General features: G+C 58.3%; 104 protein-coding genes (1 of these 104 running past the window's edge). 51 read left to right on the top strand and 53 right to left on the bottom strand.

The genetic code is table 11. The annotated features are described in order from the left end of the window. Positions 1-20: 20 nt before the first annotated feature. Together ACW55A_RS18060 and ACW55A_RS18065 are read left to right on the top strand one after the other, a co-directional pair. A complete protein-coding gene (locus ACW55A_RS18060) occupies positions 21-560 on the top strand; it encodes a hypothetical protein (RefSeq protein ID WP_498811479.1) in 540 nt (179 codons plus the stop codon). Between the two features lies 1 nt (position 561). Continuing rightward, a complete protein-coding gene (locus ACW55A_RS18065; RefSeq protein WP_498811480.1) occupies positions 562-1710 on the top strand; it encodes a DGQHR domain-containing protein in 1149 nt (382 codons plus the stop codon). Positions 1711-2510: 800 nt separating this feature from the next. On the opposite strand, the gene ACW55A_RS18070 is transcribed toward ACW55A_RS18065, so the two are convergent. Genes ACW55A_RS18070 through dndB form a run of 4 tightly spaced genes read right to left on the bottom strand, consistent with a single transcriptional unit; the run spans position 2511 to position 7484 of the window. After that, positions 2511-2873 (bottom strand): DndE family protein, encoded by a 363-nt coding sequence (locus ACW55A_RS18070; RefSeq protein ID WP_498811481.1) that lies wholly within the window; start codon positions 2871-2873, stop codon positions 2511-2513. After that, entirely contained in the window at positions 2870-4882 is a 2013-nt protein-coding gene (dndD, locus tag ACW55A_RS18075; RefSeq protein ID WP_498811482.1) for a DNA sulfur modification protein DndD, read from the bottom strand. Before dndD ends, ACW55A_RS18070 begins: the two co-directional genes overlap by 4 nt. Next, positions 4879-6405, bottom strand: a complete 1527-nt coding sequence (gene dndC, locus ACW55A_RS18080; protein WP_498811483.1) for a DNA phosphorothioation system sulfurtransferase DndC — start codon at positions 6403-6405, stop codon at positions 4879-4881. The genes dndD and dndC overlap by 4 nt, the downstream gene beginning before the upstream one ends. Next, positions 6402-7484, bottom strand: a complete 1083-nt coding sequence (gene dndB, locus ACW55A_RS18085) for a DNA sulfur modification protein DndB (RefSeq protein ID WP_498811484.1) — start codon at positions 7482-7484, stop codon at positions 6402-6404. The genes dndC and dndB overlap by 4 nt, the downstream gene beginning before the upstream one ends. Positions 7485-7971: 487 nt before the next feature. Here dndB and ACW55A_RS18090 point away from each other — a divergent pair, with 487 nt between their 5' ends. From ACW55A_RS18090 to ACW55A_RS18100, 3 genes are all read left to right on the top strand, one after another. Next, a complete protein-coding gene (locus ACW55A_RS18090; RefSeq protein ID WP_498811485.1) occupies positions 7972-10020 on the top strand; it encodes a ParB N-terminal domain-containing protein in 2049 nt (682 codons plus the stop codon). Continuing rightward, a complete protein-coding gene (locus ACW55A_RS18095) occupies positions 10021-11247 on the top strand; it encodes a hypothetical protein (RefSeq protein WP_498811486.1) in 1227 nt (408 codons plus the stop codon). Between the two features lie 208 nt (positions 11248-11455). Beyond that, entirely contained in the window at positions 11456-12283 is an 828-nt protein-coding gene (locus ACW55A_RS18100; RefSeq protein WP_498811487.1) for a hypothetical protein, read from the top strand. Positions 12284-12790: 507 nt separating this feature from the next. Here the strand turns inward: ACW55A_RS18100 and ACW55A_RS18105 are convergent. The 13 genes from ACW55A_RS18105 to ACW55A_RS18165 form a co-directional block, all read right to left on the bottom strand. Beyond that, positions 12791-13516, bottom strand: coding sequence for an NAD-dependent epimerase/dehydratase family protein (locus tag ACW55A_RS18105; protein ID WP_455809141.1), 726 nt, complete (start codon positions 13514-13516; stop codon positions 12791-12793). 351 nt (positions 13517-13867) lie between these two features. Further along, positions 13868-14770 (bottom strand): SdiA-regulated domain-containing protein, encoded by a 903-nt coding sequence (locus ACW55A_RS18110; protein WP_499140533.1) that lies wholly within the window; start codon positions 14768-14770, stop codon positions 13868-13870. A 119-nt stretch (positions 14771-14889) separates the two neighbouring features. Continuing rightward, entirely contained in the window at positions 14890-16416 is a 1527-nt protein-coding gene (locus tag ACW55A_RS18115; protein ID WP_498811488.1) for an ArnT family glycosyltransferase, read from the bottom strand. Further along, positions 16416-16700 carry a lipid-A-disaccharide synthase N-terminal domain-containing protein gene (locus ACW55A_RS18120; RefSeq protein WP_003316004.1) on the bottom strand — a complete coding sequence of 95 codons (285 nt, stop codon included), beginning with the start codon at positions 16698-16700 and terminating at the stop codon, positions 16416-16418. The genes ACW55A_RS18115 and ACW55A_RS18120 overlap by 1 nt, the downstream gene beginning before the upstream one ends. Further along, positions 16697-17440, bottom strand: a complete 744-nt coding sequence (locus tag ACW55A_RS18125) for a glycosyltransferase family 2 protein (protein WP_455809144.1) — start codon at positions 17438-17440, stop codon at positions 16697-16699. Before ACW55A_RS18125 ends, ACW55A_RS18120 begins: the two co-directional genes overlap by 4 nt. Before the next feature lie 11 nt (positions 17441-17451). After that, positions 17452-18447: an NAD-dependent epimerase gene (locus tag ACW55A_RS18130; protein WP_058398183.1), complete on the bottom strand. Its 996-nt coding sequence runs from the start codon at positions 18445-18447 to the stop codon at positions 17452-17454. Continuing rightward, on the bottom strand, positions 18444-19766 hold the full coding sequence (locus tag ACW55A_RS18135) for a UDP-glucose dehydrogenase family protein (protein ID WP_499140563.1): 1323 nt from the start codon (positions 19764-19766) through the stop codon (positions 18444-18446). The genes ACW55A_RS18130 and ACW55A_RS18135 overlap by 4 nt, the downstream gene beginning before the upstream one ends. A gap of 191 nt (positions 19767-19957) precedes the next feature. Beyond that, positions 19958-21001 (bottom strand): FecCD family ABC transporter permease, encoded by a 1044-nt coding sequence (locus ACW55A_RS18140; RefSeq protein WP_498811489.1) that lies wholly within the window; start codon positions 20999-21001, stop codon positions 19958-19960. Beyond that, entirely contained in the window at positions 20998-21948 is a 951-nt protein-coding gene (locus ACW55A_RS18145) for an ABC transporter substrate-binding protein (protein WP_096136665.1), read from the bottom strand. Before ACW55A_RS18145 ends, ACW55A_RS18140 begins: the two co-directional genes overlap by 4 nt. Before the next feature lies 1 nt (position 21949). Beyond that, on the bottom strand, positions 21950-22729 hold the full coding sequence (locus tag ACW55A_RS18150) for an ABC transporter ATP-binding protein (protein WP_044310272.1): 780 nt from the start codon (positions 22727-22729) through the stop codon (positions 21950-21952). A 275-nt stretch (positions 22730-23004) separates the two neighbouring features. Beyond that, the gene (locus ACW55A_RS18155) at positions 23005-23418 is read right to left on the bottom strand and encodes a VOC family protein (protein ID WP_058398179.1); all 414 of its coding nucleotides are present in this window, start codon (positions 23416-23418) and stop codon (positions 23005-23007) included. Between the two features lie 159 nt (positions 23419-23577). Next, the gene (locus tag ACW55A_RS18160) at positions 23578-24525 is read right to left on the bottom strand and encodes a methyltransferase (RefSeq protein WP_058416433.1); all 948 of its coding nucleotides are present in this window, start codon (positions 24523-24525) and stop codon (positions 23578-23580) included. Further along, positions 24522-25973 (bottom strand): iron-containing redox enzyme family protein, encoded by a 1452-nt coding sequence (locus ACW55A_RS18165; RefSeq protein WP_368957657.1) that lies wholly within the window; start codon positions 25971-25973, stop codon positions 24522-24524. The genes ACW55A_RS18160 and ACW55A_RS18165 overlap by 4 nt, the downstream gene beginning before the upstream one ends. 335 nt (positions 25974-26308) lie before the next feature. On the opposite strand from ACW55A_RS18165, the gene ACW55A_RS18170 reads away from it, so the two are divergent. Continuing rightward, positions 26309-26827: a DUF4142 domain-containing protein gene (locus ACW55A_RS18170; protein ID WP_455809149.1), complete on the top strand. Its 519-nt coding sequence runs from the start codon at positions 26309-26311 to the stop codon at positions 26825-26827. A 68-nt stretch (positions 26828-26895) separates the two neighbouring features. Here ACW55A_RS18170 and ACW55A_RS18175 read toward each other — a convergent pair whose 3' ends face one another. From ACW55A_RS18175 to ACW55A_RS18185, 3 genes are all read right to left on the bottom strand, one after another. Next, on the bottom strand, positions 26896-27429 hold the full coding sequence (locus ACW55A_RS18175) for a YciE/YciF ferroxidase family protein (protein WP_499140539.1): 534 nt from the start codon (positions 27427-27429) through the stop codon (positions 26896-26898). Positions 27430-27498: 69 nt separating this feature from the next. Then, entirely contained in the window at positions 27499-27696 is a 198-nt protein-coding gene (locus ACW55A_RS18180) for a hypothetical protein (protein ID WP_498811490.1), read from the bottom strand. A 35-nt stretch (positions 27697-27731) separates the two neighbouring features. Next, a complete protein-coding gene (locus ACW55A_RS18185) occupies positions 27732-28613 on the bottom strand; it encodes a manganese catalase family protein (protein WP_003367889.1) in 882 nt (293 codons plus the stop codon). A 429-nt stretch (positions 28614-29042) separates the two neighbouring features. On the opposite strand from ACW55A_RS18185, the gene ACW55A_RS18190 reads away from it, so the two are divergent. The 8 genes from ACW55A_RS18190 (at position 29043) to ACW55A_RS18225 (ending at position 38938) form a co-directional block, all read left to right on the top strand. Further along, entirely contained in the window at positions 29043-29267 is a 225-nt protein-coding gene (locus ACW55A_RS18190) for a DUF6555 family protein (RefSeq protein WP_003316018.1), read from the top strand. Between the two features lie 414 nt (positions 29268-29681). Then, positions 29682-31712: a methyl-accepting chemotaxis protein gene (locus ACW55A_RS18195; protein ID WP_003367890.1), complete on the top strand. Its 2031-nt coding sequence runs from the start codon at positions 29682-29684 to the stop codon at positions 31710-31712. Between the two features lie 181 nt (positions 31713-31893). Further along, positions 31894-33816, top strand: coding sequence for a HAMP domain-containing methyl-accepting chemotaxis protein (locus ACW55A_RS18200; protein WP_498811491.1), 1923 nt, complete (start codon positions 31894-31896; stop codon positions 33814-33816). A gap of 296 nt (positions 33817-34112) precedes the next feature. Next, on the top strand, positions 34113-35867 hold the full coding sequence (locus ACW55A_RS18205; RefSeq protein ID WP_498811492.1) for an ABC transporter permease: 1755 nt from the start codon (positions 34113-34115) through the stop codon (positions 35865-35867). Between the two features lie 25 nt (positions 35868-35892). Next, positions 35893-37194 (top strand): ABC transporter ATP-binding protein, encoded by a 1302-nt coding sequence (locus tag ACW55A_RS18210; RefSeq protein WP_003367893.1) that lies wholly within the window; start codon positions 35893-35895, stop codon positions 37192-37194. Between the two features lie 51 nt (positions 37195-37245). Beyond that, the gene (locus ACW55A_RS18215; RefSeq protein WP_498811493.1) at positions 37246-38310 is read left to right on the top strand and encodes a sensor histidine kinase; all 1065 of its coding nucleotides are present in this window, start codon (positions 37246-37248) and stop codon (positions 38308-38310) included. Continuing rightward, positions 38310-38609: a response regulator transcription factor gene (locus ACW55A_RS18220; RefSeq protein WP_498811494.1), complete on the top strand. Its 300-nt coding sequence runs from the start codon at positions 38310-38312 to the stop codon at positions 38607-38609. Before ACW55A_RS18215 ends, ACW55A_RS18220 begins: the two co-directional genes overlap by 1 nt. Beyond that, positions 38591-38938, top strand: a complete 348-nt coding sequence (locus ACW55A_RS18225; protein WP_498811495.1) for a response regulator transcription factor — start codon at positions 38591-38593, stop codon at positions 38936-38938. The genes ACW55A_RS18220 and ACW55A_RS18225 overlap by 19 nt, the downstream gene beginning before the upstream one ends. 129 nt (positions 38939-39067) lie before the next feature. Here the strand turns inward: ACW55A_RS18225 and ACW55A_RS18230 are convergent, their stop codons facing one another. The 3 genes from ACW55A_RS18230 to ACW55A_RS18240 all read right to left on the bottom strand — a co-directional run bounded on the left by ACW55A_RS18230 (position 39068) and on the right by ACW55A_RS18240 (position 44312). After that, complete coding sequence (locus ACW55A_RS18230) at positions 39068-40951, bottom strand: acyltransferase family protein (RefSeq protein ID WP_455809152.1); 1884 nt, start codon at positions 40949-40951, stop codon at positions 39068-39070. A 96-nt stretch (positions 40952-41047) separates the two neighbouring features. After that, positions 41048-42286, bottom strand: a complete 1239-nt coding sequence (locus ACW55A_RS18235; RefSeq protein WP_498811496.1) for a hypothetical protein — start codon at positions 42284-42286, stop codon at positions 41048-41050. Positions 42287-42722: 436 nt separating this feature from the next. Beyond that, the gene (locus tag ACW55A_RS18240; protein WP_499140544.1) at positions 42723-44312 is read right to left on the bottom strand and encodes a glucan biosynthesis protein D; all 1590 of its coding nucleotides are present in this window, start codon (positions 44310-44312) and stop codon (positions 42723-42725) included. Positions 44313-44870: 558 nt separating this feature from the next. On the opposite strand from ACW55A_RS18240, the gene hflK (ACW55A_RS18245) reads away from it, so the two are divergent. The 5 genes from hflK (ACW55A_RS18245) (at position 44871) to cfaB (ending at position 52330) form a co-directional block, all read left to right on the top strand. Beyond that, the gene (gene hflK / locus ACW55A_RS18245) at positions 44871-46829 is read left to right on the top strand and encodes a protease modulator HflK (protein ID WP_498811497.1); all 1959 of its coding nucleotides are present in this window, start codon (positions 44871-44873) and stop codon (positions 46827-46829) included. 11 nt (positions 46830-46840) lie between these two features. Next, a complete protein-coding gene (hflC, locus tag ACW55A_RS18250) occupies positions 46841-47878 on the top strand; it encodes a protease modulator HflC (RefSeq protein WP_003432786.1) in 1038 nt (345 codons plus the stop codon). Further along, on the top strand, positions 47875-48945 hold the full coding sequence (hflK, locus tag ACW55A_RS18255) for a protease modulator HflK (protein ID WP_498811498.1): 1071 nt from the start codon (positions 47875-47877) through the stop codon (positions 48943-48945). The genes hflC and hflK (ACW55A_RS18255) overlap by 4 nt, the downstream gene beginning before the upstream one ends. Continuing rightward, a complete protein-coding gene (locus ACW55A_RS18260; protein WP_498811499.1) occupies positions 48942-50906 on the top strand; it encodes a heavy metal translocating P-type ATPase in 1965 nt (654 codons plus the stop codon). Before hflK (ACW55A_RS18255) ends, ACW55A_RS18260 begins: the two co-directional genes overlap by 4 nt. Before the next feature lie 236 nt (positions 50907-51142). Beyond that, entirely contained in the window at positions 51143-52330 is a 1188-nt protein-coding gene (cfaB, locus tag ACW55A_RS18265; RefSeq protein ID WP_058398170.1) for a C17 cyclopropane fatty acid synthase CfaB, read from the top strand. 46 nt (positions 52331-52376) lie between these two features. On the opposite strand, the gene cls is transcribed toward cfaB, so the two are convergent. Continuing rightward, positions 52377-53816, bottom strand: a complete 1440-nt coding sequence (gene cls, locus ACW55A_RS18270) for a cardiolipin synthase (RefSeq protein WP_054082260.1) — start codon at positions 53814-53816, stop codon at positions 52377-52379. 169 nt (positions 53817-53985) lie between these two features. Between cls and ACW55A_RS18275 the strand changes: the two genes are divergently transcribed. Beyond that, positions 53986-54507, top strand: coding sequence for a DUF3617 domain-containing protein (locus ACW55A_RS18275; RefSeq protein WP_003367913.1), 522 nt, complete (start codon positions 53986-53988; stop codon positions 54505-54507). Positions 54508-54707: 200 nt separating this feature from the next. Continuing rightward, positions 54708-55934: an N-acetylmuramoyl-L-alanine amidase gene (locus ACW55A_RS18280; RefSeq protein ID WP_498811500.1), complete on the top strand. Its 1227-nt coding sequence runs from the start codon at positions 54708-54710 to the stop codon at positions 55932-55934. Between the two features lie 5 nt (positions 55935-55939). On the opposite strand, the gene ACW55A_RS18285 is transcribed toward ACW55A_RS18280, so the two are convergent. Further along, entirely contained in the window at positions 55940-56323 is a 384-nt protein-coding gene (locus tag ACW55A_RS18285) for a glutamine synthetase (protein WP_455809158.1), read from the bottom strand. A gap of 140 nt (positions 56324-56463) precedes the next feature. On the opposite strand from ACW55A_RS18285, the gene zigA reads away from it, so the two are divergent. Together zigA and ACW55A_RS18295 are read left to right on the top strand one after the other, a co-directional pair. Next, positions 56464-57672, top strand: coding sequence for a zinc metallochaperone GTPase ZigA (gene zigA / locus ACW55A_RS18290; RefSeq protein WP_498811501.1), 1209 nt, complete (start codon positions 56464-56466; stop codon positions 57670-57672). Beyond that, on the top strand, positions 57672-58322 hold the full coding sequence (locus tag ACW55A_RS18295; protein ID WP_129484778.1) for a DUF1826 domain-containing protein: 651 nt from the start codon (positions 57672-57674) through the stop codon (positions 58320-58322). The genes zigA and ACW55A_RS18295 overlap by 1 nt, the downstream gene beginning before the upstream one ends. A gap of 3 nt (positions 58323-58325) precedes the next feature. On the opposite strand, the gene ACW55A_RS18300 is transcribed toward ACW55A_RS18295, so the two are convergent. Continuing rightward, positions 58326-58700 carry a hypothetical protein gene (locus tag ACW55A_RS18300; RefSeq protein ID WP_003367925.1) on the bottom strand — a complete coding sequence of 125 codons (375 nt, stop codon included), beginning with the start codon at positions 58698-58700 and terminating at the stop codon, positions 58326-58328. Between the two features lie 52 nt (positions 58701-58752). Here ACW55A_RS18300 and ACW55A_RS18305 point away from each other — a divergent pair, with 52 nt between their 5' ends. Continuing rightward, positions 58753-59724 carry a CobW family GTP-binding protein gene (locus ACW55A_RS18305; RefSeq protein WP_455809160.1) on the top strand — a complete coding sequence of 324 codons (972 nt, stop codon included), beginning with the start codon at positions 58753-58755 and terminating at the stop codon, positions 59722-59724. Positions 59725-59859: 135 nt separating this feature from the next. Here the strand turns inward: ACW55A_RS18305 and ACW55A_RS18310 are convergent, their stop codons facing one another. Next, positions 59860-60252 carry a DUF3301 domain-containing protein gene (locus tag ACW55A_RS18310; RefSeq protein ID WP_003367929.1) on the bottom strand — a complete coding sequence of 131 codons (393 nt, stop codon included), beginning with the start codon at positions 60250-60252 and terminating at the stop codon, positions 59860-59862. 118 nt (positions 60253-60370) lie between these two features. Here ACW55A_RS18310 and pdxY point away from each other — a divergent pair, with 118 nt between their 5' ends. Next, complete coding sequence (pdxY, locus tag ACW55A_RS18315) at positions 60371-61237, top strand: pyridoxal kinase PdxY (protein ID WP_054082256.1); 867 nt, start codon at positions 60371-60373, stop codon at positions 61235-61237. A 46-nt stretch (positions 61238-61283) separates the two neighbouring features. Here the strand turns inward: pdxY and ACW55A_RS18320 are convergent, their stop codons facing one another. Then, positions 61284-61769, bottom strand: a complete 486-nt coding sequence (locus ACW55A_RS18320; RefSeq protein ID WP_003367933.1) for an acyl-CoA thioesterase — start codon at positions 61767-61769, stop codon at positions 61284-61286. A gap of 291 nt (positions 61770-62060) precedes the next feature. Between ACW55A_RS18320 and ACW55A_RS18325 the strand changes: the two genes are divergently transcribed. Next, positions 62061-63824: a cation:proton antiporter gene (locus ACW55A_RS18325; protein WP_003432818.1), complete on the top strand. Its 1764-nt coding sequence runs from the start codon at positions 62061-62063 to the stop codon at positions 63822-63824. A 38-nt stretch (positions 63825-63862) separates the two neighbouring features. On the opposite strand, the gene ACW55A_RS18330 is transcribed toward ACW55A_RS18325, so the two are convergent. From ACW55A_RS18330 to uvrD, 3 genes are all read right to left on the bottom strand, one after another. Beyond that, the gene (locus tag ACW55A_RS18330) at positions 63863-64270 is read right to left on the bottom strand and encodes an SMI1/KNR4 family protein (protein ID WP_498811502.1); all 408 of its coding nucleotides are present in this window, start codon (positions 64268-64270) and stop codon (positions 63863-63865) included. 130 nt (positions 64271-64400) lie between these two features. After that, positions 64401-65243 carry a Tim44 domain-containing protein gene (locus ACW55A_RS18335; protein ID WP_498811503.1) on the bottom strand — a complete coding sequence of 281 codons (843 nt, stop codon included), beginning with the start codon at positions 65241-65243 and terminating at the stop codon, positions 64401-64403. A gap of 202 nt (positions 65244-65445) precedes the next feature. Further along, positions 65446-67629: a DNA helicase II gene (gene uvrD / locus ACW55A_RS18340; protein WP_455809161.1), complete on the bottom strand. Its 2184-nt coding sequence runs from the start codon at positions 67627-67629 to the stop codon at positions 65446-65448. Positions 67630-67936: 307 nt separating this feature from the next. On the opposite strand from uvrD, the gene hexR reads away from it, so the two are divergent. Beyond that, positions 67937-68803, top strand: coding sequence for a transcriptional regulator HexR (gene hexR / locus ACW55A_RS18345; protein ID WP_003367945.1), 867 nt, complete (start codon positions 67937-67939; stop codon positions 68801-68803). 302 nt (positions 68804-69105) lie between these two features. Here the strand turns inward: hexR and ACW55A_RS18350 are convergent, their stop codons facing one another. Then, positions 69106-69417 carry a hypothetical protein gene (locus ACW55A_RS18350; protein WP_003432821.1) on the bottom strand — a complete coding sequence of 104 codons (312 nt, stop codon included), beginning with the start codon at positions 69415-69417 and terminating at the stop codon, positions 69106-69108. A 218-nt stretch (positions 69418-69635) separates the two neighbouring features. Between ACW55A_RS18350 and ACW55A_RS18355 the strand changes: the two genes are divergently transcribed. Continuing rightward, positions 69636-69857, top strand: a complete 222-nt coding sequence (locus tag ACW55A_RS18355; protein WP_004419261.1) for a PA3496 family putative envelope integrity protein — start codon at positions 69636-69638, stop codon at positions 69855-69857. Here ACW55A_RS18355 and ACW55A_RS18360 read toward each other — a convergent pair. Beyond that, a complete protein-coding gene (locus ACW55A_RS18360; protein ID WP_498811504.1) occupies positions 69811-70761 on the bottom strand; it encodes a LysR family transcriptional regulator in 951 nt (316 codons plus the stop codon). The genes ACW55A_RS18355 and ACW55A_RS18360 overlap by 47 nt on opposite strands. Positions 70762-70921: 160 nt before the next feature. On the opposite strand from ACW55A_RS18360, the gene ACW55A_RS18365 reads away from it, so the two are divergent. Together ACW55A_RS18365 and oadA are read left to right on the top strand one after the other, a co-directional pair. Next, positions 70922-72337 carry an acetyl-CoA carboxylase biotin carboxylase subunit gene (locus ACW55A_RS18365; RefSeq protein ID WP_003367950.1) on the top strand — a complete coding sequence of 472 codons (1416 nt, stop codon included), beginning with the start codon at positions 70922-70924 and terminating at the stop codon, positions 72335-72337. A gap of 11 nt (positions 72338-72348) precedes the next feature. Further along, the gene (gene oadA, locus ACW55A_RS18370; protein ID WP_003432826.1) at positions 72349-74157 is read left to right on the top strand and encodes a sodium-extruding oxaloacetate decarboxylase subunit alpha; all 1809 of its coding nucleotides are present in this window, start codon (positions 72349-72351) and stop codon (positions 74155-74157) included. A 151-nt stretch (positions 74158-74308) separates the two neighbouring features. Here oadA and ACW55A_RS18375 read toward each other — a convergent pair whose 3' ends face one another. The 3 genes from ACW55A_RS18375 to ACW55A_RS18385 are packed head-to-tail and all read right to left on the bottom strand — an operon-like array spanning position 74309 to position 76074. Then, a complete protein-coding gene (locus tag ACW55A_RS18375) occupies positions 74309-74977 on the bottom strand; it encodes a GNAT family N-acetyltransferase (protein ID WP_003421433.1) in 669 nt (222 codons plus the stop codon). Positions 74978-74992: 15 nt separating this feature from the next. After that, positions 74993-75439: a GNAT family N-acetyltransferase gene (locus ACW55A_RS18380; RefSeq protein ID WP_058398165.1), complete on the bottom strand. Its 447-nt coding sequence runs from the start codon at positions 75437-75439 to the stop codon at positions 74993-74995. Beyond that, on the bottom strand, positions 75436-76074 hold the full coding sequence (locus tag ACW55A_RS18385; RefSeq protein WP_003367958.1) for an FMN-binding negative transcriptional regulator: 639 nt from the start codon (positions 76072-76074) through the stop codon (positions 75436-75438). The genes ACW55A_RS18380 and ACW55A_RS18385 overlap by 4 nt, the downstream gene beginning before the upstream one ends. A gap of 89 nt (positions 76075-76163) precedes the next feature. On the opposite strand from ACW55A_RS18385, the gene pdxR reads away from it, so the two are divergent. From pdxR to ACW55A_RS18400, 3 genes are all read left to right on the top strand, one after another. Continuing rightward, positions 76164-77726, top strand: a complete 1563-nt coding sequence (gene pdxR, locus ACW55A_RS18390; protein ID WP_455809166.1) for a MocR-like pyridoxine biosynthesis transcription factor PdxR — start codon at positions 76164-76166, stop codon at positions 77724-77726. 54 nt (positions 77727-77780) lie between these two features. Further along, complete coding sequence (locus ACW55A_RS18395) at positions 77781-78992, top strand: YeeE/YedE family protein (protein ID WP_003432829.1); 1212 nt, start codon at positions 77781-77783, stop codon at positions 78990-78992. 119 nt (positions 78993-79111) lie between these two features. Then, positions 79112-79999 (top strand): bestrophin family protein, encoded by an 888-nt coding sequence (locus tag ACW55A_RS18400; protein WP_003316074.1) that lies wholly within the window; start codon positions 79112-79114, stop codon positions 79997-79999. Positions 80000-80054: 55 nt separating this feature from the next. Here the strand turns inward: ACW55A_RS18400 and ACW55A_RS18405 are convergent, their stop codons facing one another. The 3 genes from ACW55A_RS18405 to aspA form a co-directional block, all read right to left on the bottom strand. Beyond that, the gene (locus ACW55A_RS18405; protein WP_003432830.1) at positions 80055-81059 is read right to left on the bottom strand and encodes an asparaginase; all 1005 of its coding nucleotides are present in this window, start codon (positions 81057-81059) and stop codon (positions 80055-80057) included. 29 nt (positions 81060-81088) lie between these two features. Further along, positions 81089-82540, bottom strand: a complete 1452-nt coding sequence (locus ACW55A_RS18410) for an alanine/glycine:cation symporter family protein (protein ID WP_054082252.1) — start codon at positions 82538-82540, stop codon at positions 81089-81091. A 282-nt stretch (positions 82541-82822) separates the two neighbouring features. Beyond that, positions 82823-84247 carry an aspartate ammonia-lyase gene (aspA, locus tag ACW55A_RS18415; RefSeq protein ID WP_003432831.1) on the bottom strand — a complete coding sequence of 475 codons (1425 nt, stop codon included), beginning with the start codon at positions 84245-84247 and terminating at the stop codon, positions 82823-82825. A 315-nt stretch (positions 84248-84562) separates the two neighbouring features. On the opposite strand from aspA, the gene ACW55A_RS18420 reads away from it, so the two are divergent. Next, positions 84563-85474: a LysR substrate-binding domain-containing protein gene (locus tag ACW55A_RS18420; RefSeq protein ID WP_003367967.1), complete on the top strand. Its 912-nt coding sequence runs from the start codon at positions 84563-84565 to the stop codon at positions 85472-85474. 43 nt (positions 85475-85517) lie between these two features. Here the strand turns inward: ACW55A_RS18420 and ACW55A_RS18425 are convergent, their stop codons facing one another. Continuing rightward, entirely contained in the window at positions 85518-86150 is a 633-nt protein-coding gene (locus ACW55A_RS18425) for a zinc metalloprotease (protein WP_096105947.1), read from the bottom strand. Positions 86151-86504: 354 nt separating this feature from the next. Here ACW55A_RS18425 and purE point away from each other — a divergent pair, with 354 nt between their 5' ends. From purE to ACW55A_RS18445, 4 genes are all read left to right on the top strand, one after another. Continuing rightward, positions 86505-86996, top strand: a complete 492-nt coding sequence (gene purE, locus ACW55A_RS18430; RefSeq protein ID WP_003340324.1) for a 5-(carboxyamino)imidazole ribonucleotide mutase — start codon at positions 86505-86507, stop codon at positions 86994-86996. Positions 86997-87005: 9 nt separating this feature from the next. Then, positions 87006-88088: a 5-(carboxyamino)imidazole ribonucleotide synthase gene (locus ACW55A_RS18435; RefSeq protein ID WP_003349746.1), complete on the top strand. Its 1083-nt coding sequence runs from the start codon at positions 87006-87008 to the stop codon at positions 88086-88088. 336 nt (positions 88089-88424) lie between these two features. Further along, the gene (locus tag ACW55A_RS18440) at positions 88425-88670 is read left to right on the top strand and encodes a GlsB/YeaQ/YmgE family stress response membrane protein (protein ID WP_002555896.1); all 246 of its coding nucleotides are present in this window, start codon (positions 88425-88427) and stop codon (positions 88668-88670) included. A gap of 83 nt (positions 88671-88753) precedes the next feature. After that, complete coding sequence (locus ACW55A_RS18445) at positions 88754-89296, top strand: DUF3299 domain-containing protein (RefSeq protein ID WP_003367971.1); 543 nt, start codon at positions 88754-88756, stop codon at positions 89294-89296. A 20-nt stretch (positions 89297-89316) separates the two neighbouring features. Here ACW55A_RS18445 and ACW55A_RS18450 read toward each other — a convergent pair whose 3' ends face one another. Then, positions 89317-90228, bottom strand: coding sequence for a D-hexose-6-phosphate mutarotase (locus tag ACW55A_RS18450; protein ID WP_003432833.1), 912 nt, complete (start codon positions 90226-90228; stop codon positions 89317-89319). A gap of 91 nt (positions 90229-90319) precedes the next feature. Further along, a complete protein-coding gene (locus ACW55A_RS18455; RefSeq protein ID WP_003316086.1) occupies positions 90320-90721 on the bottom strand; it encodes an acyl-CoA thioesterase in 402 nt (133 codons plus the stop codon). 430 nt (positions 90722-91151) lie between these two features. Between ACW55A_RS18455 and ACW55A_RS18460 the strand changes: the two genes are divergently transcribed. The 8 genes from ACW55A_RS18460 to ACW55A_RS18495 all read left to right on the top strand — a co-directional run bounded on the left by ACW55A_RS18460 (position 91152) and on the right by ACW55A_RS18495 (position 101649). Further along, positions 91152-92441 carry an MFS transporter gene (locus tag ACW55A_RS18460; RefSeq protein ID WP_003432834.1) on the top strand — a complete coding sequence of 430 codons (1290 nt, stop codon included), beginning with the start codon at positions 91152-91154 and terminating at the stop codon, positions 92439-92441. 166 nt (positions 92442-92607) lie between these two features. Continuing rightward, positions 92608-93606 (top strand): phosphate ABC transporter substrate-binding protein PstS, encoded by a 999-nt coding sequence (locus ACW55A_RS18465; RefSeq protein WP_498811505.1) that lies wholly within the window; start codon positions 92608-92610, stop codon positions 93604-93606. Positions 93607-93748: 142 nt separating this feature from the next. Continuing rightward, complete coding sequence (locus tag ACW55A_RS18470) at positions 93749-96046, top strand: ABC transporter permease subunit (RefSeq protein WP_498811506.1); 2298 nt, start codon at positions 93749-93751, stop codon at positions 96044-96046. Between the two features lie 15 nt (positions 96047-96061). Beyond that, positions 96062-97732 carry a phosphate ABC transporter permease PstA gene (gene pstA, locus ACW55A_RS18475; RefSeq protein WP_003367981.1) on the top strand — a complete coding sequence of 557 codons (1671 nt, stop codon included), beginning with the start codon at positions 96062-96064 and terminating at the stop codon, positions 97730-97732. 99 nt (positions 97733-97831) lie between these two features. Then, positions 97832-98632, top strand: a complete 801-nt coding sequence (gene pstB / locus ACW55A_RS18480; protein WP_499096617.1) for a phosphate ABC transporter ATP-binding protein PstB — start codon at positions 97832-97834, stop codon at positions 98630-98632. Between the two features lie 70 nt (positions 98633-98702). Further along, the gene (gene phoU / locus ACW55A_RS18485) at positions 98703-99464 is read left to right on the top strand and encodes a phosphate signaling complex protein PhoU (RefSeq protein WP_002555887.1); all 762 of its coding nucleotides are present in this window, start codon (positions 98703-98705) and stop codon (positions 99462-99464) included. A gap of 204 nt (positions 99465-99668) precedes the next feature. Next, complete coding sequence (locus ACW55A_RS18490; protein ID WP_003432838.1) at positions 99669-100556, top strand: response regulator; 888 nt, start codon at positions 99669-99671, stop codon at positions 100554-100556. A 190-nt stretch (positions 100557-100746) separates the two neighbouring features. Then, entirely contained in the window at positions 100747-101649 is a 903-nt protein-coding gene (locus tag ACW55A_RS18495; RefSeq protein ID WP_455809176.1) for a peptidoglycan DD-metalloendopeptidase family protein, read from the top strand. Between the two features lie 62 nt (positions 101650-101711). Here ACW55A_RS18495 and ACW55A_RS18500 read toward each other — a convergent pair whose 3' ends face one another. The 5 genes from ACW55A_RS18500 to ACW55A_RS18520 form a co-directional block, all read right to left on the bottom strand. After that, the gene (locus ACW55A_RS18500; RefSeq protein ID WP_498811507.1) at positions 101712-103001 is read right to left on the bottom strand and encodes a hemolysin family protein; all 1290 of its coding nucleotides are present in this window, start codon (positions 102999-103001) and stop codon (positions 101712-101714) included. A 151-nt stretch (positions 103002-103152) separates the two neighbouring features. Beyond that, entirely contained in the window at positions 103153-104475 is a 1323-nt protein-coding gene (gene phoR, locus ACW55A_RS18505) for a phosphate regulon sensor histidine kinase PhoR (RefSeq protein ID WP_003432839.1), read from the bottom strand. A 60-nt stretch (positions 104476-104535) separates the two neighbouring features. Then, complete coding sequence (phoB, locus tag ACW55A_RS18510) at positions 104536-105225, bottom strand: phosphate regulon transcriptional regulator PhoB (RefSeq protein ID WP_002555882.1); 690 nt, start codon at positions 105223-105225, stop codon at positions 104536-104538. Positions 105226-105389: 164 nt separating this feature from the next. Beyond that, positions 105390-106283: a 4-hydroxybenzoate octaprenyltransferase gene (ubiA, locus tag ACW55A_RS18515; RefSeq protein WP_248671157.1), complete on the bottom strand. Its 894-nt coding sequence runs from the start codon at positions 106281-106283 to the stop codon at positions 105390-105392. After that, positions 106283-106843 (bottom strand): chorismate--pyruvate lyase family protein, encoded by a 561-nt coding sequence (locus tag ACW55A_RS18520; RefSeq protein WP_455809178.1) that lies wholly within the window; start codon positions 106841-106843, stop codon positions 106283-106285. Before ACW55A_RS18520 ends, ubiA begins: the two co-directional genes overlap by 1 nt. 188 nt (positions 106844-107031) lie before the next feature. Here ACW55A_RS18520 and ACW55A_RS18525 point away from each other — a divergent pair, with 188 nt between their 5' ends. From ACW55A_RS18525 to ACW55A_RS18545, 5 genes are all read left to right on the top strand, one after another. Further along, a complete protein-coding gene (locus tag ACW55A_RS18525) occupies positions 107032-107199 on the top strand; it encodes a rubredoxin (protein ID WP_002555879.1) in 168 nt (55 codons plus the stop codon). A gap of 63 nt (positions 107200-107262) precedes the next feature. Continuing rightward, positions 107263-108411 carry an NAD(P)/FAD-dependent oxidoreductase gene (locus ACW55A_RS18530; protein ID WP_455809179.1) on the top strand — a complete coding sequence of 383 codons (1149 nt, stop codon included), beginning with the start codon at positions 107263-107265 and terminating at the stop codon, positions 108409-108411. A 192-nt stretch (positions 108412-108603) separates the two neighbouring features. After that, entirely contained in the window at positions 108604-108879 is a 276-nt protein-coding gene (locus ACW55A_RS18535; RefSeq protein WP_003316110.1) for an HU family DNA-binding protein, read from the top strand. Between the two features lie 247 nt (positions 108880-109126). Next, positions 109127-109570 carry a hypothetical protein gene (locus ACW55A_RS18540; RefSeq protein WP_498811508.1) on the top strand — a complete coding sequence of 148 codons (444 nt, stop codon included), beginning with the start codon at positions 109127-109129 and terminating at the stop codon, positions 109568-109570. A gap of 166 nt (positions 109571-109736) precedes the next feature. Continuing rightward, positions 109737-110114, top strand: coding sequence for an SCP2 sterol-binding domain-containing protein (locus ACW55A_RS18545; protein ID WP_003368006.1), 378 nt, complete (start codon positions 109737-109739; stop codon positions 110112-110114). On the opposite strand, the gene ACW55A_RS18550 is transcribed toward ACW55A_RS18545, so the two are convergent. From ACW55A_RS18550 to scpC, 6 genes are all read right to left on the bottom strand, one after another. Continuing rightward, entirely contained in the window at positions 110115-112076 is a 1962-nt protein-coding gene (locus tag ACW55A_RS18550) for a DUF7844 domain-containing protein (RefSeq protein ID WP_475242805.1), read from the bottom strand. Then, positions 112073-112393: a DUF2388 domain-containing protein gene (locus tag ACW55A_RS18555; protein ID WP_003368012.1), complete on the bottom strand. Its 321-nt coding sequence runs from the start codon at positions 112391-112393 to the stop codon at positions 112073-112075. Before ACW55A_RS18555 ends, ACW55A_RS18550 begins: the two co-directional genes overlap by 4 nt. Positions 112394-112431: 38 nt before the next feature. Next, a complete protein-coding gene (locus ACW55A_RS18560; protein WP_455809180.1) occupies positions 112432-112737 on the bottom strand; it encodes a DUF2388 domain-containing protein in 306 nt (101 codons plus the stop codon). 86 nt (positions 112738-112823) lie between these two features. Beyond that, positions 112824-113141 (bottom strand): DUF2388 domain-containing protein, encoded by a 318-nt coding sequence (locus tag ACW55A_RS18565; protein ID WP_003368015.1) that lies wholly within the window; start codon positions 113139-113141, stop codon positions 112824-112826. A 312-nt stretch (positions 113142-113453) separates the two neighbouring features. Beyond that, positions 113454-113669, bottom strand: coding sequence for a DUF1127 domain-containing protein (locus ACW55A_RS18570; protein ID WP_498811509.1), 216 nt, complete (start codon positions 113667-113669; stop codon positions 113454-113456). A 320-nt stretch (positions 113670-113989) separates the two neighbouring features. Further along, positions 113990-114789, bottom strand: partial view of a succinyl-CoA:acetate CoA-transferase ScpC gene (gene scpC, locus ACW55A_RS18575; protein ID WP_455809182.1) — the 3' portion only. 694 nt of this gene lie beyond the right edge of the window; only the last 800 of its 1494 coding nucleotides appear in the window; its start codon lies off the right edge, out of view — the gene reads right to left on this strand; the stop codon is at positions 113990-113992.

Raw genomic sequence — 114789 nt, forward strand, 5'->3', positions numbered from 1 at the left:
AGTCTATCTAGGGGAGTTTCATGGACGAGTGGAAAAAGTTTTTTCGAACCATATGGTTTCTGACAAGAAGAGGCTTTCATAAGCCAGCGCCTTTATTTTATTTTGTTTCGATCATTTTAGTTGCTGGCGGCGTTGGGTTTTGGCTGCCGATATTTAGCGGTAAACCCGCGGATATGAGCTCTGCAATGACTTATGTATTCGCATTGTTGGCTGCAGTGGTCGCAGATTTTTTTGCAGCTTCCCGAGGCCACGACTATCTCGAAAGCTGGTCTGATATAGAAAAAGATTTTACTTTATTTGTTGTTAGTTTAATGATATTTGTCACGGTGTTGGCAGTAGTTGCGATAGTTGTCGGGTGCGGTTTCTGGGCTTGGACAGCAATGATTACTTCCGCCTTACTCGTTTGGTACCTTTGGTGGGTTTTATTAGAGCCTCAGAAGTTTGGCATAAAGCTTAATGAAATAAAAGCGGCAACTATTGGGTCGGTACAACCACCTACAGGCTCGGCTGGGAAAACTTTGCAAGAGTTGAAAGATGCAAAACTCAAAGAGGGCCAATAACATGAATTCCACTAGCTCGTTTTTTGAGGGCCCAGCCCTACGTGTCAATCAGCCCCTCGGTACGTTTTATGTGATAAGCATATCTGCAGAGAAACTGCTTGATCTCTGTTATTCAGATAAGGCCGAACTCAGTGAGGATGGTTTCAACGTTACGGGCACCCAGCGTATCGAGGATGAAAAACGGCAAAGAGAAATCTCTGAATTCATTGAAACGGAAGAGGCAGCGTTCCCTAATACGATTATTCTGGGCGCTAATTATGATGAGGAAGGCAATTATATACAATCAGCGCATTCTTGGCATGTTGAAGATGATGGTAGTGGCGCTCTAAAGCTCAAGATACCCTCCAAAATTAAAATGGCATCCATCATAGATGGCCAACACCGGTTGAGAAGCTTCAGGTACGCAGCCGCTGATCGAAGGAAAGATTTTGAATTAATATGCTCCATATATTTAGACTTGCCAATCCCCTATCACGCGTATCTGTTCTCCACGATTAATTTTAATCAAAAGAAGGTGGATAAAAGTCTCGCATACAATCTCTTTGGCTTTGACATCGAAGCGACGGACCCGAGTGCTTGGGTACCAGAGACCCTGGCAGTCTCCATCGCGAGACGGTTAAATATCGGAGCCGGGCCGCTAAAAGGAGCGATATCGCTAGGGGTTGTAGGTGGTGGCGTTGATTCACATGAATTCAATATTTCAATGGCGACAATAGTAGACGGTGTTCTAAAACTCTACTCTAAGAAACCTAAGTCGGATAGATCAATAATGATGTCCACTCCAAAAGAGAAGCGGGACAGAAAGTCATTAGCTGATGACGGCTCCCCGTTGCGCTTCTTGTATCGTGAAGGATTTGACGAGGTAATCTTCGAAGTTGTTAATAATTATTTAGAAGCCGTCGATTCACTTTTCTGGCGGGTCGCAGTTAAAGGTTCATTTATAAAGAAGACTGTAGGTGTGCAGGCTCTATTTGATGTGCTGCTTAAGCTACTAGGGGATTTCGAACACAAGCTTGATGGAGATGTATCTGATTTTGCCGGAAAATTGGAGCCAGCGGCTAGAGCGGGCATTGACTTCACTAACGCTCAAGCATCCGGTGCTGGAAGGACATTTATTAAAAATGAGATATTAAAACATCTCAATCTGTGAGCGGCATTAGATTTCAGCTTGCCCAGGATACGCCTGATTAGCAAAAAATCTTCCTGGGCAAGCTTTTCTTTGGAATGTTGGTTAAAACTACGAAGTCATGCGTAACCGTCCGGACAACACACCTTTTCTGACATCGACGCTTGAGGCAATGGTTTCCGTTAGATCCGCAGACACCACCACCTTTGATCGCCTAACATCCGAAGGCGTGTTTGCTGGAGGCGTACTGCGCTTATGGTAACGGATACATCGGTTTATAACGATGAATACTTAATGAGAAAGCTATCGACGCTAATTGCTGAAGCTAGGACTGGACTTCAATCCAAGAAAGCATTTCTTGCTGGGAGGCAATCAGCACACGATGCCGGGACGAAGACATTGCAGATATCGAAGCGCATAGGGCGCTAAAACTATAGTCGGCGTTAGTCGAAGAGTGGGATGGCAACGCTCAGGATGAGACCAATTTAGCAACCTCTAAATTTGCGTACCTACTGGAGCTTGCCTCGGCCAATACCTGAAGAGAATCGTTTTGTTAGAGCAAGCGTTAGCCGAGCAGATCTTGCGCAGTTAAATGGGCGCCCACCTGTGCGAGTCATGCTTCAAGCGCGAATCTTGATTTTTATGTATCTGGCTAAAGTGAGAAGTTACGCGGGCCAAGTGTTTGTAACTGTTTTTGAACATTTGAGTAGGAGCATTTAATCAAACTTTTGATAAGGCAGGGTGGCCTTGCCTTATCGTTTACTAAGTAAATCACCTTGCTCTTTTAAAACAGGCTCATGAGATCATATAAATTCACAGGGCTATTATTTTCTGATTAGTTGAGCTACATCATTCAGTGATCTTACATGTCCCATCTTATGTAGGCCTACCTCAATAAGTGAGGCTATATGCCTGACAGGATCCCAAGGTAAATCATACTCATGGGCGAACTGCCTGAGTAGTGCTTCATAAATATCTAAGTGCTCGCCAAATAGAGTTGGGGCGTTGAATTCCTGGCCATCCAGGTCTGACACACTTGCATTGCCAAGCCCATTCTCGTCAGCGAGTGCAAGTGCGATCGCAAATCTACCCAAAATATTGGGCGTCAGGCCTGTCTTCGATTTTAGGTACTTCAGCTTCGCAGTGGATGAGGCTGATATTTTAAATTTGTGCGGAAATACGTTCATGCGTTTTGTGCCCACCGCCAGAAATAGCCTTCCTCTGCTTGAGTGGACCGAGTTTCTGGGTTGTATACCAGATGATAAGAGTGCGAAATACTTCCCTGTAGGCCTTCATAGAAGGCGTAATCAATTTCGGTATCCGTCGAGAGAATGATGACTTGATGACTTGTTTTAGGGAAATAATTTTCCACGAGCTTTTTCCGATGAACCGAGTCCAGTCGACCTAGTGGTGTGTCGATCACAACTGGCAGGCTTCGCCCTGAAGTGCGGGCCAGCGCTTCCAAGACAGAGATCGCAAAGATTTGCTTCTCGCCGGCTGACAGCTCTTCTTTACGAAGTGTTACGCCTTCATCGTCGATCAGTACGACCTCGAAGGTGTTCGGATCGATCTGAATACTGAGATTCCGATCCTCTTTGCGAGCCAGGCCATTGAATGAAGTGTAAAACTGCGACTCGAGCTCTTTGAGTTTTTCAATTCGAGCGCGAGTAGAGAACTCTTTCAATACATCTTTGGCATTCTGTGCAAGACCGGTCAGGCGCTCCTCTTCCTGGGACTCCGCTATTTCGGTGTAGAGACCGTCTAACTGGCGTGCAGCCACCGACAGACGTGCGAGGAGGGCCTTTGCCTCTTCAGCCATTACCGATTTCTGCTCCTCAAGAGCGGAAAGCCGTCCTTGTAGCTGCCCTTGTTCGTTAAACAGTGGGATCAGTACTTTTTCGTCGGGCGCTCTAGCGATATTTTCCCGGGCGGATTCAATCTGGCTATCGGTTTCCTGAAGCGTCATCACTAAGTCAGCAGCACGCTGTTGGAGCGAGCCAACATCGTTCTGTAGGCGATGAGTGATGCTGAATCGTTGAGTATCCGAGAGCTCGTGTACTGGAGCTTGTTGTTCAGCGCTGTTCGAGACCTCTGAGCCGAATGTCCTCAGAAAAATATCTTGAAGGGCAGGGAGCTGATCCTTTGTCATAGCGAAGGCAGATTCGACTTCTGCTAGAAAATTGCTCTGCTGACGTTGCAAGTATTCGGAGAGTACCTGTGCTTTTTCCGCGCGTTGCTCAGCGTCTATTTGCGCTAGCAGTTTCTCGTTGAGACTTTGAGTTATGGCGAAAGGTAGCAGGCCGCTGAGCATGTCATGCAGGGTGTGCTCTATAGCTTTTTTGTCGCTAACCAATGCATCGAGGTTGACCGTTTCCTCTTGCCTGGAGGCGCTCCAGGCGCCACCGCGTGCATTGATGCTCGCTTCGATGTTGCCAAGGTTCTTGTTGGCCTCGACAGTATTAACGCGCATGAGGAGAAGTTTTTCGCGTACTTCTGCCAGCTGCTCGTTCAGATCGTTATATGTCCGTTCTGCTTCAGCAATTTTTTGCTTGCGATCTGCAGAAGCCTTTTTGACCGAGCGCCCTCTAATGATAACGGAGAGGTCGGAGTGCAATCTATCGATGAGATCCAGGCCCAAAAGCTTGTTGATGGACTCACGCAAAGCATCTCCGGATGTTTCTTCGGCAAGGCTTGCGATTTTTTCACCGTCGAAGAAAAATAGCTCAGAAACGCCGATCGGGATCAGCTCGTTGAGAAAAGCTTGTGCCTGATCATAAGAAAGCTCGGTCAGGGGGTGTCGGTCCCTTGAAATGATCAGGCCTTCTTTTACCTTGCCAGCGTGATCAACAAACCAATCACGTGTCAGTTGATAGCTCGAAATAACGCCATATTGTGCATAGCGGAAGGTCAGCTCGACAGCTGCTCGCGTAGGCTTGGCGATGCTGTTGTGAGCTCTGTGTATGCACTCACGAAGATACTGATGGTACTCGGCAACCGTTGCGCCGGAGCCCAGTACGCCTTTACCGTACAAGGCAAGCTTCAGCGCACTCAGGATAGTTGTTTTGCCGCCGCCGTTTAGGCCGCCAAATAAAACGATAGGCGCGTTTTTGCCTCTTTTGATCTTAGGAACCAGGTCAAAGTCGTGGGCGCCGCTAAACACTCGGAAATCTAGTACTGAAAGGGAGTCAATAATCATTGCAGCAAGCCATCTATGTCGGCTTTCAGAGATTCGAAAGCGGTCTTATACGTATCGTTAACTGTAGGTATGGCGCGTCGTTCCATCGCTTCGTCCAATCCACCCCAGTCTTGCTCCAGGACTTTCTGCAGCTCGTCCAGAATGCCTTTTCGGCGCGAGAGCCCTGAGAACGACAACTCTGTATCTATGAGCTTCATGATCAGAACTGCTGGTACGCCGCGCTCAGCCTCGAGTGCGTTGAGAATGGCAGCATCAGGTTCAGTAAACGCGCCGGCATCATTTTTGATCCATTCGACCGTATCTTCGGGGTAAACCTCACCGTAGATTTTAGGAAGTGAATCAATCCAGTCCGGTTCATTTGGATCCTTCAACCACTGCTGGCGGATCACTTGCAACTCATCACGACCGATCAGCTCAATCTCGCGATCCGTTTCACGAATGCCTTTCTCAATTTCCAAAAGTAGCTTCAGCCACTCACGGCGATATTTCATCCAATACGGACCAGGTACATGCTTGGTGGCGGCATTGGAGTCGTCATCGATAGCTCCTCTTGCGAAGGTCACTTTGCCCGTACGACGTTTATAATTACGGAATTCAGTTTTATTTTCGGGCAGGGAGCTAGCATGCAGTTGGTTACGGAACTGGAGTAGGGGTAGCATCCAGTCCTCTCCGCTGTCTACGAGTCCCTCGATCGCTTTGTCGTGTGTCACGACTGTGCAGGTCCAGCAGCCGAAACGCGAGTTGCCGCACGATGGTGTATTAGTGTCGATGACGAGCGGACATTCTCCAGCATTGGAGTCTTTGTAGAGCTCAAACAGTACTCGGTTAGAGCCACCCCATGGCCTTGCAGCGCTCATGAGGTATTCCCAGACGTCATCCGCGTGCCACAGCTCAATAGGCATGTAGGTATAGGCATTGGGCAATGTCGTGTGTCGACCCAATGCAGAACCGTCGATTTTATGGCGTGTGATTACCTGGGCACGAGTGGAGCTTTCTTCTCGTCTGGAGCCAAGCACAACCACGACTTCGCCGAAGCGAGCTACCTTGTCCTTGATGAACTCGCTCACTGGGTCAATTTTCATCCGCTCAGTACACCAGCGGAATGCTTTGGTTGGGGCAGGGTAGCCTTTACCCAAGAGGTTGGCCCAAAACGTCTCGCCGACTTTAGGAGTGACAGAGTGCGCTGTCATGGGGAGCTGATCTTGAATCGCCTGAGCGTTCACCGAATCAAGCACCTGGCGGATCATGTCGACGACTACAGGGGTTTCCACTCGAGTGTCAGAGGAGACCACGTACACGTGCTTATGACGTTCCTCAGGCGGCAACATCTTCAAGGCGTAATAAGTGAGCGAGAGAATTACAGTGGAATCCTTACCGCCGCTGAACCCCACTACCCAAGGACGATTATCAGCTTTGTAAATGCTCTGAAGCTCACGGACGGCGTCTGCTAATGGCCTACCAGCAATGATCGCTTCGTGGACGAAGTCATCGTGTGATGGATAGAGAAATTGCTCATTACTCATCGTTGACAAAACCTGTTTTCCAATTCTCGCTCAACCGTGGACAGCGGGACACCAAGCTTCTTCTTGATGAGGCTGGCGGTGAGTGCAACATTCGTTGTGGCTTTGGAGATCCGGCCGTGAACCATCGCGCGGCCTTCCCATTCAGGGTTGGCTCTGGACCAGTCGATGCTTCGCAGCTGGCTGATGACTCGTTGCCATTCAGACTCTTTGCGTATGATCAGCTCGGCACCGACGAGCCCCATCGCTTGCAGCATTACCCCGTGGGCGTGGATGTAGTTGTCTCGCAACTCAGATGTCGACAGCTCTTTGTTTTTTGCCCTGATCCAATCGGGCATTTGTAGAGAGACCTCTTCCCAGAACGACTTCGCGAGCTCCCTCTCATTTAGCGCGATAAGGTCGCCTTTTCCTTTCTTCAAAAGGACACGGGACGCATTCTTTATGGCGCTGAGCGTAAAGAGCTTGGAGCTGCGGGGGGATAGGCTGGACTTCTCTAGCTCTGTCATCCTGGAAAAGACTTCTACATTTTTTGCCAGATACCTGGCCAGATCAGAAATCTGGTCTCTGTGATCGTACAGGGTGCTGATTGAGTTGCTCGGCCGCACAGCATGCTTGTTAAGATCAGCGAACATTTGCTGGCTGCGATTGAGCCCTTCATCAATAAAGAACAGGACCGGGATGTTGTCGTGGCCGAGTTCTGGATTTTCACGTATTGCCTGCTCGATGGCTGCGCGGCGATGCTGGCCGTCGTTGATCAGAATCGGCGCTTCCATAGGGATTGTCAGCGTGCCAATGCTCTGACCTAGCCCGGTATCGGATGCCGGAGTAAAATGTACGACGCCATCCACTGAAGCTGTGATAGCAGACAGAGTGTAATCGTCGCGATTGTCAATCAAATACGCTGATATTTCCGGAACCCTAGCGAGGTTTAATGTGCGCTGGGCACGTAGGTCGGCAGGCACATTCTCTTCATTAAAAATGAATATTTTGGGCACAAGGCGCATAGGGCACATCGCTATATAGCATGGCCGCCCGGCTTGGATGCCCCTGACGCATGGGAAGGAATGAACGAAAATATTCATGGCTCAGAACGTTTTTTTTACCTTGAGTACGTCATTTTGCATATTTTTAACGTACAAGCAAGGCGTTCACGATATGTGGCTGTGTAAATACTCGATCCGGACGATGAGAAGAGAATTCTGAAGGTTGCTAGAACGGCTACGGCGTGGGCTTGCTGCTGATGCACATCAGCTCTCTGGAGCTGAATGAAAATGTGCTAGATTGGTAGCTAGGCAAGAGACGAGTCATGGTGGTTCTATGTTAACAGTAAGCTGGCGAGGGATATTTTTAGGGACCTGTCGGCAGCATTTGCTATGTAACAGTGGGCAGGTTCCAGATTTACCACTTGTGATAACTCCAGAACAAAGAGTCTTGCAACCACAAATCTTATTTTATTGTTAAAAATTCCGGTTTACCGTTAAAAGCGTTTACTGTCGATCTCAAACAATTTACAGATCTTGGCCAGGAAATTAGCAACGGACATAGCTTTGGACTTAGACGGGGTGAAATATGGCTGACGATTTCGAAGATTTACAGGAAGAGCAAGAATTTGACGTTGAGCTTTTGGGGAATTTTGGACGGTTTGTATCGTCAGGCTCCTATCCTGTTGAATATTTTATGGCTTCAATGCCGATGGCTCAAGCATATAAATATTTGAAATTTGCACGCGATGTGCAGATTGACGATATTAATTTTGACTTGCTGATGCAGCGCGACATTGATGAAAACCGTGTTGAAAAAGATATTATGCCTTATCTCCAGCAAGATGAGGCCACAGCCGCAACCAGACCTTTGTTTTTCCCGCCCTTACTGGCAGCTATTGTTCCTGTTAAGGATGAAAAAATCCAAGAGTATTACGGTGCTCGTTCCAAGATAACTCCAAAAGTTGGCTTCGCAGGAGTTTCATGGGAAGGGCATTTTCAACTTTATGGAAAGACAACTACAAGTGCTGACGGGCTAACCCTTCAGTCTGATCAGCCGGGCGAAAAGATCAAGGCGAAACAGGCAATACTAAACCTGAGGACATCTGAGCTGGATCCTCATGGTGTTATGCTGATTGTTATTGACGGACAGCATAGGCTCAGAGCCCTTAAAAGGTTATGGGAAGAGCACAGGGATAAAGTTCGAGATCTAGTAGTTCCTGTATGCGTCATGTATGCACCTAATTCGCATAGTGAAAATGCAGACAAGCTAAATGTTCCATCTGTTCCTCGTGTGTTCAGGAATCTTTTTGTCGATGTGAACTCGACAATGACTGTTGTTGGAGGACATTTTAATATTCTTCTTTCGGATAAGAATATTGGAGATATGACATGCCGTATGTTCTGCGATGACGTACTTTCTAAATATGGAAAGGAAGGTTTGGCGTGCATTGAATGGAATACCAGAACACGTACCCATTCTTACAACGTAACAAAGGTTCACAGCCTTACCAGCATTGGAGTTCTGCAGCGAGGCCTTGAAGAGAACTTTAAGCCTGACATGGTGGTTTCCTATCTTCTAGAGATATCTGATGCCGCTGAAGACCTATTTCCTGCAGGGGCAGATAGAGAGGATTTTTATCCGAAGATTAAATGGGATAAGTACTCCTACGCTCAGTCAAATGCTCTTAAATATAGAATCAAAGAGCATTTGACGCCGCTTCTGGTGAGCTTGTATTTTGAGTCAGTACCTTACAAAAAACTATATGGTTACTTTACAGAGGAAGTTGCAAGGCTAAAGTCGGACCTTCCTAAAGGTGGACGTACTGCAATATCTGCTCAAGCAATTTTGCAATTGTTGTTAGAGTACAAGCCTTTTGATGAAAAGGATTCTGACTTCAAAAAGCGCTGGCTGGTATTTGAAGAATCCATTGAAGCTAAACGCTCAAGCAGCAGCTTTGGTATCGTAAGATATGCATTATTTCAAAGGGCGTTCTTCAATGTTGCTGGCATATTCGTACGTTTCGGAATTCAGTACGCTGTACCACCGGAGCGAGCTTTTAAAGCAGCGATAGTACTATTGAATGTTATTTTTGATAAAAATAGCGATGTGTTCAGTATTGATAAAACCTATTTGCAGTACACTGTATTTGAGCAGAGACGTATAAGAGCTCGTGATGAAACTAAGGCTGCGATTCGGGATTTAATGTTGGCTCATCTGCTCAGAGATGACATTAGGGCATCCGTAGTGGCAGCATTTTCCGATTCAGATGGGCCAGAACTGGACGTTCTATTAAATGATGAAGGTTTTGCATCTGCAGGCCAGTTTCTCGGGCGATATCGGGAAGAGCGAGCTAAATCATTCAAGAAGGGATACGAACTCGACTATTCTTTGACAAATGAAGAGCGTGAAGATCTTCGCCTGAAAGAACTGGAACAGCGGGCAATGGAACGAGACGTTAAGGAAAAACGGCGCGATGAAAGTAGCCTCGTACGCCGTTTCGACAATGAAGTAGATCGTTTCATTGACGAGTATTTCGTCGAAGCTAAAAGAGACTTACGTTCTTCTCTGGAGATAGAGGGAGATCTGCTTGAAAAAAATACTACTGACGAAACATCTGAAGTGGATGACATTTGATTGAAGCTATGGGATTTGGCTGAGTTCGACGACCTTGAGTATCTTAACATGTATGTTAAGGATGAGCTCGGGTCAACTAACTTTAGTGATTCTGTGCTTGTATGTCCCCGCGGTCACTCATTAGTGATCCCGGAGGTTGATGCTAAGCACTTTCTAACGCTTAAAATACCATTCGGGAGAAAAATACAACGTTTTTTTCTCGCAATGATTCATGCTTACAGCGAGACCGGATTTTTCTCCAATCCTACTTGTCACTCTGCAAGCGAGTCGCATCCTGGTAAAGAAGAAACATTAGACTGGGGCGTGTTGGCAGCACTTAATCAAATTTTCAGTTTTGTAGAGTCGAGCAGCACCAAAACAGTTGACTTCACAGATTTGCAAAAGCTTGTTAACGATCAAGTTTTTCTTGAGATGGGTGAGCTGGGCATTGCATTTAAGGCTGAAATGAAAAATATATTTTCTCCATATATTTTTTACCATGGCCGTGTAATGGGGGAGGGGCTACTATCTTCTGGCCAGCTAAGATCGTCGGGAGTTGCTGAGGCAGTTGGATTGCATTGGCGTTTTCTATTAGATGACGAGAACTGGAAATACCAATGTTGTTCGGCACCTTTGGTTAGACGTTTGGGAAGACTCGCGCTGCTTTTGTCAAAGTGTTATGTGCGGCCAACTTCCAGGCACTATGACTTTAAGAGTAAATTCTGGCCATATCTTTTTGTCGCCTGTGCGGGTTGGTTTTTTCGGATGGCAATAATTCATCGAGCGTCACTCAGTAAGTCGTCAAGTACCTTATGTTTGACACGATCTTTTGAGTTAGCATTGCAAGCACAATCTCTGTTCTGTGGTGCTTCGACGCTGGAAGCTAATGGAGAGGTATTTTTCAATGGCGGTCAGCTTGAGGGCTGCGGAACAATAGTATCTCTAGTAGGGAAGGGAAAGATCCAGTCCCAGTTGAAAACTACTGACGTTAAGGACTGGGTAATCAGAGCTCGAACCTTACTTTCAGTCAGAAATCACTCGCGCTTAGCTCATGGAGTAGATGATGTTGATCAAGAAGGCTTTGCAGAGATCATGAGATCGTTAAAGAAACTAATGCTGGACTTTTTAGCGCCGGATCTGTATCAAGAGTTTTCAGATACTTATTCGGAACTAGCTCTGCCAGCTTTTAAGACACAGTTCGATTCCGCAATTCAAAAATTATTAGGGGATTACGTACATTGTCCTTAACTAAATGTAGCACTGCGTTTTGGCTCCCATTGCGAAGTTCAATGGAGACTCCGCGTACGGATGCAAAGCTGGAAGCATCAGCCCCAGAGAAGGATGAAATCACTGGCTAGGCCGATGAGCGTTTCAACCAAGCGCCTCGTCGAAATATTGTTATGGTAGAAGTATGGTTTCATTGTAATTCAACTTCCTGAGTTCGCAGGGTGTTTTTATGGCAAAAAAAAGAATAACTGAATTGTCTCAGGATGAGATTAGTCAAACTCAACAAGCTAACAAGATTTTGACAGATTACACTGCTAGGTTTGCGATTCCGTTGTATCGCCTCGGCAGTAATGGCATACCTGATCTTTTGGGGAGTGGCTTCATTTTAAGAAAGTATGATAGGTCTTTTTTAATAACTGCTGGACATGTATACGACAATAACAGTAGGGAAAATGCTATTTTTTTCTATACTGGTGATTCCGAAGTAAGCTTTATCAAAGGTTTTTTCAAGGTTAGCGAGTGTGTAAATAGGGCTGATGATAAGCTGGACTTGGCTGTAGTTATGCTGGAATATGATGTCATCTTCAATAAGCATTGGGCCGTAGTTGATTCGGCAGATGTTGCATGCGATACATTCAAATTAGTTGATGGCAGGTTTATATTTTCAGGTTATCCATTAGGGCGGCACAAAATCAACAGAAAGGGAAAAGAAGTCGACTTTCACTGTTTTAGTTGGGTTGGGAATATAGTTCCAGATTTCAAATACACGAGCGTCGGTGCTACGAAAGAAAATAATTTGCTTATTAAGTTTAAGAATAAGCATGCCGCCACGGTGGAGGGAGTTAAAGGGTATCAATTTCCTAAACCCGACGGGATAAGTGGGGGGCCGGTTTGGGTGGCCTTAGGAAAGAGAAATGGGAGGAAACAACTGGTAATCGACGAAGTGAAGTTGGCTGGGGTTATAATAGAATATCATCCAAGTCATGACGTGATGCTGGCCACGAGCATAGACAGGGCGATGGAATATGTGGACGAGCTGTATGATCAGTATGGGTAAGCAGGCTAGTCTACGGATTTGTATCTTTTGTTTGGCTTCGAATGGCTCATAAGGCCTATTCACCGGCCTCGGGGGAGGGCAAAACTGGTACTGGCTTATAGCCGTCGATGCATCTACACCTCGATCCACTCCTGAGGCGACTTCTGCACGAGCGCACGATTTATGCCTCGTTGATGACCATTGGTCTTGTTGCCTATCTGATTGCTCGTCAGTGATTCATGGCGCGATGGCTTCCTAGGCGCTGGTGCAGTCAAACGTGTACCGAAGCCCTGTCGTTCTTGTCTGCGACAGTTTTAATTCTCTAGCGCATCAATCCGAACCTCTGTTTTGGTATGTTGCGACAGGTTTGCGTTTTCTCTCCGCAAAGCTGCAGGCCCCGAAAGACGGGCCCCTCTGGCGACAGCTTTAATTCTCTAAATCCAGGCGGTAACTTAGAGCAGACTCAGATTTATCCAAAATAAGTCCTAACGTCGTCACTCCTTCGTACGGAGTAGCTGCGTTGGGGCGTCAAGCCTCCACGGTAGGAGACCACCCCAGTATGCGCTTGGCTTTTTCGTTGCTGACGGTCGGGCTGTCCTGAGTGATATTGAAAATACCACTTTGCTCTGTTTGCAACGCCAGCAGTGCGGCGCGTGCAGCGGCTTCTACATGCACAGGGCTGGTGCCTGTCGGCTTGTCAGTGCCAGTGCCGGGTCCGTATAACTGGCCATAGCGCAAGACGGTTCCGTTCAATGCAGGCTCGCTGAGCACTTGCTGCTCCAAGGCCGCCACACCCCACACACTGATGCCACGGCTGCCGTGTGCCTCCACGTCCAGAGGACATGTTTCGGGATAAGGGGTGTCGCCTGGACGGTAGGCCCAGGCGATGCTTTGAGCTATCAGACGGGTAGCGCCAGCAGCTCGAGCGGCGGCTACCAGATTACGCGTTCCTTCTGTACGGATACGTGCGTTGTTCTCGACCGCTTTTGCCATCAATTCGGGACTTAGGCCACGAGGCAGATCTGTCAGTTGATGAATAACAGCCCATGGCTGGATGCGGACCAACTCTTCGTTTAAACGCTCGGCGTCATAGACATCAACCACCACTGCCGTAGCACCTGTGACCTCTATGTCCTTCACTTTTTCGGTGCGACGGGTAGCGCCATACACGCTGTAGTCCGCAGCCACCAAGAGCTTGAGCAGGGCTATGCCGATTACACCAGATGCGCCGGCTACAAAAACTTTACGCGACATTGCACTCATCTCCTTGAGGTTTCATTGCAGAAGCAAGGCAGTCACTCGCCTGATACTGTGTCGATACCCTCTAATAAAAGCCGTGGATTCTATCGGGTCGGTTATCGACTAGGCTTAGGAATAGGCTCGACCTGACAGCGCGCTTGAGGAGGCTAGATTATTTACTGTGATTAACTTTGAATCGAGTGACAATCAGGAGCATTTCATCATGGCAACTATCGCGAAACCCGATCTGTCACGGCTCACGTCCTGAGCAACTGGCACATTTTTCCGAATTCCATTAGCTCTCCCAAAAAAGACCCTACCCCCCACTCCCCGAAAGTCATCCTCAAGGCCAGGTTTCTTCACTACCTATTCCGGCACTTTCGAAAACTTGTAAAACAGATTCGGCTCGCTCACGACGTACAGGTTGCCTGCACGATCCATGGTCAGGCCTTCGGGTTGGGGGGCGCTGTGCTTGAGGTCGGAGAAGGTAGCCAGCAGTGATCGAATGCTGACGAATCGTCCCTTGCTGTCCAGTTCCGTGATCGAGTGCGACTGGTCGCTGAGCAGCAGTAAATGGCCGGTCCGCGGGTCGTAGTAGCCGTCTGAAAGGTCGCGTGCAGCGACACTTTTCGTGATCCAGTCCAGCCGGTCGGCAACTTTGATCTGCAAGCGGCCCTGATCGATGGAGTGCAGGACGCCGGAAACTTCGAACATCTGCCGTGGATCGCGTTCCTTGATCGCGAACAGGCGGTCGTTGGCGGGATCGTAGGTCACGCCTTCGAATCCCTTGTTATGAATACTGGGATTGATCAGTAGCGCAATGAACTGAGCTTCCTCGACGTGGATGGGGCGTGCCTGCGTCGGCAACGCGATGATGTCCAGTTGCTGGAGATCTTCATCGCACAGCACGATGCGTCCGTTACCCAGATAAGCCACACCTTCGGTGTCGTCGAAACCGATCAATGGGTAGCGGGCGATTATGTCGCCGTTCACGTTCAGCGCCAGCAGTTGCATGGGGCCTTTGTTGGTCACTGCCAGCAGTCGGTCATTGTCGTAGTCGTAGGTGATCCCGGAGATATTGGCGACGTCCGGGGCAAGTGGTTTGGCGTCGATAACCACATGGAAATCCGGCAGCCAGATATTCTTGTCGGCTGCCGTATTGCCCTTTAACCAGATGCGACCGTACTGATACAGCTGTTGGTGGACCTGAAAGTGTGTCGACACGGCATAGGCCAGGATCAGCAGCCCGAGAGCACCTGCACTCAGCACGAGTTGTGCGAGTGATACCTGCCTTCGTGCGACGTTCGACCACGTCAGGCGCTTTGCCTTTATCGTTTCCAGCTGCATGGCGTCAGGCACTCCCGCGTGTTGGGCGGCTGGGCGGTCGATTAATCAACATTTTGCTGCCACGCGAAGCGATAGGCCTGCATAGGACTTTCCGGTTTACACCGGCCGTTGTCTGCATCGGCATCGACGATGAACCAGTCAGCTCTGGAGGTCTGGCCCAGCGGCCGGGCTTTTTCCGGCAAGAAGCAATTGGCCAGTTGCTCGCCTGGCACCAGCGCAAAGGTGCCGGGGTGTTCTCTTAGCCAACGGGCAGCCTGTTCGGTTGCCGACGGCTTGGCAAAACCGAAATGCACAATGGGTTGGCGTGCATAGAGCCAGTGCCCCTCGCGCCAGTTGACCAGCACCAGATCGGCACCTTGAGTGACGTACGCGGCCTGCTCCATCAGTTCCTTGTGTGGGTTTTGGCCCTCTATGACGGGTTCGACGAACCCTCTGGCGAACCACAGACCAAGCCAGATAACCACCACCGCCGGGACAATTCGCCGAGCCCTGACGCGGTCGTGGAACCAGCGTTTCAACAACCAGGGCAGTAAGGGGGCAGCCACCAGTACCAGGCCGGGCAGCGCCGGAAAGATGTAGATCTTGCGTTTGCCACTGGAGAGGCTGAAGAACAGCAGCACCAGCAACACCCAGCCGAGCAGTACCAGAACCCGGCCATCGCGCTTGCTCAACTGTCGGCGCCAGGCCGGGATCAGCCAGGGCAGCACCAACACCAGCGGCAGCCAATACTGCGGGATGACTTTGACGAAGAAATACCAGAAGGGCTCGCGATGATCCCAGGCGCTGGCGTATCGATTGGCTGTCTGGTTCAAGAGTATTTCCTGCACGTAGGCGAACCCTTCCGGGCCGCCGTCACGCACGACCGAGATAATCATCGGCACCAGCCACAGGCAGCAGGCCAGCAATAACGCCAGCAGCCCCAGCGCCCAGCGCGCGGCCTGTCCTGGCATCGCCACCACACCGTGCCAACCTTTACGCGCGGCATAGGCGTAAGGGATTAACATCAACGCGGGAACAAAACCGACGCCCTTGGTGATAATGCCCAGGCCCATCGCCGCACAGCTGAAATAGAACCAGCCCCAGGCCGGTCCGAGCAACACGTGGCGAACCAGGCCGTAGAAGCCCAGCGCAATCCACAGGCACAGAAAACTGTCGATCTGTCCGGTACGCAGGATGCTGTAGGTTTGATAGGTCGCCAGGAATAACAAGGCGGCGTACCGACCGATGCGCCGGTTCCACAGGCGGCTGCCCAGATCGTAGAGGACTGCGGTGGTCGCGCCTGCAGAGAGCAGCCCAGGCAGGTACAGCGCGATGTTCGGGCTGCCCGTCAGCCAAATGAAGAATGCCGTCGCCCACATGAACAGCGGCGGTTTGTCGGCATAGATCTCCGCGGCCCGGTGCGGGACGAACCATGAGCCGTTCTGCAGCATTTCCAGGGCAACGCCGAGAAAACGCTCTTCATCCACGTTCTGCGGCAGACGCACGCCCAGGCCGCCCCCGACCAGTAAAACGGCCAGCGCGACCAGTAGCCATCCCTCGAGGCGAGGCGAAAGGTGAGTTCGCACCATCATTGCTCCTCGGATGTCTTGGCCTGTCGGCTGATCAGCTGCAGGTTGCGCATGTACACCAGCAGACCAAAGGCCTGGCCGGCGATGAAGACCGGGTCCTGTCGGTAAATGGCATAGGCCAGCAGGATCGTGCTGCCCAGCATGCTCAGGTACCAGAAGCCCACCGGGATGATGCTGCGCTTCTTGAATTCGCTGTACAGCCATTGCAGGACAAAGCGGCCGGTAAATACGGCCTGCCCGACAAAGCCGAGGATCAGCCAGAAGGTCTCGTTGTCCGGCTTCATGGCCGCAGTTCCTGTGCCTGAACATCCAGCCGAGTCCGGCGGATCAGCCACCAGACGCCGACCAGATCAAGAATGCCCACCAGCGCGCGGTCCAGGTTGCCGTACTTGGACACGCCGGCCTGGCGATGGCGGTGGTTGACGGGGTGCGTGACCATACGGCCGTTATGTCGCTGAATCAGTGCTGGAATGAACCGGTGCATATGGTCGAAGTACGGCAGGCGCAGAAACGCGGCCCGCTCGATCAGTTTCAGGCCGCACCCGGTGTCTGGAGTCGAGTCTTTGAGAAGCCGGCTGCGCAGGCCGTTTGCGAAGCGCGAGGCCCAGCGTTTGCTGGCGGTATCGCGCCGATTCACTCGGTGGCCGGCCACCAGCTGTATCGCCCCGGAGCCATTTGCGTGAGCGCGTACCAGCGCCAACATCCCGGGAATATCCGCCGGGTCGTTCTGACCGTCACCGTCCAGGGTCGCCAGCCAGGTGCCGTTGGCCGCCAGTGCCGCGTGATAGACCGAGGTGCTCTGCCCAAGTGATCGCTCGTGGCGCAGGATCCGCAACACGGTCAGCCCGCTGTTCTTGAGGTGCGTCAGCACTTTCAAGGTGTCGTCTGTGCTGCCGTCGTCAACGACCAGTATCTCGTAGAGTTCCCCGTCCAGCGCTGTGCAAATCTCTTTGATCAGGCTGGGCAGGTTATCGGCTTCGTTTTTGGCCGGGATCACGACGGATAGAAAAGTGGGCGTGGTCATGGAAGTCCTTGTTATTGAAGTGGCACACGGAGCCGGGCCTGGTAGTGCTCCCGATACCAGTCGACGAAGGCCCTGACGCCGGTGTCGACCGAGACCTGTGGTTGAAAGTCGATCCATTGGCTCAGCGCACTGACGTCAGCCCAGGTTTGCAGCACGTCGCCCGCTTGCAAGGGCAGGTAGCGTCGTTCGGCACGCAGGCCTAGCGCGGCCTCCAGGCAGTCGACGAACTCCAGCAGCTTGACGGGCTGGCCCCGGCCGATATTGAAGAGTTGATGGGGCGGCTCGCTGCCAACCGTGTCGGGCGGCAGCAGGCGCAGGCGCAGGATGCTTTCGACAATGTCGTCGATGTAGGTGAAGTCGCGCGCCATTTCGCCGTGGTTGTAGATATCCACAGGCTGCCCGGCCAGCATGGCTTTTGTGAACTTGAACAGCGCCATGTCCGGCCGGCCCCAGGGTCCGTAGACGGTGAAAAAGCGCAGCCCTGTGGCGCGCAGGCCGTACAAGTGGCAATAGCTGTAGGCAGTGAGTTCGTTGGCGCGCTTGGTGGCGGCGTACAGGGACAGCGGCCGGTCGACGGCATCCTCAATCTGAAACGGCATGCGCGTATTGGCGCCGTAGACTGAGCTGCTCGACGCGTAGATCAGGTGCGCCGGTCGATGCTGCCGACAGGCCTCGAGCACGTTGATAAAGCCGACCAGATTGGATTGGGCGTAAACATTTGGCTGTTCAAGCGAGTAACGCACACCGGCCTGCGCCGCCAGATGAATGACCTGTTCGAAGCCATTTTGCGCGAAGAGCGCGGACAGACCTTCGGCATCGGTGATGTCCAGCCTGTGGAACGTGAACCCTGGCAGGCGCTGGAGGATGGCCAGGCGCGATTGCTTGAGCTCGACGCTGTAGTAATCGTTGAGGTTGTCGATGCCGACGACCTCTACGCCGAGCTCGCACAGACGCTTGGCGACATGAAACCCGATGAATCCGGCAGCACCTGTCACCAGTACCGTCATGGTTGAGCCGCCCGGCCACGACCAATGCCGTAGTAGGTAAAGCCCGCCTCATGCAGTTGCGACGGATCGAACAGGTTGCGGCCATCGAACACCACGCGATCACCGAGCTTTTCGCCGAGCCGGTCCAGATCCAGCACCCGGTAGTCCTGCCATTCGGTCACCACCACCAAAGCGTCTGCGCCTTCCAGGGCATCTTGCTTGCAGTGCACCAGTTGCAGGTCGTTTCGCTCGCCGTAATGATGCCTGACCGCTTCTATCGCCTGAGGGTCGTGTGCTTGAACCCTGGCACCGGCTGCCCAGAGTGCTTTGAGCAGGGTATGGCTGGAGGCCTCGCGAATGTCATCGGTATTGGGCTTGAAGGCCAGTCCCCAGACGGCGAAGACCTTGCCCCTGAGATCACCGTGATAATGCGTATGGATATTTTCAAACAAGCGGTGCTTCTGGCGGCGATTGACCTGTTCCACGGCGTTGAGCAACGCTGTTTCCACGCCGTGCTCGCTGGCTGTGCCGATCAGCGCTTGCAAGTCCTTGGGAAAGCATGAGCCACCGAAGCCGCAGCCCGGGTAAATGAAGTCATAGCCAATGCGCGGGTCGGAGCCGATGCCTAGCCGCACCTGTTCTATGTCGGCACCTACTTGTTCAGCGAGGTTGGCGATCTCGTTGATGAACGAAATCTTGGTCGCCAGCAGGCAGTTGGCAGCGTATTTGGACAGCTCTGCGCTGCGCGCATCCATGACCACAAACTTCTCGCGGTTGCGACTGAAGGGCTGATACAACTCGCGCATCTGCTCCAGTGCCCGCGGGCTGGCGCCGCCGACGATAATGCGATCCGGACGCAGGCAATCACTGACCGCGCAGCCTTCCTTGAAAAACTCGGGGTTGCTGATCACTTCAAAGCCGTCATCACGTCGCGGACTGGCAGCGATCTCAGCGAGCAGGCGGTCAACGGTGCCCACTGGCGAGGTCGACTTGTTGACAATGATCCGGGCGCTTTCGGCGTGTCTGATTACCGAACCCAGTACGGCAAACACTTGGCTCAGGTCCGCCTTGCCATCGGCTTGCGCTGGCGTACCGACTGCGATGAATACCAACTCTGCAAAGCGACTGGCGTGTACTTCATCGGTTGTGAAACTGAGTCTCTTGCAGTCCAGGCCGTTGCGCAGAAGTTCGCCAAGACCGGGCTCGAATATCGGACATATACCATCGCGCAGCGCGTCGATGCGTTTGCTGTCGACATCCATGCAACAAACGGTATGACCTACCTCAGCCAGACAGGCGGCAAGGGTAAGCCCCACATAACCGGTTCCGAACACTGTCACTTTCAAGTGTCGCTCCTTCCGCCTCATGACATGAATGGATGAGCCAGTTTGTCTTCAGGTGCCTCGGCAGCCTGAAATAACCAGCGCAAAATAAATGTCATAAAGGTGTTAAGAAACGATGACACGAGTTTGTCATGTAGCAGGAAGGGCGGCGGGCAGTCCTGTTTGCCCGCCGCAAGCAGGACTGCCAATCACTGACCGCGCTTCATCATGAAAATGAAAAAAATCCCTCCCAACAAGGCGGTGGTTATGCCTATCGGCAGGTCTTCGGGGGCGATCAGCGTGCGGGAGATGACGTCCACCCAGACCATCAACAATGCGCCCAGAAGGGTGGCGACAGGCAACAATCGTCGATGCTCCGAGCCCACCAGACGTCTGGCCATGTGCGGCACCATCAGGCCGACAAAACCGATGGAGCCGCACAGGGCAACCAGTACGCCGGTCATCAGTGAGGCAATCAGAAAAACCAGCAGGCGCACGTTGCGCACTTGCAGGCCAAGGCTCACGGCGGTCTGGTCGCCGCCCATCAGCGCGTTCAGTGAGCGACCCAGCCCTTGCAGCAGGACCCAACCGCACAGCACCGTGATAAACGGCACCGCAAGCAACTCCCAGCGAGCCAGACCCAGCCCGCCGAGCATCCAGAACAGCACGGAGGAACTGGCGCGGTGGTCGCCCAGAAACAATGACAAGTTGGCGATTGCCATCATCACGAAGGACACGGCCACGCCGCCGAGCAGCAGGCGCTGGCTGTCCAGCCTGCCTTGGTGAATGGCAAGCCACAGCACCAGGCACAGGCTGACCAGCGAGCCGACAAAGGCGGCCAGTGGCAATGTCAGCGTGCCAAACACTTCGCCCGCGTGCATGACCACGATCACTGCGCCAAGCGTGGCGCCCGAGGTCGCTCCCAGCAAATGCGGATCGGCCAGCGGATTGCGGGTCGCGGCTTGCAGAACGCAGCCAATCAGCGCCAGTCCTGCGCCTGCCAGCGCGCCCAGCAATACGCGGGGCGTACGTATCAGCCAGACGATGGTTTCCTGACCCGTGGTCCAGAGCGGTGGATGTTCGGCAGAACCTGAGACTTTGAACATCAGGATAGCCATCACCCGGCTCAAGGGCACAGGGGCCGCGCCGAAGGTGATGCACACCAGGCACGAGGCCAACAGCAAAAGCGTCAGAGCGATCAACAGGCCCAGATAACGACGCGGCCGTTCAGTCAGCCACTGCGCCAGCGTCATCGCTTCACGTCATGAAATGCCGCTGCAAGCGTCTCGATGGCCGTGACATTGTCGATGCCGGGCGTCACCGCCACATAGGGCAGCACGACATAACGTCGGTTGCGGATCGCGTCCACGGATTGCAGTGCCGGATTGCTTTCAAGGAAATGCTGTTTCTGCGCAGCGCTGACTTCGCCATAGTCAACGATCACGATCACCTCGGGATTGCTTTGCACGACCGACTCCCAGTTGACGTGGGTCCAGCTGGCTGCGACGTCGCCCATGACATTGCGGCCGCCTGCAGCGCTGATCAACGCCTGAGGAATCGCCAGGCGCCCGGCGGTCATCGGCCGGTCTTCGCCGCTGTCATACAGAAATACCCTGGGCGGCGATTTGCCTGCCACGCTTTTCTCGACGTCGGTCACGCTGCGGCGCATCTGCGCGACCAGTGTTTCGGCCCGGGTCTGCACGTCGAATATCCGGCCCAGATTGAGCAGGTCGTTGTAGACATCCTCCAGCGTCGCTTCGGTGCGGGGCATTATCTGGGCGCAGGATTCGGTCAGTTCATAGGCCTTGATGCCCAGCGGGGCGAGACTTTGCGGCGTGACATCGCCACCCACGCGCATGCCATAGTTCCAGCCGGCAAAATAGAAGTCGGCGTTGGCATTGAGCAGCGTTTCCAGAGACGGATATTTACTGGACAGCTCGGGCAGTTTGCCCAGGTCGCGTAAGAGCGCCTGATCGGGCTTGTTCCAGCCGGTGATGCCGCTGTAGCCGACCATGTGCGATTGCAAACCCAGGGCAACCATCATTTTGGTGAGGTTCACATCGTTGCTGACGGCACGCTGCGGCGCAGCCGTGAACGTCACTGAGCGGTCGCAGCTTTGCACGGTGACGGGGTAGGCGGCATGCACCATCGGGCTGCATAGCAGCGTTGCCAATGCCAGGCGGGCGGACAGGCAGTTCATGTCAGGGTATCCAGGTGATGCGTGGGTAGTCACGCAGAGGGTGGCTGTCGACTAGCGCCTTGGCGCCGAACACACTGAGCAGCATTTCCGGGGTCAGCACCTCCCGCGGCGTGCCTTGCGCAATGAGCCGGCCGTGATGAATGACACACAGGCGATCACAGAATGCCGCCGCCAGGTTCAGGTCATGGATACTGGCCAGCGTGGCCATGCCGAGCTGTTTGACCAGCCCGAGCAATTCCAGTTGATGGCGCGGGTCGAGGTGGTTGGTGGGCTCGTCCAGCACCATCAATCGGGGTTCTTGCACCAGCGCCCTTGCCAGCAGACAACGCTGCTTTTCGCCACCGGAGAGCGTGTCGAACCGATGCTGCTCATAGCCCGCCAGCCCGACGGCGTTCAGCGCGTTTTGCACAATCGCGCGGTCGTGGTCACTGTCTGCGGCAAAGAATCCCTGATGGGGAGCGCGACCCATGTTTGCCACATCCAGCAGCGTCAGGCCGAATGAATCGGGAAACTCTTGGGCAACCACCGCCACATGCCGGGCGCACCAGCGCGGGCTGCAGGACCAGATATCGCGAGCATTGATTGCGACCTTGCCGCTGTGCGGGCGGCTGTAGCGGAATGCGCAACGCAGCAGGCTGGTTTTGCCGCTGCCGTTGGGCCCGATCAGGCCGACGAACTCGCCCGCAGCGATCTGCAGGTCGATATCCTTCAAGGCAAAGTGTTCGTGCGTGCAGACTGACGTCTGTTCCGGTGCCCACGCAAGGCGTTCCAGCGCCAGCATCAAACACGCGGGCCTATAATGACGTGCAGGGAGGGCGGCTCACCCGGTATCCATTGCCGAATGTGCTGACCGGCCTGCATGGCGTGTTTGGTAGTTACGGGGAGGGATTGGAAAACAGGGTTGATCATGGCGTGGGAAGATCGCTGGAGGAGGCTGAGTTAAAAATGCTCAATTGTTATAACATAACATTTGAGGCGCAGCACACCCGCGTATCAACATTCGATTGCCCCGCTTTATCGACCCACCTTTGCAGCGCAACGTGTGACCTTGACGATTCAATAAATCGCCCAGCAGCCGGGCGTGAGGAGTTCGACGAGATTTTCGTCAGGGTCGCGGAAATAGATGCTCGATCCGCCCTTGGGCCATTCTGTGCGGCCCTCTATGGCGACGCTGGCTCTGGCAAGGCGATCAGCCCAGAGTTGCATCTCGTCGGCATTGATGGCGAAGCACACGTGAATCCGGCCTTGGGCATCGTGGGGCGGTATCTCTCCGCCGCTCAGGTACTGCGTCTGCAGTGAAGCGCCGCGCTTGAACAGCAGCAGGGTGCTCACACCTCCGACGTTGAACGCCACCAATGTCGCGCTTTCGAACATCACTTCCAGTTCAAGGGTGTCGGAATAGAATTCCCTGGCGTTCGCCAGATCTTCTACGTAGAGGGCTGTTTCGATAATCCTGTTCAGGCGTGGCATGTGTCGTCATCCTTTTCGGTGTGTGACGAGCCTGCATCGATCAACAGTGAGGTGTTGATCGACGGCTCGTGACAAGTTTCACCGGGATGCCGAGAGGCTGACCAATGCTCGGTTCTTATGCGCGCTATAAGCATGAACTATCGAAGCTATTTCGGTGGGTCATGCAGAGCGTCGGGTGACCACCAGCTCCACCGCTGCAATACGGTCCACGTCCTCATAGCCCTCTTCAAGCAGCTCTTCGCCGAAGACATCCGGGTCCAGTTCACGGTAGGTCCATGCCAGTGCCGCATGGTCGATATCGGCCTGCACCGCCTCGAAGAACGGATCGTGCTCGCCCACCATGGCCACGCCGGTGTAAAGCACCAGCGAACCGCCCGGAGTGAGGCGGTCCAGTGATTCGCGCAGGATGCGCACGGACAGGTCTGCGCCCAATGCATCACCACCGTGGCGGTAGGCCCGCTGCCTGGTGTCTTTCATGTAGGGCGGGTTGGCGACGATGAGGTCGAAGTTTCCGCTCAGACCCGAGAGAATATCGCTGTGGCAGCACTCCATATTCTTCAGCCCGGCAACCGCGGCATTGGTCTGCGCGAAATGCAGTGCCTTGGGGTTGATGTCGACGGCATGCACCTGAGCCTGCGGACGGGCGACCGCAATCAACATGGCGCCGGCACCCGTACCGCAGCCGATGTCGACGGCGCGGTTGATCGGGTGCGACGTGCCTTGCAGGTGACGATTGATGGACTGCGCGAAGCGATAGGTATCCGGACCGAAAAATACCGAGTCTTCATCTGCGGTAGGAAACGCCGAATGCACCAGCAGCAGATCATCCAGGCTGGAAAATCTCACCCGGCTTTTCAAGCCGTCTTCCTTGCGCTCCAGAATACCGGCAGCCAGCAGGCCTTGAGCCTCTTCGACCGGCAGCATGGATTCCGGTATCAGCCGGCTCCAGCCGAACACATCGCGTAGCGACGCGGCAAGACGATTTCCCGAGCGTTGATTGACGTATTGATGGGTCAAAGGGGTGGGCGTGATAAAACGATAGCCACTGGTTTCAAGGCGCTGCGCCAGGGCAATGAGCGCGGCGCTGTCGGGGAGGGCATGACTCATGCGTGCGCTCCCGTCATTCGCTCGGCCATGCTGCTCACAAACAGACGCGTCGCGTGTAGACCGGCAGCCGTTGCGTGTCTTGCTGGCGACATGCTTTCGATCAACGTAGTCATCTTCTCGGAGGCGGCCGCAGACTCCAGCCTCATGTGCAGTTCGCGCACGTCCGGATCAGCATCTGCTGAAGCAGGCACCGCAAGCGCGGGGGAGGGCTGAGCACCGTCTTGCAGGTTGCGGAAACGCGAGCGAAAGGCTTCCGGAAGCCGTTTGCCGACCGTGGGTTGAGCACTGCCATCGGACAGTGAGTCGCCGGCGATCCAGTCGTGCACGAGTTGCTTTTCATAACCGTTGAAGACGCCGAACATTGGCGCACCGGCGCCTTCGAACAGCTTCCAGAAACGGCTGTGCAGAGGGTCTTCATGACGTTTGATCCAGCCTCTGTTCTGCAGCACAGCAAGAAATTCCGGGATCTGGTCGGGCTCGGCGAGCCACTCGTTGACGGTCTTGCCGTCGAGACGGCAGTAATCGGAATGCATGTGCTGCCCGAACGTGCGCTTGCGCTCGAGCATGGCGATCACTTCCTGCTCCAGGTCGAACGACTGGATCACTTGAGTTGAACCCATGCCCAGCTCATTGAGGCGATAACCACTGGCGACACGACGATAAAACTCGTCGCGCTCCTGGCCAACAGGCATCAGTTCAAGGACGCTCTGCGCAGCCTTGCGCGCATGGCCGGTGCTGGCATTATCGATCGTCACATGCAGGGTGAAGTAGTAAGGGTCAATGCCCAGTTCATTCAGCTCGAATGATGTGATGAGCAAGTGCAGCGGCAACTGTTCATAGCCCAGGTTGTAACCAATGACTTCGGGAAGGTATTGCTCGCTCAATTGCCCCAGTGACAGCTGAATCGCACCTTGCAGGTAGGCATCGTCTGCCAGTGGCGCGCTGGTATCGCAGTCCAGATCCGCCAGCAGTTTCCGGTACAGCGAGACATGATTCTGTGCTTGTTCGCCGTCACCAAGCTCTTCAAGGTAGGTCCGAATCAGGCCGTGAAAGCGGTAGTCTGCCCAGCGCGGCAGCAATCCGTATAGCCAGGCGCCGTCGACCATTTTGGTCGGTGCGACCTGCTGAATGAAATACATCGCGTGCGCTTTGTTCTTGAAAAACCGTCTCGGTTTTCCAGCGCGGCGTTGCTCAAGATAGAGTGCATATTGATCAGCCACGACCCCTACGTTCTGCTCCATCCACTGTTCAAGCGCTTCGGGCTGGGCCGGAAGGTCGCAGTGTTCCCGCTCGGCCAGGGCGAGGCAGTGATTCAGAAACAGGACCGCATCGTGTTGATGTTCGGGAGCACGTTCATTCATCCATGATTGATAGACGGTTTTTGAACGGGCTTCTTCAACGACGGTTTTGACGACGGCGTTGCCGGTCATCACTTGAAGAGACGTCATGAAAATCGTACCTCGGCAGTTGAACATCACGTTGACGCGGTCATTCGGGACTATCTGTTTTTTTGTGCAACGTAGATAAGTGAGTGCCTCGATACAGGGAAATTCAGCGTAATTTCCCCGGCACCGATAGGTGGTGATCGCGCTTATTCCAAGGGGCGATGGTCGCGCGGAAAAAAATGCATTGCCGGTCCGGGTTTACATCCGCAACAGGTGACCGTGGTATCGGCGTATGCCGTGTCCGATCAAAAAGGCTGAACGCAGGTATTTGAAGCAGGTCGTAACGTTCATGTCATCGATAACGATGATGTATTCAGCCCATAAAAGGATGACCGAAAATGAACAATTATTTTCGCATGAGCGCCATTGCCCTGGCACTTTCGCTAGGTTCGCAAATGGCTGTTGCTGCTCAGGACGCTGATGATTTTGTGGAAGATGCCTCTGCTAAAGGCATCGCCGAAGTTCAGGTTGGCAAGCTCGCACAGGATGAGAAAGGCGTCTCTGGAGATGTGAAGGAATTTGCAAAGCAGATGGTCACGGACCACACCGCCGCCAATGAGAAGCTGGCTGCGATCGCAAAAAGCAAGAACATTGAAGTGTCCGAAGACCCTATGCTGATGGACAAGGCCAAGGCGGTGATTCTGGAGATGCGCGAGAAGTCGTTCGATCAGGCATATGCCAACAATCAGGTCTCCGCACATGAGCAGGCGATCAAGCTGTACAAGGAAGAGGCCGAGAATGGCAAGGATCCAGAGCTGAAGGCCTTTGCAAAGGCGACGTTGCCTACGCTGGAGAAGCATTTGGAGCATGCGAAAAAACTCGCTGCTGCGCATGGCGGTGATGCTGCCAAAAAGTAAATCCACTGCACCGCATGACGGGATCTACACCCTGTAGACCGTCATGTGGGTACCGCTGGAAATCATCATTACTTTTTCGAAGTGGCCGCCTGGGTTCCGCCCTGTTCAGCGATCGCCGTCAGCTTTTCGTCCGCGCCTTTTTCTTCTGCCAATGTGGCACTCAGCAGAGCGGCGGCTTCTTTCATATTCAGATGTTTGGCCATGGCGATGAGTGTGCCGTAACTGGCGATCTCATAATGCTCGACCTTCTGGCATGCCCCGATCAGGGCCGCATCGAGTACTGCGCCTTTCTCGATCTCTTCCAGCAATTCCTTGCTTTCTTCGATCAGACCTTCCATGGCTGCGCATTTCATGCGTTTCAGCTTCAGACCAGCACCTTCCACCAATTCATCGATACGATCGATCTGACCTTGGGTTTCTTCAAGATGCGCCTTGAAGGCTTCTGCCAGAAGCGGATTGGTCGAAGCGCGTGCGAGACGCGGGAGTGCTTTGGTAATTTGCTTTTCAGCGCTGTAAACGTCTGAAAGTTCGTGAATGAACAAATCTTCTATGGTCGTGCGAGTCATGTTCTTACCCTTTTCAGCGAAGAGAGACTTGTCCACACGCGGGCTGATTGTCTGCCGACCTGTGGACAAGTTTGATGGAGCGCGTAGCGTTGATGATCGGTGTGATCAGCGCCGTGGCAGGCTGTTTTCAAGCAGGGTTCCAACGCCGAAACCCTTGGTTGCCATCACCACCTGAAAGCCTCTGCGCGCAAGCAGCGCCTGCGCCTCGAAGGCACGAAGCCCTTTTACAAATACCCTGTCGGTCAACGCGCTATCCAACTCGTCGCGAGGCGTGGGAGGTTGACGGGAGCTGAGCTTTTTCATGATTCATTCTCCTGAACAAAACAAGGGTTGCCGTTTCAGGCATCTTTGCCCTGGACAAAGCCAGAACCCAGATCCGCACCGGTAATCGGATTGGCGGCCGGATCGGACTGGGTCCGCTCCTTCAACATTTCCAGCACCTCTGTATCCTTTTCATCCAGCGTGACCGAGGCCGTGCCTTCGCCGCCATCGACGGCCGCTTGTGGCGACTCCACATATTCCCAGTCACCACCCTGATTCCACGCACCGCGTACATTGGGTTCGCCGGACATGTTGAAGTACTTGTTGGTGAATTCCGGCATGCCCGGCAGTTTGCCCTGTGGGAAGTTGGGCTGGATGGCGTGGAGGGCTTTTTCAAAAGACAACTGGTGCGCGATTTCCCGAGTCATGAGAAACCCCAGCGCTTCTTTAACGCCCGGATCATCGGTCACGTTCATCAAGCGCTCGTAAACAATCTTGGCTCTGGATTCTGCGGCGATATTGGAACGGAAGTCTGCTGTCGGTTCGCCGATAGTATCAATATAAGCCGCTGTAAAAGGCACGCCGGCAGAGTTGGTCAACGGCGCACCGGACCCGTACAGCAGGCTGGTGATATGTGAGTCATTGCCGTTACCGTTGATAGAGCGATACAACTCGCCTTCTTCTTCAATACCTTCAGCCAATTGACCTTTGGCACCCTTATTGAGCATGACAATAATGGAGCCCACAATTTCAAGGTGGCTTAGTTCTTCAGTGGCAATATCCATCAGCAGGTCTTTACGGCCTGGATCATCTTCACTCAGCCCTTGAGTGAAATACCGTCCGGCCGCGGCCAGTTCACCCTGAGCCCCGCCGAACTGCTCAAGCAGAAGGTTGGCCAGTCCAGGATTGGGTCTTGCTACACGGACGGTGTATTGAAGTCGCTTGTTATACATGAACATGTCGTATCCTCAGGCTTTGATCTCTCGGGAAGCGTCAACCCATGTGCATGGGCTTGATTCAACGCAGTCACAGGTTATGAGAGACTCAGGAGCGCGATCGTTACTGCTAACTTTTTTAAAGAGGACCGGCGGTGTTAAAACCACCGTTCAATAGGATTTGATTATTCCCCTTGCGTGGCTGAATGTTCGTTCATAGTGGCGAAGAAGCCTGTTTGGATGGGGCTGGAGGCCGTTGCTGTTTTACGCAGGAAAAAAGCGTAAAAAGTGCAGTTATAAACAAACTCTATCGCTAACTAAACCGTTCGGTTCAGGTATAAACATACATCATAGGATGGCAGCATGACATCATTTAGATTATGGCATTAATATTTTGAATTTTTTGAAACTGCCGCGATCTGTTTTGCAAGTCGACAAAGCAGGAGCAACACAATGGCTGATGAAAAACACTACCGTATCGATTACCTGCTGCATGGCAGTTACAAGACGTTCTACATACGAGCAGGTGCCATGGATAACAAAGAGGCCTGGCACTGGGCTTCAGTGGATGCCGGGTTCGGTGCGATCCCCAAGTACCGTTCCGACCCGGTACCCAAGCTGAGCAAGCCTCAGGCTGAAAAGCTCGGTCTGTCGAACGTGGAGTGGGCGAGGGCTTGAAAGCCCTCGAATCACCTCGATACGACGCCTGCCGTCGTGCGTCACGATGCCGCACGACGGTATTACCTTTGAAAAGTCTACGGTCGCCAGATCCGTCAGATGAGCCTTTGTTTCCCGCCTGAATACCCTCATTCGGATATGCCTGCCGCAAGCCTCGTACCCGCAAGTCTCTCCCTTTCTTCATTTGCCCGATGCCCATGACCTCATGTTAAACGTGCTCTGGCCGATAGCCGGACTATCAGGCTATGGCACCCATTGAACTTCCTGAAAAGCCATTGCTCTGAAGTGATGGCAATATGCCTCCATCTGAACGGATGACCTCGTTCAGCGCGGCATAGCTGCCCGTATTACCCGTGATGCAAAGAAAGGAGCTTTTCCGCCCGGATCGGACACCCTAATTAAAAAGAGAATGCTATGAACATCCTTTCGCCTGGTATCTACCTCACCAACCGCCTGCGTTTCCCTGCCAAGTTTGTCGTTTTAGCCATCATTATCGTCATCCCGTTGATCGTTCTCGGTCTTCGGGTTTTCAACAGTCTGAATGCAAGCATCGACACGGTCGCGCAAGAGCGCGTTGGCCGTGAGTACCTGCAAATGACCACGCCCGTTCTGCGACTTTCCATGCTGCAGCGCGCGGCCAGCAACCGTCTGCTGGCCGGCGATGCCTCCGCCGCTCAGGATGTGATCAGCAACCGCGCTCAGCTTGAAACCGCGCTTGCCAACCTTGCCGATATTGATGCACGACAGGGGCAGCAACTGGAAACCGAGAACCGCGTACAGCGCCTGCGTGAAAGCGCCCGTTCCCTGATGGACAGTATCAAGCCAGGCCTCTCTCAGGATGACGTGTTCGCCCAGTGGAATGAGCAACTGGCCCAGACACTCAACTTTATCTACTACGTCTCGGCTACCTCGGGCATGGTGTTGGACGAAGATTACGCCTCGCTGTTTCTGATTGATCTGAGCACCATTCGTATGCCCCGGGAAATCAACGTTGCCGGTCAGATCCGCGGCATCACGGCAGGTTTGATGACCGGCCAGGGGCTGAGTGTATCGATGCGCGGCTCGCTCGAGAGCCTGCTGAAGATCGAACTGCAATTTCGGGCCGAGCTGGAGCAAAGTATTCGACTGCTCAAGCGCCGTTCGCCAGAGCTCGCAACGCGCATCAGTGACCCGATCACTGCCGCTACTGCAGCGATGGACAGCTTTCGCAGCGACCTGCACGCGTACATAAAGGGCACAGAGTTTTCGGTGCAGCAGGGGCAGTCGCTGAGCGCGCGCGGCAACGGGGTTGTCTCGGGACTCTACAAGGCTCAGGACGAAATTCAGACTGCGCTTCAGGATGAATTGAATGCGCGCTACGACGCCTTGGTGCTGCAGCGCGAAATAGTCATTGCCATGTGTGTGATCATGGGTTTGTTGCTGCTCTACGCGTTCTGCAGCATTTACCGTGCCTTGCGCCTGACCATCGACAGCCTGCTGGGCGTCACCCGCCGTCTGGGCGAGGGCGATCTGAGTGCACGCGTAACGGTCGTCAGCAAGGACGAAGTGGCTGATATCGCCAATGGTCTGAACCTGATGGCCGAGGCCTTCGCCAGTTCTATCTCGCACATGGACCGCACCTCTTACGAACTGTCTGATGTAGCGTCCCGTCTGGGCTCATCCATCGGCCTGGCCAAGCAGTCGATGAACGCGCAGCAGGCTGAAACGGAGCAAGTGGCGACCGCGATCAACGAGATGACCGCCAGCGTCGCCGACGTGGCGCAGAACACCGAAGGTGCCGCACTGGCCGCCGATGAAGCGAACACCGCGTCACGTAACGGTCTGCGCATCATGCACCAGGCACACTCGACCATTCAGGCTCTGGCCGAAGAAGTGGAAGTCAGTGCTCAGAAGGTTCAGGCGCTGGCCCTGCACAGTCAGTCGATTGGTGGCGTTATCCAGGTCATCAGCACCATTGCCGATCAGACCAACCTGTTGGCCCTGAATGCCGCCATCGAAGCAGCGCGGGCGGGCGAGCAGGGTCGCGGGTTTGCCGTGGTGGCTGATGAAGTCCGCACGCTGGCTTCGCGCACTCAGGCGTCGACCGAAGAAATTCGCGGCATCATCCAGCAACTGCAAGGTGCGACCGATGCTGCCGTGCAACAGATGCAGGCCGGCCAGCAGAAGGCTCATGCGTGCATCAGTGCCGCCAGTGATGCTTCGGGCAGCCTGTCGAGCATCAGTCAGGGCGTGGAGCGCATCGTCGAGATGAACACGCAGATCGCCAGTGCTGCGGTGCAGCAGCATGCGGTCTCCGAAGACATCAACCGCAATGTCATGGAGATTCGTAACAGCTCCGGGACATTGATGTTGGGGATCGACAATAACGCGGCTACCGCCGATGAACTGGCACGCGTCGCCAGCGATATGCGCAATGTTGTGGCACGTTTCAAACTGATTGCCTGATTGAATCGGGGGCTGTTCAGCCCCCGATTTCCCTCCCGAATCGGCGCTTTCGCGCGGATTGCTTTTTTCCGATCAAGTTTTGCTCTTCTGCGGCCGATAGCTCTGGCGCGCGGGTTTGCTGTCTATAAAAACAAATCTCAGCTCTTTCGTTGCGCACAAAAAAGCATTTTCAGGAGATTTTATGAACAGCAGATTTGCGAATATCAGCGTCAACATGAAGTTGGCATTGGGCTTTGGGACCGTTCTTTTCTTCACGGCAGTGCTCGCCCTCGTTGGCTGGACCAGCCTCGACAAGCTCATCAATCGCACCGACAGAATCGGCGATATCACCGAGCTGAGTGACAACCTGACCAACCTGCGAATCGCGCGTCTGCAATACATGCTGACTGACGGCGATGAAACCGCAGCACAGAACATGCAAGGCAAGCTGGATGTGTTCAAGGCGCAGCAGCAATCACTGCTCGTCAGCTTCAACAATCCGGTCAACCTCAAGCCGCTGCGCGAACTGGCCGATGTCACTCGCGACTATGAAGCATCCCTGAACAGCATGCGCGCCGTGTACCAGGCCGGGGCCAAAGTGCGCAACGAGATGACCGCCAATGGGACAGCGGCCATGCAGGCTGTCGAGTCGTTGAATAAGGCGGTCATGCAGATCGATCCTTCTGATCCGGCACGCTTCGATCTGGCCCAGTTGGCGAACAGCGCTCGGCAAGACCTGATCCTCGTGCGTTATGAAGTGCGCGGCTATACCGGCAACCCGAATGACAAGACCGAGGCAGCAGCCTTCCAGCAACTGGATAGCGCGATCAGTCGTCTGGACAGGCTCAAGGCTGCTTTTGGTTCCGCCAATCGCGAACAGATCGCACAGTTTGAAAGCGCTCTGCGCAATTACCGCAGCTCGGTCGATGCCTTCAAGGCAACCACTCAGACAGCTGCGAGCGTGCGCAAGGATCTGACCACTCAAGGTGCGACCATCGTCAAACTGGGCGAAGAGCTGTATGGCCTGCAGATGCAGATGGGCAAGGAAGACACTGCTCAGGCGCGCAGCCTGCAGATAGGGTGTGTGGTGTTGGTCATGCTGCTGGGCATTCTTGCCGCTGTGGTCATTACGCGTCAGATCACTCGCCCATTGCGCGATACGCTGGCCATCGTCGAACGTATTGCATCCGGCGACCTGACACACACCGAAGCGGTCACCCGACGCGATGAACTGGGTGTGTTGCAGCAAGGCATCCAGCGCATGGGGACAACCCTGCGCGAACTGATCTCCGGTATTCGCGACGGCGTTACCCAGATTGCCAGCGCGGGTGAAGAACTGTCGGCAGTTACCGAGCAGACCAGTGCAGGGGTCAACAGCCAGAAAGTCGAGACCGACCAGGTGGTCACGGCCATGCATGAAATGTCGGCGACGGTGCATGAAGTGGCACGCAATGCCGAACAGGCGTCCGTGGCGGCTTCCGATGCCGACAAACAGGCGCGTGATGGCGACAAGGTCGTGGGCGAGGCCATCCAGCAGATCGAGCGACTGGCCGCTGAAGTGGTTCGCTCATCCGACGCAATGAACGTGCTGGAGCAGGAAAGTGACAAGATCGGCAAGGTCATGGATGTGATCAAGGCGGTCGCCGAACAGACCAACCTGCTGGCCCTCAATGCCGCCATCGAAGCAGCACGTGCCGGGGAAGCCGGCCGGGGTTTTGCCGTGGTGGCCGACGAAGTTCGTGGCCTGGCGCAGCGTACCCAGCAGTCCACCGAAGAAATCGAAGGGCTGGTGGCGGCGCTGCAAAACGGCACGCGCCAAGTGTCGGGCATCATGCTCGGCAGCCGCACGCTGACAGACAGCAGTGTCGAACTGACGCGCAGGGCCGGTACGTCGCTGGAAAGCATCACCCGTACGGTGTCGAGCATCCAGGCGATGAACCAGCAGATCGCTGCCGCCGCCGAACAGCAAAGCTCGGTGGCCGACGAAATCAGCCGCAGCATCGTCAACGTTCGCGATGTATCCGAACAGACCGCCGAAGCCAGCGAAGAAACCGCAGCCTCCAGCGTCGAACTGGCACGCCTCGGTGGCCAGCTGCAGATGATGGTCAGCCACTTCCGGGTGTGATCCACCCGACGGTCGTGCCCACGCGGAGCATGGGCACGATAATGTTCTTTTGCGCGACGCTTAACTGGCCTGAATAACGGGGTGATAGTTATATAACTATACGTTGGTATACCTCACTCATACTTCCAGATAAACATGAGCTACTTTTGCAGGTTTCTACTGTTGATCGAAACGCTATAAGCTTTACCTCACTGTCCGGCAACTATTAACTCACGGCCTTTATCTGTTATCGCTGACTGCCTGTTTGTTTATAAAGCAGGTGGGTCTGCGCCTGCGCGGCCGGCTCGAGGTGAGCAATGCATTCGATATCTGAATTCGGTAAAAGCCTGCGGACGCCCCGTTTTGTAAAACCCGGTGCACGCACGCCTTATTGGGCCGATGGTATTTGCCTGGCCATCCTGACCCTGTTCATTGGTCTGTTCATCTACGGCCTTGGCCAGATGATGCAGCCGCTCGCGGTGCTGAATTCGAGTCCCATGAGCCTCGACCCGGCGCGCCTGCCCGAATACGCATTGCGCACCACACTGCGTGTGTTCATCGCGCTGGCCGCTTCGGTGATCTTCACTTTTGTCGTCGCCACGCTGGCCGCCAAAAGCCGCAAGGCCGAGCAAGTGATCATCCCGGCGCTGGATATTCTTCAGTCGGTGCCGGTGCTGGGTTTTCTGACGTTCACCGTGACCTTCTTCATGGGCCTGTTTCCCGGTCGGCAGATGGGCGTCGAATGCGCAGCGATCTTTGCCATCTTCACCAGCCAGGCCTGGAATCTCGCGTTCAGTTTCTATCAGTCACTGCGCACCGTACCGAGTGACCTTAACGAGGTCAGCCGTCAGTTCGGGCTGTCTGCGGTACTGCGCTTCACTCGCCTGGAACTGCCGTTCGCCATACCGGGGCTGGTGTGGAACATGATGATGTCGATGTCCGGCGGCTGGTTTTTCGTGGTCGCCTGCGAGGCCATTTCGGTCGGCGACACCACGGTCAATCTGCCGGGCATCGGTTCCTGGCTGGCGCTGGCCATCGAGCAGAAAAACCTGGCGGCGATTGCCTGGGCAGTGGGCGCAATGGCGCTGGTGATTCTGGCCTATGACCAATTGCTGTTCAGGCCGATCGTCGCCTGGGCGGACAAATTCCGCTTCGAGCAAACCGCATCGTCGAAGCGTCCGCGCTCGTGGATGTACAGCGTGCTGGGCCGCTCCCGTGTGGCACCGATGCTGGGTTCGATCCTGGCTGCGCCGTGGAAATGCCTGATGCTGATCGACTGGCGCGTGTTCTCCCGGCTGTGGAAAGTGAAGCTCACCCCAGGCGTCGTCCGCGTGCTCGACTACGCGTGGCTAGGGCTGGTCATGGCCGCCTGCCTGGCTGGCAGCGTGTACCTGTTCAGGTTCATCGAAGCCTCTCTGGGCGTCAGCGACATGGTCACTGCCTTTGGTCTGGGCCTGGCGACGATGGTGCGTGTGATCGTACTGATCGTCATTGCGAGCCTGATCTGGGTGCCCGTCGGTATCTGGATCGGCTTGCGTCCGGTCTGGGCCGAACGCTTGCAGCCAATCGCGCAGTTCATGGCGGCGTTCCCGGCCAACGTTCTGTTTCCTTTTGCGGTGATCGCGATTGTCGGCCTGCACCTGAACCCGGATATCTGGCTGTCGCCGTTGATGGTGCTCGGCACCCAGTGGTACATCCTGTTCAACGTGATCGCCGGGGCCAGCGCCTTGCCGACTGACCTGCGCGAAGCGGCGACCATGTTCAACATGCGCGGCTGGCAGTGGTGGCGGCGTGTCGCGCTGCCTGGCGTGTTTCCCTACTACATCACCGGTGCGCTGACCGCGTCGGGTGGTTCGTGGAACGCCAGTATCGTTGCCGAAGCGGTTTCCTGGGGCGATCAGCATCTGGAAGCGGCAGGCCTGGGGTCATACATCGCCAATGCGACCCAGGCAGGTGACTTTCCGCGCGTTGCGCTGGGCATCGTGGTCATGTCGGTCTTCGTGATTGCGTTCAACCGGTTGCTGTGGCGCCCGCTGTACGGGTTCGCCGAGCGACGTCTGAGTCTTGTCTGATCTTGTGTAAGGGGAGGGCGCCATCATGATGGCTGTCGAAACGCGTTGCCTGGTAGATGTTCAGAAAGTCCGACATGTGTACGGCAAAGGCAGCAAAGAGCGCCTGGTGCTGGATGACGTGACCCTGACGCTCAATGAGAACGAAATAGTGGGCCTGCTGGGCCGGTCCGGCTCGGGCAAGTCGACCCTGTTGCGCTCCATCGCCGGGCTGGTGGTGCCTACCGAAGGTGAGGTGAATTTCCCTCGTCGTGTGCAAGGACGGGCAATGTCGGTGGGCATGGTGTTCCAGAGCTTTGCGCTGTTTCCCTGGCTGACGGTGCTGGAAAACGTCGAAGTCGGCCTCGAAGCTCAACGTGTGCCTGCCGCCGTACGCCGCAAGCGCGCACTGGCGGCCATCGATCTGATCGGCCTGGACGGTTTCGAGAGCGCCTACCCCAAAGAGCTGTCCGGAGGCATGCGTCAGCGGGTCGGCATGGCGCGCGCGCTGGTCATCGATCCTGACGTGCTGTTGATGGACGAACCGTTTTCCGCGCTCGACGTGCTCACCGCCGAAACCCTGCGTACTGACTTGCTGGACATGTGGAGCGAGGGGCGCATGCCCATCAAGTCGATCCTGATGGTGACGCATAACATCGCCGAAGCCGTGCTGATGTGCGATCGCATCCTGCTGTTCTCCTCCAATCCTGGCCGGGTGATCAGCGAGATCAAGGTCGATCTGCCCCAGCCGCGCAACCGCCAGGACCCGATCTTTCGGGCGCTGGTGGAAGAGATCTACGTGCTGATGACCCAGGACAACGACGCCGGCGAGATTCGTCAGGGCGTGTTTCCGGGCACCGGGCTGGGAATGGTGTTGCCACAGGTTTCCACCAACGCACTGGCAGGGTTGATCGAGGCGATTCACGCGCCGCCCTACAGCCTCAAAGCCGACCTGCCGGAGCTGGCCGCTGCGCTGCACTACAACGCCGACGAGCTGTTCCCGATTGCCGAGGTGCTGCAACTATTGCGCTTCGCTGAACTGAAGGGCGGCGACATTCGCCTGCTGCCTGCCGCTAATCGCTATGCGCTGGCGGATGTCGACGAGCGCAAGCAACTGTTCGCCCAGCACCTGCTGAGCTTTGTGCCGTTGGTGGCGCATATCCGTCGGGTGCTGGATGACCGTCCCACGCACACGGCACCGGCACGGCGCTTTCGTGATCAACTCGAAGACTTCATGTCTGAAAGCGATGCCATGCAGACCCTCAACGCAGTGATTCAATGGGGGCGCTACGCGGAGTTGTTCGCCTATGACGAACTGACCGATCAGTTCAGCCTGGACAACCCGTCCTGAGGTTTGTAGGACATACTCAACAGGCCTTTTGCAACCAGCGGGATGATGCGCATGCGTGAACCGGAATCCTACGGCAAGGCTGCTATGGCGGTGCGGCTGATCGCGTTGCTCATGCTGGCGCTGGTCATTGCAGTTGCCGACACCTTGACCGACCTGGAAATCGCCGTGGGCGTATTCCAGATTGTTGTGGTGCTGCTGGCGGTCAGGTTCCTGCCGTCCACAGGCGTTATCGCGATGGCGTTGCTGTGCATGGTGCTGACCGTGATCAGTTACGAGATGACGACCTCCAGAGGCAGTGAGGCGTCCGGGCTGATCAATTGCATCATCAGCCTGGCGGCCATCGCCATGACCACCTGGCTGGCGTTGCGTATGGCGCTGGCCATCCGCTCGGTACATGAAGCGCGCTCACAGCTGGCGCGGATCGCACGGGTCAATCAACTGGGTGAACTGACGGCGTCCATTGCTCACGAGGTCAATCAGCCGCTGTCGGCCATTGTCACCAGCGGCAATGCCTGCCAGCGCTGGCTGGCCACCGAGTCGGTCAATCTGGAGAAGGCTCGGCAGGCCGTCGACCGCATGATCAGTGACGCGAACCGCGCCGGGGACATCATCGTCCGGGTGCGCGCGCTGGCGAAGCGTTCGTCCACTCACAAGGAGTGGATCAGCGTGGCCGATACCGTCGCCGAGATCGTGGCGCTGGCACACAGCGAGATAGAGGGGCAGGGCATCGCACTGCTGGTCGACGTTCCGGAGGGCCTGCCGCTGCTGGCTGATCGGGTGCAGATCCAGCAAGTGTTGCTGAACCTGATGCTCAATGGCGTCGATGCGATGAAAAAGCTTGAGGCGGATCAGGCGCAACTGGAGATTCGGGTGGGCTGGCATGACGGCGGTGATATCGAATTTGCGGTCAGCGACAACGGTATCGGCGTGCCACCGGAAAACATCCATCGGTTGTTCGATGCTTTCTACACCACCAAGGAGGAAGGGATGGGGATTGGTCTGGCGATCAGTCGTTCGATCATCGAAGCTCATGGCGGGCGCATCTGGGTCACCCCCAACCCTGCAATCGGTGCTACGTTTCACTTCACCCTGCCCACCGGAAAGATGGAAACCTGATGAGCACAGTTGCCGCCGCATCACAGGCCGAAGAGCCGATCATCTACGTCCTTGATGACGACCTGTCGGTGCGCTCCTCGCTGGAGGATCTGCTGGCCTCGGTCGGGTTGCGCAGCATGCTGTTCGGCTCGACCCGCGAGTTCCTGGACACGCCGCGTCCTGACGCGCCGGGCTGCCTGATTCTGGACATTCGCATGCCTGGAATGAGTGGTCTGGACTTCCAGGAGCATATGGCCAGGTCGGGGATTTCCCTGCCGGTCATTTTCATCACCACATTCCCATGTCCGTGCGGGCCATGAAGGCCGGTGCGGTGGAGTTTCTGACCAAGCCCTTTCGCGATCAGGACTTGCTCGACGCCATTCAGCAGGGGTTGGCGCAGGATCGCAGTCGACGCAAAAGTGCCGCGGTCGAAGCCGAACTGCAGCGCCGCCACGCCAGCCTCAATTCCGGTGAGCGGCAGGTGATGGAGCTGGTGGTCAGCGGCCTGCTCAACAAACAGATTGCAGCCCGGCTGAACGTGAGTGAAATCACCGTCAAGGTCCGCCGTGGCTCGGTGATGCGCAAGATGGAAGCCGATTCCCTGGCCGACCTCGTCAAGTTTGCCGAGCGCCTCAAAGAGCTGCACTGATCACCGGCCCACGCCGAGCCCTCATCGTTATACACAAGTCCGCTTTTGATTCTGGCCGGCGGCGGTAGGAGTAGGCGCGAAGAGGCCGCTACAGCCTCCAGAAACAGGACATTTGTACTCAGCGGCTGACTAATTCACCAGCTGCGGCAGTACGTAGTTGCGCACGACGTACAGCGAACCTTCTGCGCTCAAGTGCCCCGAGTCGATCTGCAGCAGAGAGCGGTTGTCTTCCAGGCGTACCCGGCAGGCATCGGCGATGCACAGTTTGTCGATCAGCGACACAAACTGGATGCCTGCCAATGCGGCCAGTGCGCGGGTTGCCTGATCCACCAGCATGACACTTTGATCCAGAGCCGGATCGCGGATGTACGATTCGCTCAGCCCCCAATGACGGTTGGCGATGACGCTGGGCAACGACGGGTTCCACTGCGGAACCGGGCCGATCAGCACGATGTGCTTCACACCAAGGCCCTTGAGCCGAACCGCGATCTGCGTCCAGTCGGTCTTGTCGTGCCCGTCCTTTTGCGCGATGACCACGATGTCCGGACGCAGCCTTTCGATGCCCTGCAGGGCCGTTCTGTTGGAGTAGTCACAGGCCCTGCTGGTCGCAGAGGTACGTCCTTGCTGGTCCCTCAGAGCGGGACGGCAACTGGCCGAGGCGACCTGATAGAAGGGCGTGCTGTGTGTCAGCAAGGTACGCAGGCCGAGCGACAGCGCTTGTGCATGAGAGTCGCCCCACAGGAACACGCCACCCACCCCTTGTTTGCGGGTGCAGGCTTCATCGATGCCTGATTGGCCGCGCTGAGTCAGGGCGGAGAAGGCGTCACATTTCAGCCAGTAGGGCTCGTACAGGTTGTGCTGGCGATCAGCGTACTCCTGAATGAAACGCGCCTTGTCCGAAACACTCACCGGGCGCAGGGGAGAAATCACGCCGCCGGTTGCACTCAACAGCGTTCCGCCGACGAACAGCAGAGCGATCAGCGTGCCGAACGTGGCACGTCTGCTGCGCTGATCAGACGACGGCCTGCTGACGGGCTGCTCGATCAGCCGCCATGAGACCAGACCCAGCATCACGGCCACGCCGATGCCCACCAGCACTGCGCGGGTCTCGCCCAGTAACCCGGCGTCATTCATCCACACCACCACCGGCCAGTGCCACAGGTACAACGAGTACGAGCGTGTGCCGGCCCATTGGGCGAGCGGGTTACAGGTCAGCAGCGAGTCGTTGCGTGCGGCGACGATCACCGCGAACGCCCCCAGCACCGGCATCAACACCAGATAACCCGGCCACGTGTCCTGCACGGACAGCAGAAAGAAGCCGGCCACGATCAGCGTCAGTCCTATGTGTTCCAGAACGCGCTGCTGCAGGGCCTTCAATCGCAGCGGGAACAGGCAGGCCACGCCACCTGCGAGCAACTCCCAAGCGCGGGTCGGCAGCAGGTAAAACGCTGCCTCCGGCCATTGCGAGGAGGCAGATACGCACACCACAAAGCCTGTCAGGCTTGCGCCCAGTACCCACCAGCGCAGGTTGTGCAGCGCGACGAAGCGACTGAGCATCAGCAGCGCAATCGGGTACAGCAGGTAGAACTGCCATTCCACCGACAGCGACCAGGTATGCAGCAGCCACTTCTCATGGGCGCTGGCGGTGAAATACCCGGCCTCACGCCAATAGACGAAGTTGGAAACGAACCCCAGGCTGCTCGCCACATGTGTGCCCAGCGCGCTGTAGTCCAGCGGCAGCAGAGCGAACCAGCCAAGCAACAGCAAGGCAAAACACAGCACAGCGAGGGCCGGGACGATGCGCTTGGCCCGTGACGTGTAGAACGCCGCCAGCCTGAATTTACCGCTCCTCAAGCCGCGCAGGATGATGGCGGTGATCAGATACCCCGAGATCACGAAAAACACGTCGACACCGGCAAAGCCGCCAGGCAGCCAGTCGGGGTGGAAGTGGAAGAGCAGCACTGCGATCACTGCGATGGCGCGCAGGCCATTGATGTCTTTTCTGAAGTCCATTTGAGAAAGCCATCCGTTGGCTGATCGTGAGGGGGAGGGGCCGGGGATCAGCCGAAGCTTATCGGCAGCCAGCGTTGTGGTGATTGTGCTGGTTGATCAGCGTGCAGCCGACGTCAGCCCGGGCGCATGGCCCGCAGAAGATTCTTTGCCGGCCATCACATGACCAATGGCCAGGCCGATGAATAGGTTGGCGACAGCGACCTCGAACATGTCGGTGGTCCAGCTGATCAGGCACCAGCAAAAGCTGATCGCCAGGAGCATATGGCCAACACGGGTCTGATCATCGATCAGGCGGAACAACAGCGGAATCTGCAGCGCATACAGCAGCAGGCCGAGCACGCCCAGCATTGCCCAGAGGTACAGGGCGGAGCTGTCCATTCCGAGAAATACCCCGGCACCGTCCACCGGAAACAACCCCATCGTGCTGCCGACCATGCCGAAGCCTGCCCCGCTGATCATCCAGCCTTCGCGACTCATCGCATTGATCAGGCCGGGCCAGGTGTTGATCAGCCGGTCATACAGCGAGGCCAGAGAGCCGCCGCTGCTGACCGCGTAAGCGTCAGGGCTCACCATCAGGCCCAGTGCCGGCAACAGCAGGCCGATGCCTACCACCACGGTGCACACCGTCCTGCAGGTCCAGCTCATCCGCCGCAATAACAGCAGCACGATGGTCAGCGCGAAGGCCGCGGCTGGCGCTTTGCTGGTGGTCAGCACGATGGCGTAAAGCGCCACCGCACTCAGCAACATCATCATCAGGCGCGAGCGCAGGAACATGATCAGGTACAGCGTGTAGAAGGCGATCATGATCGACAGCACGTTGGACACTCTGGCGAAACCGGCAATGCGGTCCACCTCGTCCGCGCTCCATGAGGTATTGGCGCTCAACTGGGTTTCACCGACGCTGTAGCTGTAGCCCTTCCATGGCACGGAGGTGAGCTTGTCCAGGGCAATCCCCAACAGCGAGGCCAGCAGGCAGAAAGCAATGGCGCGGTACAACAGCTTGCGGCGATACAGCAGGTGCCGGCCACATACCAGGCCGAACACCAGCGGGCTCAGCGCGAACAGACTGAACGCCAGGTTGTGCGCGCTGGCGCGATGCAGCATGGCCAGCAGCGCGGAAATCAGCCACAGGATCGTGAACGTCCAGAACAACCGTCCGGCTCTGAATGTGCGCAGTTCGAGCGTAAACAGCAGGATGCAGGCGGCCTTGGGCAGATAGAGCAGGGGGCTTATGCCTGCCTGGTCGAAGTAGAAGCGCAAGGCTCCGGAAAAGGTCTCGACCAGAATCAGGCTGATGGCGACCCACACCACCACCGTGGACTTGTCAAAGGACATCAACGACCACCTGGCGTCGACGCCGTTCGCAGTATTCAACGCCATGCTGGCTGCCTTGTGAAATACGTCAGGGGAATTGCGCGGACAAAGCTACCGCCCGACGATCACGGGGACGTGTCGACACAGGGAAGCTTTGGGAGATGGGGGTCTGGAGCGGACGCTCGCAACGGCATGACAACAGGTATATCAGTCGCAGTTGGGGCAACTGTCAATTAATTAGTCAGGATTAATAGTTATGCGCCGCACTTAGTGCCCAGGACAGGACGCGGAGCGTCCAGAACGGCGTGCCCACGCCGGAGCATGGGCACGATGGTGTTCTTGCGGAAGCGATCCTGCAGACACCTATCGTTCCTCACGCTCCAGCCCAGACATTTATCGTTCCTCACGCTCCGCGTGGGAATGCCCTTCGTGACGCTCTGCGTCACCCATCTGCGGATTACGGGTATTTACGTCTGTCCGGTGCGGGCGGGAAGTACTGATAGAGCCAGGTCTCGCTCAGCGTACGGTCGCCAGTGCGGATGAACATGCGCATTTCAACCGGCTCGACCGAGTCGCTGTCCGGTACCCAGTCGAAGGTGACGCGGTAGCCCTTGATGTCCGGCAACACGAGGATGTTGAAGTCCTGCACCTTGCCATGAGTGACCGTGACGATGGGCTCGATTCCAGTGCCTTCCGGCAAGCGATCCAGACCGCCGCCGTTGAAGTCCACCGCGAAGCGGCGTGCCCAGGTTTTCGGGTAATGCTCGCCCGGTGCCCAGCCTTCGAGGAAGCCGCCCATGCCTGAACGTGTCGCGTGGACCTGTGCCAGCGGCGTGCTTACCGGCGGCAGCGGGCTCCAGAACAGCTTGTAGCCGTAGTTCATCGAGTCCCCGGCCTTGACCGGCGTCTTCGGTGTCCAGAACACCACGATGTTGTCCATCGTTTCGCCCGTGGTCGGCAGTTCCAGCAGGCTGACCTCGCCTTCGCCCCACGCCGTGATCGGCTCGACCCATAGGCTTGGACGACGGCTGTACCAGACAACGGTGTCCTGATAGCTGGAGAATTCGTGATCGCTCTGTACCAGCCCGAAGCCTTTCGGATCGGTGTCGGAGAACGCGCTGAACTGCGGTTTGGCCGGGTTGTTCAGCGGACGGCAGATCCACTCACCGTTGCCACGCCACATCGACAGGCGATCCGAGTCGTGGATTTGCGGGTGGATGGTGTCGCACATGCGGCGTTCGTGAGTGCCGCAGCTGAACATGCTGGTCATCGGCGAAATGCCCAACTGCTGGATGTCGGTACGCGCATTGACGTGCGCGTCGATTTCCATGACCACCTGGCCGGCCTGGCAGTCGATGTCGAAGCGATAGGCGCCGGTCGCGCTCGGCGAGTCGAGCAGTGCGTAAACCACGAAGCGTGTCGCGTTCTTGTCCGGCGTTTCAAACCAGAACTTGGTGAAGTCCGGGAATTCTTCCTGACGTTTGGCGTAACTGTCGATGGCCAGGCCGCGGGCCGAGAGGCCGTATTGCTTGTTGCTGTCCACGGCGCGGAAGTAGCTGGCGCCGAGGAACGAAACGACGTCATTGATGGCGATTTCAGGCGCCTTGAACAGTTTGAAACCGGCAAAGCCCAGGTCGCCCTTGACCAGGTTCTTGTCGATGCCACTGTTCTCGTAGTTGAACAGGTCATGGCGGAAATGCACTTCGCGCGCCTGTTTGCTCTGCGGATCGACGCTGTACATGCGCACGGGCGTCTTGAAGCCCATGCCGACGTGGAAGAAATGCACGTCGAGCTGGCCGTGGACGTCTTTCCACAGCGAGTGATTCGGGTCGTAGCGGATGGCATTGAATTGCTGCGGCGTCATGTTCGCAAGTACCGGTGGCAGCACCTGCTTGTTGCTCACATACCCTTTGCTCGCAAGCTTCTTGGCATGCGCCTGCAACTCAGCAAAATCGAAGTGTTCGATCTCGCCATCGGCTGCGGCGGCCAGTGCCCGCGCAGCAAAAAGCCCTGAGGCCGATACGCTGCCGTAGGCGGCTAACGCCATGGACGCTTTCAGGAGATTTCTGCGATTCATAAAGGTGAAGCCTCTGAGTAATTCTGTGCGTCCTGCACAAAAAATGGCGCGCCAACGACTCCTTGCCGAACGCAAACTACCCACAACAGATAACAAAGACGAGATACGGTTCGGAAATCGACCAAAAAAAAACGCCGATCATGGCTAATGAATCCGGCGTGTTGACGGCTATAACGCTGATTTTTGCGTCGCTGCAGACTAATCGATTAAGCGCATCGCCGCTTGGCGCAAGGCTTCCAGACGATCGGGGCAAGAAACGCTGATCAACTCGACGTCTTCGACCGACACGAAAACTTTTTTCGCCAGGCAATATTCAGCAATCATTTTGCCGGCGCGCGGGCTCGCTCTCTGCCTGACTTCAGGTCGATTCGCCCGCTGGGCAACACGGCTATCTCACATCCGTTCAGCTAATAGTCCTGACGAAAGTTTCATTCCGCGTGTTATATCGTAACGCTATGATTCACTGGCATTCAGATGCCAATGCAGGGCTCTCCAAAGGGCGATAAATCAGCGGGTGCCGGGGTAGTGATGCGGGTTGATTTGGATGAGCACGAAGGCCTTGAAGGCCTGCCACGTTTTCAAATGGCGGTGCAACAGGTTCGGCGTCTGGGACGATTGATGTATGTGACCGGTGGAGCAGGGGCGTTCGGGCTGCTGCTGGCGTTGTCCATCGATCTGTTTTCCCCCGGCTCTTTGTGGATGGCCGTGTTGTGCAACGCCTCGGCGGCGTTGTTTCTGCTCACGGCCGGCTTGCAGTCGGCGCGGCATGTCGCGCTGTGGCGGGCTCGCGCGTTGCGTTCGCCGGACGCAGACACCCTCGACGAAAACCTGTCTGCTGGCGACGAGAGCGGCTGGTACGAGCGGCTGCTTGAACGGCTGAGTGACTCCGGCAAATCGCTGGTCAGGCACGTGGGCAGCTCGACCCTGTGGCTTGCCGGTTGGGCGGTGCTGGCGTTGATCGTCGTTCGTGCCTTCTGGAACCTGGCGCTGTCCGGCGTCGACCTCTCCACGGCCGGTAGCCTGGCCGGTAGCCTGGCCGGCAGCGTCATGCTGCTGTTGGCATTCGGGCTGCTGGTCATCGAGCGACAACTGAGCAGCGAGTCCGACAGTCAGTCGCCGGAGGCCGGTGCGCTGGCGCAACTGGTGCGCATGACGCTGATCGTCCTGCTGGTCGGCGCGCTGTGCCTGTTTTTCTCCAGTGCAGAACGTGTCTGGCCTGCGCGGCTGGCGGTATTGATCGGCCTGCTGCCGTTTGGCGTGGCGCTGGAGTTTCTGCTGCGCGCTGTGCTGTCGGTGTTCAGCCCGCGCAACCCACGCAGCGAACCGCGCCTGCTGGCCGCCAGTTTCATCGCCGACCTGTTGCGCTGGCCGCCGCGTCCGCTGCTCGCCTTGCAGCACGAACTGCACAACCGCTTTGGCATCGATCTGCGCCAGATCTGGGCCTTTACCTACATGCGTCGCGCCTTTTTGCCGGTGCTGACGGTGGTCGCAGCGCTGGGCTGGGTGCTGAGCGGCGTGCATGAAATTCCCATGCAGGGGCGGGGCATTTATGAGCGCTTCGGCAAGCCGGTCGACGTGTTCGGGCCCGGTCTGCACGTGGGTTTGCCCTGGCCGTTCGGGCGTGTGCTGGCCGTTGAAAACGGCGTGGTTCATGAACTGGCGACCAGCGTTTCTGCTGCCGACACGGCCGAGCAAACGCTGGACCCGGCCGAAGGCCCGCCACCGGGTAGCGCCAACCGTCTGTGGGATGCCAGCCATATCAACGAAAAATCCCAGGTCATTGCCAGCAGTGCAGGCGACAAGCAGAGCTTTCAGATCGTCAATATGGACGTGCGGTTCGTCTACCGTATCGGCCTGACAGATGCCGCAGCCATGGCGTCGACCTATAACAGCGCTGACATCCCAGCCTTGATTCGCAGCACGGCCAGCCGGGTGCTGGTGCATGACTTTGCTTCGCGCACGCTGGATGAACTGCTCGGCGAACAGCGCAGCGAGCTGGCCGATGACATCGGCAAGGCCGTGCAGGCCGACTTGCAGCGGCTGGACAGCGGCGTCGAATTGCTCGCTACGGTGGTTGAAGCCATCCACCCGCCTGCCGGTGCGGCCAACGCCTATCATGCTGTGCAGGCTGCGCAGATTGGTGCACAGGCGCTGATCTCTCGCGAACGCGGCGCGGCCAGCGACAGGGCCAATCAGGCGCAGCTCAATGCCAGCGTGGCGCGTGATCAGGCCAGTGCCGTCGCCCGCGAGATTCTGGCCGGCGCACAGGGTGCAGACCTGCGCTTCAGTGCCGAACGTCAGGCCTATGCCAAGGCAGGCCAGGCGTTTTTGCTGGAGCAATACCTGGCCCAACTGACCGAGGGCCTGGGCAATGCGAAGTTGCTGATACTCGACCACCGTCTGGGCGGCGACAGTGCGCCGACCATCGACCTGCGTACCTTCACCCCACCGGCAGACCCAACGGCGCCGCGTAAAGCCGTTCAGTAAGGAGTCGTCCCTTGAGTCTGTTCCATCATCATCACGATCACGCCGACCACGATAGCCATGACAGTCACGGCCATGGCGGCCATGGTCATCACCACCATCATCATGGCGCGAGCGGCCCGGCAGCGTTCCCCTGGCGGCGGGCAAGCCTGGCTGCGGTGCTGATCGCGTTTGCGATTGCAGCAGCGAGCCTGGTGCAGGTGCGTTCGGGCGAGGCGACCGTCGTCACACGCTTCGGCAACCCGTCCCGCGTCCTGCTGGAGCCGGGCCTCAACTGGCGCTGGCCGGCACCGTTCGAGGCGACCATCCCGGTGGATCTGCGCCTGCGAACCACTTCCAGCGGTCTGCAGGACGTCGGTACCCGCGATGGCTTGCGCATCATCGTTCAGGCCTACGTGGCGTGGCAGGTGCAGGGCGACGCCGACAACGTGCAGCGCTTCATGCGCGCGGTACAGAACCAGCCCGACGAGGCGGCGCGGCAGATCCGTACCTTTGTTGGCTCTGCGCTGGAAACCACCGCGAGCAGTTTCGACCTTTCCAGCCTGGTGAATACCGACGCCAGCAAGGTGAATATCACTGCCTTCGAAAATCAGCTGCGCCAGCAGATCGATCAGCAACTGCTGGCGACTTACGGGGTGCGTGTCCTGCAGGTCGGCGTGGAACGACTGACCCTGCCGTCGGTAACGCTCAACGCTACCGTGGACCGCATGCGCGCCGAGCGCGAGACCATCGCCACCGAGCGAACCGCCGTGGGCAAGCGTGAGGCGGCGCAGATTCGTTCGGCCGCCGAGCGCGATGCACGGATTGTCGAAGCCGATGCCACGGTCAAGGCGGCCGATATCGAAGCACAGTCGCGGGTTGAAGCCGCGCAGATCTATGGCCGTGCCTATGCGGGCTCGCCGCAGCTCTACAACCTGCTGCGCTCGCTGGATACGCTGGGCACTATCGTGACGCCCGGCACCCGCCTGATACTGCGCACCGACGCGGCGCCGTTCCGCGTGCTGGTGGACGGCCCGCCGACGCTGGATGGCAAGAGCGGAACGCAGCCATGAGCCAGCCGGTCGACGAAGCCGTGGCGCAGCGCCCGCCGGTAAACAGCCCTTGGTTGCAGGCGAGCCGTCTGGCGTTTCTGGGGCTGTATGGCGTGACATTGCTCGCCGCGCTTGCCTGGGCGACGTCCAACATACGCCAGATCGATCCACAGAACCGCGCGGTGGTCATGCACTTCGGCGCGATCGAGCGGGTTCAGAACGCAGGGCTGCTGATCGCCTGGCCGCAGCCGTTCGAACAGGTGGTGCTGCTGCCTTCGGCTGATCGGGTGATAGAGCGGCGCGTGGAAACCCTGCTGCGTTCGCCTGCCGCGTTGAAAGCCGATGAAGTCGCGACCCTGTCGGCACCCATGAGCGATGCACTGGCAGGCTCCGGTTTTCTGCTGACTGGCGATGCCGGTGTGGTGCAACTGGACGTCACGGTGTTTTACAAAGTGACTGACCCCACTGCCTTCGTGTTGCAGGGCGAGCATGTATTGCCCGCGCTGGACCGGCTGGTCAATCGCAGCGCTGTGGCGCTAACGGCGGCGCGGGATCTGGACACCATTCTGGTTGCCCGTCCCGAGCTGATCGGTGCTGACAGCCAGGCCGCCGAGCGCCGTGAGCGGCTGCGTGGCGATCTGGTGCGCGGCATCAATCAGCGTCTGGCCGAGCTGAAGGCGACCGGCATGAGCATCGGTGTCGAGGTCGCTCGGGTGGATGTGCAGTCGAGCCTGCCGACCTCTGCAGTCAACGCGTTCAATGCTGTGCTGACGGCCAGTCAGCAGGCCGATCAGGCCGTGGCCAACGCGCGCACGGAGGCCGAAAAGCTGACCCAGACCGCCAATCAACAGGCCGACCGAACCCTGCAAGTGGCGCATGCACAGGCGTCCGAGCGTCTGGCCAAGGCGCAGTCGGCTACCGCAACGGTTGTCAGCCTCACCCAATCAGCCGAAACCCGCAGCGACCCCGGCCTGATGCAACGTATCTACCGTGAACGCGTACCGGTCATTCTGCATCAGGCGGGTTCGGTGACCACGGTCGATCCCAAAGACGATTCCCGCCTGATCATTCAGGGAGCACCACAATGAGTGGCGAAGCCGTTCACACCCACGACGCTGGTCAACCGCAAGCGCCTGGCAGTCTGCTGAGCAGCGCAGAACAGCGCAGTGCCGCCCGGCAACTGACCCTCGCGATGCTGGCCTTGGGCTTGCTGGCATTGGGACTGGTCTGGCGGTTTTTCGCCCCGGAGCAGGCAGGTGTCAGCCAGTTGCTGTTGGGCGCTGCGTCACTGTTGGTGGCGATACCGGTGATCAGCGCCGGCTGGCACAGCCTGCGGCATCCGAGCCTGCACGGCATCACCGATCAGTTGATCGCACTGGCGATGCTCGGTGCCTGGGCCACCGGTGACCTGATGACCGCCGCGTTGCTGCCGATCATCATGATCTTCGGTCATGTGCTGGAAGAGCGCAGTGTGATCGGCTCGCAGGAGGCCATCGAAGCGCTGGGACGCCTGACTCGCAGCCAGGCGCGTTTGCTCGGCGCCGACGGCAGCGTGCGCGAGGTCGACAACGCGACGCTGAAAGCCGGCGATCAGGTGGAAGTGCGGGCGGGCGACCGCGTTCCGGCGGACGGTCGGGTGCTGTCCGGGCAAGCCAGTCTGGATACGTCGTCGATCACTGGCGAATCGGTCCCGCTGGAAGCCAGTGTCGGGGTCGAGGTGTTCGGTGGCGCCATCAACCTCGACGGCCTGCTGCGCATCGAAGTGACCCGCATCGGCGATCAGTCGACGCTGGGCAAGGTCATCGCGCTGATGCAGAGCGCAGAGCGTTCCAAGCCGCCTATCACGCGTCTGCTGGAGCGCTACGCAGGCAGTTACATGGTGCTGGTCTTGCTGATCGCGGCGCTGACCTGGTTTATCACTCAGGATGCCCAGGCGATGCTGGCAGTGCTGGTCGCAGCCTGTCCCTGTGCGCTGGTGCTTTCGGCCCCGGCCACCGCCATCGCAGGTATTGCGGTCGCGGCGCGGCACGGGATTCTGATCCGCAGTTCGGCGTTTCTTGAAGAACTGGCTGACCTCAACTCACTGGTTGTGGACAAGACCGGCACCCTGACCTACGGCCGTCTGCGTCTGCAGTCCGTGCAGGCTGACGGTTCGCAGCATCCACAATTGCTGGAGCTGGCTGCGAGCCTCGGGTCTGCCAGCAGTCACCCGGTGAGTCGGGCCTTGGCCGGGCTGGTGGATAATGCCCGACTGCTGCCGCTGACCGACACCCGTGAGCGCCAGGGCCTGGGTGTGGTGGCCTCGACCGGGCAGGGCGATGCAGCACTGGGCCGCCCGGAGTTGTTCGCACAGATGGGCATCGTCACGCCTGCTGTCCCTGCACATGACGGCCCGCTGGCCGGTCTGTCGCTGGACGGGGTTTTTCTGGCCTGGCTGCTGCTGGCCGACAGTGTCAAACCCGAAGCTCAGGCGGCGCTGCTGGAATTGCGCGGCCTGGGCCTGGGCCGACAATTGCTGTTGACCGGTGACCGGCAGAGCGTGGCCGACAATCTGGCGCACGATATCGGCATCGCTGACGTTCAGGCGCAGGCGCTGCCTGAAGACAAACTCAACCGCGTCATGGGCGAGATCTCCAGTGGTTTCCGGCCAATGGTGGTCGGCGACGGGGTCAACGATTCGCTGGCCCTGAAGGCGGGCGTGGTCGGCGTGGCGATGGGCGCGGGTGGGGCGGATATCGCGTTGGCATCCGCCGACATCGTGCTGATCGGCAGCGATCTGCGCCGCCTGGGCACCTGTGTGCGACTCAGCCGCCAGTGCCGTCACACCTTGCAGGTCAACGTCATCATCGGGCTGGGCTGGACGCTGGCCATCGTGGCTCTGGCCGCCTTTGGTCTGCTTGGCGCTGCGGGCGCGATGGTCGCAGCTATCCTGCACAATCTAAGCACCCTGTTGGTATTGGGCAACGCCGGACGTTTGCTGCGCTTTCAGGAGCCATTGCTCAAGCTCGAAGACGTGGGTGTGCAACATCAGGTCCCACGCCTGCACTGATGATCAGTGCGTCAAACGGCTTGAGCTTTGACTAATTCTGTTACAGATTAAGCGCTGTGTTTCATTGTGTGATCCAAATTCAGGCTGACTCTCGGCTCGAATCAGAGGGCACAGGGCTGTTCCCCCGCAGTTGATTCATAGCAGTTTTGCCGTCGCCAATGCCTTTTCGGGCCCTTTTGCGGGGCCTTTGCTGGATTACTCTTTTTTGAGTTTCTGGATAAGGGGGTGATTTTGAAATGCTTACACAACTTCCAACGACCTTGCAGAACCTTCATCTGCCGTTGCGGCTCCGGCTCTGGGACGGTCATCAGATGGACCTCGGGCCTGCGCCCAGCGTCACGATAGTCGTCAAGGACCCGCAGCTGGTCTCCGACTTCAGTCACCCCAGTCTGGGCCTGCTCGGCAGCGCGTTTGTGGAGGGGCGGCTGGAACTGGAGGGCTCCATCAGCGAAGTGGTCCGGGTCTGCGATGAACTGACCCACGCGCTGGTGGACGATGACGACAGCGCTGGCAATCCGATCCGGGTCGAGCATGACAAGGACACTGACGCGGCCTCGATTGCCTATCACTACGATGTCTCCAACGACTTCTACCAGCTCTGGCTCGACAGGGAGATGGTCTACTCCTGCGCGTATTTCAAGACCGGGGACGAATCGCTGGAGCAGGCGCAGCAGGATAAATTCCACCACCTGTGCCGCAAGTTGCGGCTCAAGCGCGGTGAATACCTGCTGGACGTCGGCTGCGGCTGGGGCGGGCTGGCGCGTTTTGCGGCTCGCGAATACGGCGTGAAGGTCTTTGGCATCACGTTGAGCCAGCAACAATTGGCACTGGCCCGCGAACGCGTGCAAGCCGAAGGTCTGCAGGACAAGGTCGACCTGCAATTGCTCGACTACCGCGACCTGCCGCAGGATGCGCGCTTCGACAAAGTGGTCAGTGTCGGCATGTTCGAGCACGTCGGGCACGCCAACCTGCCGTTGTACGCGCAACGCCTGTTCGGCGCGGTGAAGGAGGGCGGCCTGGTGATGAATCACGGCATCACCGCGCGGCACACCGACGGTCGTCCTGTGGGGCGTGGTGCCGGGGAGTTCATTGACCGCTATGTTTTCCCCAATGGCGAGCTGCCGCACATGGCCATGATCAGCGCCCATATCAGCGAAGCCGGGCTTGAAGTGGTCGACGTGGAAAGCCTGCGCCCGCACTACGCGAAAACCCTGGAGCACTGGAGCGCACGACTGGAATCCCGGCTCGACGAAGCCGCGCGAATCGTACCCGAACAGACCCTGCGGATCTGGCGGCTATACCTCGCAGGCTGCGCCTATGGATTCACCAAGGGCTGGATCAACCTGCACCAGATACTCGCCGTGAAACCCTTCGCCGACGGCAACACCGGGCTGCCACTGACGCGCGAGGATATTTATGGGTGAAGTCCCGCTCGTCTCTTCAAGACAGGCAGCGTAGTGCACAGAGGTCTCACAGAATCGGTGAAATCAGCCGCGCCACGCGCATACCCAGTTGATGCAGACGCCGTGTTTCGTGGCTTTCCTGCACGGAGATTTCACGTGCGAGGTTGAAGTCGGCGGTGAGCATGGATTCCACCTGGCTGGAGAAGTCGCTGTCGACCGTGAGCAGCATCAATTCGAAGTTGAGGCGGAACGAGCGGTTGTCGAGGTTCGCGCTGCCGATGGCGGTGATCTCGTTGTCGACCAGGACGACCTTCTGATGCAGGAAGCCCGGCTCGTAGCGGAACACTCGTACCCCGGCACGTACGGCGTCGAAGGCGTACAGACTTGAAGCGGCGTAGACCACGTAATGGTCGGGGCGCGACGGCAGCAGCAGGCGCACGTCCACGCCGCGCAACACTGCCAGGGTCAGCGCAGCGGTCACGGCTTCGTCAGGGATGAAGTAGGGGCTGGTGATCCACACGCGTTCTTCGGCTGCGTGGATGGCTTCAACGAAGAACAGCGAGCAGGTTTCCTGCGCGTCAGCCGGGCCGCTGGTCAACAGTTGGCAAAGCACACCGTCTTCGGGAAACTCATCAGGCAGGCTTAACGGAGGCAGTTCGCGGGTGGCCCAGAACCAGTCCTCGGCGAACGACTCCTGCAAGCAGGCGACCACCGGGCCGATGACTTGCACATGGGTGTCGCGCCATGGAGCCAGCGGCGGCTTCAGGCCCATGTACTCATCACCCACATTGTGACCGCCCATATAACCTTTCAGGCCATCGACAACGACGATCTTGCGGTGGTTGCGGAAGTTGATCTGAAAGCGATTGAGCCAGCCGCCACGTGTGGCGAAGGCTTTTATCTGCACGCCACCGTCACGTAGCTTATCGATATAACTGCCTGGCAAGGCGTGGCTGCCGATGCGGTCGTACAGTACAAAGATCGCCACACCTTCGGCCGCTTTCTCCAGCAGCAGCGCTTGCAGCTCGCGCCCGAGTTTGTCGTCATGAATGATGAAGAACTGAATCAGGATGGTCTTCTTCGCTTCTCGGATAGCCTGAAAAATGGCTCCGAAGGTTTCCTCGCCATTGATCAGCAACTTGACCTTGTTGTTGGCCAGCGCCGGCATGTTGCCCAGCTTGGGCATTGCGCGCAGCGCCGCATAGGCATCTGACCGACGCGCAGCCACGGCTTCTTCCATCCACGGCCGCCAGTTGAGGCTGCCGATCGCGATCCGCATTTCCTGGTTGGCCTGGCGACGCGCCTTGATGTACGCGTCGAATGAGCTTCGGCCGAACACCAGGTAAGGCAGCAGGGTGAAATAGGGAATGAACAGCAGCGGCATCGCCCAGGCAATCGCGCCTTGGGAGGTGCGCACAGTCAGCAACGCATGGATGGCGGCGCCTGTACCGAGTAAATGAATGAAACCCAGGACATAACCGAAAAAGTACGGGTCGTGATAATCCATGTGGAACAATGCTCCTCGCCTTTGCTGCCTAACAGACCACAGCTGAACAGGAATGTCGCTATTTAATTCCGGGTGCAACTGGGCGACATGTGTGCCGTCTAAGGTTTATCTTTTGGCTGGATTATTCCAGTCTCGTTTTCATCCGCAGTGCCCGATCAGGAATCTTGAAATGAACAAACGCATGTTGGCTTGGATGTTTTGTCTGGCGGCTCCTATGGCTCAGGCGCAGATGCTGCAACCGGGTTTGTGGGAGCTGACGTCCAGCAATATGAAAGTGGACGGACAACAGCTGCCGGACATGCAGTTGATGCTGGGACAGTTGCAGAATCTGCCGCCCGAGCAGCGTGCGATGATGGAGCAGATGATGAAGAAGCAGGGCGTCACCCTTGGCGGCAAAGGCGTGAGGGCCTGCCTGACTCAGGCGCAGGTGCAGTCGGACGACATTCCGCTGACTGACCCGGCATCCGGATGCACGCAAAAGATTACTGCGCGCAACGGCAAGACCTGGAACTTCCAGTTCAGCTGCCCGAAAGCCAAGGGCACCGGACAGGCGCAGTTCCTGAGTGATCGCGAGTTCACCACCAACGTGGTGGGCACGTTCAATGCCACCGGGCAGCAACAGAACGGCAGCATGGACACCCGCGCGGTTTGGCTCGGGCCGCAATGTGGCAACGTCGCCCCGCGTACATGATCAAATTCATAGAGTTATGTTCCACGTGGAACACGCTGCGCAGAGGTGATGATTTTTTGTCACCTCTGATGGTGTGGCAGGTAACTTAATCTTCATGAAGGACCTCATCTTTCGTCCGTAACTGCATGTTATATTGTTACTAATGATGTGGATGAACCCTTCGTGAGCCGGGATGCTCAATTTGCTCTTTGAGACGTTCCATGCACCGACGCCAAGTGTTGCTCAACATGCTGCTTGCCAGCGCGGCCCTGACGTTGCCGTTGGGTGCCTATGCCACGCAAATTCGTAACGCCCGCCTTTGGCGTACCAACGACAAGCTGCGACTGGTCCTCGACCTGAGCGGCCCGGTGCAATACAAGACTTTCACCCTGACAGCCCCCGACCGCCTGATCATCGACGTCAGCGGTTCGCGGCTGACCGGCGACTTCAGTCAGTTGGCGCTGGACCGTACCGTTATAAAATCGATTCGCTCCGGGCATTACGGCCAGGGTGACGACACACGTATCGTGCTGGACCTCACCGCACCGGTACAGCTCAACAGTTTCCTGCTCGGCCCGGAAGGCGGGCAGGGGCATCGGCTGGTCCTGGACATGAGTTCCACGGTCCATGCGCCGGTGCAGATGGCTGAGCTGCCGCCGCCGGTGCCTGTGCCAATCCCGACCAGCAAGGCGCACACCGGACGCGACATCATGGTGGTGGTCGATGCCGGTCATGGCGGCAAGGATCCTGGCGCTGTTGGTTCGCGGGGTGAACGCGAAAAAGATGTGGTGCTGTCCATCGCTCAGTTGCTGGCCAGACGTTTGAAGCGCGAGAAAGGCTTCGACGTACGTCTAGTGCGCAACGATGACTTTTTCGTACCGCTGCGCAAGCGCGTCGAGTTCGCGCACCAGTCCAACGCGGACATGTTCATCTCCGTGCACGCCGATGCTGCGCCTCGTCTGACGGCATCGGGTGCGTCGGTGTTTGCCCTTTCCGAAGGCGGGGCAACGTCGGCAACGGCGCGCTTCATGGCTCAGCGGGAAAACGGCGCGGACCTGCTGGGTGCCACGTCGCTGCTCAATCTGAAGGACAAGGACCCGATGCTCGCCGGGGTGATTCTCGACATGTCGATGAACGCCACTATTGCAGCCAGTCTGCAATTGGGCCACACCGTTCTGGGCAGTCTCGAAGGTATCACCACGCTGCATCAGAAGCGCGTTGAACAGGCCGGTTTCGCCGTTCTCAAATCACCCGATGTGCCGTCGATTCTGGTCGAGACCGGCTTCATCTCCAACAGCCGCGACAGCCAGCGCCTGGTCACTGCGCGTCATCAACAGGCCGTTGCCGATGGTCTGTTCGATGGCCTGCAGCGCTATTTTCAGCGTAACCCGCCAGTGGACTCGCACATGGCCTGGCTGCAGGCGCAGAAGCAGGAACTGCCGGTCTGATCGGCTCAGCGGCAGCCATTCAAGCGGCTGCAGGTGATCTTGCTGCGCGTGCCGCTTGAGCTGGATACCCGAGTGATGGTCGTCCAGCCCACACGCTGCACAGTGCCTGCCCAAGCCTCGCCATCAGAAGCCAACCCGGTAAAAAACGTCAATTGACCATAGCGGATGTTGGTCTGCGCCCAGCGGCGCTTGTCGCGCACTTCGTACCCCTTCAACCAGGTCGTCGATCCGGCAGTGGCCACGCTGTAGCTATTGCCCTGCGCATCGCTGCACGCCAATACCGTCGCGCTACGCGTACAGGTGGCGAGGTCGGCGGAAGGGTTTGGAGGTGCAGCCATCACATGCGCGCTGATCAGCATCGCCATCAAACCTGTTGAAACCCGTCTCATGAAGATCCCTTCACCAAGGCCATAGCTATTTTTGGTTGTTATACTATAACATCCGGATGTGATTAGAGTTGGCTGCCTGAGGGATTTGTCGCAGCCGATATGAACAAGGTTCAAGCCTTGCAGCTGCCTGGAGAGTCCTGATGGCAAATCTTCTACCCGTTACCGTTTTGTCCGGTTTTCTCGGGGCCGGTAAAAGCACTTTACTCAATTATGTGCTGCGCAACCGTGAAAACCTGCGGGTTGCGGTGATCGTCAATGACATGAGCGAGATCAACATCGACGGCAGCGAAGTTCAGCGTGATGTCAGCTTGAACCGTGCCGAAGAAAAGCTGATCGAGATGAGCAATGGCTGCATCTGCTGCACCCTGCGCGAGGACCTGCTCGAAGAGGTCAGCCGTCTGGCTCAGGACGGTCGTTTTGATTACTTATTGATCGAATCCACAGGAATCTCCGAGCCGTTGCCCGTGGCTGAAACCTTCACCTTCCGCGACGAGGCCGGCAAAAGCCTGATGGACCTGGCGCGCCTGGACACCATGGTCACCGTAGTCGACGGCGTAAACTTCCTGCTCGATTACGAGGCGGCAGACAGCTTGTCCACACACGGTGAAACCCTGGGTGAAGACGATGATCGCTCGATCACCGACCTGCTGATCGAGCAGATCGAGTTTGCCGACGTCATCCTGCTCAGCAAGATCGACCTGATCAGCTCCAGTGAGCGTGAAGAGCTGATGGCGATCCTCAAGCGCCTCAACCCGGAGGCCGAGATTGTACCGATGGTGATGGGCCAGGTGCCGTTGGCGACGATTCTCAACACCGGGCGTTTTGACTTCCAGCGCGCTTCCCAAGCTCCGGGCTGGCTCAAGGAAATGCGTGGCGAACACACGCCGGAAACCGAAGAGTACGGCATAGCATCAACGGCCTATCGCGCTCGCCGACCGTTCCATCCGGAGCGCTTTTTCGATTTCATCAATCGTCCCTGGGGCAACGGCAAGCTGCTGCGCTCCAAAGGCTTCTTCTGGCTGGCCAGCAAATACAAGGACGCAGGCAGTTGGTCGCAGGCAGGCGGCTTGATGCGCCATGGCTTTGCCGGACGCTGGTGGCGTTTCGTGAACCGAGACAGCTGGCCCGAGGACAAGGAAAGCGTCAAATCCATTCTGGAGAACTGGTCGACTGAAACCGGCGACTGTCGGCAGGAACTGGTGTTCATCGGCCAGAACATCGATTTTGCGCGGCTGACCGCCGAGCTGGATAACTGCCTGCTCACTGATGCGGAGATGGAGGCGGGTGTCGAGCTTTGGCGTGCGCTGGCCGATCCGTTTGGCGATTGGTACGAAGAGGTGGCTGCCTGATGCTGGCTTATCGTTTTAAACCTGAAACCGCAGTCCGCCAAGCGCACGGTGATACGCCCGACGTGTTGAGCGAGATTCTGCAGGACGGCGTCAACCTTGCGCTCTGGCAGCGTCAATTGCCTGCACACATAGAGGACTTCGGCGCCTTGCTACTGTCGATGAACGAGACTCTGGCCGAGTCCATGACCCTGGAAGTGCGGGGCGGCGAGGTCGAGCCTGACTTGAGCGCGCTGGCATCGGGCTACTCCGACCTGCTGGGCTATCAGGGGTTCGTTGCCGACGTTTCCTGGCTGGTCAGCGCCTATGCCTGTCTGCTGGGTGCCGAGTGCGTTGGCCTGCGTTTGCGGGTGCTCGACAAGGCCATGTGCCCGCGCTTCCATGTCGATCATGTGCCGGTACGTCTTATCACCACTTATGGCGGGGTTGGCAGTCAATGGCTGCATGAAGGGGTGATGGACCGTAAACAACTGGGGTGTCTGGACGCCGAGCCGACGGATGCTGCCCGTATCCAGCAGATCAACAGCGGTGAAGTGGCGCTGCTCAAGGGCGAACGCTGGCACGGCAATGAAGGTTTTGGCCTGATCCATCGCTCGCCGCGACTGCTGCGCAACGAGCGCAGGTTGATTCTGACGCTGGACTGGCTGGCTTGAAGATCAGTCAGGAGTTATCCACTGCCCCTTGCTCTGGCCTTCGCAGAAAGGCTTGAGGTACAGCGCGTCACCGGCGACGCCGTAATAGTGGATATGCTCGCGATACGGCATATTGGCAACCTGCGCATTGCGGCAGACACCGAAGGCGCCTGCCGGGCACTGTTGCGAGTAAGTGGTCTCGGTCTTCTGCCCGGCCAGTTGCGGTTGGCAGAAGCTGTCGTGAAACAGGTTTGCCGGGATGTTGATATTTTCCTGGCAGACCTTCACGTCGAGCCTTTCGGCCTGGCTGTGGACCAGACACGCTTCGGCCCACGCCGAACCGGAAGACACTGTCAGCAACATCAACACCAGGCGGGCAGGCAGCCGCATTACTTGCATCGTTATCCTTCCTTGCTCTTCAATGAACCACGCATTCGCCAAAAGTGATCTCATGCTGCAAAACATACCGACGCATGTCATCGGTGGCCCGCTGGGCGCCGGCAAGACCAGCCTGATCAAGCGCCTGCTGGCGCAGAAGCCTGCCCATGAGCGCTGGGCCATATTGATCAACGAATTCGGGCAGATCGGCCTGGACGCCGCCCTGCTGAGCACGGATGCCGATGGTATCGCACTTGGCGAAGTGGCTGGCGGCTGCCTGTGTTGCGTCAATGGCGTGCCGTTCCAGATCGGCTTGGGGCGTTTATTGCGCAAGGCGCGGCCTGATCGTTTATTGATCGAGCCTTCAGGGCTGGGCCATCCCGCGCAACTGATGACGCAATTGCGCGAAGCGCCGTGGCGCGGCGTCCTGGATGTGCAGCCCGGCGTGGTGGTGCTGGACGCGCAGGCAATGCTCGCCGGACAGCCGTTGCCGAGTACTCAGCAGGAAGCGCTGGCGCATGCCGGGCTGGTGGTCATGAACAAGTCCGAGCAACTGGATGATGTCTCTCGCCAGGCGTTGGCCGAACAGTTGCTGCCACACGCCTTGATCTGGACCCGACATGGGGAGCTGCTCCTGAACCGTGTGCCGGGGTTTGCCAGCGGTACTGCTGTGGATAAACAGGCTGTGGATAAGCTGATGCTGCCCAACGGCGTCGGCCACTTGCCCGCGCTATGGACCGACCTGAAGGTGCCGATCTGTCTGAGTCAGGTCAGTGCCGACGGCTGGAGCATCGGCTGGCGCTGGCATCCCTCGCAGCGCTTCGATCTGCAGCGCATCCTGCACTGGCTGGAAAGCCTTGATTGGCGGCGGGCGAAGATGGTTATCCACAGCGAGGGCGGCTGGTATTCCGGCAACGTGGTTGATGGGGCTCCGCTGGCCTGGCAAGTCAGCGAATGGCGTCAGGACTCACGCCTCGAGTTGATCTTTGCCACCGCTCAGGATGTGGATACGTTGCAGGCGCAGATGGCGGGATGCCTGGCGTGACAGCTGCCAGTTAATAGCTGAAGGCAGGACGAAGAGCGTCCGGAACGGCGTGCCAATGCAGAGCATTGGCACGATAGTCAAAGCGCACTTGTGTAAGGATGAGCGCTGAATCGCGGCAGCCAGCGTCGTGCTCGGCTACTGCTTCCATTTCTGATGCGATTGACGCCATTCGCTCATCTGAATAACTTCAGCGCTGGGCGGTGGTGTTTTGATTTCAAACGGGTAGGGTGCCAGTTCGATTTGCGCAGTGTGCGCGCCGAACAGGGTGATCGTGCCAGGGTGACGTTGCTCGCCGGTCACCGTGAACTCGAAGCCATACACGCGGGCCAGGCGTTTGCGGCCTTGAGCGTCGCGCGCGAAGGTCAGGCGGCGCAGGGCAACCGCGTCGTCCAGCAGTTGCAGCTCAAGGCGTTCGCAGTGCTGCTTGACGCGTGCCAGCGCTTTTTCGCGCAGACCATGGGCGTGCCACCACCAGGCCGCGGCGCTCGCGAACAGCATCAGCACGAAGATGTTTCCCAGGGTCAGCATGACGGAGTGCTCCAGCGTAGGAGTCGTCAGCTTAACTGTCCTGAGTGATTTACAGCCATACTGCGCGACTTATATTTCTCATTATTGCATTTGCATCGTGTTCAGGATTCCGCTCCCCATGAAACGTACGCCTCATTTGCTCGCTATCCAGTCCCATGTGGTATTCGGCCACGCCGGCAACAGCGCAGCGGTGTTCCCGATGCAGCGTATCGGGGTTAACGTCTGGCCGCTCAACACGGTCCAGTTCTCCAACCACACGCAATACAAGCAGTGGACCGGTGAAGTGCTGGCTCCGCAGCAGATTCCTGCGCTGATCGACGGGATTGCCGCCATTGGCGAACTGGGCAACTGTGACGCGGTGCTGTCGGGGTATCTGGGCAGTGCGGCGCAGGGCAGGGCGATTCTGACCGGCGTGGCACGCATCAAGGCGGCCAATCCGAAGGCGCTGTACCTCTGCGACCCGGTGATGGGCCACCCTGAAAAAGGCTGCATCGTAGCGCCTGAAGTCAGTGACTTCCTGCTGCAGGAAGCGGCGGCCATGGCGGACTTCATGTGCCCCAATCAACTGGAGCTGGACAGCTTCTCGGGGCGCAAGCCCGAATCACTGCACGACTGCCTGGCGATGGCGCGGGCTTTGCTGGCGCGTGGCCCCAAAGCGGTGGTGGTGAAACACCTCGATTACCCCGGCAAGGCCGCCGATGGCTTTGAAATGCTGTTGGTCACCGCCGAGGCCAGCTGGCACCTGCGCCGCCCGTTACTGGCGTTTCCGCGTCAGCCGGTCGGCGTGGGTGATCTGACCTCCGGGTTGTTCCTGTCGCGTGTGCTGCTGGGCGACGATCTGGTTGCAGCATTCGAGTTCGCTGCGGCCGCCGTCCATGAGGTGCTGCTGGAAACCCAGGCCTGTGGCAGCTACGAGCTGGAACTGGTGCGCGCTCAGGATCGCATCGCGCACCCACGGGTAAAGTTCGAAGCCGTGCGTTTGTAAGCGCCATACCCTCAAAGGCTCGGGCATCGATGCCCGAGCCAGAAAACTACAACGCTTCTTCCTTGATCTCCTGATAACGCTTTTCCAGTTCCTGGCGGATCTGGCGGCGTTGCTGCGCCTGGATGAAACGCCGCTTGGCATCGGCCGATTCCGGCTCCAGGGGCGGCACGCTGGCGGGCTTGCGATTGTCGTCCACGGCAACCATGGTGAAGAAGCAGCTGTTGGAATGGCGTACCGACCGCTCGCGGATATTTTCGGTGACCACCTTGATGCCCACCTCCATGGACGTGTTGCCGGTGTAATTGACCGAGGCGAGAAAGGTCACCAGTTCGCCGACATGCACCGGCTCACGGAAAATCACCTGGTCTACCGACAGCGTCACCACGTAGCGTCCGGCGTAGCGGCTGGCACATGCATAGGCCACTTCGTCCAGGTACTTGAGCAGCGTGCCACCGTGTACGTTGCCAGAGAAGTTGGCCATGTCCGGGGTCATCAATACAGTCATCGACAGCTGGGCGTTTCCGGGTTCCATAGCGTACTCACACGGTCAAGGTGTTCAAGGGGCGCCTATGCTGGCGCTCAAGGGGCTTGTGACAGTTATCGGGACGCTGGCCAACAGGCGGCCGTCACGCGTCATAACTATCTGTTTCCATATATTGCACCGCCTTTATGTCGAAGGGGGCGGTGTTAACCTGCAAAAACCTGTGGATCGGGGTTTTTCCTGCGTCTTTATCGGATTTTAATGACGAAAAGGGTAGCTGTCGCCCTGTAGGGCATGGCGATATCGGTTTGCAACGTCATCATCACAAGGAGCTTCGCCACCATGCATGCCATCAATTTCATTCAGGATCTGGCAGTGATCATGCTGGTGGCCGGCGTGGTAACCATTCTGTTCCATCGCCTCAGGCAGCCGGTGGTATTGGGCTATATCGTTGCCGGGTTCATCATCGGTCCGCACACTCCGCCGTTCAGTCTGATCCATGACGAAGAAACCATCAAAATTCTGGCCGAACTGGGGGTGATCTTCCTGATGTTCTGCCTGGGCCTGGAATTCAGCCTGCGCAAGCTGTTCAAGGTCGGTGCTACGGCGTTCATCGCGGCCTTTCTGGAAATTGCCCTGATGATCTGGATCGGTTACGAGATCGGGCAGTTCTTTGGCTGGAAAACCATGGACTCGCTGTTTCTCGGCGCGATTCTGGCGATCTCCTCCACCACCATCATCGTCAAGGCGCTCAACGACCTGAAGATGAAGAACCAGCGCTTTGCCCAGTTGATCTTCGGCGTGTTGATCGTGGAAGACATTCTCGGCATCGGCATCATCGCGCTGTTGTCCGGCATCGCTGTCAGCGGCTCGGTCAGTTCCGGGGAAGTGTTCTCCACCGTCGGCAAGCTGTCGCTGTTCATGATCGTGGCGCTGGTGGTCGGCATCCTCGTGGTGCCTCGATTGCTGTCCTATGTCGCCAGGTTCGAAAGCAACGAGATGCTGCTGATCACCGTGCTGGGCCTGTGTTTCGGCTTCTGTCTGCTGGTGGTCAAGCTGGAATACAGCATGGTACTGGGTGCCTTCCTGATCGGCGCAATCATGGCCGAGTCGCGTGAGCTGCTGAAGATCGAGCGCCTGATCGAGCCGGTTCGCGACATGTTCAGTGCCATCTTTTTCGTGGCCATCGGCTTGATGATCGATCCGGGCATCCTGCTGCAATACGCCTGGCCGATCGCCGTCATTACCGTTGCCGTGGTGCTGGGCAAGATGCTGTCCTGCGGTCTGGGTGCCTTTATCGCAGGCAACGATGGCCGTACCTCGCTGCGCGTGGGCATGGGACTGTCACAGATTGGCGAGTTTTCCTTCATCATCGCGGCGCTGGGCATGACCCTGCAGGTCACCAGCGACTTTCTGTACCCGGTGGCAGTCGCCGTGTCCGCCATCACCACCCTGCTGACACCGTATCTGATTCGCGGCGCAGACCCGTTGTCGCTCAAGCTGGCGGCGATCATGCCTCGGCGCGTTGCCCGGGTGTTCGGCATGTACGGCGAGTGGTTGCGCAGCATTCAGCCGCAAGGCCAGAGTGCAGTCCTTGCCGGGATGATCAGGCGGATTCTCTTGCAGGTCGGCGTCAACCTGGCGCTGGTGATGGCGATCTTTTTCAGCGGTGGCTATTTTGCCGAGCGTCTTGGCGGCTACATGAGCGAGTGGGTGGCCGACATCAGCCATCAGAAAGCCTGGATCTGCGGCGCGGCGCTGCTGCTGTCACTGCCGTTTCTGATTGCCGCTTATCGCAAGCTCAAGGCGCTGTCGATGCTGCTGGCCGAGATGGGGGTGAAACCCGAGATGGCGGGCCGGCATACCGTGCGCGTGCGCAAGGTCGTGGCCGAGGTGATTCCGCTGTTATCGCTGGTGGTGATTTTCGTGATGCTGGCGGCATTGTCGGCAAGCATTCTGCCGGCCAACGAACTGCTGCTGGTGGTTGGACTGATAGCCGCCTTGGTCGCCGCGTTGCTGTGGCGCTGGCTGATCCGCGTGCATACGCGGATGCAGATTGCGTTACTGGAAACACTGGGTAACCATCAAGAGAACTCCGGGCACTGAGGCCCGGAGATTCTTGAATACTGCGCAGCAGGGGTGTCTCAGCTTTCCAGCCAGACATCCCGAGCCCAGTGCCAGACCGATTCCCAGCTGTCTTCGGTAACCAGTTCTTCCTCGGCGGACCACAGCAGCACCGTGCCGTCTTCCTCGACGCAGTAATAATCGTCACCGTCCTGGCAGATCGGAATCAGCTCGCGCGGCACGCCCAAATCCCAGGCCGTGGCGGCCACGTCTGGCAGGTAGGTGTGCGACTGCGGGTCGGTCACCGTGACGGGTTCAAAGCTGCCATACACCACATCGCTGACTGTCAGGAGAAATTCCTTGAAGACAAACGGAATGTTGATGAACAGCTGTTCCTCGATCTCGACCAGTTGGTCTTCGTCAGGCAGCTCAAGCGGAACCGGAACCGGTTCATTTGCTTCACGCAGTTGTTCAATGACTTCTTCCACGACACAGATCCTCTCACTTGATGGCGCGGGTTATACAGTAGCGTAAAGCCTTTCTCAAAATAACTATCCGAACGGATAAACAAAAACCCCGGACATATCCGGGGTTCTGAACGCGAGAACGGGTTCTGGTTCAACCGTTCTGGCGAATTCCTGCCACCAGCCAGGGCTGGTTATCGCCTTGCGGGCGTTCCATGTTCCAGCTTTCGCTGAACACTTCGCCCTGGTCGAAACGCGAGGTCTTGGACACGCCCGAGAACGTCAGCGTGGCGATGGTCTTGTCGGCCCGGTCATCCACACCGTCCAGCTGGACATTGAGGTTCTCGATGTAAGTCGACTGGAAGCCGTCGCCCAGGTCCGCACGTTCCTTTTTCAGGAACTGCAGCATTTGCGGAGTGACGAACTCGGCAATCTTGTCCATTTCGTTGGCGTCCCAGTGCTGCTGCAGTGACTGGAAGTGGCCGCGAGCAGCGTCCAGGAAGCGCTGTTCATTGAACCAGGCCGGTGCGTTGACCACTGGCGCAGCGGAGGTCGGGGAAGAACTGCCGAAGATCGGGTTCTGCGCAGGCTGGCTGGTTTCACGCTGGTACGGCGCACCGGCAGCGGCCATTTTCGGCTGTTGCTGCTGACGACGACGCGCAATGAAGCGGAAGATCAGGAAGGCGATGAGGCCCATGATCAGGATGTCGAACAGTTGCAGGCCGTTGAAGCCGTCACCCATGAACATCGACGCGAGCAGGCCGCCGGCAGCGATACCGGCCAATGGGCCCAGCCAGCGCGAAGCACCGCTTGCCGCAGGGGCAGGACGGCCCGCAGCGTTAGGCGCTGCCGCAGGCGTGGAGGGGGCGGCCTGACGTGTCTGGTGCGTAGGCGCCGAGCCCATGCTCTTGCCGCCACCGAAGCGCGCGGCGTTCACATCCAGGCTCATGGTGAGCCCGATGCACAGCGCCATCGCGATGCTTAGAAAACGTTGCATAAGGGTATTCCCGTTTTGTGATTGCACGCGCGCCATGTTGCACAGCGGATGGCGACATGACCAGCGCGTTAGTGTTTCGGACTTTTACATAAACAGCGTAGGACTTTTCTACGCGCTTCGTAAGATGTGTACGAGGATTATCGTTCCTCACGCTACGGCGTGGGAACGATAGTCATGGGCGCACGGACAATGATCAACCGGCCTACAACGGCACCAGCTTCGCGTAGCCCATCATCAGCCACTTGCTGCCCTCGGGGAAGTTGACCTGCACCCGGGCCTGGGCGCCAGCGCCTTCGAAGTTGAGGATCACGCCTTCGCCGAACACCGCATGCTGGACGCGCTGGCCCATGGTGAACTCGGTTTCCGGAATGCCGGTGCCGTTGAACAGGCTGCTGCTGTTGAATTTCGGCGTGCCACCGAACGGACGGTTGACGCTGTTGGACAGTCGGACTTCCTGAATCAGCGCAGGCGGAATCTCGCGTACGAAACGCGAGACCTTGTTGTAGGTTTCGCTGCCGTACAGGCGACGCGTTTCGGCGTAGGTCATCACCAGCTGTTTCATGGCCCGGGTGATACCGACGTAAGCCAGGCGCCGTTCCTCTTCAAGACGGCCCGGTTCCTCCAGACTCATCTTGTGCGGGAACAGCCCTTCCTCCATGCCCACCAGGAACACGTGCGGGAATTCCAGGCCCTTGGCGCTGTGCAGGGTCATCAGCTGAATACTGTCTTCATGCTCCTGCGCCTGGGTGTCGCCCGCTTCCAGCGAGGCATGCCCCAAAAACGCTGCCAGTGGCGTCAGGTCTTCTTCGCTTTCGTGATTCTCGAAAGCACGGGCCGCGCTGACCAGTTCCTCAAGGTTTTCTACTCGCGCCTGACCTTTCTCGCCTTTTTCCTGCTCGTGATAGGTAATCAGCCCGGACTGTTCGATCACCGTCTGGGTCATCAGGTGCAGCGGCATTTCCATGACCTTGGCCGCGAGGTTCTCGATCAGCTCGATGAACCCGCCCAAGGCAGTGGCGGCACGTCCGGTCAGGCCCTTGTTGGCCACCAGCAGGCGCATGGCTTCCCACATTGAAACGTCGGCATGACGCGCATGTTCGCGAATCGCTTCGACGGTCTTTTCACCGATGCCGCGCGCCGGAACGTTGATCACCCGCTCCAGCGCCGCATCGTTGCCACGGCCTTCCAGCAAACGCATGTAGGCCATGGCGTTCTTGATTTCGGCGCGTTCGAAGAAGCGCTGTCCGCCATAGATGCGGTACGGAATACGCTCACGCAGCAGGGCTTCTTCGAGTACCCGCGACTGGGCGTTGGAGCGGTACAGAATGGCGATGTCGTTGCGCGAAATACCGGTTTTCAGCGCGCTCTCGATGGTCTCGACCACGTAACGCGCTTCATCGTGCTCGTTGAACGCGGCGTACAGATTGATCAGCTCGCCATCACCGACGTCGGTCCACAACTCCTTGCCCAGGCGACCACTGTTATTGATGATCAAGCCGTTGGCAGCCTTGAGAATGCTCGCCGTGGAGCGGTAGTTCTGCTCAAGGCGGATGACTTCGGTGTCCGGGAAGTCAGAGGAATACTGGTGGATGTTCTCGATCTTCGCGCCGCGCCAGCCGTAAATGGACTGATCGTCGTCGCCGACCACCATCAGGCTGTCGCCGCCCTGGGCGAGCAGGCGCAGCCATGCGTACTGCACGGCGTTAGTGTCCTGGAACTCGTCCACCAGGACGTGACGGAAGCGGCGCTGATAATGCGCCAGCAAGCCCGGGTTATCGCGCCACAGGTCGAGTGCGCGCAGCAGCAGTTCGGAGAAGTCGATGACGCCGGCCCGCTGGCAGGCGATCTCGTAGGCTTCGTAGACGCTTTTCATGGTGGTCAGGAACAGGTCGCCGCTGGCCTGAATATGTTGCGGGCGCAGGCCTTCGTCTTTCTGACCATTGATGAACCACTGGGCCTGGCGTGCAGGCCAGCGTTGTTCGTCCAGACCCAGCTCGCGCATCACGCGCTTTACCAGACGCTGCTGGTCATCGCTGTCGAGAATCTGGAAGGTCTGTACCAGCCCGGCTTCCTGCCAGTGCGCACGCAGCAAGCGGTGGGCCAGACCGTGGAAGGTGCCCACCCACATGCCAGCCGGGCTGATGCCCATCAGCTGCTCGATACGGTGGCGCATTTCGGCAGCCGCCTTGTTGGTGAACGTCACCGACAGGACCGAATGCGGGGAGGCTTGCTCGACCTGCATCAGCCATGCGATGCGATGCACCAGCACACGGGTTTTGCCGGAGCCAGCACCAGCCAGGACCAACTGACGACCCAGAGAGGCGGCTACGGCCTGACGTTGGGCATCGTTGAGGGAATTCAGAAGAAGAGAGAGATCATCGCGCATCAGCGCATTCTAGGGTGCCGCGCGATGACGGGCAAACCATGCTTTGCGTCAGGCAATAAAAATGGCGGGGCGCTGACGACCGGTCGTCGCCTGTTGCCGGGAGCGAATGCGTTGCGTCTACCTTTACCTGTGAGCAGGCAGTGTCTGACGGGCGATTTGGCCTAATGTAGGATTATTCCCACAATTGCCGCTGATAACGCCCGCACGGCACGTTTCAGCTTCGTTTAACTGGGCGGCTGGCGGGTCATGTAGTATAACTACAAGAAAGCTACAACCCAGCCCACCTCTCTTTTGCCGAGTCTGCCCCTTGAATCTGCTGCAACACATCGCCCAGTCACGTAATTTGCTGCGCAAATCGGAGCTCAAGGTAGCCGACCATGTGCTGCTCGACCCTGCGGCCGTGATGCACAGTTCCATGGCAGACCTGGCGCACAGCGTCGGTATCAGCGAGCCGACCATCGTGCGTTTCTGCCGCGCCATCGGTTGCACCGGGTTTCAGGACCTCAAGCTGAAGCTGGCGCAGAGCCTCGCGGCGGGCGCAAGTTTTGGGCAGTTCGCGATTCACGAAGACGATTCGGTCGCCGACTACAGCCTGAAGATTTTCGACACCACGCTGCACACGCTCATGGAAGTGCGTGAAAACCTCGACCCCCATGCGTTGCAATTGGCGGTCACGGCCATGGCCGGAGCCAATCGGGTCGAGTTCTACGGGTTTGGCGCGTCCGGTGCAGTAGCTGCTGATGCGCAGCACAAGTTCTTTCGTTTGCTGCTGACCGCTGCGGCGTATTCCGATCCGCACATGCAGGCGATGTCAGCCGTTACGCTCAAGCCGACCGATGTCGCGGTGTGCATTTCGCAGTCAGGGCGTTCGAAGGATCTGCTGATCACCGCCAATCTGGTCCGCGAGAGCGGCGCGACGCTGATCACCCTGTGCCCCAGTCAGACGCCGCTGGCCGAGCTGTCGTCGGTCAATCTGGCCATCGACGTGCATGAAGACACCGAAATCTACACGCCGCTGACTTCTCGCATTGCCCACCTGGTGGTCATTGATGTACTGGCAATGGGCGTTGCAATGGCGCGCGGCCCCGGTCTGGTGAACCATCTCAAAAGCGTCAAACGCAGCCTGCGTGGTTTGCGCCTGTCGCCGAAGTCGATCAAGGCTCACGAAGATTGACGTCGTTTTCAATTTGAAAACGACTTCAAGAGTCCCGCCAATGACCTGCGTTTATTGGCATGGGCCCGCGACTGGATTAATTGAGGTAATGAGTGAGTTGCATCCTGCAGGGCCAGTTTCTATCGATTCGGCTCCCGAGATGCGGTAATTGTATATTTTTGGCGTTTTTTTCCGGATATCACGTTACAAGAATTAACCAGACTGTCATGTGTTCGCTGCAGTCAGCTTGCGCAACGAAGAAAGCCCTCCCCGGAAACCCTGAGGCGTCTGGCGAGGGCTTTACTGAATCTGTTACTTGTTGATCACTGTATAACGGTCAGCTCATCGATGCTTACCAGCAACTCGTCGTCTTGATAGATACGGACGGAGGTGATGGATGCATCGCTGGGCTGGGCGTATACGGCGGGTGTCTCGCGCCCTGTCCACGGCCCCAGACCTGTCGCGTAGTAGTTGAGGTCCAGATTCAATTGGCCCGCTTCACTCGGTATGTTGCGCAGACTCAGCCATGGGAGAGAGTGACTGGCGGATGTAGGCACCAGGCCAGCCACGGTCAGCGTATTAACTTCCGGCGTTCTGTCATCACGCGCGATCCAGTTTTTGTCTTTGGTCGTCATTGGGTAGCTCCTTGCTAGTAATTGTTTAATGAGTGAGTTGCTTTCAGCAGGGCAAGTTTGTGCGTGGCGCGTCAGCGAGCGGCAATACATATATATTTTTTGAAATTTTTTTGATGAGCGCTGAACGAAAGTTCATCGATCTGTCACCTGCGTGCCGTCTGATTGTCACTGTCACGCTCCATTCTGGTGCTCCCACAAAACGTATTGGGAGACAGGATATGGCTCGGCATTACGATGATTTACCTACCAGCACCGTGAAAACCCGCCGTCAGCAGGAAGATCAGCGTCGCATGGAGTTTCGTCGGGCAATTGAAAGCTACAGTGAGGCACGTCAGCTCAATCAGGAGCTGTGTGACTACATGGATGGCATGGATAACGCTGTCTGGCAGACGATCAAGTTGCCCGCGGTCGACCGTCGAAACGCTCGACAAGCTGGCTGATCTGCGCACGTTCGGTGCGGATGAACGCAAGAAACGCATGTGCCACGGGTGAAAGGCGTTTGTCCCCGGCCTGAGCCACGCACCAGCTTCGATACAGTGGCAACTCCGCCACGGGCAGCTCCACCAGAGCGCCTGTGGCGAGTTCCTGGCAGACCGCGTGTCGGGTCAGCATCGCCAGGCCCAGCCCGGCAACCACGCATTCACGTTGTGCTTCGCTGGAAGAGACTTCCAGCGTCTGCGTGAAGTGCACGCGCTTCTCCTTGAAGAACTCCTCGCAGGCTCGTCGCGTGCCTGATCCTGTTTCCCGGGTCAGCAACGGCCATGGCTCCAGGTCTTTCAGGTTCAGCGTCGCGCGGCTGCTCAGCGAATGGTCAGGCGGTGCCACGGCGACAATCGGGTTATTCAGGAACGGCAAGAACTCCAGGCCCATGTCCAGGGGCACTGCCGACATCACCACAAGATCATCGCGGTTATCCGCCAGGCGCCTGATGACTTGCGCGCGATTGACCACCATCAGGCTCAGGCTGACTTCCGGGTGCTGGCGCTTGAAGGCGGCGAACAGGTGGGGGATGAAGTATTTGCAGCTCGATTCGACTGCCAGCTTCAACTGGCCTTGCAGTGAGCCCTGCATGTCGGAAAGCTGCATGTCCAGGCTTTCCAGGCGCCCGAAAATATCCCGGCTGGCCTGTTGCAGGGCTTGCGCCGCTTCGGTCAGGTAGAGCTTTTTGCTGACGTATTCGAACAGCGGCTGGCCGATCAGCTCTTCGAGCTGTCGAATCTGCAGGCTGACAGCGGGCTGTGTGAGCGACATTTCTTCAGCCGCACGGCTGTAGGAGCGCAGATCGCACACCTCATTGAAAATGCGTAACTGACGCAATGTCATACGCATCAATGACTTACGCATTTACAAAAGCTCCACTATCCAACCGAAGCGCTAACTATAAGCTTTTACTTATGCACCTCCCAACTTTTACTCATTTTTGTTAATCCTCGATTCGGCATAGGGTGGCTCTGCGACATTCAGTCACATACACGGTTACAAGTGTGGGTCGAGGGAAACGCCAGTGATAACAAAAATTTTGATCGCCAACCGCGGGGAGATTGCCGTTCGTATCGTGCGTGCATGCGCCGAGATGGGCATTCGCTCGGTGGCGATCTTTTCCGACGCTGACCGGCATGCCTTGCATGTCAAACGTGCCGACGAAGCCTACAGCATTGGTGCCGAACCTCTGGCGGGTTACCTGAACCCGCGCAAGTTGGTGAATCTGGCAGTGGAAACCGGCTGCGATGCGCTGCATCCCGGTTACGGCTTTCTTTCCGAGAATGCCGAACTGGCCGATATCTGTGCCGAACGAGGGATCAAATTCATCGGTCCCTCAGCCGAAGTGATTCGCCGCATGGGGGACAAGACCGAGGCCCGACGCAGCATGATCAAGGCCGGTGTGCCGGTCACGCCCGGTACCGAAGGCAACGTGGCAGATATCGACGAGGCGCTGGCCGAGGGCGAGCGTATCGGTTACCCGGTGATGCTCAAGGCCACTTCCGGGGGCGGTGGACGTGGTATCCGCCGCTGCAACAGCCGCGAAGAACTCGAGCAGGCCTTCCCGCGCGTGATTTCCGAAGCGACCAAGGCCTTCGGTTCGGCAGAAGTCTTTCTTGAGAAGTGCATCGTCAATCCCAAGCACATTGAAGCGCAGATTCTGGGCGACAGCTTTGGCAATGTGGTGCACCTGTTCGAGCGCGACTGTTCGATTCAGCGACGCAATCAGAAGCTCATCGAAATCGCCCCCAGCCCGCAGCTGACGCCCGAACAGCGCGCCTACATCGGCGATCTGTCGGTACGTGCGGCCAAGGCGGTTGGTTACGAGAACGCTGGCACCGTGGAGTTTCTGCTCGCCGAGGGCGAGGTGTACTTCATGGAAATGAACACCCGGGTGCAGGTCGAGCACACCATCACCGAAGAAATCACCGGCATTGATATCGTTCGCGAGCAGATCCGTATCGCCTCCGGTCTGCCGCTGTCGGTCAAGCAGGAAGACATCATCCATCGCGGTTTTGCCCTGCAGTTCCGGATCAATGCCGAGGACCCGAAGAACAACTTCCTGCCCAGCTTCGGCAAGATCACTCGTTATTACGCGCCCGGCGGACCTGGCGTGCGCACCGACACGGCGATTTATACCGGCTATACCATTCCGCCGTTCTATGACTCGATGTGCCTGAAGCTGATTGTCTGGGCGCTGACCTGGGAGGAGGCCATGGACCGCGGCCTGCGTGCGCTCGATGACATGCGCCTGCAAGGGGTCAAGACCACGGCTGCCTATTACCAGGAAATCCTCCGCAACCCGGAGTTCCGCAGCGGTGAGTTCAACACCAGCTTTGTCGAGAGCCACCCCGAGCTGACCAATTATTCGATCAAACGCAAACCCGAAGAGCTGGCCCTGGCCATCGCCGCCGCCATTGCCGCACACGCCGGTCTGTAAGGAACAGTGAAATGTCCAAGAAGATTTTCGTAACCGACACCATCCTGCGTGACGCTCATCAATCGTTGCTGGCGACGCGCATGCGTACCGAAGACATGCTGCCGATCTGCGACAAGCTCGACCAGGTCGGCTACTGGTCGCTGGAAGTCTGGGGCGGCGCCACCTTCGATGCCTGCGTGCGTTTTCTCAAGGAAGACCCGTGGGAACGTCTGCGCCAGCTGCGTGCGGCCTTGCCCAATACCCGGTTGCAGATGCTCCTGCGTGGCCAGAACCTGCTGGGTTATCGGCATTACAGCGATGACGTGGTCAAGGCGTTCGTCGCCAAGGCGGCGGTCAACGGTATTGATGTGTTCCGTATTTTCGATGCCATGAACGATGTGCGTAACCTGCGGGTTGCCATCGAGGCGGTGAAAGCGGCGGGCAAACATGCACAGGGCACCATCGCCTACACCACCAGCCCGGTGCATACCATCGAGGCCTTCGTGGCGCAGGCCCGGCAGATGGAAGCCATGGGCTGTGACTCGGTGGCGATCAAGGACATGGCCGGCCTGTTGACGCCTTATGCCACGGGTGAGCTGGTCAAGGCGCTGAAGGCCGAGCAGTCGTTGCCGGTGTTCATCCACTCGCATGACACGGCCGGTCTGGCCGCGATGTGCCAGCTCAAGGCGATCGAAAGCGGCGCGGACCATATCGACACGGCGATTTCCAGCTTTGCCTGGGGCACCAGCCATCCGGGCACCGAATCGATGGTGGCCGCACTCAAGGGCAGCGAGTTCGACACCGGGCTGGACCTGGAGCTGCTGCAGGAAATCGGTCTGTATTTCTACGCGGTGCGTAAGAAATATCATCAGTTCGAGAGCGAATTTACTGCAGTCGACACTCGGGTGCAGGTTAACCAGGTGCCGGGCGGGATGATCTCCAACCTGGCCAATCAGTTGAAGGAGCAGGGCGCACTCAACCGCATGAGCGAAGTACTGGCTGAAATTCCGCGCGTGCGCAAAGACCTCGGTTATCCGCCATTGGTAACTCCGACTTCGCAGATCGTCGGTACTCAGGCGTTCTTCAACGTGTTGGCCGGGGAGCGTTACAAAACCATCACCAATGAAGTGAAGCTGTATCTGCAGGGCGGGTACGGCAAGGCGCCGGGACAGGTGGATGAGAAGCTGCGTCGCCAGGCGATCGGCAATGAAGAACTGATCGATGTTCGTCCGGCCGACCTGCTCAAGCCAGAGATGACCAAGCTAAGGGCCGATATCGGCGCGTTGGCCAAGTCCGAAGAGGACGTGCTGACGTTTGCCATGTTCCCGGACATTGGCCGCAAGTTCCTGGAGGAACGCGCTGCCGGGACGCTGGCGCCGGAAGTGCTGCTGCCGATTCCCGAAGCCGGAAGCGTGGCGAAGGCAGGCGGTGAGGGCGTACCGACCGAGTTCGTCATTGATGTGCACGGCGAGACTTATCGGGTCGACATCACCGGTGTGGGCGTCAAGGCTGAGGGCAAGCGCCACTTCTACCTGACCATAGACGGCATGCCGGAAGAGGTGGTGTTCGAGCCGCTCAACGAATTCGTCGGCGGCGGGGCCAGTAAACGCAAGCAAGCCCATGCACCGGGCGACGTCAGCACGACCATGCCCGGCAACATCGTCGATGTGCTGGTCAAGGAGGGCGATGTGGTCAAGGCCGGTCAGGCAGTGCTGATCACTGAAGCGATGAAGATGGAGACCGAGGTTCAGGCGTCGGTCGCAGGCAAGGTCGTCGCCATCCACGTCGCCAAGGGCGACCGCGTTAATCCGGGCGAAGTGCTGATCGAGATCGAAGGTTGAGCTGACACCTGCGCATCATCCAAAGGTTTACCTCAGGGAAGCACTCGTGGCTTCCCTTTTTTTATTCTGGCAGGCGGGCCCAGTGGTCACGACTATCGTTCCGCACGCTCCAACGTGGAAATGCAGTTCTGGGCGCCTTGCGTCCTCAGGATCAGCGAAACGCCTCAAGCCCCTTGATCTGTTGCCCGTCAGTGAAGTTATCCACAGCCAGCCAGTTTTCAAATGCCTTTCGTAATTCAGGCCATTCGCTGTCGAGGATCGAGTACCACGCGGTATCCCTGCTCTGGCCTTTGACCACCATGTGCTGGCGGAAGGTGCCTTCGTAGCTGAAGCCGAATCGCTCGGCAGCGCGTTTGGAGCGGGCATTGTTGGCGTTGCACTTCCATTCCAGGCGGCGATAGCCCAGTGCGAAGGCCTCTCTGGCCAGCAGGTAAATGGCTTCGGTGCCTTTGGGCGTGCGTTGCATGGCGGCGCTGAAGGTGACATGACCTATTTCGATTCGCCCGTGGGCAGCGACAATCGACATCAGGCTGATGACGCCTTCGGCCTTATCGGTCTGCTGATCGACCACGGTGTAAAACCACGGATCGGTGGCTGCCTGATGCCCGGCCAGCCACGCATCGAAGGCGCTACGGTCGATGAACGGCCCGTAAGGCAGATAATCCCACAGCTTCGGGTCGGCATTCGGGCCTTCAAATGCCGCCCACAAGTCATCGGCGTGACGCGCGACATCGAGTTTTTCCAGGCGAATGAAACGACCTGTCAGTGTATGGGGCGTGGGCAATGCAGCGGCTTGCCAGTCCAGCAGGGTGTCAGACATCAGTCACTTCCTGGTTCAGAGTGCTTTGCGAAATTGTATGAGGCCGGGCCGTTCGGCGATTCGCTCGTACAACTGAATGGCCGTGGCGTTGGTTTCGTGGGTCAGCCAGTGCACCTTGTCGCAACCGTCTGCCTTGGCAGTGGCATAGACAAACTCGATCAGTCGCCTGCCGATGCCTGTTCCGCGTTTTTCGGGTGCGACGATCAGATCTTGCAGGTAACAGGCGTTGTTGATGCTCCAGTTGGAGCGGTGGTAGATGAAGTTCACCATGCCCACCGCCTCGTCACCCAGCCAGGCGAGCGCTGAGTGAGTCGGTTCGTTTGGGGCCACAAGGCGTTGCCAGGTGGTGTCGCTGACGCCTTCGGCCAGCTCGGTGTTGTAGAAGCGCAGATAGGCCTGCCACAGAGGCAGCCACGCGTGATGATCGTCGACGCTAACGGGGCGAATTCGCACATCGGTCATGAGCTGCTTCCTTCGCTCATCAAGCGAGCGATCAGTTGGTCATTTGCATCCTGGCTTGCGGCGAGGCCGTCGCGCACACCGGCGATGTCCGCAGCGTTGCGATTCTGACTGAGTTTACGTTTGCCCTGTAGCCGCTGCACCGGAATGGCGAATCCGACAATCGCTCCAAGCATTTTTGCGATGTAGTCCGCCGGCGCATCGTCAATGGACCAGGGTTGCGCCCGGCCGGATTCATGGCGATGGGTCAGGTCAGCCAGCAATTGATGCAAGTGCGCGGCGTCGGTAAAAACCTCGGCCTGCCCATAGGCATGCACGGCCACATAATTCCATGTGGGTACGACCTTGCCGTGCTCTGCCTTGCCTGGGTAGAACGACGGGCTGACGTAGGCATCGCCGCCAGGAAAAACCACCAGTGCTTCGGCGCCGGAGCTCAACTGCTGCCACTGTGGATTGGCTTTGGCCAGATGCCCGTAAAGTGTGCCTCGGGGGCCTTCGTCGCGGCGCAACAGCAGCGGCAGGTGGGTCGCCTGCAAGCCCTCTGCGCCGTCAGTGACCAGAATCGCCAGGCGCGTCTGCTCCATCTGCTGATGCAGGCTCGGTGTGTCGTTGTCCTTGAAAGCGGCGGGGATGTACATGGGGAATATCCTTGGCTGATGACCGGATCGTAGGCAAGGCATTGGTCTGATGTAAGATCCATTTTTGATAGTTTCAATAGGGCCAATGCATGCCTGGCGTCCCCGTTGCGTTTCCGTCCACGCTCACCGGTATCGCGCTGGACCCGAATCAGGGCCTGAGCAAGCAGCTTTATGGCCTGTTGCGCCAGCAGGTCCTCGATGGGCGCCTGAGCAGCGGCACGCGCCTGCCAGCCAGCCGCGATTTGGCACATTCACTGGGCATCTCCCGTAACAGCGTGATACGGGCCTACGACCAGCTGTATGCCGAGGGCTTCATTGAAGGGCGCGTTGGCGACGGCACGTATGTCGCGCAGCTCTCTGAAGCAAACGCTTCGCCTCGACGGGCAAGCCGTAAAAAACTATCCACCAACTTACCCACAGGTATATCCACAGGGTTACGCACAGGTTTGTCCACAATCGCGGCTGAAATGCCGTCAGATTCCTCCTGTGAAGTTATCCACAACCCGACACGCGCGCTGCTCGAAAAGCATCGTTTGCATGAACCACCAACGGGTAGGCCGCGGGCCTTTCGGGTAGGCGTACCGGCGTTCGATCTTTTCCCCTTTGCCTTGTGGGGCAAGCTGTATGCCGCTTTTTGGCGCAAGCCGGACCTTGCTCAGCTCGGTTATGGGTCGGCGGCGGGAGACTCGCGGTTACGTGAACTGATTGCGGTCTACCTGCGCTCATCGCGTGGGCTGCATTGCAGTGCTGAGCAAATTGTGATCACCAGTGGCGCACAGCATGCGATCAGCCTTTGTGCACAGTTGCTTCTTGCCCCGGGCGAGGGCGTCGCCGTTGAGAATCCGGGGTATCGGGCGGCCGGTCATGCGTTTGCACTGGCAGGTGCCCGATTGCACGGGGTGGCTGTGGATAACGAAGGCATGCGTTGCGCCGACCTTGAGCAGGCAGACTGCAGCCTGGCCTACGTGACACCTTCACACCAATACCCGACCGGCGTGGTGATGAGCCTGGCAAGGCGCTTGGAGTTGCTGGCCTGGGCCGAGAAGCACCAAGGCTGGATTGTCGAGGATGATTACGACGGTGAGTATCGCTACAGCGGTTCACCATTGGCACCTCTGGCCGCACTCGACCGCAACGCGCGCGTGCTCTACGTTGGGACGTTCGGCAAAATCGCCTTCCCGGCGCTGCGCCTCGGGTATCTGGTTTTGCCAGAGCAACTGGTGCCGATGTTCAGCCAGCGCAAGGCCGTGGACATGCGCCATACCGAAATTGGCGTTCAGGCGGTCATGGCGCAGTTCATTGCGTCGGGTCATTTCCAGCGACACATACGTCGCATGCGGCGCGCGGCGCTCAGTCGGCGCAATGTGCTGCTGGATAACTGGCCTGCCGATATTCCGGGATGCGCGACAATGCCCAGAGGGGTTGCCGGGCTGCATGTCATGGTCAAGGTCGACAGCGTGGCGCGTGAGCAGGCGCTGATTGCCAAGGCCAATGGCGTCGGGGTCGAAATGAATGCCCTGAGTGATTACTGGCTGCCTGATTCCACTGAGCCTGTGGATAACCGGGCCGGGCTGGTGCTGGGGTTTGCCGCAGTGCCCGAGTACGAGATGGTCGAGGCATTGAACAGGCTGCGCGAGGTCTGGTCCGAGTAGTCCCGTTGGCAGGCGTATAATCTGCGCTTTCTGTTACCTGTCCTTGAGATACCCATGAACAACTCTCTTACTGCAACACCCGGACGCAAGTTCGGCGCGCCGCTGGCCGCGCTGTTCCTGCTGCTGATGGGCGCCCAGTTCCTTCTGCTCAGTGTCGGCACCCGTCAGGTGATGCTGTGGATCGTCGGCGCGGCGTTGGGCGTAACGCTGTATCACGCGGCATTTGGTTTCACCTCGGCCTGGCGGGTGTTCATCCGCGAGCGGCGGGGTGCAGGCCTGCGCGCGCAAATGGTCATGCTGGCGGTCGCCGTTGTGCTGTTTTTCCCGGCACTGGGCGCGGGCACGCTGTTTGGCCAGCCAGTCACTGGTCTGGTTGCTCCGGTCGGGATTTCGGTCGTCGTCGGCGCGTTCATTTTCGGCATCGGCATGCAGCTGGGCGGTGGCTGTGCGTCCGGCACACTGTTCACTGCCGGTGGTGGCAATGCGCGGATGCTGGTGACCTTGCTGTTTTTCATCCTCGGCTCACTGATTGCCACCCATCACGTCGACTGGTGGTTTGCCCTGCCTTCGTTCCCGGCGGTGTCGGTGGTCAAAACCTTCGGCGTGCTGCCTGCGCTGCTGGTCAATCTGGCGCTGTTCGGCTTGATCGCCCTGGTGACCGTCAAGCTCGAAAAGCGCCGTCATGGCCAGCTTGAAACGCCGCCAGCCACGGACCATCGCGGTCTGAGTCGTGTGCTGCGCGGGCCGTGGATTCTGGTCTGGGGCGCTGTCGCGCTGGCGCTTCTCAATTACGCAACGCTGGCGTTGGCCGGTCGTCCGTGGGGCATCACCTCGGCGTTCGCGCTGTGGGGTGCAAAAGCGGCCAGCGGGCTGGGCGTAGACGTCGGCAGCTGGGTGTTCTGGCAGAGCGCTGCCAACGCCAAGGCGCTGGCAGCTCCGGTGTGGGAAGACATCACCAGTGTGATGGACATCGGCATCATGCTCGGTGCCTTGCTGGCGGCAGGTCTGGCAGGTCGTTTTGCACCCAGCCTCGATATCCCCACGCGCTCGCTGGTGGCGGCGGTCATCGGCGGCTTGCTGCTGGGCTACGGTTCGCGACTGGCCTACGGCTGCAACATCGGTGCGTACTTCAGCGGTATCGCATCCGGCAGCCTGCACGGCTGGCTGTGGCTGGTAGCGGCCTACGCCGGTAACGTCGTTGGTGTCCGCCTGCGGCCGATTTTCTTCACCGGCGAGCGTCCACAGGTGGCTCTTAATGGCTGCTGAAAACGTCTGAAACCCCGAGACAAGCGGGCCGCTTGCGAACCAACTGCCGGTTTCGTATTCAAAGGCCATGCGGTAACTGTGCGTATGCGGTTCGCTTATTTTTCGATGGGGTGGTTCTTTTGCAGCAAACGATCATTTCGAAAATCCGTTTTCTCGGCAAGACCATCGGCTACGTAGGATGGTCGCTTTTCTGGCTGTTGATCTGGGACGTGATTGTCACGGTCGACTTCATGCTCTACCTGGAACGCAAGATCACCTTGCCGTCCATGCCGTTGACCCTGCTGGGCTCGGCGCTGGTGGTGCTGACCAGCTTCCGCAACTCAAGTGCCTATAACCGCTGGTGGGAAGCCAGGACGCTATGGGGTGCGCTGGTCAACAGTTCACGCAGCTTCGCTCGGCAAGTGCTGACGCTGGTCGAGGATGATGACGGGATCAACCCGGTCAAGGCCACACTGTTGCGTCGCCATGTCGCGTATGTGAAGTGCCTGTCTGCGCACCTGAAGGGCGCCAAATGTGGTGATGAGGTTCAGATGCTGATTCCTCGCGAGGAATTCGAACGTCGTCACGACACCAACAACTTTCCCAACGACCTGCTCAATACGTCGGCTGCGCTGTTGGCCAAGGAGTATCAGGCCGGGCGGCTGGACAGCATTCGTCTGGCACGTCTGGAGTCGACCATGGTGGACATCTCCAATTGCCAGGGCGGCATGGAGCGTATTGCCAATACACCGTTGCCTTATCCGTACGTAGCCTTTCCGCGCCTGTTCATCACGCTGTTCTGCCTTATCGTACCGATTGGTCTGGTGGAGACCCTTGGCTGGTTCACGCCGCTGGCGTCGACGGTGGTGGGTTTCATGCTGTTGGCGATCGAGAAGATCGGTACTGACCTGCAGAGCCCGTTCCGTGCCAGTGAACATGAGATTCAGATGACGGCGTTGTGCGAAAACATCGAGCGCAATCTGGATTCGATGCTCAGGGGCGCGCAGGAAGAATGCAAGGCTTCATGAAGGGGTGAGGCGTCGCGCAAGTGCGTGACGCCTCGGGTAAAGCAGAAGTAGCCGCTTAACGCAGCTCGCCACACAGGTCCAGTTCGACCAGGCGCCGTACTTCCTCGGTCGTCAGGCGTGCGCCCAGCAGCGCATGCAGCTTGCCGAGCGCTGCCTCACGGGTCATGCCACCACCGGAGAGCACGCCTGCACCACGCAGTCGGCTCCCCGCTTCGTAGACATCCAGTTCGACACCGCCCTCATGGCACTGGGTAATCGCGACCACACAGACACCCAGCGCTCGGGCGTTCTCCAGGCTGGCCAGAAATTGCGGATCGTCACTTGGGCCTGTGCCGCTGCCGAAGCACTCGAGCACCAGACCGCGGATACCGCTATTGATCAAACCGTCCAGCTGAGCAGCACCGACACCTGGAAACAGTGGTAATACTGCGACCTCTGCCAGTGTCTTCGGCTGGCGATAGTTCAATGCGTCAGGGAGCGAAACCACCGCATGGCCGCCACGCGAGCGTTGCAGCGGTGCGAACGGTTGACGGCCGAAGCTGCGAATTTTCGCGCAGCGTACAGGTGTCATCAGTTGCCCGTGAAAATACAACTGAACGCCTGACACCAGACCCGACCCCAGCGCCAGCAGGGCGCCGTTGACGTTTTCCCAGGCATCGCTGTCCTGCACGCCGGCAGGCAGCATAGAGCCGGTGAACAGCACCGGTGCGCTGAACCCCAGCAACTGGAAGCTCATCGCCGCTGCGCTGTACGCCAGGGTGTCGGTGCCATGCAGAACCAGCACCGCATCGCAACCGTCGACCTCAACCGCCTCGATTACCGCCTCGCGCAGACGCAACCAGTAGGAAGGCGTCATGTTGGCGCTGTCGATCAGCGGCGACATCTCGCGAAAGTGCCACTGCGGCACCACCAGTTCCGGGTGCTCGGCCAGTTGCCCGGCCATTCGCGCTTCGAAACCGGAGGCCGGTGCCAGGCCGTTGGCGCTGGCCTGCATGCCAATGGTGCCGCCGGTGTAAAGAACCATTACGCGTTGGGCTGGTTGTTGTGCGTCATGAGGCATGGCTCGACTCCGGCGTAGTGTCGCGGTGGTTATCGTGCTTCGGGTACAGGCTTGGCTGCCGCTTCGGCATCCTGTGTCGACTGACGCGTCGGATTGGCCGGCCATGCGTTGCGGTCCAGGTCCAGATCAGGGAACTGGCTGGAATCGAACACCGGCGTCTTGACTCCGGCCCGACGTTGCGCATCGTAGTCGTTCAAAATGCGCTTGACGACTTTGAACAGCATTGCGAGCGCGATCAGGTTGACGAACGCCAGCATGGTCATGGTGATGTCGGCGAACGCCAGTACATCTTTCAGGTCGACGACGGCACCCCACATGATCAATACCAGCACCGCGATACGGTAGATGATGATGGTCTGGATCTTCTCGCCAAACAGGAACCGCAGGCTGTTTTCGCCCAGGTAGTAGTTGTAGAGAATCGAGGTGAAGACGAACAGTGCCAACGCCACGCTGATGAAGATTCTGCCCCAGTCACCGACTACGGCTGCCAGCGAGTTCTGTGCCAGAACGATACCGTTGCCGTCGTAGCCGATGTCGTAGATACCGGACAGAAGAATCAGCAAGGCGGTGCAGGTGCAGATCACGAAGGTGTCGAGGAACACGCTGAACGCCTGAACCACGCCCTGCGCTACCGGGTGCTCGACGTGTGCCACGGCAGCCACGTTGGGCGCGCTGCCCAGACCGGCTTCGTTGGCGAAGACGCCACGTTTGACGCCCATCACGATCGCGCTGCCGATCAGGCCGCCGAATACCGGATCAAGGCCGAAGGCGCTTCTGACGATGGTCATCAGCATGCCGGGAACGTGGTCGATCTGCAGGACGATGACGTAGATGGTGACCGCGATGTAGATCAGGGTCTTGACCGGAACCAGCAGGTCGGAAATAGCCGCGATACGCTTGATGCCACCAATGAAGGCCAGGCCCAGCAGTACGACCAGACAGATGCCGGTGGTTCGGGTGTCGACGTTGAACGCGCTTTTCAGCGAGTCGGTCACAGCGTGCGATTGCAGGCCGTTGAAGGCAAAACCGAAGGTCACCAGCAGCAGTACGGCCATGACCATGCCCAGCCAGCGTTTACCCAGACCGTGCTGGATGTAGAACGCCGGACCGCCACGGAACTGGCCTTCGGAATCCTTGCGCTTGTAGAGCTGAGCGAGGGAGCACTCGATGAAGCTGCTGGCCATGCCGACCAGTGCGGTCACCCACATCCAGAACACGGCACCCGGACCGCCGAGCGTCACGGCAATGCCGACGCCTGCGATGTTACCGGCACCGACGCGGCCCGCAAGGCTGAGCATCAGGGCCTGAAACGAACTCAACTGGCCCGCGCTGCTGCGCAGACTGTCGCGAAAAACCGAGAACATGTGGAAAAAGTGTCGAAACTGAACGAAACGCGAGCGGATCGTGAAGTAACTACCCAGGCCTACGATAAGTACGATCAGTACTTTACCGGAGAGAAAGTCGTTAATCATTTCCAGCATTTTTGTTATTCCTCGCTACTTTTGAGGGGGCGCACTATACCGGTGCAAAGTTTTTACGTCTGTAGTCGCTTTCTTGTACGGCTGATTCTTCATTCGCGACGATGAATGAATACTTCCACGGATGGCTCCGCAAAAGTGGTGTGCCGAAGGCTCTGGGTCCAGTGTCGGAGCCCTTTGCTGCGGGCAAAAAAAAGGGTCTGGAGAATCACTCCCAGACCCTCAAAAAATTGAGGGGTGTCTAGGCCCTCAATCTGGTGAGCAGGTTGCGCAGGTCATTCCCTGTCAGGCCTTCAAGGGGGCCAGACGGGGAGCGATCATGTTTTCCGGGCGCAGGATGTCGTCGAGCATGGCGTCGTCGAGCAGACCTTCTTCACGCACCAGTTCCAGCACGCCGCGGCCGGTTTCCAGCGCGATGCGGGCGATACGGGTGGAGTTTTCGTAACCGATGTAGGGGTTCAGGGCGGTGACCAGACCGATCGAATGCTCGACCAGCTCGCGGCAGCGCTGTTCGTTGGCGGTGATGCCGACGATGCAGTGCTCGCGCAGCATGTCCATGGCGCGCTGCAGCAGACGGATCGAGTCGAAGATCTTGTAGGCGATCAGCGGCTCCATCACGTTGAGTTGCAGTTGTCCGCCTTCGGCAGCCATGGTCAGCGACAGGTCGTTGCCGATGATTTCGAAAGCAACCTGATTGACCGCTTCCGGGATCACCGGGTTGACCTTGCCGGGCATGATCGAGCTGCCTGGCTGGCGTGCCGGCAGGTTGATTTCGTTGATGCCGGTGCGCGGGCCGCTGGACAGCAGGCGCAGGTCGTTGCAGATTTTCGACAGCTTGACCGCGGTACGCTTGAGCATGCCCGAGAACAGCACGAAGGCGCCCATGTCGGAGGTCGCTTCGATCAGATCGGCAGCAGGCACCAGAGGCTGACCGCTGATGAGCGCCAGACGATCGACCGCCAGCTTCTGATAGCCGGGGTCGGCGTTGATGCCGGTACCGATGGCGGTTCCGCCCAGGTTCACTTCGGTCAACAGCTCGGGTGCCAGGCTGCGCAGGCGGTTGAGGTCTTCAGTCAGGGTGGTGGCAAAGGCGCGGAATTCCTGACCCAGGGTCATTGGAACGGCGTCCTGCAACTGGGTGCGGCCCATCTTCAGCACATGGTTGAATTCTTCGCCCTTGGCGGCGAAGGCCTGAATCAGGCTGGACAGGCTGGCGAGCAGGGCGTCGTGACCCAGCAGCAGACCCAGACGGATCGCGGTGGGGTAGGCGTCGTTGGTCGACTGCGCCATGTTGACATCGTTGTTGGGGTGCAGGTGTTTGTATTCGCCTTTCTCGAAACCCATGGTTTCCAGAGCGATGTTGGCGATGACTTCGTTGGCATTCATGTTGGTGGAAGTGCCAGCGCCGCCCTGAATCATGTCGACCACGAACTGATCATGGAAGTCGCCGCGGATCAGGCGGGCGCAGGCCTCGCTGATCGCCGCATGCTTGGCGTCATTGAGGTGTCCGAGCTGATGGTTTGCATCTGCTGCCGCCTGCTTGACCATGGCCAGCGCGACTACCAGTTTCGGGTAGTGCGAAAGCGGCACGCCGGAGAGGTGAAAGTTGTTCACCGCTCGCAGGGTCTGGATGCCGTAATAAGCGTTGGCAGGTACTTCGAGAACACCAAGCAGGTCTTTTTCGATGCGCGATGATGCAGGCGAGGACATGATAAAAAAAGTCTCAAAAAGGCACGGACAATGCCGGAACGCCACGAATAGTGGGCTTGCCGTCTTCGATTGACCAATGCTGTTAAACGCTGGCCTATGCAATAACGGCATAATCAGCGCGTGACCTGGATTCCGTTCAGTGCGTAAAGGGGGCAAAATGTCGCACCGGTGCGCTTCTTCGGTCACGTTTGCTGCGCCGTCGGGGTATGTATCCGCCTCGCTTCGCCGGGCGTCCCACCAGGACGCTGCAAACTGGTGCCGCAGGGCATGCGCAATTGCCTGTCGAAGCCGTCATCCATTGTCCGGGAGGACCTGATGAATCTGGAAAGCAAATGGCTGGAGGATTTCAGCGCCCTGGCGGCCACTCGCAGCTTTTCTCAGGCCGCCGAGCGTCGCTTCGTGACTCAGCCGGCATTCAGCCGGCGTATTCGCAGTCTTGAGTCGGCATTGGGGCTGACACTGGTCAATCGCTCGCGTACACCCATCGAGTTGACCGCTGCCGGACAATTGTTTCTGGTCACGGCCCGTACCGTGGTCGAGCAACTGGGCGAAGTCGTGCGTCATCTGCATCACCTGGAAGGCGGGCAGGGCGAGGTCATGCAGGTGGCTGCGGCGCACTCTCTGGCACTGGGGTTCTTTCCGCGCTGGATCGCCCAATTGCGCAACGAAGGGCTGAACATTGCCACCCGGCTGGTGGCAACCAACGTCGGCGACGCGGTGCATGCGTTGCGCGAAGGTGGCTGTGATCTGATGCTGGCGTTCTACGATCCCGATGCCGCGCTGCAGATGGACGCCGAAATCTTTCCCTCGCTGCATTTGGGCCACACCGAGATGTTGCCGGTCTGTGCCGCCGATGCCGAGGGGCGGCCGTTATTCGATATGGAAGGCGAGGGCAGTGTGCCGCTGCTTGCCTATAGCGCCGGGGCCTTTCTCGGGCGGTCGGTGAACCTGTTGTTGCGTCAGCGCAATCTGCGCTTCACGACGGTTTACGAGACGGCCATGGCCGACAGCTTGAAAAGCATGGCGCTGGAAGGGTTGGGGATTGCCTGGGTGCCGCAACTGAGTGTGCGCGCCGAGCTGGCGCGCGGTGAACTGGTGGTGTGTGGCGGACCGCAGTGGCATGTGCCGCTGGAGATCCGCCTGTACCGCTGCGCACTGGTGCGCAAGGCCAACGTGCGCCTGTTGTGGCGCAAGCTTGAAGGTGCGGCGGCGCCAGATTCCCGGTGACAAGCGCCGCTCCTGGCGATGCCGGAGAGCGACCCTGGTCTGCTCAGGGAAATCTGTTCAGATGATCAGCAATGATTTGCTTGTTGGCGTCGCTGTAGACATAGCAATTGGAGCGTATTTTTTCGTGGCTTTCGATGATATTCGTCTGACACCACCATCCCCCCTTATAGATAACCTCTGCGGCCTCATGAGTGCCGCCGAGCATATGGCCCAACTCGTGCGCGGGGATTGTGAACGTTTCCAGTGAGGCTATGCCTGTGTAGCTTTTGTCGGTGCTGGCGCCCAGAGTCTTTGAGTTGATCCTGTTCTGAGTCAACAGCAGGTACTTGGTGGTCGCGTTGCGCTCCAGGCCGTTGTCGATGACATACCGATCCATCCTGTTTTTCCAGGCGTAATAGGTTTCGTCTACATCGTCGCTCTGATAAGCGAAGTCAGTAAGGCCCGGGACGTCGCGAATGAACGCCAATCGCACATAACGACCCGTGAAGCTTTCCAGATCTTTTATGAGCCAGGCGAAGTAGTCCTGGCGTAGTTCCTGGGTGCCGTGATGTGACGTGTCGTTGTGGAGAACCAGGTACAGCGTCAACGATTGCCTGGAGGCGCTATTGTTGGCCCATGCCGCATGGCTCAGCGCCAGCGCACATAGCACCAGACAGCTTGTATATTTCTTGATCATCGCACTCATCCTTGAGTAGGTGGATTGTGGCCGGGCCGTGTGTAGCCCGGTGCCGGAGATCTAATAGCAACTGGCGTTGACAGGAAATCAGGATCGACATCTATCGCAGTAGCGCTTGTTTGATTGGTGTGCAGTACAAGTGCCGATTCTCTGCCGGATTTTTCCGTGCTGCCTTCCGCTATAAAAACCTGGACGGTTGAGCGTATGGGGGCTGTCATCCTGGCGCTTTGCGGTATACTGCGCGGCCTTTGGCCGGTTAAACCGGTCATTATTCGTACAACAAGCCACGCCGGTTCCCCCGCGTGGCTTGTTGTTTTCAGACGCGCCTGCGGGCGCCCGATGAGAGGCACGACGATGAGCGCACTGGTTGGCGTGATCATGGGCTCCAAGTCCGATTGGTCCACCCTTAGCCACACCGCCGATATGCTGGAAAAGCTCGGCATCCCTTTTGAAGTCAAGGTGGTGTCAGCGCACCGCACACCGGATCTGCTGTTCCAGTACGCCGACGAAGCGGAAGGCCGTGGCATTGAAGTGATCATCGCCGGTGCTGGTGGTGCCGCTCACTTGCCGGGCATGTGCGCTGCCAAGACCCACCTGCCTGTGTTGGGCGTTCCGGTGCAGTCTTCAATGCTCTCGGGTGTCGACTCGCTGTTGTCGATCGTGCAGATGCCGGCCGGTATCCCGGTCGCGACCCTGGCGATCGGCAAGGCGGGTGCAATCAACGCAGCGCTGCTTTCAGCGAGCATCCTCGGCGCAAAGCACCCGCAATTCCACGCAGCGCTGAAGAAATTTCGCACTGAACAGACAGACAGCGTCCTGGACAATCCAGACCCACGCCACGCCTGAGGTTTTTCCATGAAGATCGGTGTAATCGGTGGCGGCCAGCTGGGCCGCATGTTGGCATTGGCAGGTACGCCGCTGGGCATGAACTTCGCCTTTCTCGATCCTGCGCCGGACGCCTGTGCTGCGGCACTTGGCGAGCATCTGCGTGCCGATTACGGCGATCTGGATCATCTGCGTCAGTTGGCGGATGAAGTCGATCTGGTGACCTTCGAGTTTGAAAGCGTTCCGGCCGAGACCGTGGCGTTTCTGTCACAGTTCGTACCGGTCTATCCGAGCGCCGAAGCGTTGCGCATTGCGCGTGACCGCTGGTTCGAAAAGAGCATGTTCAAGGACCTGGGCATCCCGACGCCGGCATTCGCCGATATCCAGTCGCAGGCCGACCTGGATGCTGCAGTAGCCAGCATCGGTCTGCCTGCCGTGCTGAAAACCCGCACCCTGGGTTATGACGGCAAGGGCCAGAAGGTCCTGCGTTCGGCAGCCGATGTGGTCGACACATTCGCCGAGCTGGGCAGCGTGCCGTGCCTGCTGGAAGGCTTCGTACCGTTCAGCGGTGAAGTGTCGTTGATTGCCGTGCGCGCGCGTGATGGCGAGACCCGGTTCTACCCGCTGGTGCACAACACGCATGACAGCGGCATCCTGCGTCTGTCCATCGCCAGCACTGATCATCCTTTGCAGGCACTGGCCGAAGACTACGCCGGCCGCGTCCTGAAGCAGCTGGATTACGTGGGCGTGCTGGCATTCGAATTCTTTGAGGTCGACGGTGGCCTGAAAGCCAACGAGATTGCGCCGCGCGTCCACAACTCCGGTCACTGGACCACCGAAGGCGCCGAGTGCAGCCAGTTCGAAAACCACCTGCGGGCGGTTGCCGGTCTGCCGCTGGGCTCTACAGCCAAGGTCGGTGAAAGCGCCATGCTCAACTTCATCGGTGAAGTGCCCGCAGTGGACAAGGTCATCGCTGTCGAAGACTGCCACCTGCATCACTACGGCAAGGCGTTCAAGGCTGGCCGCAAGGTCGGACACGCCACGGTTCGCAGCGCTGACCGCGCAACGCTGGATCGTCAGGTGAAGTTGGTAGAAGCGCTGATCAAAGGCTGATCAGGCCCACGGCTAGCGTGCCGATGCTCCGCGTTGGCACGCAGTTTCAGGAGACGCCGCGTCCTTTTGCGACGCGGAGCGTCGAGAACTGCATTCCCACGCAGAGCGTGCGCAACGAGCGTTTCTAACTGTCGTGCCGATGCGTCGCGTTGAAGCACTGTTCGAGACGCCTGGCCTCCGTTCAGGTAGGTTCAGCCCCGTCATTCATGAAGAATTCTCCACCCCGAAGCAAACTGGCCATTGCGCCGGAACCATTCCCTCTCGTCGTTCTCAGATAGCAGTAGGTCGGGGCTGCTGTCAGCCCGGGCGTATTCACTTAATACAGAGGGAAATGGCATGGGTATCATTGGAACCATCTTTATCGGCCTGATCGTTGGTCTGTTGGCTCGCTTTCTGAAGCCGGGCGACGACAGCATGGGCTGGATCATGACCATCGTGCTGGGTATCGCCGGTTCGCTTGCAGCCACTTACGGTGGTCAGGCGCTGGGTATCTATCAGGCAGGCGAGGGTGCAGGTTTCCTCGGCGCGCTGGTAGGTGCAATCATCCTGCTGGTTATCTACGGCATGATCAAAAAGAAATAACGCTTAGGCGTCAGCCCTCTGTTTTACAGTGCGCAGAGGGCTAGAATGCTCGGCAACTTTCCACCCCTTTGCCGAGCTTTATCATGCGTCGCTTCCTGTTGATGACTCTTCTGCTGTTATCCGCGCTCTGCGGTCCCGCATACGCCCAGTTGCCGGAAACCGACTGGCTTGAGCTGATGCCCAAGTCCGATCAAAAAGCCCTCGAAGCCATGCCCGAGATTGACCACAATTCTCCGGAAGCCATGGGCACGTTCGACAGCAAGGGTGGACTGAAGCAGAGCAAGGGTTTGCCTGCAGTCATGTATTCGACCAAAACCGTCCCGGCAATGAACGGCAAGACGATTCGTCTTGGCGGCTACCCTGTGCCTCTCGAAACCGACGCCAAGGGCCGCAGCACGCTGTTCTTCATCGTGCCTTATCCAGGCGCCTGCATTCACGTTCCACCACCGCCGCCTAACCAGCTGGTGCTGGTGCGTTACCCCAAGGGTCTGAAACTGGATGATATCTACACACCACTGTGGGTAGAAGGCACCCTGAAAATCGAGAAGGTCAGTAACGACCTTGCCGATGCTGCGTATGCGATGGATGCGTCAAAGGTCCGCGTGGTGGTTGAGTCGGACCTTTGATGGGCTTGATCAATTACTGATCAGAGCGCCTCGCTCCAGATACTCACTCCCAGAACATGCATCTGGTCCGGTGCCAGGGTGACCACGTCGTCCAGCACGTTGGCGGTTTCGACGCAGACCATGCGCTGCCAGCCGTCTGCTGCCATGTCGGTGAACTTGCCGGTCTTCTCGATCCACGGGTTCCACAGGATGGCTGAGTTCGAGCCCGTGCTGCGGATGTGGATGCGTCGCTGCCACTGCGGGTCAACGATGCTGAGCACGCCTGGTGTGTCCTTGTAGATGCGGTCGGTTTCGCCTGTGAAGGTAAGGTCGCCGGTCTGCTCGCGTTCTTCCCAGTTTGCCAGGGTTTCGATGTAACGCAGGCCGTCGAGCCCTTCGACGCTGACCTGACGTACATCGCTGACTGCGAAATAGGTATGCAGCGCCTGGCTGATCACCACAGGCTCAGTGCCACAGTTGTAGCTGACCAGACTGACATTCAGTGCGTGGTCCAGACGAATGCTCAGTTTCAGGGCGACATTGTGCGGCCAGCCCGGCAAGTGGCCTTCGGCCTCGGGAAGGACGAACTCCACCAGCAGTGCATCGCCATCTGCGCCGATACCCAGCAACTGCCAATCGAGCGCTCGCACTTCGCCATGTGCCTTGGCTGGTTCGCTGCTGTCGCGCATGGCCTGCACGCTTTGCGGGTTGCGCTCCAGATTGCCGAACCACGGCCAGCAGATCGGCATGCCTGCACGAATGGGTTTGCCGCGCTTGAAAACGGCCTCTTCGTTCAGCCACACCAGCGGCTGCTGCCCGGCCACTTGATAGCTGAGGATGTGTGCGCCTTGTTGCGCAACCAGCAGCTCTGCTTCGCCGTGGCAAATACGCCAGCAGTTCAGCTCATCGTAAAGGATGGATTCAACGGTGGGTTCAACCGGGGATGTTGGCATGCAAAGTTCTCACTCAATGACCGTGACGAAAATAGACCGCTTCATGCAGGGCGAGTTTAACCGGGCAGCCAACCTGGAGCCGAGCGACAATTTACCGTCGCGCGGGAACCGAGCGCGTCCGGCCGCTGGCATCTATGGCCACGAATACGAACGCGGCCTCGGTGACCTTGCGCCATTCGCTGGTGAGCGGGTCGTCGCTCCACACTTCGACCATCATCTTGATCGAGGTGCGTCCGACTTCCAGGGTGCGGGTATAGAAGGAAAGCTGTTCGCCGACCGCGACCGGGACCAGAAACGCCATGCGATCGATGGCGACGGTCGCCACGCGGCCACCCGCGACTTTGCTGGCCATAGCTGTGCCTGCCAGGTCCATCTGGGACACCAGCCAGCCACCAAAGATGTCGCCAAAGCCATTGGTTTCGCGGGGAAGGGCGGTGATTTGCAGTGCAAGGTCGCCTTGCGGGGTTGGATCTTCTTGTTCGAGCTCGATCATGCCTAGGGTGCCTCTGACCCATGACTCTCATTATTGTATGTCGCGGTTAACAGGTGCCATTCAAAACCATGAGCATGAACATTATGTGTTCAGCGCCGGTGTGGCCCAAAGGGAAACTCTGCGAAACCCGCTGATTCAGACGTTTTCGCACAACTTCCCAAGGCTGTTGACGACTTGCGAGTATATCGGGCGTTGCGTCATAGAACGACCGTGGGTCTTCATTTTGTGTCAGTGGTAGTTCTGCCATGTGTTTTTTGTAGCAATTTGCTATCTTGCTGGACCTCTACAGGTGACAAGACTGCCTGTACACGCAATTTTGGTGCCTATCTGCGCCGTTGCTCCCGACAATCGCTTCTGCACGGCACCCCGCAGCAGCCAGCGTTGCTGTCGCTCGCCCCTTTTCAAAGAACACGTAAAGAGAAGCCTTGTCATGTCATCTGTTCCTCCAAGTTCCACGCAGCCTGCGCGGCCTTTGACTCGCAGCGATTACAAAACCCTTTCGCTGTCGGCCCTGGGTGGCGCGCTGGAGTTCTACGACTTCATCATTTTCGTGTTTTTCGCGGCGGTGGTCGGCAAACTGTTTTTCCCGGTGGACATGCCCGACTGGCTGCGCATGATGCAGACGTTCGGCATTTTCGCCGCCGGTTATCTGGCGAGACCCCTGGGCGGCATTATCATGGCGCACTTCGGTGATCTGCTGGGGCGCAAGAAAATGTTCACGCTGAGCATTTTCATGATGGCGGTGCCGACCCTGATCATGGGTCTGCTGCCGACCTACGCACAGATCGGCATGTGGGCGCCGATTCTGCTGTTGTTGATGCGCGTCATTCAAGGTGCCGCCATCGGCGGTGAAGTGCCTGGCGCCTGGGTCTTCGTGTCCGAGCATGTGCCTGCACGGCGTGTCGGGTATGCCTGCGGCACCCTGACCGCGGGCCTGACAGCGGGCATCCTGCTGGGCTCGCTGGTCGCCACGGCGATCAATAGCATCTATACCCCCGTCGAGGTATCGGATTACGCATGGCGTATCCCTTTCCTGCTGGGTGGCGTGTTCGGCCTGATGTCGGTGTATCTGCGTCGCCTGCTGCATGAAACGCCGGTGTTTGCCGAGCTGCAACTGCGCAAGGCACTGGCCGAAGAGGTGCCGCTCAAGGCGGTACTGCGTGATCATCGTGGCGCCGTTGCGCTGTCGATGCTGATGACCTGGTTGCTGTCTGCCGGGATCATCGTCGTGATCCTGATGACACCGACCATCCTGCAAACCATCTATGGCTTTCCGGCCGCTACCGCGCTGAAAGCCAACAGCCTGGCAATTGTCTTCCTGAGCGTGGGTTGCATCGCTGCGGGCGCGCTGGCGGATCGTTTCGGCGCAGGCTGGGTGTTTCTGCTGGGCAGCGCAGGTTTGCTGGTCAGTTCCTGGACGTTCTATCACATCCTCGGCAGCCATCCGGAAGTGCTGTTCCCGCTGTATGCCGTGACCGGTCTGTTTGTCGGTACGATCGGCGCGGTTCCTTACGTCATGGTCAAGGCATTCCCGCCTGTGGTGCGCTTCTCGGGGCTGTCGTTCTCCTACAACCTGGCGTACGCGATCTTCGGCGGTCTGACGCCGATGGTCGTGACCTTCATGCTCAAGAGCAGTCCGATGGGGCCGGCGTGGTACGTCGCGATCCTCTGCGGTCTGGGCATGGCCATCGGTGTGTTTTTGCTGAGCCGAAAGCGCTGATCATCAGCCGCTGCTGAATCGCTCGGGCACCGCTACAGCCAAAGGCTATCTACCTGCACAGGTCGATAGCCTTTTCATCTTATTGTCATAATCAATTCATAGAGTAGTCATAAGACTGGCCCAAAAAGGCTCGTGGACACCTACACACCCTGCCAGGAGCGCAAGGATGACACTCAAGCGTTTGATGACTGCACTGACATTGGTTGCCGCCGGAGTGACGGCAGCCAATACGCTGGCTGCGGTCGACCCTGCCATCCAGGCCTATACCAGGACCTCCGGTGTGTCGGGCAATCTCTCCAGTGTCGGCTCCGATACCCTGGCAAATCTGATGACCCTGTGGGCCGAGGCCTATAAGAAAGAATACCCGAGCGTGAACATCCAGATTCAAGCGGCCGGCTCCTCCACGGCGCCACCCGCGCTGACCGAGGGTACGGCCAATCTGGGCCCGATGAGCCGCAGGATGAAGGACGGCGAGCTGTCGGCTTTCGAGCAGAAGCATGGCTACGAGCCCACTGCCATCCCGGTCGCGGTGGATGCTTTGGCGGTTTTTGTGCACAAGGACAACCCGATCAAGGGCCTGACCCTGCAGCAAGTGGACGCGATCTTCTCCGCGACCCGCCTGTGCGGCGCCAGGGCAGATGCGAAAACCTGGGGTGATGTCGGCGTGACCGGCGATCTGGCAGGGAAACCGATCCAGTTGTTCGGTCGTAACTCAGTGTCGGGTACCTACGGTTATTTCAAGGAAGAAGCGCTGTGCAAAGGCGACTTCAAGGCCAACGTCAACGAGCAGCCCGGCTCTGCTTCGGTGGTCAGCGCGATCAGCAATTCGCTTAACGGCATCGGTTATTCGGGCATCGGTTACAAGACATCCAACGTCAGAACTGTGCCGCTGGCGAAGAAGGAAGGGGGCGAGTTTGTCGAAGACAGCGAAGCCAATACCCTGAACGGCAGTTATCCACTGTCGCGCTTCCTTTATGTCTACGTGAACAAGGCGCCGAACCAGCCCTTGGCGCCGCTGGAGGCCGAGTTTGTAAAACTGGTGCTGTCGAGACAGGGCCAGGAAGTGGTGATGAAGGACGGTTACATCCCGCTGCCCGCCCGTGTCGTCGAGAAGACGCTGGCCGATCTTGGCCTGCAGGGCGCGGGCGGCGTGGCGGTAAAGTAGTCACGTACGCGTTGGAGCGGGGCTCAATGGACTGGCCTGCATACAAATTGAACAGTCCGCCGCCGGTTTCGCAGGCAGCGGGCTTTCTTGCGTCACCTTGCTGTAATGTTTCTGTCATACAAGGCGTCTACGGTGTGTGCGCATGAATGAGCTGTTCAAATCGACGATGGACCAGAGCTCGCCTCCAGCGCGTATTGATTTCAATACGCCCGCGATGGTGCGCAAGCGTCGTGTCCGTGCGTTTACCGACCGGCTCACTCACTGGTACGTCGCCATTGGCGGCCTTGCCGTGCTGGCTGCCATTACGCTGATCTTTTTCTACCTGGCCTATGTCGTTGCGCCGCTCTTCAAAGGCGCCAGCCTGACCGCCGAACCTGCGCTGAATACTGCCTGGCTGCAGGACGCCGGCGCTCCGCTGATGATTACCATCGAAGAGCAGAACCAGATCGGCATGCGCATTTCCGACAAGGGCGAAGTGGTTTTTTTCAACAGCGAGGACGGCGCAGAGCTGCGGCGCATTGCCTTGCCGCTCCCTGCGGGCGTGTCCGTTGCGTCCATCGGCAAGGATCAGCCCGGCGCGCCCTTGATAGCCCTGGGTTTGTCCAACGGTCAGGTGCTGGTGTTCAGGCACTCTTACCTGACGACCTACCCGAACGATCAGAAAACCATCACCCCGAGCGTGGCCTGGCCTTACGGCGAAGCGCCCCTGGTACTGGATGAGGCCGGGCGTGCGGTCGAGCATGTCACCGTCAGTGCCGATGGCGACAGCCTGAAGCTGGCAGGGTCTACCGGCACTCAGTTGCATGTCATCTCGCTCGAACAGAAAGAAAACATGATGACCGGCGAGATGACCCGCGAGCAGACCCGCGAGCAGACGCGTGTCGAGTTGCCGCAGATGTCCGCAGCGGTCAAGGCGATCTACATCGACCCGCGTCAGCAATGGTTGTATGTCATCAACGGGCGCGCGCAGGCGGATGTGTTCAGCCTGCGCGATCGCAGCCTCAATGGCCGCTATAAATTGCTGGAAGACGGCAACGCCGAGATCACGGCGAGCGCTCAACTGGTCGGCGGCATTTCGCTGATCATCGGCAACTCGAAGGGCAGTATGTCCCAGTGGTTCATGGCCCGGGACACTGACGGTGAGCAGCGCCTGATGCGCATCCGCGATTTCAGCCTGGGCAGCGCACCGATCGCGCAGATCAAGGCCGAGCAGCGCCGCAAGGGGTTCATCGCTCTGGATGCTTCCGGCAAGCTGGGCGTATTTCACAGCACAGCGCACCGCACCCTGCTGATCGAAAAGGTCGCCGAGGGGCCCGGTATTCTGGCGTTATCGCCACGCGCAAACCGGATTCTGATTGAAAGCGCTGGCAAGCTGCTGCCGCTGACGCTGGACAACCCGCACCCGGAAGTCTCCTGGAGTTCGCTGTGGGGCAAGGTCTGGTACGAGAATTACGATGAACCCAAGTACATCTGGCAGTCCACGGCGTCCAACTCCGACTTCGAGCCCAAGCTGAGCCTGGCGCCGTTGACCTACGGCACGCTGAAAGCGGCGTTCTACGCCATGCTGCTGGCCGCGCCGCTGGCCGTGGCTGCCGCGATCTACACCGCCTACTTCATGGCCCCGGGCATGCGCCGCAAGGTCAAGCCGGTGATCGAATTGATGGAAGCGATGCCGACGGTGATTCTCGGCTTTTTTGCCGGATTGTTTCTGGCCCCGTATCTGGAAGGGCATCTGCCCGGCATCTTCAGCCTGTTGCTGCTTACGCCGATCGGCATTTTGCTGGTGGGCTTTTTCTGGACCCGCCTGCCTGATTCGTTTCGCTTGCGTATTCCCGATGGCTGGGAAGGCGCGATTCTGATTCCGGTCGTGCTATTGGTGGGCTGGTTTTCACTGAGCATGAGCCCGCATCTGGAGAACTGGTTCTTCGCGGGTGACATGAGCACCTGGATTCGTGACCGCCTGGGTATCACCTACGATCAGCGCAATGCACTGGTAGTTGGCATCGCCATGGGATTCGCGATGATCCCCAACATTTATTCGATTGCCGAAGACGCCGTGTTCAGCGTGCCGCGCAGCCTGACGCTGGGTTCGCTGGCACTGGGCGCGACGCCGTGGCAGACCCTGACGCGGGTGGTGATTCTGACCGCCAGCCCCGGCATCTTTTCCGCCTTGATGATCGGCATGGGCCGGGCCGTGGGGGAAACCATGATTGTGCTGATGGCGACCGGTAACACGCCGATCATGGACATGAACCTGTTTGAAGGCATGCGTACGCTGGCGGCCAATGTCGCGGTGGAGATGCCGGAGTCGGAAGTGGGCGGCAGCCATTATCGGGTGCTGTTTCTCGCGGCGTTGGTGCTGTTGATGTTCACCTTCGTGATGAACACCCTCGCAGAGCTGATTCGTCAGCGTCTGCGCAAGCAATACTCGTCGCTGTAAGGAAGGTAGGCGTTGGTGAAGCGGAACTCCCTCAGGAACTGGTTCAAAAGTGGCGCCCCCGGCGTCTGGATGAGTGCGGGTGCCGTATCCATCGCTGTGATCATGACCATCGGCCTGTTGGCGGTGATCGCCGTGCGTGGCCTTGGGCATTTCTGGCCCGCCGATCTGGTGAGCGCGCAGTACGCGGTGCCCAATCAGGAATCGAGCGTCCTGGTCGGCGAGCGGGTCGAGCAGGAGCAAGTACCTCGTGCGCGCCTGAAAAGCGCGGGCCTGCCGGTGCCTGATCAAGGGCCGGAATTCATGACCCGCGAGCTGTTCAAGGTCGGCAATCGCGATCTCAACCCCAGTGACTTCAACTGGGTGGTAGGCGAATGGCTGACCGGGCAGAGCCGGCCTGCAGACCTGATGACGCTGGAGCGTCGCGAGTGGGGCAATTTCTACGGCTATCTGGTCAACGTCAAGGAAGGCGGGCGTGTCGTGGCCGAAGGCGAGGCGGCATGGCCAGTCCTGCAAGAGCGCATCAAACGCGTCGAAAAGCTGGCTGACGAGCTCTACAGCCTGGAAAAGAAAGACATTGGTGCCATCAATCACGGTATCGAGCGCCTGCGCCTGCAGGCCCGCAAGCTGGAACTCGATGGCCGACTGGATGCCGCCGCGCAAGCGGACATGGCTGCCGAGCGGGCCGAGCTGGATGCGCGTTACAAGGTGATCGAGGCGCGCCTTGACGGGCTGCACCAGGCCTTTGATCGCGACAGCCTGACCGCACGCGATGGCAACGGTAAAGAGATCGAGCTCAGCCTGGGCAAAGTGGTGCGTGCCTATCAGCCCAATGCGATGGGCACGGTGACCAAGCTTGGCTTCTACTTCGAGAAACTGTGGGAGTTTCTCAGCGCCGACCCACGCGAAGCCAACACCGAGGGCGGTATCTTCCCGGCGATCTTCGGCACGGTGATGATGACCCTGATCATGGCCGTGATCGTCACGCCGTTCGGTGTGCTGGCGGCGGTCTACCTGCGTGAGTATGCGCGCCAGGGGCCGGTTACCCGGTTGATTCGCATCGCTGTGAACAACCTTGCCGGTGTGCCTGCGATTGTCTACGGCGTGTTTGGCCTGGGATTCTTCGTCTATGTGCTGGGCGGCTCGGTGGATCGGCTGTTCTTCCCTGAAGCGCTGCCGGCCCCGACGTTCGGTACGCCGGGCCTGTTATGGGCCTCGCTGACCTTGGCACTGCTTGCCGTGCCGGTAGTGATCGTGGCGACGGAAGAAGGGCTGGCGCGCATTCCGCTGACCCTGCGTGAAGGTTCGCTGGCACTGGGTGCAACCAAGGCCGAGACGCTGTGGAAAATCGTACTGCCAATGGCCAGCCCGGCGATGATGACCGGGTTGATCCTCGCGGTGGCGCGTGCCGCCGGGGAAGTTGCGCCCTTGATGCTGGTGGGCGTCGTCAAGCTGGCGCCGTCGCTGCCGCTGGACGGCAACTATCCTTATCTGCACCTCGATCAGAAGATCATGCACCTGGGTTTCCACATTTACGACGTCGGCTTCCAGAGCCCCAACGTCGAGGCCGCACGCCCGCTGGTGTATGCCACCGCGCTGCTGCTGGTGCTGGTCATCGCCTTGCTCAATCTGTCGGCGGTGAGCATCCGTAACCATTTGCGGGAAAAGTACAAGGCGCTCGACAATTGATCCCGAATTCGCCCTTTGGCAAACGCGGCCGTGTGATGACGCGAACAGTTCGCACAGGAGCAATCCATGCAGCATGAAAGCCCGACGAGTGGCATGAACATGTCGGCCCTGAGGCGTCACAAGCAACGTCTGGATCTGGCCGACGAGAGCGTGGCCATCGAAGTGCCGGGCCTGAATCTGTTCTATGGCGACAAGCAGGCGCTGTTCGATATTGCCCTGAATATCCCGAAGCAGAAGGTGACCTCGTTCATCGGTCCGTCCGGGTGTGGCAAATCGACGTTGTTGCGCTGCTTCAACCGCATGAACGACCTGGTCGATGGTTGCCGGGTCGAGGGCGCGATCAACCTGTACGGGCACAACATCTACACCAAGGGCGAGGAAGTCGCCGAGTTGCGTCGCCGCGTCGGCATGGTGTTTCAGAAGCCCAATCCGTTCCCCAAGACGATTTATGAAAACGTGGTCTACGGGCTGCGTATTCAGGGCATCAACAAGAAGCGCGTGCTCGATGAAGCTGTCGAGTGGGCGCTGAAAGCCGCTGCGCTCTGGGATGAAGTCAAGGATCGACTGCATGAGTCGGCATTGGGTTTATCCGGGGGGCAGCAGCAGCGTCTGGTCATTGCCCGAACGATCGCCGTGGAGCCGGAAGTCCTGCTGCTCGACGAACCCTGTTCGGCACTCGATCCGATTTCGACCCTTAAAGTCGAAGAACTGATCTACGAACTGAAATCGAAATACACCATTGTGATCGTTACCCACAACATGCAGCAGGCGGCTCGGGTGTCGGATTACACCGCGTTTATGTACATGGGCAAGCTTGTCGAGTTTGGTGATACGGATACCTTGTTCACCAACCCGGCAAAAAAACAGACAGAAGACTACATCACCGGTCGTTACGGGTAGTACGTGCTTCGTCAGCCCTGAACCACCGCTGCGTTTTCGCAATTAACCGGACGTTCCAAGGACACCCAGCATGATCCACAAAGACAGCCATACGCATCACATTTCCCAACAGTTCAACGCTGAACTCGAAGACGTTCGCAGCCATTTGCTCGAAATGGGTGGCCTGGTCGAGAAGCAGGTGAACGATTCGGTCACAGCGCTGATCGAGGCAGACTCCGGTCTAGCCCAACGTGTTCGCGAGGTCGACGACCGGATCAATCAGATGGAGCGCAGCATCGACGAGGAATGCCTGCGCATTCTGGCTCGTCGTCAGCCTGCGGCGTCCGACCTGCGCCTGATCATCAGTATTTCCAAGTCGGTGATCGACCTGGAGCGCATTGGTGATGAAGCGACCAAGATCGCGCGCCGTGCCATCAAGCTCTGCGAAGAGGGCGAGGCACCACGCGGCTACGTCGAGGTACGTCACATCGGCGATCAGGTGCGCAACATGGTGCGCGATGCGCTGGATTCGTTCGCCCGTTTCGACGCCGAGCTGGCCCTGTCGGTGGCGCAGTACGACAAGACCATCGACCGCGAGTACAAGACGGCCCTGCGCGAGCTGGCGACCTACATGATGGAAGATCCACGCTCGATCTCCCGGGTACTGGACGTCATCTGGGTGCTGCGCTCTCTGGAGCGAATCGGCGACCATGCGCGCAACATTTCCGAGCTGGTGATCTATCTCGTGCGTGGGACCGACGTGCGGCACATGGGTCTCAAGCGCATGAAGGAAGAAGTGCAGGGTATATCGAGCGAAACCGCTAATGTTCCGGGCGACGCTGACGATAAGTAAGATTGCCTGCGAGAAAAACGCCCAGCACGCGCTGGGCGTTTTTCGTTACGCAGATCAGTATTTCCCGTCGCCTGCGGATTAAATGTCGCGGCGCAGTCAATCAATATGGCAGTTGGCTATCGGTCAACGCTATGCTTGCCGAAACAAAGGGCGTGTTGGCATACCGCAGTTCGCCTCCAGGTGAACACGCCCGCAGGAGCGTCGATGAGTAAGGTCAGTGTATTGGTGGTGGATGACGCGACTTTCATTCGCGACTTGGTCAAGAAAGGGCTGCGCAATTATTTTCCCGGGATTCATACCGAGGACGCGGTCAATGGTCGCAAGGCTCAGACGTTGCTGGGCAAAGAGGCGTTCGACCTGATTCTGTGCGACTGGGAAATGCCAGAAATGTCCGGCCTGGAGCTGTTGACATGGTGCCGTCAGCAAGACAATTACCTGAGGACCGTGCCGTTCATCATGGTGACCAGCCGTGGTGACAAGGAAAACGTCGTGCAGGCTATTCAGGCCGGTGTGACCGATTTTGTCGGCAAGCCGTTCACCAATGAACAGCTGCTGACCAAGGTCAAGAAAGCACTGGCAAAAGTCGGCAAGCTCGACGCCGTCATGTCCACAGCCCCGGCACGCATGAACTCGCCGCTCAATGACTCGCTGAGCGCATTGACCGGTGGCAAGGCCGAAGTGGTTCGTGCCGCGCCTGTTGCCGCCGCCGCTGCTCCCAAGCCAGCCCCTGCACCCGTCAGATCGGCAGAGCCGACCGGTCGCGGCCAGGGCCAGTTGCGCCTGCCCAACGGCACTCAGTCGTGTGTGATCAAGGCCCTCACCCTGAAAGACGCCACACTGGTGATTCGCGTCAGCGAAAACCTGCCACAGGTACTCGATAGCGCGGTGCTGGACCTGGAGCAGGGCGAGGAAAACGAGGTCGCACGCCTGAACGGCTATCTGCACTCTGTTGCCGCGTTCGAGCAGAAGCCCGACAGCGAATGGTTGCAAGTGACCTTCCGCTTTGTCGATCACGACGCGCAGAAGCTCGATTACCTGTCGCGTCTGATCGCTCGTGGCACGGCGCAGAAGCACTTCATCCCGGGTGCCTGATACCTGCCTCTGAGCTGAGTGGCATGCCCATGCGCGTCAGCCTTGCGCGGTGTTACACGACACCGCGTACCGAGCCTCTGGCGCGCCTTCCTTGACGCTTCATTCATGTCCGATTGATACCCTTGCGTCCTCTTCTGCCTGCAAGGCTGCTAGGCTTGGCACCCAGTGCCCTTGAACCCGAACATCTCCGATGCTTGAACGCCTGCTTATCCTGTTTGCCCTGACGTTGACTGTGCAGTCGGCCGGGGCTGTCACGATTTATAAATTCACCGATGCCAATGGCGTGGTGTCCTTTTCGGACCGGCCGACGCCCGGCGCATCGGTCATGGTGTTTCGGGACCGCATGGTCGAGCGTATCGACGGCCAGGTGCACTTGAGTGTCAGGCGTGAAAAGGGCGTACACAGCCTGTATGTGCGCAACGATCTGTACGCCCCGGTCGAAGTCGAACTCAGGCTTTCCAGTGTGACCAACGTGCTGGGGGTCTCTGGCTCGTCGGCAACGTTGCGTCGCACGATCCCTGCGCGCAGCAACCAGCGCGTGGTGGTCTTGAGCCCCAAGGTGGGGAGCAAGCCGATGAACTACGCCTCGGTGCTGACTTCAACCCTGGGTGATCCCAAGGGCTCGGTGCAAGCCTATAAATACCCGCTGCCGTGGATTGGCGGGCCGTTTCGCCTGACGCAGGGCCCGAATGGCCGATACAGCCATTACGGCGTCAAGGGGCGCTATGCAATGGACATCGCCATGCCGGAGGGCACGCCGATCATTGCCGCGCGCGGCGGCACGGTGGTGAAGATCGAAAACAGCCAGTCAGGGCGCGGCTCGAATGCGTCAGGTAACTTTGTGCGCATTCTGCACGACGACGGCACCATGGGCGTCTACCTGCACCTGATGCGCGGCTCGGTGAGTGTCAGGGAAGGTCAACGGGTGAGTGTTGGAACAGCGCTGGCACGTTCGGGCAACACCGGCAACAGCACCGGCCCGCACCTGCACTTCGTCGTGCAGCGCAACTCGGGCAACGAACTGGTCTCGATCCCCTACGAATTCGCCACACCGGTACAGAGTCTGCCCAACTTCGCCGTCGGCGGGCATTGAGGGGGGAGCTATTCATAGCTCCACGCCCTGCGTCCGATCCTGAACAGGCGGCGCTGATTGGGTCAGTCCAGCTTCAGTACCTTGGCCAGAACGATTTTCGGGCCTTTCATCTTTTTGATGATGATGCGCAGGCCTTCGACTTCCAGCTGTTCCTCTTCTTCCGGCACACGCTTGAGCGTGTCGTAGATCAGACCGGCCAGCGTCTCGGCTTCGATGTGATCCAGGTCGACGCCCAGCAGGCGCTCGATCTTGAACAATGGCGTATCGCCCCGTACCAGCAGTTTGCCGGGCTGATAGGCGAGAATGCCGCGTTCAACCTTGCGGTGTTCGTCCTGGATGTCGCCCACCAGCACTTCGAGCACGTCTTCCATGGTCAGGTAGCCCACGATCTTGCCGTCGGCTTCTTCTACCACGGCGAAGTGCGCGCCACCCTTGCGGAACTGCTCGAGCAACTGTGACAAAGGCATGTGCCGGGAAACACGTTCCAGCGGGCGGGTCAGCTCGGCGAGGTTGAACGACTCCGGAATATGGTCCAGCGCTGCCAGTTCCAGCAGCAGGTCCTTGATGTGCAACAGGCCGACGAACTCGCCACGCTCAGCGTCATACAGCGGATAACGGCTGAATTTGTGACGGCGGAACAAGGCGAGGATTTCCTTGAGCGGCGCATTGAAGTCCAGCGACACCATGTCTTCGCGGGAGTTGGCCCAATCGACCACTTCCAGCTCGCCCATTTCCACTGCCGACGCCAGCACGCGCATGCCCTGATCGCTGGGGTCCTGGCCACGGCTGGAGTGCAGGATCAGTTTCAGTTCGTCGCGGCTGTAGCTGTGTTCATGGTGCGGGCCGGGCTCACCCTGGCCAGCGATGCGCAGAATGGCGTTGGCGCTGGCGTTGAGCAGGTAGATGGCCGGGTACATCAACCAGTAGAAGAAGTACAACGGCGCCGCTGTCCACAGCGACAACAGTTCCGGCTTGCGGATCGCCCAGGATTTGGGGGCCAGCTCGCCGATCACGATGTGCAGATAGGAAATGATGAAGAAGGCGGTAAAGAACGACACGCCCTTGATCAATTCCGGCGTGTCCACGCCCATCGCCGCGAGCAACGGCTCCAGCAGGTGCGCGAAGGCCGGTTCACCGACCCAGCCCAGACCCAGAGAGGCGAGGGTGATACCCAGCTGGCAGGCCGAAAGGTAGGCGTCCAGCTGGCCATGGACCTTGCGCAGGATGTGCCCGCGCCAGCCGTTCTTGTCGGCAATGGCTTCAACCTTGGTCGAGCGCAGTTTGACCATGGCGAACTCTGCCGCAACGAAAAAGCCGTTGAGCAGGACCAGGAACAAAGCAAAAAGAATCATGCCGAAATCGGCGAAGAGTGAAGACAGGTTAAAACTAGGGGAAGGGTCCATGATGGGGTTTTGCAGGGTCCGTATTAATCAGGAAGAGGGTCGTGTCACGTCAGAGAAGACGCCATGAACCCGGCAATGTAGCGGCTCGAAGCAGGATTGCCTAGTAGTCTGAATCGTCGCTCGCGGGTTTGGACAACTGAGCGCTGGCAAAGTGACAGATAAAAACACTGCCCTTGCCGAGAACACTGTTGATCTCGAGGTTGCCGCGATGGCGCAGCAGCACATGTTTGACGATGGCCAGACCGAGCCCTGTACCGCCGGTATTGGACGCGCGGCTGGTATCGACCCGGTAGAAGCGCTCGGTCAGGCGCGGCAGGTGTTTGGTCTCGATGCCGATTCCTGAATCCTGCACGCTCAGGTGCGCGCCCCGTTCGTCGGCCCACCAGCGAATACGGATCACGCCCTCGGCCGGTGTGTATTTCACGGCATTGAAGATCAGGTTGGAAAACGCGCTGCGCAGCTCGCTTTCGCTGCCCTTGAGGCGCATGTCGCTTTCCAGGCTGAGGTGGATCTGCTGGTTCTTGCTGCCCGACAGCGCGTTGGCATCGGCGGTGATGGTCTTGAGCAGTGTATTGACGACCACCGGGTGATTGTCCGACGGGTAATCGGTGGCCTCGAGCTTGGCCAGCAACAGCAGGTCATTGAGCAGCGTCTGCATGCGCCCGCCTTGCTGATGCATCTGTTGCAGCGCACGTACCCAGCGCGGATTGACCTCGTCGACGTTGTCGAGCAGCGTTTCCAGATAGCCGAAGATCACCGTGAGCGGTGTCCGCAACTCGTGAGACACGTTGGCGACGAAGTCCTTGCGCATCTGCTCCAGCTGATGGATGCGCGTCACATCGCGGACCAGCATCAGGTGTTCGTTGTTGCCGTAACGGGTGATCAGCAACTGAATGCGCAGGCGATCGTTGGTTGGCGACGGGATTTCCAGCGGTTCGCTGTAGTCGCCCAGCGCAAAGTATTCCTTGAAGCGTGGATGCCGCACCAGATTGGTCACGGGTTGACCGCTGTCCTGTGGCGTCTTCAGGCCCAGCAGGGTTTCAGCGGCACGGTTCCACCACTCCAGGTTGCCGTCGCTGTCGAGCATGATCACTGCATCACGCAGCGCGGCGGTGGACTCCTGCACGCGGTCGATGACGGCCTGAAGGCGGCCACGAACGCGCTGATCCCGACGTTGCAGGTGGTAGATGCTGTCGAAGACTTCGCCCCACAGACCATAACCGTCCGGAGGCGGCTCGTCAGCCTTGTGGCTGCTCAGCCAGTCGTGCAGGCGTAACAGTTGCTTCAGGGTCCAGGCCAGATACAGTCCCAGCCCGGCGGCCAGGCTCCAGGCATACTGCCCACTGATCAGACCGACCAACAGGCAGGCGGTGACCAGCAACAACATGTGGCGTATCAGAGTGCCGTGCCAATTTTGATTCAATTAGGGGTAAATCCTTGTCTGGTCTGCACTGGCCATTGCCTTGCATCGACGCAGCGGTTGTCAGCTCTTGGTCGAGAAACGATAGCCAGTGCCGCGCACGGTTTGTACCAGATTTTCATACGCATCCCCCAAGGCCTTGCGCAGGCGGCGGATGTGAACATCGACGGTGCGTTCTTCGACGTAGACGTTGCCGCCCCATACCTGATCCAGCAGCTGACCGCGTGTGTAGGCGCGCTCCTGGTGGGTCATGAAGAACTGCAGCAGACGGTATTCGGTCGGGCCCATTTCGGCGGGTTTGCCGTCGATGGTGACACGGTGGCTGATCGGGTCGAGCAGCAGGCCGCCGACTTCGATGGGCGCTTCGCCGTCAGTCGGGCCGGCACGACGCAGCACGGCTTTGAGGCGCGCCACCAGTTCGCGGGGCGAGAAAGGCTTGGTGATGTAATCGTCGGCGCCCACTTCCAGGCCCTGGATCTTGTTGTCCTCTTCACCCTTGGCGGTGAGCATGATGATCGGGATGTCCCCGGTCAGTTCATCACGCTTGAGGCGCCGGGCCAGTTCGATGCCGGATGTGCCAGGCAGCATCCAGTCGAGCAGAATCAGGTCAGGCTTGCGGTCCACGATGATCGCGTGGGCCTGCTGAGAGTTTTCGGCTTCAATACAGTCGTATCCAGCCATTTCCAACGCAACGGCGATCATTTCGCGAATTGGCGCTTCGTCGTCAACGATCAGGATGCTCCTGCCAGCCATGCTCGAACCTCTTGTCATTTAACTGTCTTGGGGCGCATTAGATAACGGAATTATTGCAGTCGTGTGACAGGTCTGGATGAGGCTAGCACGCTGACAGGCTGCGGGGGCCCGCAGGCCTCGCGATCATAAATTTATTTCCGTCGTGCGCAGGCTGGCAGTGGCCGTTATCCGCGCACCGCGTAGTCGGCGACGATGCCCAGGAATATCGCCAGCCCGGCCCAGTGGTTGTGCAGGAAGGCCTTGAAGCAGGCGTCTCGCCCGCGCTCACGGGTGCTCCAGAATTCCCAGGCGAAACAGCCTGCCGCTGCCAGCAGGCCGATGTAGAAACACGCGCCCAGTTCGAAGCGCGCACCGGCCAGTATCAGGCAGCCCAGTGCCAGCCCTTGCAGGGTCAGGATGATGACCCGGTCGGCATCGCCGAACAGTACTGCCGTGGATTTCACGCCGATTTTCAGGTCGTCGTCGCGATCGACCATGGCGTAGTAGGTGTCGTAGCCCACCGTCCACAGCAGGTTGGCGATGTACAGCAACCAGGCTGCAGCGGGCAACTCGCCGGTTTCGGCGGTGAAGGCCATCGGCATGCCCCACGAGAACGCAGCACCCAGCACCACTTGCGGGTAATAGGTGTAGCGCTTCATGAACGGATAGCTGGCCGCCAGGGCGAGACCGCCGAACGACAGCCAGATGGTCGCCGCATTGGTAAACAGCACCAGCACAAAGCTCAGGCCGACCAGCACCGCAAACAGCACCAGCGCTTCCCTGGAGCTGACTTTGCCGCTGACCAGCGGACGTTGCTCGGTGCGTTTGACGTGGCCGTCCACCTTGCGGTCGGCGAAGTCATTGATCACACAGCCTGCCGCCCGCATCAGAAACACGCCGAGCACAAAAATGAACACGGTCTGCAGCGAGGGCGCGCCCTTGCCTGCAATCCAGACCGCCCACAGGGTCGGCCACAGCAGCAGGTAGACGCCGATGGGCTTGTCGATGCGTGTCAGCTGGATGAAGTCCCAGGCGCGCGGGCTCAGACGATTGAGGGATTTGAGGAGGGACAGGTACATCAGGCGTGGTCCTTGTCGTGGATCGCAGTGCACAGGGCTGGCAGGAAAACTTCGGCGACCAGCACGCTCAATGCGCCGCGATCGAATCGCGAGCGGCGTGCCCACAGTCCGCGCGCTGCGTCGGCAGCGGGTAGCCAGGCCTCGGGGTAATGACACACCTCAAGTGTGCCGCGCACGAACGCCGGGTCGCTGAACAGCAACTCACCCAGAGAACGAGTGCCCAGCTCATCCATATTCAGGCCGCCATCCTGCAGGGCGCTACGGGCGGCGACGCTGCGCGCGAACACCCAGTGGTTGCCGTTGCCGCGCAAATACACCTCGCGCACCCAGCCCTCGCCAGCCTCTGGCAGGCCCAGCGCCAGGCACTCGTCAGGGCGCAACGGCTGCCAGCCTTCAAACTGCGGAAATACGCTGAAACGACCATCAGACAAACGGTCCAAGCGGCGAGAGAGCGAGTCCTGATTGAACAACCAGTCGAGCATTACCGGGTCCGGCACGTCGATCAATTGCTCGCGCTCAAACCAGACAGGGCCAATGAATGCGGGGGATTGCTGGGTCACGGTAAGCCAGTTCCGGCAGCCAACGAGGCCGCGAGCTTAGCATGATTGCCGGTCTCGACCGACGGTCGGTAGAGCCTGAGTTATAGAATCAGACTTGCATCCGCGCCTGTCGATCAGTACAACGCCCCTTCAGAAGACGGCAACCGACCGTCGTACGCTATTGAGCCTGATAAACGAGAGAACCTGACATGAAGAAATGGCAATGCATCGTCTGTGGCCTGATCTATAACGAAGCCGATGGCTGGCCGGATGACGGAATTGCGCCCGGCACCCTCTGGCAGGATGTGCCGGAAGACTGGCTGTGCCCGGATTGCGGCGTGGGCAAGATGGACTTTGAAATGATCGAAATCGGTTGATTGCTGCCTGCAGACAAGGGCTGGCAACAACGAGCACCAGGCACAGTGAAATAGGGAAGAACAATGAGCGCACCTGTCGTCATCATCGGCACCGGCCTTGCGGGGTATAACCTTGCTCGGGAGTTTCGCAAGCTGGACGCAGACACGTCGCTGCTATTGATCACGGCCGATGATGGCCGTTCCTACTCCAAGCCGATGCTCTCTACCGGCTTTGGCAAAAACAAGGAAGCCGACGGCCTGAGCATGGCTGAAGCCGGCGCCATGGCCGATCAGCTCAAGGCCGAGATCCGCACGCACACGCGCATCAGCGGGATCGATGCCGGGCACAAACGCCTGTGGATCGGCGAAGAGGCGGTGTATTACCGCGATCTGGTGCTGGCCTGGGGCGCCGAAGCCATTCGTGTACCGGTGGAAGGCGATGCAGGCGACGCAATTTTCCCGATCAACGATCTTCAGGATTACGCCCGTTTCCGTGCGGCTGCGTCGGGCAAGCGTCGGGTGCTGATTCTCGGCGCAGGGCTCATTGGCTGTGAATTCGCCAACGACCTGATCCTGGGCGGCTATGAAGTGGATCTGGTGGCGCCGTGCGAACAGGTCATGCCGACCCTGTTGCCCCCTGAGGCGGCGGCTGCGGTGAAAACCGGCCTTGAAAGCCTGGGTGCACGTTTCCATCTGGGGCCGGTGCTGACCCGTCTGAATCGCAATGGCGAGGGCCTGCAAGCGCACTTGTCGGACGGGCAGGTGATTGACTGCGATCTGGTGGTCTCAGCCATCGGCCTGCGTCCTCGCATCGAGCTGGCCGCTGCTGCCGGCCTGCAGACCGGGCGCGGCATTCTGGTCGACCGCCTGCTGCAAACCTCCCACGCCAACATCCACGCGCTGGGTGATTGCGCTGAGGTCGATGGTCTCAACCTGCTCTACGTGATGCCGTTGATGAGCTGCGCTCGTGCCTTGGCCCAGACGCTGGCCGGAAACCCGACCTCAGTCAAATACGGGCCCATGCCGATCACCGTGAAGACGCCAGCCTGCCCGCTGGTGGTTTCGCCGCCGCCGCGTGGCAGCGATGGCCACTGGAGCGTCGAAGGGCAGGGCGCTGATATCAAAGCGCTGTGTCACGACGCCGACGGCCATCTGCTGGGCTATGCCCTGACAGGCGCTGCGGTTATGGAAAAACTCGCACTCAACAAGGTGCTGCCCGCGTTATTGGCGTGATTTCTCGTCATTTTGTCGGATTGACCCCGTATTTCTGCCAATAAACCGCGCTCATGCACTGGCGCGGGTCAGTTCGGCATGCCATCCTCGGTCTTGTCTGCCGCTACGTAGAGCTGTCGCGGCGCCTTGTGGCCGTTGTTTTACAAAAGCGGCGCGGGACATAAAAACAAAAAACCGTAAAAGAGGCTTCATATGCGTAAACCAGAAGTTGCAGCCGCCATCGCTGAAAAGGCGGATCTCACCAAAGAGCAATCCAATCGCGTTCTCAATGCCATCCTTGAAGAGATTACTGGCGCACTGAACCGCAAGGACAGTGTCACGCTGGTAGGTTTCGGTACTTTTCTGCAACGCCACCGTGGCGCCCGCACTGGCAAGAACCCTCAGACCGGGGAGCCGGTCAAAATCAAGGCAAGCAACACGGTTGCCTTCAAGCCGGGGAAAGCCCTGAAAGACAGCGTCAACCCTTGATACCCCGGTGTGCGCCTCGGCGGGAGGCGCACGACCCACAGGCGGGCACACCAATCGGATTGGGTGCCCGTTTCTTGTTTCTGCCGTATGACGCCGATGATGCCTCTCGCTCCCTGTGAGAATTGTCCTACTCCATTGCGTGTAATTGCCTTCCAAAGCCCCAGCTTTGCCTGACTTTTTCTTGTTGCTGATTCCCTTAGAGTGCCGCCCCTGCTGCACCCCTTCAATTACTCTTGGGAAATCCAGAATGAAAAAGCCATGGAAGTTTGCTGCTGTTGCGGCTCTGATCGCCACAACCAGCGGTTGTGTGAGCTACGACGTCAGCCAGCCAAGCGCGCCGCTGGAAGGCACGGTCAAAACCGACCTGAAGGCTGACGTCAAGGTTGGCGGCACCATCAGCGGCGAGTCGTCCACCAACGTGCTGTTCAATTTCCTGAGCTTCGGCGGCGATAATCAGTTCGCCGACGGCGTGACCTACGGCGGCGCAGCTGGCGGTGGCGGCCTGGGGCTGGCGTTGCCTGATCCTGTCTCGACGACCAAAGCGGCAGCTGCCTTCAAGGCGGTTAAATCCTCCGGTGCCGACCTGATTGTTGCGCCGCGCTACGAAGTCAGCGTCAAAGACTACTTCATCTTCAAGAAGGTCGATGTAAAGGTCACGGGTAACAAAGGCAGCATCAACAGCATTCGTTGATGTCAGTGTGATGCTGCTCCCCACGTGGAGCAGCCTCCTCATATTCGAGGGCTGTTTTGTGCCGATCTCCCTTGAAATCGATTTTTGTCCTACAGGTTTTGCGCCGATAACCCGCTACACTGCTACGCCGATTTCGAGTCGGAACCCGCGTGTTCAGAGGCCGTGTATGAAATTTCGTTTCCTGTTGTGGATGCTGGGCCTGCTGATGGCCCGCGCCAGTCGTAACAATCCGGCGTTCCAGCAGCAATTGGCTGGCAAGGACCTGACCTTTCAGTTGCAGACTGCAGATGGCAAGATTTCACGTCACTTCGTGGTCCATGATCAACGGATCCGCAGTGCAAGTGGTACGGTTGCAGAGCCGGCCTTTGCCATCGTGTTTCGTGATGCAGCCTTTGGCTTTGATACTCTCCAGGCGAAGAACAAGCAGCTGGCGTTCATGAAGGGCATTCAGGACAAGGATATTCAGATCAAGGGCAACCCGGCCCTGGTGATCTGGTTCCAGGGCCTGGTCAAATACCTCAAACCGAAAAAGAAAGCAGCCTGATCACGGCAGCTGCAGCCCGCCTGCAGCCTTGTGCAACGCCCTCAGGTGCTCCGACACCTGTTTGAGGTTGGCTTCGTTGGCGGCAATCTCTTTGGCGCGCTCAGGCTCCAGCAGGGCTCGCACCTCTTTGTCGAGATCACCGGTCAGGCGCTTGAGCTGCTTCTGGCGCTGACTGCTTTCTGCTTCAAGACGCTGCCATTCTCCTGCCTGTGGCAAACCGTACCCGTCGCTGCCCAGCAGCTCGGCAGGCCGACTGAGGAACCCGCTGCTGGCGAGGATCTCCTGCAGCGTTTTGGTGGCGTTGGAAACCTTGCCGTCTTTCAACTCCCGTGCACCCAGATAGCTCTGTTTCACTTCGTCCTGGGCCAACAACAGTTGCCTGCGCAGGCTGGCCTGCTCCAGCAGCAGAATCGCAGCGCTGGTACGCAGGTCTGCTTTAGCAAACCACTGGCTGCGCTCACTGGCGGGTAGCGCCATCCAGTCTTCCACGGTGTTCTGTTTGATCGGCAGGTGCTTCTTCAGCACTTCGAACATTGCCTGATAGCGATCCCGGTAGGAGTCGAACCGATAGCCCAGACGCAGCGCTTCCTTGGGATCGTCCAATACACTGGTGTCAGCCAGCCCGCGGCCTTCGAGGACTTCAAGCAAACCGTTGGGCAAGATGCTGTCCAGGCCGACGAGCTTGGGGTTGTGCGTACCGGCGCGCAACAGCTTCAGGTTTTCAACGGCGCAGTTGTTCGAGAGGAAGTAGTAGTTGCCGTCGTAGCTCCAGTGCATCTCGGCGGCGTGCTGCACGAGCCCTTCTATTTCCGGACGCGACAGCTTGATTGGTACCGACGCCAGGCTGCGCAGCTCGGTTTTGGTGTATTCATCGATGACCTGCGCCAGTGGCAGGACGAACAGGCGCGACGGGTAGGCCCCCATCAGGCCGTCCCAGCTGGACAGCTGCACGTCGCCGACAAACGCCCGGTACGACAGCACCAGGTGCTGATCAAGATCCAGCCGGCAATCCGGACCACGCGGGCGGCCGGGTTTGCAAATCACCAGGCGCAACATGCTGTGGCCCCAGCGGCTTGCCCAGTTCTGGTTCGCCTCGGCCAGCAGATAATCCACCGCATACACCCGCTCCGGGTCCAGCTTGCCCAGTGGCTCTCGGCCGAAGTCGCTGCCGGCATTCAGGTAGGGGTAAAACGTCGGGCATTCATTATGGGCTGCAGGTGCCCAGCCAAAACGCTCCTTGTAATAGGCATACAGGGCAGGGCGACGGCAGGCGTAGGCCGGATCGAGGAGGAAGTACTCCATGTTCACCGCCACGAACTCCAGCGGGCTGGTGGTTTCGTAGATGTCCGGGCTGCGGGCGACCTGGCCGTTATGTTCCTCGCGTTCGCCACGACGTCCGACATATTGCTGCCAGCCCGCCAGGTCCAGCAGGCGTGGATCGTCACTCAGGGTGAAGCGTCGCTCGGTCTGGCCGCGGCAGTCGTCAGGCAGACCGACCTTGCCCAGTGAACTGCTACGTGATGTGCAGCGAAAAATCGCCGCTCGCTCGCTGGGAGACCACAGGCGGGCGCGGTCGTAGACGTGGGTCAGCTCGTGCAGGACAGTAGCGAGCAGCTCCCGGCGCACCGTACCGTGTGGCCGGCCCGTCTGGGCGGTGGCTGCCGAGCCGTCCGTCAAGGACGTCAGCAGGTGGCTGTTGAGGTACAGCTGATAGGGACCGGCGGCCTGACCGTAGGCGTTCTGCGGCATGTCAGCGGACCAGCTCACCTCGACGGTGCGGTCCAGTGCTGCGACGAAGCTGGGCGGTAATGCGTGCAGGGCTTCGTCGAGCAGCGCCTGGCTGGCTTGTTGTTGGGGCGCATCGAGGCCGTCGGTGTGCAGTTCCAGCTTCAGGCTGGCAAAGGCATGCGTACCAACCAGCGACAGCGCGCCAGCAAGCAGCCAGGCGCGAAACCGCCTCACAATGCGAGGATTGCTTCAGCCAAGGTCTGATCGCTTGCATCACGCGCTTCCGGCACGCGGCTACGCAGCGTGTCGAACGCAGCATCCAGTTGGGCACCGTGGATATCACCACCGGTGGCAACGTAGCTGGCAGCATCGTCCTTGGCCTGGAGAACGACCTTGGAGTCGCGGATCGATGTGGTGGTGTCGGAAGTGAAATCGATGGTACGGCCGAACGCACGAACGATGATGTTGCTCGTGGCCACAACAGTCTGGGCCTGGGCAAAATCGGCCAGCAAGAGCAGGCCAAGGGAAGCAGCAATCAGCGGGGTACGCATGTAGTGACGTCTCCAGTTACGCGAAGAGGGGAAAGTGGCTATTGGACGAGGATTGCCTGCGCCAGTTCAAGGTCGCTGGCATGAAGTTTTGCATCTGCCTGACGCAGGGCGTGCAGCGCTGACTCAAGCCGGGCGCCACGCATTTCTCCGTCGCTGGCGATGAATGCAGCAGCATCGTCACGGGCAGCCATGATCAGTTTGTTATCGAACGGTCCTGTCGAGACCTGACTGGTGGCATAGGCGGTCTTGACCAGGCCTTGCGTGGTCGTATCGAACGCTTGAGCCTGACTGACGTACATCAGGCTGGCAAAGGGAGCGATATACAGAAGGTGCACTAAACGCATGACTTTCACGAACCGGCAAAACAGGCTCCAAGGCTAGCGCAATGCGCGGGCCAGAGCTACCCCGGCACGTAGCCGGGGCGCAGCGGTCAGATGGCCAGAATGGCCTGAGCCAGCTGGCTGTCGCTGGCTTGCAATTCAGGCAGGACCTGGCGGATATGCTGCAAGGCGCCTTCAAGGCGGGCGCTGCGGATGTCGCCGGAGCTGGCCACGAAGCTGGCGGCGTCGTCACGGGCGGCAAGAACGATCTTGTCGTCTTTCAGGGACGAGGACACGTTGGAGGTCGCGCGGGTCGATGCATTGACGGCATCGACCACTGCGTCGGTGGTGACGATGAAGCTGGAGGCGTTTGCACCGGCTGCGGCGGTCAACAGAAAGACAGCGCCAAGGTTACGTAGCAGAGACATGATCGAGTTCCGTTGTGGACAAGTGGGCACAGACTGCCTGTGAAGCCGAAGGGCTGAGGTAGAGCGCTAGACTATCCCACCCATACTGCAGTTGTCATGAAGGTCGACGGTTTCGGCTTACACAGTTTGCAATATTTGATGACTGTACCTGCCGTATTTTGATTTTGTTAAATCTGTACTGGTTTGGCCGGCGCGCTCTGAATCTCCCCCTGAAACGACAAAACCCGTCTCAGTTGCCTGAGACGGGTTTTGTATGAAGCAATTCGGGTTGCTGGTTGGAGACCTAGAGGTCAAGGACCAGCGGGCGCATGTTTAGCGCCAGAACGGCTTGCTCAGCTCTTCGTAACGCTGGGATTCGCTGATACCGGCGTCAGCCAGCAGGCGTGCATCCAGACGTGCCAGCTGGTGGCGGCTGGACAGGCGACGCTGCCAGAGCATCAGGCTGGCGAATACGCGCAGAGGCAGAGAGGCTTTTGCGGTGGTAACGGTGCTTTCGCTGAACAGATCGGAACTGATTGTACGTTCCATGGTGTGACTTCCTTCCGCTTGTGGCGGGATAAGTGAGTTGCTTGACTGGTGCCCATTTTCCTCGCGTGCGTCCAGCTTCCATAGACACAGTTCACCTGTATTGTGAGGGTTCAGTTAACTGTGATTGGACACTGTTTTGTTCATAAATGGGGCAACTGTACCGGTCTGCACTTTATGGGTGCATTTTGTGTTCGATTGTGGTGATTTTGACCTTTCAAGGCAGTTTTATGACCGGTACAGCAGTACAGTTTTTCGATAAGCCCTTGGGTGCCAGTTGAAAGTGAATCGGAAAAGCGCTTGCTCACTTCCAACTGTCCTGTTCAGGCTGGCAGCATGCGCCCGGTTTCTTCCAGGTTGATGTGCCAACTCAGTGCTTCGCGCAGGATGTGCGGGGTATGCCCGCCCACGGCGCAAGCGGCACTGAAATAGGTGTTCAGCGCATCGCGATAATCCGGATGCACGCAGTTATCGATGATTACTCTGGCGCGTTCGCGAGGAGCCAGACCGCGCAGGTCCGCCAGGCCCTGCTCGGTGACCAGGATGTCGACATCGTGTTCGGTGTGGTCGACATGGCTGACCATGGGCACGACGCTGGAGATCGCGCCACCTTTGGCGATCGATTTGGTGACGAAGATCGCCAGGTGCGCGTTGCGCGAGAAGTCCCCGGAACCGCCAATGCCGTTCATCATGCGTGTGCCGCAGATGTGGGTGGAGTTCACATTGCCGTACAGGTCGAACTCCAGCGCGGTATTGATCCCGATGATACCCAGGCGACGGATCACCTCGGGGTGGTTGGAGATTTCCTGCGGGCGCAGTACCAGCCTGGATTTGTAGCGATTGAAGTCGGCAAAGACCTCAGCGTGCTTGGCCGCCGACAAGGTCATGGAGCTGCCCGAGGCAAAGGTCAGTTTGCCTGCATCGAACAGGTCGAATGTCGAGTCCTGCAGCACCTCGGAGTACATCGTCAGGTCCGTGAAGGGCGACGCCAGCAGGCCGTGCATCACGGCGTTGGCAATGTTGCCTATCCCGGCCTGCAATGGCATCAGCTTGTCGGTCAGCCGGTCTTCGCGCACTTCTTTCTTGAAGAATTCCACCAGATGATTGGCAATGGCCTGAGTGT

The sequence above is a fragment of the Plantibacter cousiniae (nom. nud.) genome (assembly GCF_977070315.1).

Excerpts from the sequence above, each read along its gene's own strand:
- cfaB (WP_058398170.1), top strand. The coding sequence starts at position 51,143 with ATGCTTACACAACTTCCAACGACCTTGCAGAACCTTCATCTGCCGTTG.
- ACW55A_RS18320 (WP_003367933.1), bottom strand. The coding sequence starts at position 61,769 with ATGGAACCCGGAAACGCCCAGCTGTCGATGACTGTATTGATGACCCCG.
- ACW55A_RS18470 (WP_498811506.1), top strand. The coding sequence starts at position 93,749 with ATGAATGAGCTGTTCAAATCGACGATGGACCAGAGCTCGCCTCCAGCG.
- ACW55A_RS18070 (WP_498811481.1), bottom strand. The coding sequence starts at position 2,873 with ATGAACGTATTTCCGCACAAATTTAAAATATCAGCCTCATCCACTGCG.
- dndB (WP_498811484.1), bottom strand. The coding sequence starts at position 7,484 with ATGAATATTTTCGTTCATTCCTTCCCATGCGTCAGGGGCATCCAAGCC.
- ACW55A_RS18530 (WP_455809179.1), top strand. The coding sequence starts at position 107,263 with ATGAGCGCACCTGTCGTCATCATCGGCACCGGCCTTGCGGGGTATAAC.
- hflK (WP_498811497.1), top strand. The coding sequence starts at position 44,871 with ATGCGGGTTGATTTGGATGAGCACGAAGGCCTTGAAGGCCTGCCACGT.
- ACW55A_RS18495 (WP_455809176.1), top strand. The coding sequence starts at position 100,747 with ATGCTTGAACGCCTGCTTATCCTGTTTGCCCTGACGTTGACTGTGCAG.
- ACW55A_RS18465 (WP_498811505.1), top strand. The coding sequence starts at position 92,608 with ATGACACTCAAGCGTTTGATGACTGCACTGACATTGGTTGCCGCCGGA.
- ACW55A_RS18065 (WP_498811480.1), top strand. The coding sequence starts at position 562 with ATGAATTCCACTAGCTCGTTTTTTGAGGGCCCAGCCCTACGTGTCAAT.
- ACW55A_RS18380 (WP_058398165.1), bottom strand. The coding sequence starts at position 75,439 with ATGACCGATGTGCGAATTCGCCCCGTTAGCGTCGACGATCATCACGCG.
- ACW55A_RS18140 (WP_498811489.1), bottom strand. The coding sequence starts at position 21,001 with ATGACGCTGGCGCAGTGGCTGACTGAACGGCCGCGTCGTTATCTGGGC.
- phoB (WP_002555882.1), bottom strand. The coding sequence starts at position 105,225 with ATGGCTGGCAGGAGCATCCTGATCGTTGACGACGAAGCGCCAATTCGC.
- ACW55A_RS18535 (WP_003316110.1), top strand. The coding sequence starts at position 108,604 with ATGCGTAAACCAGAAGTTGCAGCCGCCATCGCTGAAAAGGCGGATCTC.
- ACW55A_RS18220 (WP_498811494.1), top strand. The coding sequence starts at position 38,310 with ATGAGCACAGTTGCCGCCGCATCACAGGCCGAAGAGCCGATCATCTAC.
- ACW55A_RS18555 (WP_003368012.1), bottom strand. The coding sequence starts at position 112,393 with ATGCGTACCCCGCTGATTGCTGCTTCCCTTGGCCTGCTCTTGCTGGCC.
- ACW55A_RS18500 (WP_498811507.1), bottom strand. The coding sequence starts at position 103,001 with ATGATTCTTTTTGCTTTGTTCCTGGTCCTGCTCAACGGCTTTTTCGTT.
- ACW55A_RS18285 (WP_455809158.1), bottom strand. The coding sequence starts at position 56,323 with ATGAGACGGGTTTCAACAGGTTTGATGGCGATGCTGATCAGCGCGCAT.
- ACW55A_RS18210 (WP_003367893.1), top strand. The coding sequence starts at position 35,893 with ATGATGGCTGTCGAAACGCGTTGCCTGGTAGATGTTCAGAAAGTCCGA.
- ACW55A_RS18395 (WP_003432829.1), top strand. The coding sequence starts at position 77,781 with ATGAACAACTCTCTTACTGCAACACCCGGACGCAAGTTCGGCGCGCCG.
- ACW55A_RS18295 (WP_129484778.1), top strand. The coding sequence starts at position 57,672 with ATGCTGGCTTATCGTTTTAAACCTGAAACCGCAGTCCGCCAAGCGCAC.
- oadA (WP_003432826.1), top strand. The coding sequence starts at position 72,349 with ATGTCCAAGAAGATTTTCGTAACCGACACCATCCTGCGTGACGCTCAT.
- ACW55A_RS18565 (WP_003368015.1), bottom strand. The coding sequence starts at position 113,141 with ATGTCTCTGCTACGTAACCTTGGCGCTGTCTTTCTGTTGACCGCCGCA.
- ubiA (WP_248671157.1), bottom strand. The coding sequence starts at position 106,283 with ATGTACCTGTCCCTCCTCAAATCCCTCAATCGTCTGAGCCCGCGCGCC.
- ACW55A_RS18435 (WP_003349746.1), top strand. The coding sequence starts at position 87,006 with ATGAAGATCGGTGTAATCGGTGGCGGCCAGCTGGGCCGCATGTTGGCA.
- ACW55A_RS18445 (WP_003367971.1), top strand. The coding sequence starts at position 88,754 with ATGCGTCGCTTCCTGTTGATGACTCTTCTGCTGTTATCCGCGCTCTGC.
- ACW55A_RS18540 (WP_498811508.1), top strand. The coding sequence starts at position 109,127 with ATGAAAAAGCCATGGAAGTTTGCTGCTGTTGCGGCTCTGATCGCCACA.
- ACW55A_RS18280 (WP_498811500.1), top strand. The coding sequence starts at position 54,708 with ATGCACCGACGCCAAGTGTTGCTCAACATGCTGCTTGCCAGCGCGGCC.
- ACW55A_RS18145 (WP_096136665.1), bottom strand. The coding sequence starts at position 21,948 with ATGAACTGCCTGTCCGCCCGCCTGGCATTGGCAACGCTGCTATGCAGC.
- ACW55A_RS18240 (WP_499140544.1), bottom strand. The coding sequence starts at position 44,312 with ATGGCGTTAGCCGCCTACGGCAGCGTATCGGCCTCAGGGCTTTTTGCT.
- ACW55A_RS18310 (WP_003367929.1), bottom strand. The coding sequence starts at position 60,252 with ATGCTGACCCTGGGAAACATCTTCGTGCTGATGCTGTTCGCGAGCGCC.
- ACW55A_RS18260 (WP_498811499.1), top strand. The coding sequence starts at position 48,942 with ATGAGTGGCGAAGCCGTTCACACCCACGACGCTGGTCAACCGCAAGCG.
- zigA (WP_498811501.1), top strand. The coding sequence starts at position 56,464 with ATGGCAAATCTTCTACCCGTTACCGTTTTGTCCGGTTTTCTCGGGGCC.
- ACW55A_RS18090 (WP_498811485.1), top strand. The coding sequence starts at position 7,972 with ATGGCTGACGATTTCGAAGATTTACAGGAAGAGCAAGAATTTGACGTT.
- ACW55A_RS18185 (WP_003367889.1), bottom strand. The coding sequence starts at position 28,613 with ATGTTCATGTATAACAAGCGACTTCAATACACCGTCCGTGTAGCAAGA.
- ACW55A_RS18405 (WP_003432830.1), bottom strand. The coding sequence starts at position 81,059 with ATGCCTCATGACGCACAACAACCAGCCCAACGCGTAATGGTTCTTTAC.
- ACW55A_RS18300 (WP_003367925.1), bottom strand. The coding sequence starts at position 58,700 with ATGCAAGTAATGCGGCTGCCTGCCCGCCTGGTGTTGATGTTGCTGACA.
- ACW55A_RS18060 (WP_498811479.1), top strand. The coding sequence starts at position 21 with ATGGACGAGTGGAAAAAGTTTTTTCGAACCATATGGTTTCTGACAAGA.
- ACW55A_RS18440 (WP_002555896.1), top strand. The coding sequence starts at position 88,425 with ATGGGTATCATTGGAACCATCTTTATCGGCCTGATCGTTGGTCTGTTG.
- ACW55A_RS18225 (WP_498811495.1), top strand. The coding sequence starts at position 38,591 with ATGTCCGTGCGGGCCATGAAGGCCGGTGCGGTGGAGTTTCTGACCAAG.
- purE (WP_003340324.1), top strand. The coding sequence starts at position 86,505 with ATGAGCGCACTGGTTGGCGTGATCATGGGCTCCAAGTCCGATTGGTCC.
- ACW55A_RS18150 (WP_044310272.1), bottom strand. The coding sequence starts at position 22,729 with ATGCTGGCGCTGGAACGCCTTGCGTGGGCACCGGAACAGACGTCAGTC.
- ACW55A_RS18490 (WP_003432838.1), top strand. The coding sequence starts at position 99,669 with ATGAGTAAGGTCAGTGTATTGGTGGTGGATGACGCGACTTTCATTCGC.
- ACW55A_RS18355 (WP_004419261.1), top strand. The coding sequence starts at position 69,636 with ATGGCTCGGCATTACGATGATTTACCTACCAGCACCGTGAAAACCCGC.
- ACW55A_RS18375 (WP_003421433.1), bottom strand. The coding sequence starts at position 74,977 with ATGTCTGACACCCTGCTGGACTGGCAAGCCGCTGCATTGCCCACGCCC.
- ACW55A_RS18425 (WP_096105947.1), bottom strand. The coding sequence starts at position 86,150 with ATGATCAAGAAATATACAAGCTGTCTGGTGCTATGTGCGCTGGCGCTG.
- pdxY (WP_054082256.1), top strand. The coding sequence starts at position 60,371 with ATGAAACGTACGCCTCATTTGCTCGCTATCCAGTCCCATGTGGTATTC.
- ACW55A_RS18215 (WP_498811493.1), top strand. The coding sequence starts at position 37,246 with ATGCGTGAACCGGAATCCTACGGCAAGGCTGCTATGGCGGTGCGGCTG.
- ACW55A_RS18120 (WP_003316004.1), bottom strand. The coding sequence starts at position 16,700 with ATGAAGCCGGACAACGAGACCTTCTGGCTGATCCTCGGCTTTGTCGGG.
- pstB (WP_499096617.1), top strand. The coding sequence starts at position 97,832 with ATGTCGGCCCTGAGGCGTCACAAGCAACGTCTGGATCTGGCCGACGAG.
- ACW55A_RS18125 (WP_455809144.1), bottom strand. The coding sequence starts at position 17,440 with ATGACCACGCCCACTTTTCTATCCGTCGTGATCCCGGCCAAAAACGAA.
- ACW55A_RS18205 (WP_498811492.1), top strand. The coding sequence starts at position 34,113 with ATGCATTCGATATCTGAATTCGGTAAAAGCCTGCGGACGCCCCGTTTT.
- ACW55A_RS18410 (WP_054082252.1), bottom strand. The coding sequence starts at position 82,540 with ATGCTGGAAATGATTAACGACTTTCTCTCCGGTAAAGTACTGATCGTA.
- ACW55A_RS18100 (WP_498811487.1), top strand. The coding sequence starts at position 11,456 with ATGGCAAAAAAAAGAATAACTGAATTGTCTCAGGATGAGATTAGTCAA.
- ACW55A_RS18165 (WP_368957657.1), bottom strand. The coding sequence starts at position 25,973 with ATGACGTCTCTTCAAGTGATGACCGGCAACGCCGTCGTCAAAACCGTC.
- ACW55A_RS18190 (WP_003316018.1), top strand. The coding sequence starts at position 29,043 with ATGGCTGATGAAAAACACTACCGTATCGATTACCTGCTGCATGGCAGT.
- pdxR (WP_455809166.1), top strand. The coding sequence starts at position 76,164 with ATGCCTGGCGTCCCCGTTGCGTTTCCGTCCACGCTCACCGGTATCGCG.
- ACW55A_RS18180 (WP_498811490.1), bottom strand. The coding sequence starts at position 27,696 with ATGAAAAAGCTCAGCTCCCGTCAACCTCCCACGCCTCGCGACGAGTTG.
- ACW55A_RS18335 (WP_498811503.1), bottom strand. The coding sequence starts at position 65,243 with ATGCAACGTTTTCTAAGCATCGCGATGGCGCTGTGCATCGGGCTCACC.
- ACW55A_RS18275 (WP_003367913.1), top strand. The coding sequence starts at position 53,986 with ATGAACAAACGCATGTTGGCTTGGATGTTTTGTCTGGCGGCTCCTATG.
- dndD (WP_498811482.1), bottom strand. The coding sequence starts at position 4,882 with ATGATTATTGACTCCCTTTCAGTACTAGATTTCCGAGTGTTTAGCGGC.
- ACW55A_RS18230 (WP_455809152.1), bottom strand. The coding sequence starts at position 40,951 with ATGGACTTCAGAAAAGACATCAATGGCCTGCGCGCCATCGCAGTGATC.
- ACW55A_RS18160 (WP_058416433.1), bottom strand. The coding sequence starts at position 24,525 with ATGAGTCATGCCCTCCCCGACAGCGCCGCGCTCATTGCCCTGGCGCAG.
- cls (WP_054082260.1), bottom strand. The coding sequence starts at position 53,816 with ATGGATTATCACGACCCGTACTTTTTCGGTTATGTCCTGGGTTTCATT.
- ACW55A_RS18130 (WP_058398183.1), bottom strand. The coding sequence starts at position 18,447 with ATGACGGTACTGGTGACAGGTGCTGCCGGATTCATCGGGTTTCATGTC.
- ACW55A_RS18325 (WP_003432818.1), top strand. The coding sequence starts at position 62,061 with ATGCATGCCATCAATTTCATTCAGGATCTGGCAGTGATCATGCTGGTG.
- uvrD (WP_455809161.1), bottom strand. The coding sequence starts at position 67,629 with ATGCGCGATGATCTCTCTCTTCTTCTGAATTCCCTCAACGATGCCCAA.
- phoU (WP_002555887.1), top strand. The coding sequence starts at position 98,703 with ATGATCCACAAAGACAGCCATACGCATCACATTTCCCAACAGTTCAAC.
- ACW55A_RS18195 (WP_003367890.1), top strand. The coding sequence starts at position 29,682 with ATGAACATCCTTTCGCCTGGTATCTACCTCACCAACCGCCTGCGTTTC.
- ACW55A_RS18155 (WP_058398179.1), bottom strand. The coding sequence starts at position 23,418 with ATGCCACGCCTGAACAGGATTATCGAAACAGCCCTCTACGTAGAAGAT.
- ACW55A_RS18360 (WP_498811504.1), bottom strand. The coding sequence starts at position 70,761 with ATGCGTAAGTCATTGATGCGTATGACATTGCGTCAGTTACGCATTTTC.
- aspA (WP_003432831.1), bottom strand. The coding sequence starts at position 84,247 with ATGTCCTCGCCTGCATCATCGCGCATCGAAAAAGACCTGCTTGGTGTT.
- ACW55A_RS18305 (WP_455809160.1), top strand. The coding sequence starts at position 58,753 with ATGCTGCAAAACATACCGACGCATGTCATCGGTGGCCCGCTGGGCGCC.
- hflK (WP_498811498.1), top strand. The coding sequence starts at position 47,875 with ATGAGCCAGCCGGTCGACGAAGCCGTGGCGCAGCGCCCGCCGGTAAAC.
- ACW55A_RS18200 (WP_498811491.1), top strand. The coding sequence starts at position 31,894 with ATGAACAGCAGATTTGCGAATATCAGCGTCAACATGAAGTTGGCATTG.
- ACW55A_RS18460 (WP_003432834.1), top strand. The coding sequence starts at position 91,152 with ATGTCATCTGTTCCTCCAAGTTCCACGCAGCCTGCGCGGCCTTTGACT.
- dndC (WP_498811483.1), bottom strand. The coding sequence starts at position 6,405 with ATGAGTAATGAGCAATTTCTCTATCCATCACACGATGACTTCGTCCAC.
- ACW55A_RS18235 (WP_498811496.1), bottom strand. The coding sequence starts at position 42,286 with ATGTCCTTTGACAAGTCCACGGTGGTGGTGTGGGTCGCCATCAGCCTG.
- ACW55A_RS18450 (WP_003432833.1), bottom strand. The coding sequence starts at position 90,228 with ATGCCAACATCCCCGGTTGAACCCACCGTTGAATCCATCCTTTACGAT.
- ACW55A_RS18170 (WP_455809149.1), top strand. The coding sequence starts at position 26,309 with ATGAACAATTATTTTCGCATGAGCGCCATTGCCCTGGCACTTTCGCTA.
- ACW55A_RS18545 (WP_003368006.1), top strand. The coding sequence starts at position 109,737 with ATGAAATTTCGTTTCCTGTTGTGGATGCTGGGCCTGCTGATGGCCCGC.
- ACW55A_RS18385 (WP_003367958.1), bottom strand. The coding sequence starts at position 76,074 with ATGTACATCCCCGCCGCTTTCAAGGACAACGACACACCGAGCCTGCAT.
- ACW55A_RS18105 (WP_455809141.1), bottom strand. The coding sequence starts at position 13,516 with ATGTCGCGTAAAGTTTTTGTAGCCGGCGCATCTGGTGTAATCGGCATA.
- ACW55A_RS18115 (WP_498811488.1), bottom strand. The coding sequence starts at position 16,416 with ATGGTGCGAACTCACCTTTCGCCTCGCCTCGAGGGATGGCTACTGGTC.
- ACW55A_RS18525 (WP_002555879.1), top strand. The coding sequence starts at position 107,032 with ATGAAGAAATGGCAATGCATCGTCTGTGGCCTGATCTATAACGAAGCC.
- ACW55A_RS18570 (WP_498811509.1), bottom strand. The coding sequence starts at position 113,669 with ATGGAACGTACAATCAGTTCCGATCTGTTCAGCGAAAGCACCGTTACC.
- ACW55A_RS18560 (WP_455809180.1), bottom strand. The coding sequence starts at position 112,737 with ATGCGTTTAGTGCACCTTCTGTATATCGCTCCCTTTGCCAGCCTGATG.
- ACW55A_RS18350 (WP_003432821.1), bottom strand. The coding sequence starts at position 69,417 with ATGACGACCAAAGACAAAAACTGGATCGCGCGTGATGACAGAACGCCG.
- ACW55A_RS18420 (WP_003367967.1), top strand. The coding sequence starts at position 84,563 with ATGAATCTGGAAAGCAAATGGCTGGAGGATTTCAGCGCCCTGGCGGCC.
- ACW55A_RS18455 (WP_003316086.1), bottom strand. The coding sequence starts at position 90,721 with ATGATCGAGCTCGAACAAGAAGATCCAACCCCGCAAGGCGACCTTGCA.